This is a genomic window from Saccharopolyspora hirsuta, from assembly GCF_008630535.1.
GTDB lineage: Bacteria > Actinomycetota > Actinomycetes > Mycobacteriales > Pseudonocardiaceae > Saccharopolyspora > Saccharopolyspora hirsuta.
This window is the reverse complement of sequence record NZ_VWPH01000019.1, coordinates 55,894-142,304: the sequence shown is the minus strand read 5'-3', so window position 1 is coordinate 142,304 and position 86,411 is coordinate 55,894. Positions and strand designations below refer to the sequence as shown.

The following is an 86,411-nucleotide window of genomic DNA, read 5'->3' as shown; positions in this document are numbered from 1 at the left end:
ACCTCACGGTCACCATCGACTACAACGACCTCCAGCAGCAGGTTCAAGCCGCCCACACCACCGCCCCCGGTGGTGCGGGCATGCTGGACGGCACCGGCCAGTACCTCAGCCCGCAGACCATTCGCCGCATCGCCTGCGACTGCGACGTGCTCCCCATCGTGCTGGGCGGCGACAGCCTCCCCCTGGATGTGGGTGCCAGCCAGCGCACCGCCCCGGCCTACCTTCGGGCAGCACTGCTGGCCCGCGACGGAGCATGCGCGTTCCCCGGCTGCGACCACCCGCCGGGAACCCCGCAGGCACACCACATCCAGCACTGGATCGACGGCGGCCCCACCGCACTGCACAACATGGTCATGCTCTGCGCCCACCACCACCGCACCATCCACAACCAACACTGGCGGATCGCCTTGCACAGGGGAAGGCCACTATTCACCCCGCCCGAGCGGGTGGACCCGACACGCACACCCCGGCCCGGCGGAACAGCACAACCCGCCGCACACCAACACGCCCTCCACCGGCTCATCCCCACACCACGCCCACCGGAGGACACCCCATAACCCCACCCCACCCCGAGGTGGGGCACCCCACCCTGCCCACACGCCGCACGACATCAGACATCGCCCTACGTCACGTCACACAACGGATCACCACACACCACCGGCACACCAACGAGAAACCCACCACCGCCAGACACCATCACATACGAGCCACCCACTACCCCGCCTCACACGACCAAACGACAACGAATCCCGCGACCGCCAAACAACACACCCCCACACACAACCAACCAGCAACCCCCCACCAGACCCAGACAACAGAAATCAACCCCACGCCGCCAGGCGACCCCTATCCACCACCAACACCCCAGCAGCCCACCACCACACGACAGAAACCCCGCAACCCCACATCAACCCACAAAGGAACCCACCGATGACACCGAACACCGCACGACACAACCTCCGCACGGTCCCGGCCCCCCGCCAACCGCCACGCAGCCTCACCACACCGGGGTCCGTCCCACACCGGGTCATCCCCGTGACATCAAGCCAAAACCGGGGCTGTGGGCTGGATGTCAAGCCTGAAACCCCGCAGGGGCGGCCGCCAGGCCGGGCTTGACATCCGGACCACAGCCCCCACAATCCCATCAAACACGGGGATGACCCCACCCAACGACACAACCGACACCAGCGTCAAGCACCTTGAAAACCCAACAGCGGAAACAAAAACCGACCACCGACGGACGGCCGAGCAAGGGCTCCAAACTGGACAGATGCATGAGCCGCCAACAGTCCGAAATACCGGCAAACCAGCCTCAGACGACGACAACATCAACACCAGAAAGAGCACGAAACGGAGCAAGTGCCTCCTCCGTAGCGCCGAGGTCAGTCACGAGGGTCCAGTGAGGCGGCAAGGGTGCCCAAGCGTTGAACGGCGCAACGCCGAGCTTGCTGCTGTCGGCCAGCACGAACAGTTCCCGCGACTGAACCATCATCTGCTCCTTCAGCCGGGTCTGACACAGGCTGGCCTCGCAGATGCCGAGACGAGGATCCAACCCGTCAGCACCGAGGAACGCCTTGTCCGCAGTGAGCCGGGAGAGGGTGAGTTCGGCCAACGGCCCCACGAAACCCTGGCTGATGTGGCGAACTTCGCCCGCCAAGGCAATCAGCCGCACGGCGTCGGCATCGGCGAGCTCGGTCAGCGTGGTGATGCCGTTGGTGATCACCGTCAGGCCCGCGCGGTCCCGGAGGTGGTGGGCGAGGCGCCCGGTGGTCGTTCCGGCATCCAGGATCACCGTCTCAGCCGCACCGACCTGCTCCGCCGCCCACCTCGCTATTCGATCCTTCTCCGCTGTTGCGAGCGTGGTGCGCTGGCCGAGGGACTGCTCGGGCGTGGTGGCGGGCATCGCACCTCCGTAGGTGCGGGCCAGCTTGCCCTGCTCCGTCAGCAGCGAGAGGTCTCGACGAATCGTCGACTGGGTGACCGCCAAGGAGTCCGCAAGCTCCTCCACCTGCACCGCGCCGCGTTCGGCGACCAGCCGCTCTATCAGGGCACGACGCTGTCCGGCGGTCATCCGCTGCCCGGTATCCGTGCTCACCTCGGCACCTCCCGCCTCAGGAATGGCGTGCGGTGGGGACCCGTCGGCCGCATCGGTCACCGCTTCTTCCGCGGACACCCCGGCTCACCAGGCATCCCTCCTGGAACGGGCCGCGGTGACCGCCCGGTGCAACGTCTCCGGCGTGCCGAAGCCACCGGCCTTGGTGATCACGTATCCCGGCTGCGGTTCGGTGCGCGCCAGCACCACACCTGGTTCGAGTTCGTTCAGCAACCGCAGTCCGGTGACTCCGCGTCGGCTCAGCACCGCTCTGGCGGTTTCGCCGCCGGTGAGCACCAGCAGTGCCGCACCGCTGGTGGCGGGGGCGCACACCTCGGCGAGCGCGGTGTTCAGTCGGCGGGCGACGCTGACGTCCACCGGGCCGTCCAGGGTGACCACGACGTCGCCCGTCTCCAGGGCGTCGCGGACCTGTTCGGACATTCGCGCTAGCGCCGCGGCGTTGGCATCGAGCAGGTTCCGCACCGATAACCGACGGGTGTGCGGGAAGTGCTCGGCCAGGAACTCCGCCTGCTCGCGGGAGACCCCGTTGGCGCTGCCGACCACGGCGAGCGCGTGGCCGTTGACCGGTGGCGGCGGTTCCACCTCCCGCCCCGGTCGCAGCTGCTCGGCCAGTGCGTCGGCCAGGCCCGCCGAACCCACCCAGCAGGGCTGGTTCGGGGCTACCATGCCGGCGGCCGCGACCGCCCGCAGGTCGCTTTCCGCCACCGCGTCGCAGACCACGACGTCGACTTCGGCGAGCAGCTCGGCCAGGCGGGCTCGCAACGCCGCGGCGTCGCCTCGAACCGAGGCGAGTGCCACGTGCTTCACCGAAAGCGGCTTGAGCGCTGAGGCGATGTCCACCGGGGGCTCGGCCGGTTCCGCCGCCCATGCCTCGGTGTGGTGCAGCGGGATTCCGTCGATGTGGACGACACCGCCGAGAACGGTTCGCCCCGTCGCCGGGGACGCCGGGCACACCAGCACTCCCGCACCATCGGCGTGCGCCACGATCGCGCCGATCTCGGCCGCCAGGTTGCCGCGCAGCGTCGAGTCGATCTTCTTGAACACCACCCGCCCGTCGGCGTGGCCGCGCAAGGCCGCAGCCACCCGCTCCGCCGCCTGTTCGGGAGCCACGTGCCTGCTGTCCGTGTCGGCAACGAAGACCTCGGCGTCCCCGGCATCGTCCAGCGCCAGCAGCGTGCGCATTTCGCGCAACGCGAAGGGAACACCGGAGTCACCGGCACCACTGAGGTCGTCCGCCACAACCAGCACTCGCGATCCCATGGTCACCTGCTTTTCTGTTCGCCACAGCCCAATTCGGCCACCCGCCACTCCCCCACCGCGGCAACGGGATCACCATAGACACGCTTGCGCGATTCGCGCAATACTGCGCATTCCAGCGTTCGGAACACGCAACGGAATCGGGGCTGGCCAGGACCTCCGAACGGTTGCGGTAGGCTGTCGCACTCGGCGGTGGGCCTTTCCAGCGCGGCACCTGCCCACCCGCCCAGTTCGAGGTTCCGCCGAACCTCCGGCCGCGATAGCCGACAGGAAGAGCTTCCACCAGTCCCCAACTGCGCCCGCCGTGGACGTGCACCACGCCTCCCGGTCCCGCGGCGCACCGCCCTGTCCTTCCTGTTCGGACGCCGCGCGCCGACTGCGCGCGCCCGGAGCAGGGAGCCCAGCTTCCACTGGAGTTCCATTCATGGCGCAAGCCAACTCACCATCGTCCCCGCCCGACCGGCTGGGCTCGGTCTTCTACACGTCGGTGGCGCTGTGCGCGCTGTTCGTGCTGTGGGCCACCCTGTTCACCGACAGCCTCGACACCGTCACCAAAGCAGCGCTGAACTGGATCACCGGCTCCTTCGGCTGGGTGTACCTGGGGGCGAGCCTGGCCATGCTCGGCTTCCTGGCGCTGCTGGCGTTCAGCCGCTTCGGGCGCATCCGGCTGGGCGCGGACGACGACCGCCCGGAGTTCAGCACGATCAGCTGGCTGGCGATGATCCTGGCCGCCGTGATGGGCATCGGCCTGGTCTCCTACGGCGTGTCCGAACCCATCGCGCACTTCGCCGACCCGCCGCACGACCTGGCCCCGCCGGGCACCAAGCACGCCGCCGTGGTGGCGATGCAGTACTCCTTCTTCGACTGGGGCCTGCACGCCTGGGCGATCTTCGCGGTGTTCGGCATCGCGCTCGGCTACTCGACCCACCGCAAGGGGCGCAAGGGCCTGATCAGCCCGATGCTGCGGCCGCTGCTGGGCGACCGCGTCGAGGGCCCGCTCGGCAAGGCCATCGACGTGCTGGCGATCTTCGCGACGCTGTTCGGCACGACCACGTCGCTCGGCCTGGGCGCGCTGCAGATCAACGGCGGCCTGGCCCGGGTGTTCGGCGCGTCCGGCGGCACCGGCACCCAGGTCGTGATCATCGCGGTGGTCACGCTGCTGTTCACGATCTCCGCGATCACCGGCCTGCACAAGGGCATCCGCTTCCTCAGCGAGACGAGCATGGGCCTGACCGTGGTGCTGTTCGGCTTCGTGCTGGTGCTCGGGCCGACCGGGTTCGTGTTCAACCTCCTGGCGGAGTCGCTGGGCCAGTACTTCGGCGACTTCATCCCGATGAGCCTGCGCACCGGGACCTTCGGCGAGCTGGGCTGGATGCAGAGCTGGACCTACTTCATGCTCGCCTGGTGGATCTCGTGGGGCGCCTTCGTCGGGGTGTTCCTGGCCCGCATCTCCAAGGGGCGCACCATCCGGGAGTTCGTGCTGGCGGTGCTCGGGGTGCCCAGCGCGGTGTTCTTCCTCTGGTTCACCGCCTTCGGCGGGTCGGCGATCTTCCACGACGCGTTTCGCGGCGGGCACATCGCGCAGGCCGCGGCGGAGGACTCCAACAACGCGATCTTCGCCATGCTGGAGACGCTGCCGTGGCCGACGGTGACGTCGGTGATCGCGATGGCGCTGGTGCTGCTGTTCTTCGTCTCCGGCGCCGACGCCAACACCTTCGTGCTGAGCATGCTGTCCTCCGACGGCGCGGCCCGGCCCCGGACGTCGGTGCTGACCTTGTGGGGCGCGCTCACCGGGGTGACCGCGATCGTCCTGCTGATCGCAGGCGGGTTGGACGCCCTGCAGAACACGGTGATCGTCACGGCGGCACCGTTCGTGCTGGTGATGATCGCGCTGGCGGTGTCGTTGTGGCGGGAGTTGCAGCAGGATCCGCTGTTCTCCCCGGAGGTCGAGCCGGAGCTGGCCGCAACAGGGTCGAAGGACCCGAAAATGTGATTTCCGCCGACTTCTGCGGGCCGGGTGGGGTGCGCAACCGCCCCACCCGGCGCAGTGGTTCACGGCAGCCCCGCCCGTGCTCGACGGTGCAGCGCCACCCCCTTCCACCTGCGGTTATCGTGTTCGGATACAGCCTGCGAGCAATCGACGTTGGGAGCCGCCATGGCTGAGCCGCACGGCATCGACCACTTCGACGCGACCTTCGCGCGCGACCTCGCGTGGGCGCAGCGGTTCCGCGAGCAGCTCGCGGAGCTGCCCACCGCCCCCTGCGAGGAGCCCGAGCAGGTCGACTGAGCGCCCCTCACCCGGGCTCGGGCGGCTCCTCGTCGGCGACGCGACTGGCAGGCAGGTGCTCGGAGAGCAGCTCCAGCAGCTTGTTCACGTCGACGGGCTTGGTCATGCACTCGGTGGCACCGGCCGCGATGCTCTGCTCCCGGTCGCCCTTCATCGCCTTCGCGGTGACCGCGATGATCGCCAGGTCCCGGTAGCGCGGCATCTCCCGGATGATCCGGATCGTGGCGTTGCCGTCCATCTCGGGCATCATCACGTCCATCAGCACGATCGCGACGTCCCCGTGCTGCTGCAGCGCGCTGAGCCCGGCCACCGCGTTGTCGGCGTGCACCACCTGCAGGCCGTGCTGCTCCAGGAGCGTCTTGATCGCCTGCACGCTGCGGAAGTCGTCGTCGACCACCAGCACCTTCTCACCGTTGAACCGCAGTGACGTGTGCTCCTCGGGCTCGTCGGCGGCCCGCAGGTGCTGGTGGCCCTCCTGCCGGATCAGCTCGGTGGGGCGCATCGGCGGATCGATCCCCTCCGCGGACACGTCCAGGCTGCTCTCCGCCTCGCTCGGCGGGTGGGTGCGGGCGACCCCGCGCTCCGGCTCCACAGCCACCGCGGACTTGGTCTCCACCGGCAGGTAGAGCGTGAAGGTGCTGCCCTGGCCGGGTTCGCTGCGCACCTGCAGCTCCCCGCCGAGCAGCGCGGTCAGCTCGCGGCTGATCGACAGGCCCAGTCCGGTGCCGCCGTATTTGCGGACCGTGGTGCCGTCCACCTGCTGGAACGCCTCGAAGATCAGGCTCAGCTTGTCGGCCGGGATGCCGATGCCGGTGTCGCGGACCGAGAACGCCAGCCGCTGGTCGGCGCGCCGCAGGCCCTGCGTGGTGACCTCGGTGGGCTGGGCCGGGCGGACCTGCAGCTCGACCCGGCCCTTGTCGGTGAACTTGACGGCGTTGGACAGCAGGTTGCGGACGATCTGCTCGAGCCGGTTGCGGTCGGTGCGCACGGTCGGCGGCACCGAGGGGGCCACGACGACGTCGAAGTCCAGCCCCTTGTCCGCCGCCAGCGGCCGGTACAGCGACTCGACGTGCGCGGCCAGGTCGGCCAGCTCCACGTCCTCCAGCAGCAGGTGCATCTGCCCGGCTTCCACTTTGGACAGGTCGAGCACGTCGTTGATCAGCTGCAGCAGGTCGGTGCCGGCCTGGTGCACGGTCTTGGCCAGGTCGATCTGCTGCGGGGTCAGGTTCCCCTCCATGTTGTCGGCCAGCAGCTTGGCCAGGATCAGCACGCTGTTGAGCGGGGTCCGCAGCTCGTGGGACATGTTGGCCAGGAACTCCGACTTGTAGGCCGAGGCCTGGGAGAGCTGCCGGGCCCGCTCCTCGAGTTCCTGCCGGGCCTGCTCGATCTCGATGTTCTTGAGCTCGATGTCGCGGTTGCGGCTGGCCAGCAGCGCGGCCTTCTCCTCCAGTTCGGTGTTGGAGCGCTGGAGCTCGGTCTGCTGCTGCTGCAGCTGCTCGGAGCGGGCCTGCAGTTCCTTGGCGAGGTGCTGGGACTCGTCCAGCAGCGACTCGGTGCGCGAGTTGACCACGATGGTGTTGACGTCGACGCCGATGGTCTCCTTCAACTGCTCCAGCAGGTCCAGGTGGGCCGGGGTGAACTCGGTGACCGAGGCGAGTTCGATGACCGCGAGGACCTCGCCTTCGAACAGCACCGGCACGACCGCCACGTTCGTCGGGGTCATCTCGCCGAGCCCGGTGCCGATCCGGATGTGGCCGGGCGGTGCGTTGTTCACCACGATCGACTTGCGGTCGACCGCCACCTGCCCGACGAGCGATTCGCCCAGTTCGAAGCGCAGCGCCCGGCCGTTGCCGGGTGGGCGGCCGTAGCAGGCGGTGCGCTCCAGAACGGCGCGCCCGTCCTCCCCGGCCCGGCGCAGGAAGAACGCGCCGTACTGCGCCGAGACCAGCGGTGCCAGCTCGCTCATGATCAGCTGCGCGAGCGCGTCCAGGTCGTGCTGGCCCTGCATCAGCGCCGACATCCGGGCCAGGTTGGTCTTGAGCCAGTCCTGCTCCTGGTTGGCCCGGGTGGTCTCCTTCAGGTTGTTGATCATGGCGTTGATGTTGTCCTTGAGCTCGGCGACCTCGCCGGAGGCGTCCACGGTGATCTGCCTGGTCAGATCGCCTTCGGTGACCGCGGTGGCCACCTGCGCGATGGCGCGGACCTGGGTGGTGAGGTTGCCGGCGAGCCGGTTGACGCTCTCGGTGAGCCGCCGCCAGGTGCCGGAGACGTCGGCGACCTCGGCCTGGCCGCCGAGCTTGCCCTCGGTGCCGACCTCGCGGGCCACCCGGGTGACTTCGGAGGCGAAGGCGGACAGCTGGTCGACCATCGTGTTGATGGTGGTCTTGAGCTCGAGGATCTCGCCGCGGGCGTCGACGTCGATCTTCTTCGACAGGTCGCCGCGCGCGACCGCGGTGGTCACCTGGGCGATGTTGCGCACCTGGTTGGTCAGGTTGCGAGCCATGATGTTGACGTTGTCGGTCAGGTCCTTCCAGGTACCGGCGACGTTGGGCACCCTGGCCTGGCCGCCGAGGCTGCCCTCGGTGCCGACCTCGCGGGCCACGAGGGTGACCTGCTCGGCGAACGCGCGCAGCGTCTCGACCATCCCGTTGATGGTCTCGGCCAGCGCGGCGACCTCGCCCTTTGCCTCCACGGTGATCTTCTTCGACAGGTCTCCCCCGGCGACCGCGGTGGCCACCTGGGCGATGCTGCGCACCTGGCTGGTCAGGTTGTCGGCCATGATGTTGACGTTGTCGGTCAGGTCCTTCCAGGTACCGGCCACCCCGTGCACCCGGGCCTGCCCGCCGAGCTTGCCCTCGGTGCCCACCTCGCGGGCCACCCGGGTGACCTCGTCGGCGAAGGCGGACAACTGGTCGACCATCGTGTTGATCGTGTTCTTCAGCTCCAGGATCTCGCCGCGCGCGTCGACGTCGATCTTCTTCGACAGGTCGCCGCGCGCCACCGCGGTGGCCACCTGGGCGATGCTGCGCACCTGGTTGGTCAGGTTGCGGGCCATGAAGTTGACCGAGTCGGTCAGGCCGCGCCAGGTCCCGGCCGCTCCGGGCACCTCCGCCTGGCCGCCCAGCCGCCCCTCGTTGGCCACTTCGCGGGCCAGCCGGGTGACCTCGTCGGCGAAGGCGGACAGCTGGTCGACCATCGAGTTGATGGTCTCCTTCAGCTCCCGCGTCTCGCCGGAGACCTCGACGGTGATCTTGCGGCTGAGGTCACCGGCCGCGACGGCCTTGGCGACGTGGGAGATGTCGCGCAGCTGCCCGGTGAGGTCGGCGGCCATGCCGTTGACCGCGTCGGCCAGGTCCCGCCAGGTGCCCATCAGCCCGGGCACCTCGGCCTGGCCGCCGAGCTTGCCCTCGGTGCCGATCTCCCGCGCCACGCGGGTGATCTCCTGGGCGAACAGCGAGAGCTGGTCGAGCATCTGGTTGACCGCGGTGCTCAGCCCGGCCATCTCGCCGGGCAGCTGCCCGTCGGACTCGCGGCGCGGCATCCGCTGGGTGAGGTCGCCGCGGGTGAGCGCGTCCAGCACGCGGTTGAGCTCGGCCACCGGTGCCAGCAGGCTGCGCAGCATGCCGTTGACCGCGTTCCCCGCAGCCGCCCAACCGCCCTGCCCGGCGCCGTCGAAGTCGACGAGTTCGATGGGCCAATCGCCGCGTTCGGCGGCGGCGCTGACCCGCTGCAGTTCGCCGACCAGCAGCTGGTTCCGCTCGGCCAGTTCGTTGAACACGGTGGCGATCTCGGAGACCAGGCCGCCGCCGGAGGGCACCAGGCGGCGCCGGAAGTTGCCGTCCCGCAGTTCCCTCAGGGCCATCGCGAGCCTGGTCAGCATCGCGTCTTCGCTCACCCGCGGCGCAGCCACCAGTTCCGCGGCCGCGACGTCCGGCGGTCGTGACGACATGACGGCCTCCCCGCCGCACCCTGCTCAGCGCTTGTTGCGCGAGTCCCGGTCGAGTCGCAGTTCGGTGGCCAGCACGGCCGCTTCGCTGCGGTGCCGCATGGCCAGCTTGGCCAGCATCTGGGACACGTAGTTCTTGATGGTCTTCTCGGCGAGGAACATGCGCTTGGCGATCTCGCGGTTGGTGAGCCCTTCACCGATCAGCTCCAGCACCTGCCGTTCGCGCGCGGTCAGCACCCGCAGCGGATCGGCCTCCTCCTGCTCCCTGCGCAGCCAGGTCAGCATCGCCTCGGTCTTCTGCTGGCTCAGCAGCGACCGCCCGGCCCCGGCGGTGCGGATGGCGCTGATGAGCTCCTGGCTGACCACGCCCTTGAGCACGAAACCGGCCGCACCGGCCATGATCGCGTCCATCAGCGCGTCGTGGTCGTCGAAGGACGTCAGCATCAGGCAGCGCAGCCCGGGCAGCTGCGACTGAAGTTCCCGGCACAGCTCCACGCCGTTGCCGTCGGGGAGCCGCACGTCCAGCACCGCGACGTGCGGGTCGGCTTTGGGCACCCAGGCCAGTGCTTCGGCGACGCCGGCGGCCTCGCCGACCAGTTCCAGGTCCTCCTCGGCACCGATCAGCGCAGCGATCCCGCGGCGGATCACGTCGTGGTCGTCGACCACGAACACCCGTGTCGTCATCCGCTCCGCCCCCTTCGCCCCTGGCTCCTCAGGGAGGGCACTGACCAGCATAGATAGCGCGCCGGGCGGCCGCTTCCCGGAGCGCAGCGCTCAGCACCCGGCGGCGGGAGCCGGGTGCCGGCGGGAGCGCTCATCTGGCCGCGTAGACGCTTTCCACGAAGTGCGCCAGCTGCTCGTCGGTGAGGTGGCGGGCCAGGTCGGCTTCGCTGATCATGCCGACCAGCTGGTGCTCGGCGATCACCGGCACCCGGCGGATCTGGTGCTGCTCCATCATGGACAGCACCTTGCTCACGTCGGATCCGGCGTCGACCCAGTACGGCTTTCCCTGGGCGAGCTCACCGGCCTTCACCTCGGCCGGGTCACGGCCTTCGGCGCAGCAGCGCAGCACGATGTCGCGGTCGGTGATGATGCCGTGCAGCCGGTTGTCCCGCCCGCAGATCGGCAGCGAACCGACCTCGAGGTCGCGCATCATCTGCGCGGCCGTGTACAAGCTGTCGTCCTCGTTGATGCACTTGGCCCCTGCATGCATGATGTCGCGCGCCGTGGTCATGGCTGGTCCTTTCGACAGCGGTGCTGGTTGTCCTCGCAATACCCCGCACCGCCGGGGGCCGAAACGAGGTGGTCAGAACCGGTCCGGCGACATGAACTCCCAGCGCGGGTCGGCGGTTCCGGACAGCACGTCCGCCACTGCGGCGGCGACGCCGGGGGCGTACTTGAAGCCGCGCCCGGAGTGCCCGGTGGTGACCGCGATGCGGTTTCCGACGCGCCCGACGAGCGGGCGCTCGTCGGCGGTGTAGAGGTCGGTGAAGGCGTCGGTGCGGATCGGCTCCGGGTGCAGGCCGGGCAGGAATTTCCCCACCGCGTCGGAGATCTGGCGAATTTCGGCCGCGCTGTGCCGCCGTTCGACGGCTTCCGGCGCGGGCACGGGGTGCGCGGTGACCGCACCGGCGACCTTGACCATCACGTCGTCCACCGTGGGCGTGCCGTAGACGTGCTGGCCGTCGCGGTGGTGGATGAAGATCGGGAACCGGTCGGAACGGTAGGAGTCGATGTCGTCGGTGCCGAACCAGGTGAGCAGCACCCGGCGCGACTCGACCGCGCTGGCCAGTTGCGGCGGCAGGAAGCGGGCGGCCCACGAACCGGCGGCCACCACCACCTGCGCGACCCGATATGACGATCCGTCGGCGGTGCGCACCAGAACGCTGTCGTCGCCCTCGACGAGTTCGGTGACCTCGGTGTGGCGCAGCACCTCGGCCCCGGCGCGTTCGGCGACGCGCGCGGCGCTGAGCACCGCCTGCTCGCAGCGAAGGTAACCGGCCTGCTCGTCGAGCACCGCGACCTCACCGTCGTGGAGTCCGTGCTGCGGGTAGCGCTCGGCGACTTCAGCGGTGGACAGGACTTCGACCGGAACCGCGGTGTCCCGCGCGCTGGCGAGCAGCCCGGCGATGTAGTCGCCATCGGGGTCGCCGATCGACAGTCCCCCGCACTGCGTCAGGATGTTGGTGCTGGCCTCGTCCTCCAGTTCCCGCCACAGCCGCAGGGAGTCCCGCAGCAGCGGAACGTACTGCTGCCCTTCGGCGTAGGCCAGCCGGAACAGCCGGGTTTCGCCGCCGACGGCTCCTCGGTCGTGCCCCGGTGAGAACTGCTCGAACGCCAGCACCTGCACGCCGCGTCGCGCGAGCTGCCAGGCGAGCATGCTGCCCATGGTGCCGGTGCCGACGATGCCGACTCGGGCGTCCAGTTCCGCTGCTGTCATGTCCCGCGCCCCAATCCCGATCACAGCTGGCGCACCACTGTTACCCGAGGGGCGGGAGGGAGGCAAGGAGCCGATCGAATCCTTTGTGGACAGAACAGTCAGAACTCGCGCATGAACCGGTCGAAGGCGGCGTTGGCCGCCGCCCACTCCTGGGTCAGCAGTTCGGTCGGCACGTCCGCGCTCGCCTCGGCGTCGACGGTGACCACGAACCCCGGTTCGGAGATCCGGCGGCGCAGCTGCACCAGGCGCCCACCGGCGGAGCGGCCCAGCCGCTCGCCGTTGTCCTTGGACTCGATCTGGCCCGGCTCCAGGTCGGACGCGTTGAACTCCGCCATGCCCCTGTTGTAACCCAATCGGCCCGCCGGGGCACCTGCCGCTACTTCAGCGGCGCGCTGGCGACCGCGCTGCGGAAGGTCCGCAGCCGGAGGCTGTTGGTGACGACGAAGACGGAGCTGAAGGCCATCGCCGCCCCGGCGATCATGGGGTTGAGCAGCCCGGCGGCGGCCAGCGGGAGCGCGGCGACGTTGTAGGCGAAGGCCCAGAACAGGTTGCCCTTGATGGTGCGCAGGGTGCGGCGGGAGAGCCGGATGGCGTCGGCCGCGGCGCGCAGGTCGCCGCGGACCAGGGTCAGGTCGCTGGCCTCGATGGCGACGTCGGTGCCGGTGCCCATCGCCAGCCCGAGGTCGGCCTGGGCGAGCGCGGCGGCGTCGTTCACGCCGTCGCCGACCATGGCCACCACCTTGCCCTCGGCCTGCAGCCGCTTGACGACGTCGACCTTGTCCTGCGGCAGGACCTCGGCGATGACCTCGTCGATGCCGACCTCGGCGGCCACCGACCGGGCCACGGACTGGTTGTCGCCGGTGAGCAGGACCGGCGTGAGCCCCAGCTCGCGCAGCTGGGCGACGGCTTCGGCCGAAGTGGGTTTGATGGTGTCGGCCACCACCAGGACCCCGCGGACCTGCCCGTCCCAGGCGACGACGACCGCGGTCTTGCCGCCCTCCTCGGCCGACGCCTTGGCCTCGGCCAGTTCTCCGGGCAGGTGCAGCTCGTCCAGCAACGCCGAGCGCCCGACGAGCACCGCACGTCCGTCGACGGTGCCCCGCACGCCGAGCCCCTCCACGTTGGTGAAGCCCTCGACGGCTGGCAGCTCGCCGACCTGCTCCTGCGCGCCGCGGGCGATGGCCCGGGCGATCGGGTGCTCGGAGGCGTGCTCCAGCGCACCGGCCACCCGCAGCACTTCCGCGTCGTCGGCGCCGTCGGCCGCGCGCACCCCGACCAGGGCCATCTGCCCGGTCGTGACGGTGCCGGTCTTGTCCAGCACGACGGTGTCGATGCGGCGGGTGGATTCCAGCACTTCGGGGCCCTTGATCAGGATGCCCAGCTGGGCGCCGCGCCCGGTGCCCACCAGCAGCGCGGTCGGCGTGGCCAGTCCCAGCGCGCACGGGCAGGCGATGATCAGCACCGCCACCGCCGCGGTGAACGCCGCCGCTGCACCGCCGCCCGAGACCAGCCAGAAGCCGAGGGTCGCGACCGCGAGTGCGATCACGACGGGCACGAAGACCGCGGAAACGCGGTCGGCCAGCCGCTGGATCTCGGCCTTGCCGGTCTGGGCGTCCTCGACCAGCTTGGCCATCTGCGCCAGCTGGGTGTCCGACCCGACCCGCGTGGCCCGCACTACCAGGCGGCCACCGGCGTTGACCGTCGCCCCGACGACGCTGTCGCCGGGTCCGACCTCCACCGGCACCGACTCGCCGGTCAGCATGCTCGCGTCGACCGCCGAGCTGCCCTCGTCGACCACGCCGTCGGTGGCGATCTTCTCGCCGGGGCGGGCCACGAACAGGTCCCCGACCGCCAGCTGGCCGACCGGGATCCGCACTTCACGACCGTCCCGGAGCACCGCGACGTCCTTGGCGCCCAGTTCCAGCAGCGCCCGCAGCGCCGCTCCGGCGCGGCGCTTGGACCGCGCCTCGAAGTAGCGCCCGGCCAGGATGAACGTCGTCACGCCCGCCGCGACCTCGAGGTAGATCGATCCGTCGCCGCTCATCGGCTGGATCGTCAGCTCGAAGGGGTGCGTCATGCCCGGCACCCCGGCGGTGCCGAACAGCAGCGCGTACAGCGACCACAGGAACGCCGCCAGGGTTCCCATCGACACCAGCGTGTCCATGGTGGCCGCGCCGTGCCGCAGGTTCGCCCAGGCAGCCCGGTGGAACGGCAGCGCACCCCACAGCACCACCGGGGACGCCAGGACCAGCGAGAGCCACTGCCAGTAGGCGAACTGCAGCGCCGGGACCATCGCCATCGCGATCACCGGCACTGACAGCACCGCCGACACCACCAGCCGCCGCCCCAGCGAACGCGCCGAGTCCTCGGGCTCCTCGACCGCTTCCGGCTCGGGCAGGCTGGCGCCGTACCCGGCGGCTTCGACGGTGTCCACCAGCCGCTGCGGGTCGAGCCCGTCCGGGCAGGTGACCTTCGCCCGCTCCGTCGCGTAGTTCACGGTGGCCGCGACGCCGTCGAGCTTGTTCAGCTTCCGCTCGATGCGCGCCGCGCAGGAAGCGCAGGTCATCCCGCTGATCGCCAGTTCGACCTGCGCCCCGGCGAGCGGGGCCGGGTCGTGCACGTCGGTCATCTCCGCCAGTCACTTCCTCCCGAGCAGCGGCCGCGGGTCACGAGGCCAGCTGGTACCCGGCCTCTTCCACCGCGGCGCGCACCTGGTCGACGCCGATCTCCTGGTCGCTGGTGACGGTGACCGCCCCGGTCGGCAGGTCGACCCGGACACCGGTCACGCCGTCGATCTCGCCGACCTCCTCGGTCACCGACCGCACGCAGTGCTCGCAGGTCATGCCGGTCACGGTGTAGGTCGCCTCGCTCATCTGCGTCCACCTCTCCACGCTGCCGCGCCCCAGGGGCATTTCGACACCCTTTATACCCTTAGGGGGTATGGGGGTCAACACGCGGGGTGTGACACGGGTCTCGACCGGAGCGTCCGGCGAGCGCGGACCGCCGTCGGCATGCTGAGCTCGATCTGCGATCGCCGACCGGCGACGCACCACCGGTCCACGGAGGACGACATTGAGCACCGAATCCGAGCGCTCGACGACCGGCGACGCCGAGTCGGGCAAGCACCGCCACGCCGCGCCGGAAGGCGCCGCCGTGCACCCGCTGATCGACCTGTCCCGCGACCCGCACCCGGGGGTGCCGGACCACGCCAAGCCGGACGAGGACTGAGCAGCCTCGGCACCCGCGCCGACCGGCAGGCCCGGTGCGCGGGTGCCGGCTAGGCCTCCACCCAGCCGTGCCGGACGGCCACCTGGGTGAGCTTCTGGCGCACCTGCAGGATCTGCTCGGCGGTCATCGTCGGCGACGCGCTCAGCAGCGACTCGGTGATCAGCTCGTGGAACTCCTTCGCCGAGAGCACGTCGAAGAGCTCCTCCTCGGGCAGCTGAGCGGCGGTCTCCCCGGCCTGCGCCGAGGCCTGCCGCACGATCCGCACGTTGGACGCCTTCGGACCGCGGTCGCTCTCCTCCAGGTCGAACTCCACCACCACGCCCGGAGCGACCAGCCGCTTGTCGAAGGTCAGGTCGTTGACGTGGATGAACACGTCCTCGCCGCCCACCTCGGGGGCCACGAAACCGTAACCGCGGATCTCGTCGAACCGAACGACCTTGCCCGTAACCATCAACCAGTTCCCACTTTCACCACGAACCCCGCACCCCATTCGCGGGGACCGGCATTGTACCGCCCGCCACCGCGCCGGCGCCAATCAGTCCACAGAGGACCAGATACCGCTCGATCGGCGGATCCGGACACCGGTGACGGGCGAACAGAATGCGCTACCGACCCATCCCGGAGTGCGGGGAGCTGCGCATGGACTCCTTCGACGTCGTCGTCATCGGTGCCGGGTTCGCCGGGCTCGTCGCGGCCCGCGAGCTGGCCCTGCGCGGGCACGCGGTGGTGGTGCTCGAAGCCCGCGACCGCATCGGCGGGCGGACCTGGACCGACGAGCGCCTGGGCCGCCGGCTGGAGATGGGCGGCACCTGGGTGCACTGGTTGCAGCCGCACGTCTGGAGCGAGATCACCCGCTACGGCCAGCGCATCGAGCCGAGCCCGAGTTCGCAGGCGGTCCACTGGATTTCCGGCGGCAGCGCGCACCGCGGCAGCCCGGAGGAGTTCGACGCCCTGATCTCACGCGGCATGGACCAGCTGGCGCGGGACAGCCGCACCTGGTTCCCGCTCCCCTACGAGCCGCTGCACCGGACCGACCTCGACCAGGTCGACCACCTCTCGGTCGCCGACTACTTCGCCGGGCTCGACCTGGAACCCGCCGAGCGCGAGGTGACCGAGGGCGTGTGGGCCGAGCACTTCAACGGCCCGGCCGCGGTCTCCGGGTACACCCAGGCCATGCGCTGGTGCGCCGCGGCCTCCGGCGACTGGCAGCTGCTGCACCAGGCCACCTCGGGTTACCGGCTCACCGACGGCACCGCCGCGCTGGCCGGGGCGATCGCCGCCGACGGAGGCGCTGAGCTCCGCCTCGGCTCGGTGGTCGCGAGCGTCTCGCAGGACACCGGCGGCGCGACCGTCACCACCGCCGACGGCACCGGAGTCCGGGCCCGGCAGGTGATCTGCACGCTCCCGCTCAACGTGCTGGGCACGATCGACTTCCAGCCCGCGCTCCCGGCAGCCAAGCTGGCCGCCAGCGCCGAGCGCACCGCCTCGCAGGGGCTGAAGACCTGGATCCGGGTGCGCGGCGAAGTTCCGCCGTTCACCGCCTACGCGCCCGACACCCACGACCTGACCTTCGTGCGGCCCGAGTACACAGTGGAGGGCGACACGCTGCTGGTCGCCTTCGGCACCCGCGCCGCCGATCTCGCCCCCGACGACGTCGGCGGGGTCGCCCGGGCGCTGCGGGCGTGGCGCGACGACCTGGAGGTGCTCGACGTCAGCGGCCACGACTGGATGACCGACGACTTCTCCCGCGAGACCTGGCCCATGCAGCGGCCGAAGCAGCTGACCCGGTACCTGGCCGCGCTGCAGGAGCCGCACGGGGCTGTGCGCTTCGCCGGGTCGGACATCGCCACCGGCTGGGCGGGCTTCATCGACGGCGCGATCGAGAGCGGCCTGCGCGCCTCCAGGGCCGTGCAGGACGCCCTGCGCGGCCCCCGAGGCTGACCGGCTCACACGCGCGGGAGCGGGATGTTGGGGCGTTCCGAACGCGTGGGCCCGTGCTCGACGTAGTCGGCGGCGAACCGCATGCCCGCCTGGTACGCCTCGACCCGCGCCCGGCCGATCTCGGCTTCGATGTCCTCGGGGTTGAGTTCCTCGGCCAACGAACGCACCTCCGTCAGGCGACGGTTGGTCACCTCATCCATGTCCGCTCCTGTCCTTCCGCATCGGCTCACCCCTGATCCTCGCCACTCTGCGCCAGGTTTGCACGATCGGGTGGCTGAAAAGCCCCGGACCAGCCCCGATGTCACACCGAGCGCAACAACTCGACTGCGTTCCGTCACCACTGGGCGGTAGCCCGCTCGCGTCGCCGACCGGCGTTGGCTGGAGCACATCGCCTCGTTCCCGGGCGGGGTGCTCGGCCAGGATGAGATCGGATCGGACCGGGCGGCACCGCGCGTGCCCAGGGAGCAACGGAGCGACTAGTCGATGAGCAGCGCCAAGGGCAGGCTGGACCTGGACGTCGTCGGGCACACCGCGTGGATCACCATCGACCACCCGGACCGGCGCAACGCGATGACCGCGAGCATGTGGCGGCAGGTCCCCGAGCTGCTTGGCGCGGTCGCCGAGGACCCCGCGGCGCGCGTCGTCGTGCTGACCGGCGCCGGTGGCACGTTCTGCGCCGGAGCGGACATCTCGGAGCTGCACGCGATCGAGGGCGCCGAGGAGAACCCGACCGTGGCCGCCGAGCGCGCCCTGGTCGACTTCCCGCTGCCCACGATCGCGCTGATCAACGGGCTGTGCATCGGCGGCGGCTGCCAGCTGGCCGCGGCCTGCGACATCCGGGTGTCGGCGGCTTCGGCGACGTTCGGCATCACCCCGGCCAAGCTCGGCATCGTCTACCCGCCGTCCAGCGTCGCCCGCCTCACCGAGCTGGTCGGGCCCTCGGCGGCGAAGCTGCTGCTGTTCTCGGCGGACTTCTTCGACGCCGCGCACGCGCTGCGGATGCGCCTGGTGGACGAGGTGGTCGACGACCCGCGGGCGCGCGTGAGCGAGCTGGCGGCGACCATCGCCTCGCGCTCCCAGCTCACGGTTCGCGCTTCCAAGGAGCTCGTCGACCTCGCGCACCGCGGGCTGCCCCTGGGCGAGCGGGCCGAGCAGTGGCAGCGGACGTCGGCCGAGACCGGCGAGAGCGCCGAGGGCGTCGCTGCCTTCTTGGAGCGCCGCTCGCCGGAGTTCCCCTACGGAAACCGCTGAAGTCCACATCGGACCGGTCCGCCCGGAGGTACATTGACCGCGGACCGGCGGCTACGTCGAGGGGAGTAGGCGGATGTCCGCTTCCGAGCCGACTCCCTCCGGGACCGGGTCGGCGAGAATCCACCGCATGTCGACGTTGCGATCGTGGAGCTCGGACGCGGCCCTCGCCGTCGCGATCACCCTCGTCGGGCTGGTCGGCACCACCATCGCGAACCGGTGGTCGGAGACCGCGCTCCGGCCGTTGGACGCACTCGGGCTCGCCCTGGTGGCCGCCGCGGGCTTGAGCCTGGTGCTGCGGCGCTGGCAGCCCGAGATCACCGCCGGGGCGGTCGCGCTGCTGACCTCCGCCTACCTGGTGCTGGGCTACACATACGGCCCGATCCTGCTGTCGCTGCTCGTCGCGGTCTACTCGCTGGCCCGGCACCGGCCGCTGGCCACCTCGGTGCCGGTCGCGCTGGGCGTGCTCGCGGTGCTGCTGGTGCACGTGTTCACCACCAGCTCCGGGCTGCCGGGGCTGCTCGGGGTGATCCCCGGTTCGGCGTGGGTCGCGGTGCCGTTCGCCGTGGGCAGCGTCGTGCGGGTGCAGCGCGAGGCGGTGGCGCGGGACCGGGCCGAGCAGCTGCGGCAGCGCCTGGACGACGAGCGGCTGCGCATCGCGCAGGAGGTGCACGACGTCGTCGGGCACGGGCTGGCGGCGATCAAGATGCAGGCCGACGTCGCGCTGCACGTGCTGGCGAAGAAGCCCGAGCAGGCGGAGGTGGCTCTGGAGGCGATCAGCCGGACCAGCAGCGATGCGCTCGACGAGCTGCGCGCGACGCTGGCGGTGGTGCGCCGGTCCAGCGCGCAGGCACCGGGCCTGGCCCGGCTCGACGACCTGCTGCAGCGGATGCGCGAGGCCGGTGTGTCGGTGGAGCTGAGCACCGTCGGCGAGGCGCGGCAGCTGCCGCCGGTGGTCGACCTGACCAGCTACCGGATCCTGCAGGAGTCGCTGACCAACGTGCTGCGCCACAGCGGCGACAAGCGCGCCGAGGTGACCGTCGAGTACGCCGCGGACGCCGTGGTGCTCACCGTGGCCAACCCGCTGTCCGGCTCGACCGGCGGCGGTGGCGGGCTCGGCCTGCCCGGCATGCGGCAGCGGGTCGCGTCGCTGGGCGGCGAGTTCGAGGCCGGGCCCACCGCCGACCGCAGGTTCACCGTCCACGCCCGCCTGCCCACCGGAGGAACCCCGTGATCTCCGTGCTGATCGTCGACGACCAGGACCTGGTGCGCATCGGACTGCGCACCCTCATCGACAGCGAGGACGACCTGACCTGCGCCGGGGAGGCCGCCGACGGGCTGGCCGCGGTGGCCGCGGCGCGCGAGCACCGGCCGGACGTGGTGCTGATGGACGTGCGGATGGCCGGGGTCGACGGGCTGGAGGCCACCCGGCGCATCTCCGCCGATCCCGACCTGGCCGCGACCCGGGTGATCGTGCTGACCACCTTCGAGATCGACGAGTACGTCTTCAGCGCGCTGCGCGCCGGGGCCAGCGGCTTCCTGCTCAAGGACACCAAACCGGTCGACCTGCTGCGCGCGATCCGCCTGGTCGCCGGTGGCGATGCGCTGCTCGCCCCGTCGGCCACGCGCCAGCTGGTCCGCGAGTTCGTCTCGATGCAGCCGCGGGCGCGCCGCCCGCACCCGCAGCTGCACACGCTGACCGAGCGCGAGCGGGAGGTGCTGGGCCTGGTCGCCGAAGGGCTCAACAACGAGGAGATCGCCGAGCGGCTGGTGGTCAGCCCGGCCACCGCCCGCACCCACGTGAGCCGGGCGATGGTCAAGCTGGGCGCGCGCGACCGGGCCCAGCTGGTCGTGTTCGCCTACCAGTCCGGGCTGGCCGACTGAGCCGGACCGTCCTCCCCGGCCCTCGACAATCCACTGTGGACATCGAAGGGGGGCGGGCGGGGATTGGTTCCGTCGGAAAACGGCTGCGGCGCGGCGGTCTCGAATGCCAGAATCCCGATGTGTTCGTCACCGTCACCACCACGCACCGACCGGCGACCGACCTGGGCTTCCTGCTGCACAAGCATCCGGACAAGGCGCAGGCGTTCCCGGTGGCGGGCGGCACCGCGCACGTCTTCTACCCGACCGCCGGGCCGGACGAGTGCACCGCCGCGCTGCTGCTGGACGTCGACCCGGTCGGTCTGGTGCGCGGCAAGCACAACGACTCCTTCGCGCTCGGCCAGTACGTCAACGACCGGCCCTACGCAGCCGGGTCGCTGCTCGCGGTGGCGTTGGGGTCGGTGTTCCGGACGGCGCTGAACGGGCGCTGCGACGCCCGGCCGGAGCTGGCCGCGACCCCGATCCCGCTGCGGATCAGGATTCCCGCGCTGCCCTGCCGCGGCGGGACCGATCTGGCGGCGCGGCTGTTCGAGCCGCTGGGCTGGCAGGTCGAGGCGGTGCCGGTCCCGCTGGATCCGCAGCTGCCGGGCGCGGGCGACTCGCGGTACGTGGACCTGCGGCTGTCCGGGAACCTCCGGGTGTCCGACGCGCTCAAGCACCTGTACGTGCTGATCCCGGTGCTGGACAACGCGAAGCACTACTGGGTCAGCGGTGACGAGGTGGACAAGCTGCTGCGCGCCGGGGACGGCTGGTTGGCCGAGCACCCGGAGCGGGAGCTGATCAGCAACCGCTACCTCGCGCACCGCAAGTCCTACGTCCGCTCCGCGCTGGCGCAGCTGGCCGAGTCCGGCGATCCCGAGACCGAACTGGACAACGCGCTGGCCGAACCGGTGGTCGCGGAAGCTCCCGAAGCCGACGTGCCGCTGGCGGTGCAGCGGCGCGGGAGCGTGCTCGCGGTGCTCAAGGCCAGCGGTGCGCGCCGCGTGCTGGACCTGGGCTGCGGTGGCGGGGCGCTGCTGGCGGATCTGGTGAAGGAGCCCTCGTTCACCGAGATCGTCGGTGTGGACGTTTCGACGCGGGCCCTGGAGCTGGCCGAGCGCCGTTTCCAGCGGTTGCCGGAGCGCCAGCGCGACCGGCTCGTGCTGCGCCAGTCCGCGCTGACCTACGTCGACGCCGAGCTCGCCGGTTACGACGCCGCGGTGCTGATGGAAGTCGTCGAACACGTCGACCCGACCCGGCTGCCCGCGCTGGAGCACGCGGTGTTCGCCGCCGCCCGGCCGGGAACCGTCGTGGTGACCACCCCGAACGTGGAGTACAACGTGCGATTCGAAGGCCTGCCCGCCGGGCGGTTCCGGCACCCCGACCACCGGTTCGAGTGGACCCGGGCGCAGTTCCGGGAGTGGACCGGCGGCGTCGCCGAGCGGCACGGCTACGCCGTCGAGCACCTGCCCGTCGGCCCGGTGGACCCGCAGGTCGGCCCGCCGACCCAGCTGGCCGTGCTCACCAGGGCGGAGGTGTCCTGATGCGACTGTCCATCCCGGACATGTCCCTGGTGGTGCTGATCGGTGCCTCCGGTTCGGGCAAGTCGACGTTCGCCCGCACCCACTTCGCGCCGACCCAGGTGCTCTCCAGCGACTTCTTCCGCGGTCTGGTCGCCGACGACGAGAACGACCAGTCGGCCAGCGCGGCCGCCTTCGACGCGCTGCACCACATCGCGGGCAAGCGGCTGGCCGCCGGTCGGATGACCGTGATCGACGCGACGAACGTGCAGCGCAGCGCGCGGTCCACGTTGGTCGAGCTGGCCAGGAAGCACCACGTGCTGCCGGTGGCGATCGTGCTCGACCTGCCCGAGTCGGTGTGCCGGGCGCGCAACGCCGAACGTCCGGACCGGAACTTCGGGCCGGGCGTCGTGCGCAAGCACCGGGCCGAGCTGCGAAGTTCGCTGAAGTCCTTGCAGCGCGAGGGATTCCGGCGGGTGCACGTGCTGCGCAGCGTCGAGGACGTCGAGGCGGCCAGCATCGAGGTGGAGCCGCTGCTCAACGACAAGCGCGCCGAGACCGGGCCGTTCGACGTGATCGGCGACGTGCACGGCTGCCGGGCCGAGCTGGAGGACCTGCTTGGCGAGCTGGGCTACGACATCGAGCGCGACGCCGAGCGGCGGGCGATCGGCGCGCACCACCCGGCGGGTCGGCGCGCGGTGTTCGTCGGCGACCTGGTGGACCGCGGGCCGGACACCCCCGGCGTGCTGCGGCTGGTCATGGGCATGGTCGCCGCCGGTGACGCCTTGGTGGTGTGCGGCAACCACGACGACAAGCTGGCCCGCGCGCTGCGCGGGCGCAAGGTCACGATCGCGCACGGCCTCGCCGAGTCCCTGGCGCAGCTGTCGGCCGAGCCGGAGGACTTCCGCAAGCAGGTCGAGGAGTTCTGCGGCGGGCTGGTCGCGCACTACGTGCTCGACGGCGGCAAGCTCGTGGTCGCCCACGCCGGGCTGCCCGAGCGCTACCACCGCCGGGCGTCGGGCACCGTGCGCAGCTTCGCGCTGTACGGCGAGACCACCGGTGAGACCGACGAGTTCGGCCTGCCGGTGCGCTACCCGTGGGCCGAGGACTACCGGGGCTCGGCGATGGTGCTCTACGGCCACACGCCGACCCCCGAGGTCGAGTGGATCAACCGCACGATGTGCCTGGACACCGGCTGCGTGTTCGGCGGCAAGCTGACCGCGCTGCGCTACCCGGAGCGCGAGGTGGTGTCGGTGCCCGCGCAGCGCGTCTGGTACGAGCCGTCGCGGCCGTTCCTGCCGCCCGGCGAGCTCCCGGAGCCCGCCGCCCGCCGCGAGCCGGACGTGCTCAACCTCGACGACGTCGCCGGGCGGCGGAGCGTGGAGACCCGGCACCACGGGCGGATCGCGGTCCAGCCCGAGCGCGCGGCCGCGGCGCTGGAGGTGATGAGCCGGTTCGCGATCGACCCGAGGTGGCTGGTCTACCTGCCGCCGACGATGGCCCCGGTCGCCACCTCGAAGCGGCCCGACGTGCTGGAGCACCCGGAGGAGGCGTTCTCCGGCTACCGCGCGGCCGGGGTGCAGGACGTGCTGTGCGAGGAGAAGCACATGGGTTCCCGCGCGGTCGTCCTCGTCCGCCGCGAGGACTCGGCGGGCCGGTTCGGCATCGAGGGCCCCGGGGCGGTGCACACCCGGACCGGGCGGCCGTTCTTCGCGCCCGAGCAGGAGGCGGAACTGCTCGCCGGGGTCCGCGCGGCGGCGACGTCGGCCGGGTTGTGGGACGAGCTGGACAGCGACTGGCTGCTGCTGGACGCCGAGCTGATGCCGTGGAGCGCGAAGGCGGGGGCGCTGATCACCGAGCAGTACGCCTCGGTCGGAGCGGCTGCGGAAGCGGTGCTCCCACCAGCGCTGGAGGCGTTGACCGCGGCGGCCGAACGCGGCGTCGACGTGTCCGAGGTGCTGGCGAGGACCAGCGCACGAGCGGGCAACGCCGGTGCCTACCGGGACGCCTACCGCCGGTACTGCTGGCCCACCGAGGGCTTGCGCGGTGTCCGGCTGGCGCCGTTCCAGCTGCTGGCGACCGAGGGCCGGACCTACCACGACCGCGCGCACGAGTGGCACCTCGCGCTCGCGGACCGGCTCGTGCGGGCCGACCCGGAGCTGTTCGCCACCACCCGCCGGTTCGCGGTGGACACCACCGACCCGGCCTCCACCGCCGCTGGCGTCGCCTGGTGGGAGGAGCTGACCGGGGGCGGCGGCGAAGGCATGGTCGTCAAGCCCGCCGCCAACCTCACCAGGGGTCAGCGCGGTCTCGTGCAGCCGGGCGTGAAGGTGCGCGGACGCGAGTACCTGCGGATCATCTACGGCCCCGACTACACCGAGCCGGACAACCTCGACCGGCTGCGCCAGCGGGGCCTGGGTCGCAAGCGCGGCTTGGCGAACCGCGAGTACGCCCTCGGCCTGGAAGCGCTGGACCGGCTGGCCCGCGGTGAGCCGCTCTGGCGGGTGCACGAGTGCGTCTTCGCCGTGCTGGCCCTGGAATCCGAGCCGGTGGACCCGCGGCTGTAAAAATCTGCTTCCGGGCTCATCTTGCGTAGGTGGTGCTTAGCGGAACCTCAGCGCCCGCCTGGCTGTGGGTGCCCAGCCTGATGTATGTCCACGAAGACCGGATCTGTAGCTGCTCACCGCAGGTCGCGCAGCAGGCGCTTGAGGATCTTCCCGGACGGGTTGCGCGGCAGATCGGTGCGGAACTCGACCTGCCGGGGCCGCTTGTAGTTCGCCAAGCGGTCCCGGCAGTGCGCCAGGACGTCCTCGGCGGACAGCTCCGAGCTGCCGACCACGAACGCCTTGCCGACCTCGCCGAGGCGTTCGTCGGGCACGCCCACCACGGCCACCTCCACGACACCGTCCAACCGGGCCAGCACCTGCTCGACCTCGGCCGGGTAGACGTTGAAACCGCCGCAGATGTACATGTCCTTGAGCCGGTCGGTGATGGTCAGGTAACCGCGCTCGTCGAGGGTTCCGACGTCGCCGGTGCGCAACCAGCCGTCGGGGCCGATGGCCTGCTCGGTCGCGGCCTCGTCGTCGAGGTAGCCCAGCATGACGTTGGGTCCGCGCACCTGGACCTCCCCCGCCTCCCCCGCGGGTTTCGGGGTGCCGTCCGGACCGGCGATCCGGACCTCGAACCCGGCCGCGGCGCGCCCGCAGGTGCGGGCCACCGTTTCGTCGTCGTCCTCCGGCAGGCACATCGTCGCCACCACCGCCTCGGTGAGCCCGTAGGCGGTGAGCACGGTGTCGAAGCTCAGCTCCCGCTGCATCCGCTCGACCAGGACCACCGGGACGGTGGCCGCGCCGGTGACCGCCAGCCGCAGGCCGGACAGGTCGCGGTGCGCGCGGTCGGGGTGGTCGAGCATCGACTGGTAGATGGTGGGCGGACCGGGCAGCACCGTGACCCGGTCTTCCTCGACGCGCCGGAGCACTTCGGCGACGTCGAAGGTCGGTTGCGGCAGCACGGCGGCGCCGCGCAGCAGGCAGGCCAGGATCCCGGCCTTGTAGCCGAAGCTGTGGAAGAACGGGTTGATCACCAGGTAGCGGTCGGCGGTGGTCAGCTCGCCGTGCTCGGCCCAGGCCCGGGCGACCCCGAGCGCTTGGCGGTGCGCGCTCATCGCGCCCTTGCTGCGCCCGGTCGTGCCGGAGGTGAACAGGATGTCGCTGACGTCGTCGGGCGCCACCGCGGCCGCCACCGCGTCGGCCTGCGACTCGGGGACCGCGGCCGCCAGGTCGTCCAGGTCGCTCCAGCGGCGGGTGCCCGCCACCGGTTCCAGCTCGCCTTCGACCGGGATGCGGATGGTGGTGCGCAGCTGGTCGAGCGGCCCGCCGTTGGCGGCGTTCAGCTGAGCGAGCCGGTCGACACCCAGGAACTCCCCGGCGATGACCAGCGCCCGGGCCCGCGACCGCCGGATCACGTCGAGGTTCTCCGCCCCGGTGAACCTCGTGTTGACCGGCACCAGGGTCGCGCCCGCGTAGAGCGCGCCGAGCGCGGCCAGCACCCAGTGGTGGGTGTTCGGCGAGCACAGCGCGACCCGGTCGCCGGGCCGGATGCCTTCGGCGATGAGGGCGCGCGCCACGGTCCGCACCCGCTCCAGCAGCTGGGCGAAGCTGATCCGCACCGGCCCGTCCAGCAGCGCGTCGGAGTCCGGGAAGCGTTGCGCGGCAACGCCGACCGCGGCGGGGATGGTGAGCGGCTCGCTCCCTGACACGCGACCACCTCCAAGCGAGTGCTTGGTAAGCTAACCTCCCGAGCGCTTGCTTGGCCAGCCGCGGCAGACGATTACCCGGAACGGCCTACTGGCCGATCGGCACGAAGTCGGACCAGGGCGTCTCGCTGATCTTGACCCCGGCGTCCCAGAGCTCGACCTTGAAGTGCACCCGGCCCTTCTCCCGCAGGTCGAAGTTGCAGTCCACCGGGTCGCCCTTGGAGTTGAGGTCCTTGCACTCGACCACCCGGCCGTAGTCGGTCTCGGCGACCGCCTTGATCCACATGCCGTCCTTGTCGGTGTCGTGCGCGAACAGGTGGTCGCCGATCGCCTCGAAGCACCCGGTGCCGCGCTCCCGCCCCTGGTAGCTGAGCTCCTGGCACCACTTGGTCTGCACCGGTTGGGCCGGTGCCGTCTCCGGGTCCCCGCCCGGCTCGACCTCCTCGGACACCGGCTGCTCCGACGAGGCCGGCTCGGACGCCGGGTCGGCCGGCTCGTTCAGCGAGGTCGGCGGGTCGATCGGGATGGCCTGCCCCGGCTCGGTGCGCATGGTGGTCGCGAAGGCCACCACCCCCGCGACCACGGCGAGCACTCCCGCGCCCGCGGCCGCGTACGGCCAGCGGGCCCGCCGCGACGGCGCGGCGGTCACCGGCGCGAACGCGCCCGGGACGGCGGTCACGCTGGTCAGCGCCTGGCGGGCGGCCCGCGCCAGCTCACCGGCGCTGGCGTAGCGGTCGGCCGGGTTCTTCGCCATGCCGCGGGCGATGATGTGGTCGAACTCCCGCGGGATGTCACCGCGGGTGGCCGTGGGCAGCGGCGGCGGGTGGTTGAGGTGGGCGTTGATCAGCGAGGCGGCCGTCTCGCCGACGAAGGGCTTCGCACCGGTCAGGCACTGGTAGAGCACGCAGGCCAGCGAGTACACGTCCACCCGGTGGTCCACCGGGCCGTCCTCGAAGCGCTCCGGGGCCATGTAGGCGAGGGTGCCCACGGCGTAGCCGGTGGAGGTCAGGTTCCCCGAGGCCCGCAGCGAAGCGGCGATGCCGAAGTCGACCAGGTAGGCGAAGCCGTTGTCGCCGACCAGGATGTTGGACGGCTTGACGTCGCGGTGCACCAGGCCTTCCGCGTGCGCGGCGTCCAGCGCCTGCGCGATCTGCTCCAGGACGACCACCGCGTCGGCCGGGCGCATCGGGCCGTTCGCCGCCAGCAGCGAACCGACGTCGCTGCCCTCGACCAGCCGCATGTCCAGGTAGAGCCGACCGTCGATCTCGCCGTAGGCGTGGATCGGGATGACGTGCGGCTCCCGCAGCCGACCGGCCGCGTGCGCCTCCCGCTTGAAGCGGTCGCGGAACTCCTCGTCGGCGGCGAGGTTCGCGGCGAGGAGCTTCAGCGCGACGACCCGGTCGTGGCGGGTGTCGTAGGCGCGCAGGATCTCACCCATGCCGCCGCGCGCGATCAAACCCTCCACGCGGTAGGGGCCGAACTGCCACTTCACGGTGCGCAACTCCTCAAACCGACGTTCGGGTCATCCTATTGGGTGACGCACGGCACGCGGCACGCCCCGATCGCCACCGCGCACCGACACCGCCGGTGAACATTCCACTACGAAACCCCCGCACCCGGTTCACCCGCCGCGCCCGGCCTGCTAGAAGAAGTGGATCATGCTTTGGCGTCCGGATGCGGAAAGGACCGGTCCCCCGATGTCGACCGACGCACGCAAGATCGATCGCGGTGAGGAGCTGGGCGGGTGCCCGGTCAGCCGGGGCGCCGACGGGGTCTGGCTGGTCCGGGGCCACGCCGCCGCGCGCGCCGCGCTGCGCAGCACCGACACCGTCCAGGCCGGGCTCGGGGTGGAGACCGTGGAGAAGATGCCGGGCAAGATCCGGCGCCCGGTCCTCTACCGGGACGGCCCCGAGCACCGCGAGCACCGGCGGCAGACCGCCAAGTACTTCACGCCGCGCCGGGTGGACGAGGCCTACCGGGGCATCATGGAGCGGGTCTCCGACGAGCAGCTGGCCAAGCTGCGCCACACCGGTCACGCGCAGCTGTCGGAGCTGAGCTTCAACCTCTCCATCGACGTGGCGTGCGCGGTGATCGGGCTGACCGAGAGCCGCCCCGGTCTGGCGCAGCGGCTGGAGCGGTTCTTCCCGGAGGAGTTCGGCGAACCGGGCTTCACCAGCATCAACGGGCTGTACTGGGTGTGGCGGCAGGCCCGGAACTGGTCGAGCATCTTCTTCAACGACGTGCGCCCGGCCGTGCGCGCGCGGCGCGCGCAGCGCCGCGACGACCTGATCTCGCACCTGCTCGACGAGGGCTGCACGTCGGCCGAGATCCTCGGCGAGTGCATCACCTTCGCCGCCGCGGGCATGATCACCACGCGGGAGTTCATCAACCTGTCGGCTTGGCACCTGTTCACCGACGACGCGCTGCGCGAGCGCTACCGCGCCGCAGAGGAGACCGAGCGGATCGCGATCCTGCACGAGCTGCTGCGGCTGGAGCCCGTGGTCGGGCACCTCAAGCGGCGGGCCACCGCGCCGGTCGAGCTGCCCGGCGAGGACGGCGAGACCGTCACCGTCCCGGCCGGTGAGGTGATCGACGTCCAGGTCAGCGCGACCAACACCGACCGGCGCGCGGTCGGCGAGGACCCGCTGGCGGTGTGCCCGGCCCGCCCGCTCACCGACGCCACCGCGCCGGGGATGTCCTTCGGCGACGGAGCGCACAAGTGCCCGGGCGCCCACGTCGCGATCCTGGAGACCGACGTCTTCCTCTCCAAGCTGTTCGCCCTGCCCGGGGTCGCGATGCGAACGCCGCCGCGGGTCTCGATGAACGAGGCGATCGGCGGCTACGAGCTCCGCGGCATGGTCGTCGAGCTCCAGTAGGCGGCGCGCCTCAGGGCGCGGGGAGGATCCGGCCGGTCACCTCGCCGAAGCCGATGCGGCTGCCGTCGGCGCCGGGTGCGGTGGCGGTGATGGTGACCTCGTCGCCGTCTTCGAGGAACGTGCGCTCCTGGTCGCCGAGGCGCACGGGTTCCCTGCCGCCCCAGGTGAGTTCGATGAACGCGCCGCGCTGGTGCTTGTCCGGACCGGAGATGGTGCCCGAGGCGTAGAGGTCGCCGGTGCGCGTGGTGGCGCCGTTGACCGTCATGTGCGCGAGCATCTGCGCCGGGGACCAGTACATCTCGCGGTACGGCGGGCGGGAGACCTCGTGGCCGTTCCAGGACACCGAGAGGTCGATGTCCAGTCCCCACGGCTGTGGTTCCTTCAGGTACGGCAGCGGTTCGGGGACCTGCGCCGGGGTTGCCACGCGCGCCTGCTCCAGAGCGAGCAGCGGGACCACCCACGGCGAGATCGAGGTGGCGAAGCTCTTGCCGAGGAACGGGCCCAGCGGCACGTACTCCCAGGCCTGGATGTCGCGGGCCGACCAGTCGTTGACCAGCACCGCGCCGAACACCCGGGTGGCGAACTCCCCCGTCGGCACCGCGGTGCCCAGCTCGGAGCCGGTGCCGACGACGAACCCGAGCTCGGCCTCGATGTCCAGGCGGCGGCACGGGCCGAACGTCGGGGCGTCCTCGCCCGGCGCCTTGCGCTGCCCGCGGGGGCGGACGATGTCCGTCCCCGACACCACAACCGTTCCACCACGCCCGTGGTAGCCGACCGGGAGGTGCTTCCAGTTCGGCATCAGCGGTTCGGAGTCCGGGCGGAACAGCCGACCGAGGTTGGTCGCGTGGTGCTCGGAGGCGTAGAAGTCGACGTAGTCGGCGACCTCGATCGGCAGGTGCGTGCGCACCTCGGCCACCGGGTGCACCGCGCCGTCCGGCACCTCGCCCGCGACCAGCTCGGTGATCTGCTGCCGCACCTGCACCCAGCGGTCGTGCCCCTGGGCCATGAAGGCGTTCAGCGTCGGCTGCGCGAACACCTCGTCGCCCAGCGCCGCTGCCAGGTCCACGACGGAATCGCCCACCCGGACGCCGACGCGCGGCCCGGCCCCGGGGGTGGAGAAGACGCCGTAGGGCAGGTTGGCGAGACCGAACAGCGAGCCGTCCGGGATGTCGATCACTCGGGTCCTCCTCCGCTGAGCACCTCGGCCGGGACCAGGCCGAGGTCGACCAGTTCGGTCAGGGGTTCGGCGATGCTGCAGGTGCCGAAGGACAGGAAGCGGTCGCGCGCCGCCGCGACCCGCACCCGGTCCAGGTTCGCGACCCGCTCGGCGACCTCGCGCGCGTCCCGCTCGGCCAGCACCGCGGCGATCTCCCGCTCGTCGGCGAAGTCCACCGCGGCGTCGGTGGCCAGCAGCAGGTTCAGGTAGCCGTGCTGCTCGAAACCCGTTGCGGGATCGGTGTTGCGGACCGCGTGGTGCAGGCCCGCGGTGGCTTTGAACGGGACCCCGGCATCGACCACCGCGCGGATCGCGGCGGCCAGCTCCGCGTCGTCGGGGTACAGCTCGGCCTTCACGCCGCCGGTGCGGAACTTCGCCCGGTGGCGGGTAGCAGCACAGGTGCCGATGATCTCCGGGCGGCGCTCGTCGCGGGGCACTTCCACGAACACCGCCACGTCCTCGTCCACGTCCACCGCGTCGAGCGCGTCGAAGAACTCCGCGGGTGTTTGCCAGTCGGGGACCGCGACTTCCAGCGCGCGCAGCCGGACCGGCAGGGACTTCACCGCGTTGAGCGCGGCCGGGAGCTGTGCCGGGCCTTTCGGGGCGGCGATGGCGAGGTCGAGCTGATTCCCGGGCTCGACCAGCCCGGGCAGCTCCGTCAGCGCTGGTGCGGCGAGCACCAGCGGTCCGACCAGCTCGGCGTACGGAGATGCGGTGTGCCGCAGGTGCGCGGCCACGGCGTCGGGCAGCGGGGAGAGGCCGGGCGGGAAGACCGCCGCGTCGTCGCACAGGCCCTTGGCGAAGTTCGGGATGCTCACCCCCGCGGCCCCCGCCCCGCCCAGGTCCAGGCGTAGCCCGGGTCCTCGGCGGCCCGGCCGCCCTCGCCCAGCTCCAGCGGGCGGAAGGTGTCGACCATGACCGCGAGCTCGTCGAAGAACTCCACGCCGATGCTGCGCTCGTAGGCGCCGGGCTGCGGGCCGTGCGAGTGCCCGCCGGGGTGCAGCGAGATCGAGCCCTGGCCGATGCCGGAGCCCTTGCGCGCCTCGTAGTCCCCGCCGCAGTAGAACATCACCTCGTCGGAGTCCACGTTGGAGTGGTAGTAGGGCACCGGGATGGACAGCGGGTGGTAGTCCACCTTGCGCGGCACGAAGTTGCACACCACGAAGTTCTGGCCCTCGAAGACCTGGTGCACCGGCGGCGGCTGGTGCACCCGGCCGGTGATCGGTTCGAAGTCGGCGACGTTGAAGGTGTGCGGGTACAGGCAGCCGTCCCAGCCGACCACGTCGAACGGGTGCTCCGGGTAGACGAACCGGGTGCCCACGATGCCGCGGCTGCCCCGGTGCTTGACCAGCACCTCCACGTCGGTGCCCTCGGCCAGCAGCGGTTCGGCGGGACCGTGCAGGTCGCGCTCGCAGTAGGGCGAGTGCTCCAGCAGCTGGCCGAACTTCGACAGGTAGCGACGCGGTGGGGTGATGTGCGAGTTGGCCTCGATGCAGTACGCGCGCACCGGATCCGCGCCCCGCGGCACCCAGCGGTGCGTGGTCGAGCGCGGCAGGAGCACGTAATCGCCCTGCCGGAACGGCAGCGCCCCGAACACGGTCTCGACCACGCCCTCGCCGGATTCGACGTAGACGCACTCGTCGCCGATCGCGTTGCGGTACAGCGGGGAGGTCTCGCCCGCGACGACGTAGGAGATCCGCACGTCGGCGTTGCCCAGGACCAGCCTGCGACCGGTGACCACGTCGTGGCGCTTCCACTCCTGCCCGCCGAACAGGTCGTGCAGCTTCAGGTGCCGCGGGCGCAGCGGGTGGTTGGGCTCGGTCTCCAGGTCCGGCAGTTCCCAGACGGTGGAGTCGACCAGCGCCGAGGGGAGGTTGCGGTGGTAGAGCAGCGAGGAGTCGCTGGAGAAGCCCTCCTCCCCCATCAGCTCCTCGTAGTACAGACCTCCGTCGGGCCTGCGGTGCTGGGTGTGCCGTTTCGGCGGAACCTCGCCGACCTGCCGGTAGTACGCCATCGACCTCGCCTCCTCGCAGCGGCCTGGGGCTTCGGCTCCCCGGCGCGACTGGTCAATGTATTAACCACATCCACGCACCGCAACAGCCTCGGCACCGTCAGTTGCGACCGCGGATGTCGAACTGGTCGCGGTTGGTGATCAGCTTGTTCAGCAGCATGACCAGGATGCGCTGCTCGGCCTCGGTGAGCACGCTGGTCCACTCGTGCTCGCGCTCGTTCTGCGCCCGGAACACCTCGACCATCTCCCGCTGCCCGCGCTCGGTCAGCGACAGCAGGACCGAGCGGCCGTCGTGCTCGCCCGGCGCGCGGTCCAGCAGCCCGTCGGCCACCAGGGTCTTGGTCAGGTTCGAGACCGCGGCTCGGCTCATCCCGGTCAGCTCGGCGGCCTTCTTCGCCTCCAGCGGCCCGGCCAGCCAGGTGACGAACAGCAGCCGGAAGCCCGACCAGGAGCGGCCGCGCGGGCGGTGCACCGCCGCCTCCAGGTCGTAGGTCACGATGTTGGACGCCCGGTTGAGGGCCAGCAGCACCTCGGTGGCCAGCTGGTGCCGGAACCCGTGCTCCGCGGCCAACCGGTCGTTGGCCAGCTCCACGAAGGACCAGAAGTCCAGCTCGTCCGCCGCCATCGCACCTCCCGAGAAAGTAAATGCTTTGACTATCTCAGGCGGTGTTCCGGGGTACCAGCTGAGGCCGCTCTCAGCGTCTCAGCGTTATCTCAGCGCACATCGGTCACGCTGGGCGCAGGACTCGACAGGAGGACTCGATGAAGCGCAGAAATGTGGTGCTCGCCGCGACCGCCGGAACCGCGGCCGGGGTGCTGGGCCTGACCGCGCTGGCGCTGCCCGCCGGCGCCGGCGCGGCCCCGGCGCTGCCGCCGGTGGCACCGGAACAGCTCGTGGAGTCGGTGATGCGCGCCGAGCCACCGGCGCTCACCGGCACGGTGTCGGTGGACAACGCCCTCGGCCTGCCCGCCCTGCCCGGCGGCGAGGCCACGCAGCTGCTCGCCGACGGGACCAGCCGGTTCCAGGTGTGGGCCGACGGCCAGGGCCGCCACCGCGTGTCGGTGCCCTCGCACAGCGGCGAGCTGACCGTGGTCGACGACGGCCGGACCGCCTGGAAGTGGGACTCCGGCGAGCAGACCGCGACCCGCACCGAACACCCGGAGCGCGCCGGGCACGACGCTCCCGCCGACCCGGCCGCCGCCGCGCGCGGCATCATCGGCGAGCTCCGCAAGACCAGCGAGGTCTCGGTGGACGGCACGGCCAGCGTCGCGGGCCGCGACGCCTACGAACTCGTCCTGACCCCGAAGCCGACCGAGCGCACGCTGCTGCGCCAGGTGCGGGTCGCGGTCGACGCCGAGAAGCGCGTTCCGCTGGAGCTCTCGGTGCTCACCAACGGCTCCGCCGACCCGGCGCTGAAGATCGGCTTCACCAGCGTGGACATGACGGCGCCGGACCCCGGCCTGTTCCAGTTCTCTCCCCCTGCGGGCGCGAAGGTCGAGGACGGCGAGCAGCGCGCACCGCGGCCCGACCAGCACGCGCCGCAGCCCGGCGAGCACGCGGTTCCCGAGCACCAGGTCGTCGGCGACGGCTGGGACTCGGTGCTGGTCGCCGAGTTCCCGGCGAACCCCGAGCTGCGCCAGGTCGCGGAGCGGACCGGCAAGCCGATCAGCGGCCCGTGGGGCAGCGGCTGGGTCCTCGGCACCGCGGCGGGCAACGCCCTGCTGACCGAGGACGGCCGGGTCGCGGTCGGCGCCGTGCCCGAGCAGGTGCTCACCGCTGCGCTCGGCGAGGTGCGATGACCAGCGCGGTTGGCACGGCGAGGTCGTCGTCCGCGATCGCGGGCGGCGACCTCGCCGCCCGCACCACCGGGCTCCGCAAGACCTACGGGCGGACCGTCGCGGTGGCCGGGGTCGACCTCGCCGTGCCGCGGGGCGGCGTGGTCGGCGTGCTCGGCCCCAACGGGTCGGGCAAGACCACCACGATCCGGATGCTGCTCGGGCTCACCGCGCCGAGCTCGGGGACCGTGGAGCTGCTCGGCCACCAGCTGCCCGAGCACGCGGGCCGCGTGCTGCCCCGGGTCGGCGCGCTGGTCGAGGGACCGGGGTTCCACCCGTTCCTGTCCGGCCGGGAGAACCTGCTGCGCTGCGCGGCGATGGAACCGGCCCTGCGCGGTCCGGAGATCCGCGAGGTCGTCGAGCAGGCGTTGGAGCGGGTCGGGTTGAGCGCCGCAGCGGGCCGCCGGTACCGGGGGTACTCGCTGGGCATGAAGCAGCGGCTCGGGCTGGCGGCGGCGCTGCTGGTGCCGCGCGACCTGGTGGTGCTCGACGAGCCGACCAACGGGCTGGACCCGGCGGGCACCCGGGAGATCCGCCGGATCATCGCCGAGCTGCACGCCTCGGGCACCACGGTGCTGGTCTCCTCCCACCTGCTGTCCGAGATCGAGGCGACCTGCACCCACGTCGCGGTCCTGCACCGCGGTTCGCTGGTGGCGCAGGGCGAGCTGGCGGGCATGCTGGAAGCCGGTGCGCCGCACCTGCTGGTGTCCACTTCGGACACCGAAGGCGCGGTGCGCGCGCTGCGCGACAAGGGGCTGCAGGCCCGCGAGGAGAGCGGCTTGATCCGGGTGGAGCTGTCCGGAGCGGAATCCGACGAGGTGATCGCGCTGCTCGTGCACGCCGGGGTGCCGGTGCGCGAGGCGCGCCGGTCCCGGACCGGGCTGGAGGACCTCTTCGCGCGACTGACGGAGGAAGACCTGTGACCGCGATCGACCTGCCGGTGCGGACGTCTGCTCCCCTGGTCCGGCAGCTGCTGGCCGAGGTGCGGTGGGTGCTGCGCCGCCCGCGCAACCTGCTCGCCCTGCTGATGCTGGCCGCGCTGCCGGTGCTGCTGGGCACCGCGATCGCGCTCACCAGCGGCCCCGGTGGTGGCCGGGGCGGGCCGTCGGTCCTGGCGGCGGTGGCGGGCAACGGGCTGGTGCTGCCGGTGGCGGCCCTGGTGCTCGCCCAGTCGCTGCTGCTGCCGCTGGTCGTGGCGATGGTCGCCGCCGATGCCCTGGCGGGCGAATCGGCGCACGGCACGCTGCGCGGCCTGCTGCTGGCCCCGGTCGGCCGGGTGCGCCTGGTCGGCGTCAAGGCGTTCGGCGTGCTGGTGATGGCCGTGCTCGCCGTGTCCGTCGTGGCGCTCAGCGGGGTGCTCACCGGGCTGGTCGTCGTCGGCGGTGGTGATCTGGTGACCTTGTCGGGCTCGACGGTGCCGTTCGGTTCCGCGCTGGGCCGGGTGGCGCTGGCGGTCGCCTGGTCGGCGGTGCAGATGGCCGCCGTCGGTGCGATCGCGCTGGCGCTCTCCGCGCTGACCGAGCACCCGCTGGTGGTCGTGGTCGCCACGATGGGCGCGCTGATCACCTTCGGCGTGCTGGGCACCATCCAGGCGCTGGACTGGTTGCAGCCGGTCCTGATCACCACCGACTGGTCGGCGGTGCTGGGCGTGCTGCGCGATCCGATCGGCTGGGACGAGATGACGACCGGCTTGCTGCGCGCGGGCTGCTACCTGGTCATCGGGGTGTCCGCGACCGTGGTCCGCATGGTCACCAAGGACGCCTGAAGTTCAGCGCAGCACTGCGCAGAGCTCCATCCATGCTGCTCTCAGCAGGAGACGGGTCGTGCTCGGTTGCTGCCACGATGTCCTCGTCGAGCGCAGCCGGTGTAGGCGCACGTGAAACCTTCCGCTCGCTGGGTCGGGCGCTGCGGCGCTCGACCCGTTCCCCGACGCCTGGCAAGACCCCGTTGTCCCGCCAGGCCGCACCCGGCCGGGATCGCGTCCCGCCCGTTCCGTGCGACCGATACCTTGCCCGGTTCCGCCCGACCGGGCAAGGGAGTTCTTCGGGGCACCGCCGGTCGGGGGCTTGAGAATGCCTCGCCACGCCGTGCATGCTCGGCTGAGCGTTCGACCGCCTCACCCGGGCCGAGCACGGCGAGAGCACCGCCGAGGCAGAGGAGTGCGACCGGATGGACGAGGACCGCCCGCAGTACGACGCCGTGGTCATCGGCGCCGGGTTCGCCGGGATGTACATGCTCAAGACGTTGCGCGACGCGGGATTCCGGGTGCGCGCGTTCGAGCGGGGCGGGGACGTCGGCGGCACCTGGTACTGGAACCGGTATCCCGGCGCGCGCTGCGACATCGAAAGCCTCTACTACTGCTACTCGTTCTCCGAGGAGCTGCAGCAGGAGTGGCGGTGGACCGAGCGCTACCCGTCGCAACCGGAGCTGCTGCGCTACGCCCGCCACGTCGCCGAGCGCTTCGACCTGCGCCGCGACATCTCCTTCCGGACGGAGGTGCGCGCGGCGAGCTACGACGAGGCGCACGACCGCTGGGCGGTGCGCACCGACGACGCCGAGCTGACCGCACGGTTCCTGATCACCGCCGTCGGCTGCCTGTCGGCCACCAGCACCCCCGACTTCCCGGGCATCGACACCTTCCGGGGCGAGGCCTTCCACACCGGCCGCTGGCCGCACGAGGAGGTCGACTTCACCGGCAAGCGGGTCGGCGTCATCGGCACCGGGTCCTCCGGGATCCAGGCCATCCCGGTCATCGCCGAGCAGGCCGACCACCTCACCGTCTTCCAGCGCGCCGCCCAGTTCAGCGTCCCCGCGCACAACCACCCGCTCAGCGACCAGGAGCAGCGCCGGGTCAAGGCCGACTACGCGAGGCTGCGCGCCGAGGCGCGGATGTCGCCGAGCGGGATTCTCTGCGAACGGCTCGAGGTGAACGCCGTGGACGTGCCCCGCGAGGAGCTGCGGGCCGAGCTGGAGCGGCGGTGGCGCATCGGCGGGACGACGTTCTGCGCGGCCTACCCGGACACGCTGCGCGACCTGGCCGCCAACGAGCTGTCCGCGGAGTTCGTGCGCGAGAAGATCCGTGCCACCGTGCGGGATCCGGAGACCGCCGAGCTGCTGTGCCCCCGAGATCACCCGATCGGCACCAAGCGGATCTGCGTGGACACCGACTACTACGCCACCTACAACCGGCCGAACGTGTCGCTGGTCGACCTCCGCAAGCACCCCATCGCGGCGATCACCCCGGCCGGGTTGCGCGCCGGCGACCGGGAGTTCGAGCTCGACGCCATCGTGTTCGCCACCGGCTACGACGCGATGACCGGGCCGCTGAACCGCATCGACATCCGCGGCACCGGCGGGCGGCGGCTCGCCGACGAGTGGGCCGCCGGGCCCCGGACCTACCTCGGCCTGGCCTGCGTGGGTTTCCCGAACCTGTTCACCATCACCGGACCGGGCAGCCCCTCGGTGCTCAGCAACATGATCGTGTCCATCGAGCAGCACGTGGAGTGGATCGGCGCGCACCTGGTGCACCTGCGCGAGCACGGCGTCCGGCGCAGCGAAGCCGACGCGGAGGCCCAGCGCGAGTGGGGTGAGCACGTCGACGAGGTGGCCGCCGCGACGCTCTACCCGCGCGCCGCGTCGTGGTACACGGGTGCCAACGTGCCGGGCAAGCCCCGGGTCTTCATGCCCTACATCGGCGGGGTGGGCACCTACCGGGAGATCTGCGACGGCGTGGCCGCCGACGGCTACCGCGGATTCCGCCTGACCACCGGCTGATCCGGTTGCCCGGCCCCGCCCCCGGTGTTGCACTCGCCACCGAGGGGGGCGATGACTTTGACCGAACCGGTGTTCGACAACCTGCGCGCGCTGTTCATCAACTGCACGCTCAAGCGGTCACCCGAGCGCAGCAACACCGAGGGGCTCGTCGAGCTCAGCGCCGGGATCATGCGGCGCAGCGGTGTCGAGGTGGACCACATCCGGGCGATCGACCACGACATCGCCACCGGGGTGTGGCCGGACATGACCGAGCACGGGTGGGCGACCGACGAGTGGCCGCAGCTCTACGAGCGCGTGCTGGCGGCCAACATCCTGGTGCTGGCCGGGCCGATCTGGCTGGGCGACAACAGCTCGGTGACCAAGCGCGTGGTGGAACGGCTCTACGGCTGCTCGTCGCTGCTCAACTCCTCCGGCCAGTACGCCTACTACGGCCGGGTCGGCGGCTGCCTGATCACCGGCAACGAGGACGGCGTCAAGCACTGCGCGATGAACCTGCTCTACAGCCTGCAGCACCTGGGCTTCACCATCCCGCCGCAGGCCGACGCGGGCTGGATCGGCTCGATCGGCCCGGGACCGTCCTACTTGGACCCCGGATCGGGCGGGCCGGACAACGACTTCACCAACCGCAACACCACGTTCATGACCTACAACCTGATGCACCTCGCCGCGATGCTCGACCGGGCCGGTGGCGTGCCCGCGCACGGCAACCAGCGCACCGAGTGGGACGCGGGCTGCCGCCCGCACTTCGACAACCCGGAGCACCGCTGACCCTGGCACCCGGGTCGGCGGCTGCCTAGGGTTGGCCGGGAGGAGGTGCGCATGACCGAGCGACCGACGCCCCCGGTGTTCACCCGGGTGCTGCCGCTGCTGACGGCCGCGCCGGAACACCCGGACCTCGAGCGCGGCTACCTGGACCTGCTCGGCGGTCGGCCTGAGGCGCCGTCCGGGCCGATCCAGTCGTTCTGGGAGACCGGGTTCGGCTCGACCCTCTACGACCACGCGCAGTCGATCGCCCGCCGGGTGGCCCCGGGCTGGTACCGGCTGCCCCCGCGGGCCCGCCCGCCGGTCGGCGGCCGGGTGCTCGACATCGGCTGCGGTCCGGGCAACTTCACCGCGGTGCTGGGCCGCCAGGTCGGCCCGGCCGGGCTCGCCGTCGGCCTGGACGTCTCCGGCCCCATGCTGGCCCGCGCGGCGCGCACCCAGACCTCCGACAACGTCGGCTTCATCCGCGCCGACGCGCGCGAGCTGCCGTTCCCGGACGGCACCTTCGACCTGGTCACCAGCCTCGCCGCGCTGCAGCTGATCCCGGCGCCGGAGGACGTGCTGGCCGCGGCGTGCCGCGCGCTGGTCCCCAGTGGCTGGCTGGCCGTGATGGTCCCGACGCCGCACGACGGGCTGCTGCACGTGGTCTCGCGGCTCTCCGGCGACCGCACCGGGCTGGCCTTCTTCGACGCCGACGACCTCGCCGAGCAGCTGGACGCCGCCGGGATGCGGACGGTGCACACCCGCCGGACCGGTCCGGTGCTCTGGATCAGCGCCCAGCGCCCGGCCTGACCGTCACGACCGGCGGAGGTTGGGCCGGGCCTTGGTCAGGTAGTCGTCGATGGCCGAGAGGTGGGCGGTCAGCGACTCGATCCGCTGCTGGATCTTCGCCCGCTCCCGCTCCAGGTTGGCCAGCATCTCCGGGGCCACCACGCGCATGTGGATGGCGCCGGGCTGGTCCAGGCAGGGCAGGATGTCGCGGATGATCCGGGTGGGGATCCCGGAGTCCAGCAGGCCGCGGATCTTGTGCACCCGGTCCACCGACCCGTCCCCGTAGCTGCGGTGCCCGAGCTCGTCCCGCGCCGGCCGGATCAGGTCCTGCTCCTCGTAGTAGCGCAGCAGCCGGACGGACACCCCGGTCCGCTCGGCGAGTTCACCGATCCGCATGCCGCCATTATCCCGACCGGTCCGCGTGCGCCAGATCACGCGGCCCGCGCTTGCCCTCACACCGGTGTGAGGTCCGCAGGGTTGGGCGCATGACAACGGATCTCGGATCGCAGCGCACCGCGCGGCTGCCGCTAGGTGCGCTGCTGGCCTTCGCCACGGTGGTGCTGCTCGGCTGCCTCACCGAAACCCTGCCCGCCGGGGTGCTGCTGCCGATGAGCACCGACCTGCGGGTGTCGGAGTCGCAGGCCGGTCAGCTGGTCGCGGTCTACGCGATCAGCACCGCCGCGACCTCGGTCCCGCTGACCGCGCTGACCCGGCGGCTGCCGCGCCGCGCCCTGCTGCTCGGGCTGATCGCCGGGTTCGCGGTGGTCAACGCCGTCACCGCGGTCTCGCCGTGGTACCCGCTGACGCTGCTGGCCCGCGTGCTGGCCGGGGCGGTGTCCGGCGTGATGTGGGCGATGATCGCCGGGTACGCCATGCGGATCGTGCCCGCCGAGCGGGCCGGGCGGGCGCTGGCGATCGCGATGGCGGGCACCCCGATCGGCTTCGCCGTCGGAGTTCCGGCCGGGACGCTGCTGGGCGAGCTGCTCGGCTGGCGCTACGCCTTCGGCGCGATGGCGCTGATCGCCGTCGCCCTGGTCGGCTGGGTGCTCTGGCAGGTCCCGCCGCTGCGCGGCCAGTCGGCGCAACAGCGCACCGGCGCCGGGGAAGTCCTGGCCACACCGGGGTTCCGCATCGTGCTGATCACCACGTTCGCGCTGGCTCTGGGGCACAACGTGCTCTACACCTACATCGGTCCGGTGCTCGCCGCCGCCGGGCGGGTCGAGCTGCTCAGCACCGCGCTGCTGGTCTTCGGGATCGCCTCCGTGCTGGGGCTGTGGATCGTCGGCTCGTTCGTCGACCGCCGGTTGCGGCTGCTGGTCCGCTGCTCGACGTCGCTGGTCGCCGTCGCGGCCGCGGTGATCGGCGGTGCCGCGGCGTGGCCGGTGGCGCTGCTGCTCGCGGTGGCCGTGTGGGGCGTGGCTTTCGGCGGTGCCCCAACGATGTTCCCCGCCGCAGCGGCGCGGGTCGCGGGGCGCGATGCCGACCTGGCGCAGTCGCTGACGATCACCGTCTGGAACGTGGCCATCGCGGCGGGCGCGTACCTCGGCGGCGCGGCCCTCGACCTCGCCGGGGACGCGGCACCGCTCCCCTGGCTCGCAGCGGCCCTCGCCGCCGCGGCGTTCGGGATGACCGCTCGGCGGAGCGCGTTCTGATGCCTTCAGTCCTCGAGCGCGCTGTACCGCTCGATCAGCCGTTGCAGCACTGCGCGGGCGTCGGGACCTTCGAGCGAGGCCTCCAGCAGCACGTCGAAGAGCCGGTGGAAGCGGTCCAGGTCGTCGGCGTCGGTGACGGTCATCTCCGTGTTGACCGTTTCCACCAGGGCCATGTCGTCGATGATGACGAAACCGTGCTGCGGCACCGCGCTCAGCCGCACGTCCATCGGCAGCACCGCCAGGCGCAGCGTCGACATTCCCGCCAGCGCCAGCAGCCGGTCGAGCTGCCCCACCATGACCTGCGGAGGGGCGATCGGGTGCCGCAAACCAGCTTCCGAGCACACGATCTGCACCTCGGTGCGCGGCCGGTAGAGGACCTCCTGCCGGGCCATCCGCCGCTCGACCGACTCTGCGACGTCCAGCCGGTTCTGGTGCAGCACCGCGACGGCTTCGAACATGTGCCGGGCGTACTCGGCGGTCTGCACCAGGCCGGGCACCATCGCGATCTCGAACAGCCGGATCCGCTCCGCGTCCTGCTCGAGCTGCTTGCCGTACTCCTGCCGGGCGCTGTTGCCGGTGCGCAGCTGGCGCTTCCAGCTCGCCGCCTCCAGCCGGATCTCGCGCAGCTCCTGCCGCAGCTCGGCCTCGACCTCGTCGCCGGCCCCGGTCAACCGGCAGTAGACCACCACGTCGGAATCGGCGACCGACTGGTTCGCGGTCTCCATCCGCGAGACCTTCGACGGGGTCCACCCGGCCCGCTGCGCGAACTGCTTGCCGGACAACCCCGCTTCCACGCGCAACCGCCGCAGCGCGTCGCCGAACGCCAGGCGGCGGGTGTCGAAGTCACTCACCGGCGCCTCCCGATCAGATCGTGCCGGTAGGCGAGCAACGGCACCGCGTGCTCGCACGCGGTGCCCCACCAGTTCCGGTACCTGGTCACCTCCCCCGGGCTGGCGATGATCTCGGTGCCAGCGAACTGCTGGTCCTCGAAGTGCATCAGCGCCACCCGCGCCTCGTCGAAGAGCCAGAAGTCGTGCGCGGGCAGGCCCAGCGCCCGCGCCCGCGACTCGGTGAGCACCCGCACGTCCTCGCCCGCCGCGACGTTGGCCCGGCCGACGTCGAGCTGCCACAGCTGGTACTCGGTCGGCGGCTCCTGGAAGACGCGGACCCGGGCGACCAACCGCCCCGCCCGGGTCGCCGCGGCCACCTGGTCCAGCCAGGGCCGCAGCCAGGTCAGGTCGTCCGGTTCACCGGCCCGCCAGCGCCGCCAGGGTTCGGCCTCGGCCGGTTGGCGGTAGGTGCCCTGGCACTCCCACCGCCACGCCCGGTGCCGGAACGAGCGCAGGAGCTCCTCGAACTCCGCGCCCGGTAACACCCAGGAACTCACGGTGCCGCCTTCGGCACGAAGACGTCGAGCAAGGCGGCCGGTACCTCCACCGCCGTCTCGTGGTCGGGCAGGCCCCGCTCTCGCAACGCGGCCAGCGCCTCCGGATCGGTGACCTTGTAGCCCTGAACGACGTAAGTGCCCTGGTCGGTGCTGTAGAGCGTGGGGCAGGTACCGGCGTGGGACGTCGTTCCCCGGAAGGTCAACTTCACCTGGTCCTCCTCTTTCGGAAGATTCCTGCATCGTCCGTGCAATACGTGCATTCGGTCAAGGGTCGGAGCGCACCGCAACTCGGACAGCCGATCCGGGTGACGCGCGTTCGCCGTGATCCACTCGGCCGTTCGGTGGGAATTCCGGAATGATTGCGCGAATTGCTTGAAATGCGCCCGCGCAGCTTCCCATACTCGATGGCAACCGGGGGCGACAGGAGACCGAGAGGCGGGCGAGCACGTGAACATCAGCCGGTTCCCGATGGGCACGATCCCCCTCCCGCCCGCCTCTCGCCCGGCCCCGGCTTCCCGAGGAGCGGCGGCGTGATCGGGCTGCAGCAGACCGAGCGGCACTACTGGTTGCCCGCCCCGCACCCGGAAACGGGCGTCTTCGAGCGGCACGCCTTCCACGGCCGCCGCTGGGAGGGCCAGCCGTCCGACGTCGCCGCGTGCGGCACCGAGGTGGCGATGGCCGTGCCCAGCGAGATGGACTGGCGCACCGCGCCGACCTGCATGCGGTGCAACGAGTTCCTGAAGAACCGGCGGACCGCGCCCTGACGCGGACCACGAACCTCCGGCCCGGTGCTGAACCCCGACTCGCACCGGGCCGGACCCATTTCCCTCCACAGTGGACAGCAGCGGGGGCGTGGCGCTTCCGGGCGAGTGACAAACCCGCGCGAGAACCGGAAACTGGCTGGAGCTGGCGCGTTTCGGCCAGCCCCGCCAGAGGGAGGTCCGATGCGCCGCGGTCGACCGCCGACGTTCGGCGTCGAGGAGGAGTTCCTGCTGCTGCACCCGGGGACGGGCCGTCCGGTGCCGCGCGCCCCGGAAGTCCTGGGCGAGGTCGCCGCGAACGGCCGCCGCTTCACCGCCGAGCTGACCGCGTTCCAGCTGGAGTCCAACACGCCGGTCTGCCGGACCGCCGACGAGGCGCAGCGCGCGCTGGTCGCGGCGCGGCACGAGCTCGCCGCTGCCGCGGACCGGCACGACTCGCTGCTGGTGGCCACCGGGTTCTCCCCGCTGGCGCTGCCCGATTCGCTGCCGCTGACCGACAAACCGCGGTACCACCGCATCCGGGACCGGTTCGGCCAGCTGCTCGACTCGCACACCGCCGCCGGGTGCCACGTGCACGTCGGGATGCCCGACCTGGCCACCGGCCTGGCGGTGTCCGACCACCTGCGCCCGCACCTGCCCGCGCTGCTGGCGCTGACCGCGAACTCGCCGTTCTGCGGCGGTCGCGACACCGGTCACGCGAGCTGGCGGAGCGTGGTGTGGTCGCGGCTGCCGTCGGCCGGACCGCCGCCGCTGCACCGCAACCCCGATTCCTACCAGCGATCCGTGCAACTGCTGCTGAACAGCGGAGCGGCGCTGGACCGCGCGATGGTCTACTGGCTGGTCCGACCGGCGGTACATCTGTCCACACTGGAGTTCCGGATCTCCGACGCGGCGGGCACCGCCGAGGAGTCCTTGCTGCTGGCACTGCTGATCCGCGCGCTGGCGTCGACCGCGCTGCAGGACGTCGCCGACGGCCGCCCGGCGCCCGAGCTCCCCGACCAGCGGCTGCGGCTCGCGCTCTGGCGAGCGGCGCACGACGGCCTGGAGGGCAGCGGACTGGACGCCGACGGGGATCTGGTCCCGGCCCGGACGTTGCTGGAGAAGCTGCTGGCTGCGGCCCGACCGGCGCTGGAGGCCAGCGGCGACGCCGAGCTCGTCGACGACATCCTCGGCCGCGTGCTCCGGCACGGCAGCGGCGCGCACCGCCAACGACGGGCGCACGACCGCCGCCACGACATGGCCGAAGTCCTCGCCCTGCTCGCCGAGCAGACCCGGACCGCGCTGCCGGACTAGGTTCCACCGTTCGACGCGCACAGGTCCCAGCGCCGGACCGGATCGAGTTCCCCACGCCGATGAGCTCAGGGGGAATCCGCGAGCCGCACCGGGTTTTCAGCATCCCAGGACACGGGAGGACCGCGATCGCCAGCTGCGACCGCGGCCCGATCCCCCCTTGTCCCCCAGGGGCACTTCTAATGCGTAGAACGCCCGATATGGATTAGACCAGCTGCCTTCGCCCAGGTCAAGGACTCCACTACCATCGGCAGCATGAAACCGCGCCTGCCGCTGATCGGTGAGCCGCTGGCCGTCGACCTGGTCAACACCAGGGCGGTCGTCCCGAGCGGTCCGGTCGACATGATGGCCACCCCCGCGGAGCTGTGGGAGTGGCTGACGCGCCAGGCCGACCGGATGACGATGCCCACCCGCGCGGAGCGGACCTCGCTCGACGAGGCCGACCTGGCGGCCGTGCACGAGGTCCGCGAGCACACCGCGCGAACGCTGTCCGCCATCCGGCGCGGGAAGCGCCCACCGGCCGACGCGCTGCGCGGCCTCAACGAGGCGCAGCGCGCCGCTCCGGGCATCCGCAAGCTCAGCTGGCGCGGCGGCGCGCTGGTCGGCACCGTCGACCGGCCCGGGAAGCTGGGCCTGCGGGTGGCCGCCAGCCTGGCCGAGGCCGCCGCCGACCTGCTCACCGACCCGCTCGTCGAGGCGCTGCGCGAGTGCGAGGAGCAGAACTGCGTGATGCTCTTCGTCGCGACGAACCCGCGGCGGCGCTGGTGCTCAGCGGCGATCTGCGGCAACCGGGTGCGCGTCGCCCGCTACTACAAGCGCCACAAGGCCACCGCCTGACCCGATCCGTCCACTGTGGCCTGACGGCGGCTCACGGCGCGAACGCGCGCAGGAATGTGTCGACGGCCGACGCGGCGACCTCGCGCAGCTCGGCGTCCGGGACCTCCCGCGTGCCGAAGCGAGCCCGCGCCTCCATCGGGCCGGTGAGCAGCGCGGTGAACTGCTCGGCGGCCTCCCCCGGATCGCAGCTGCGCAGGCGACCGGCCAGCACGAGCCGCGCCAGCCGATCGGCGAGCGCTTCGGTGACGCGGTCGGCGGCCCGGCCCCGGACGATGTCGATCAGGTCCGGAAACCGGCCGAGCTCGGCGTGGAGCAGTCGGCGCAGCACCCAAGAGCGTTCGTCGCAGTAGCACTCCAGCAGCCGGAAACCGACCTCCTCCAGCACCGGGCGCAGGTCCCCGTCGGCGCGCAGCTGCTCGACGACGGCCAGGTTGCGCTCGAGCGCCCGGTCCGCGTCGGCCGCGACGGCCTCCCGGAAGAGGGTCTGCTTGTCACCGAAGTGGTTGTACACGGTGGGTTTGGCCACGCCCGCCTCGGCGGCGATCACCTCCACCCCGGCCTGGGCGTAGCCCTCGCGGGCGAACACCTGCATCGCCGCGCCCAGGATCGCCTGCCGCTTGTCGATCCGGCCGCGCGCGGTGCTCCTGCTCGATGTGTCCACGACGCGCATCCTACCCGCACTTGAACCAGCCGGTTCATTTCCCTGAACCTTGCGCCGCTACCCGATCGGCATCTAATTTGAACTCACTAGTTCAATCTTTGATCCACGGGAGTTGCATTGCGGACGTTCGCCATCACCGGCGGCACCGACGGCATGGGCAGAGCGCTCGCGCTCGCCCTCCTCGAACGGGGCCACCACGTCGCGGTCCTCGGGCGCAGCCCGGCGAAGGGCGCGGAGCTGCTCGACGCGGCAGCGCAGCTGGGCGCCGGGAACCGCGCCCGGTTCATCCCCGCCGACCTGAGCCTCATCAGCGGAAACCGCGCGGCGATCGCCGCGATCCGCGACGAGTTCAGCGAGCTCGACGGGCTGGTGCTCGCCGCCCGGTACTACCGGTCCGACCGGGTGGTCACCGCGGAGGGCTTCGAGAGCACCTTCGCGCTGTCCTACTTGAGCCGGTTCGTGCTGAGCTACGAGCTCTCCGACCTCCTCGACACCGCCACCGCCCCGGTGATCCTCAACATCTGCGGGCCCGGCTCCGGCAGCGAGATCCACTGGGACGACCTGGGGTTGGCCGCCAACTACCACGGCCAGACCGCGCTCTCGCAGAGCGGGCCGCTCAACGACCTGCTCGGCGTCGGCTACGCCGAATCGTCCCGCCGGACGCGCTACGTCCTGTTCGGCCCCGGGCTGGTCAACACCGCGTTCGCCGGGCAGTACGACGCGGCGACCGCCGCGCAGATCGAGGCCATGCGCGCCCGAGCCACACCGGTCGCCGAAGCCATCGCCCCGATGCTCGCGATCCTGGACAACCCACCGGCAGCACCGCTGAGCGCGTACTCGCTCGGACGACCGCTGAGCCTGGACGGACCGAGCTTCGACCCCGATGCGGCACAGCGCCTGCACCGCACGACGCAGGCGCTGCTGGCCGACCTCACCACGCACGAGCAGGAGCGGACGGCATGACATCAGGGGTTTCCCCGGCGAGGCTGGCGGAACTGCTGGACTCCCGGGTCTTCGGGATCGTCGCGACGGTCCAACCGGACGGCAGCCCGCAGCAGACCGTGGTCTGGGTGGCGCGCGAGGGCGAGGACGTCCTGTTCATGTGCGCGATCGGCAGCCGCAAGGAGCGCAACCTGCGCCGCGACCCCCGGGTCACCGTGCTGGTCACCCCGGCCGAGGCACCGCACACCTACGCGGCCGTCCACGGCACCGCGACCTTCGAACCGGAGCGCGCCGAGCAGCTGCGCGAACAGCTGGTGCGCAAGTACATCGGCAAGAGCTGGGCCCAGCACATCGCCGACACCCCGGAGGCCGGGGCCGACCGCCGACCGATCACCGCGGTCCGGATCTCACCGCGAAAGGTCGTCGGACGCCTGTGAAGCGGCCGAGCGGGAAGTAGGCTGCGCCGAACGGGACGGATCAGGGGGAGCTGATGTCCACGAGCGCCACCACCGGGTTCGACGGTGCCACCACCGATCGGCTCCCCCGCCCGGCGCCGCCCTTCGCCCGGGTTCCGGTGCTGGTGCTCGCCGGGCTGGTCCTCGCGCTGCTGGTGGCGCTGGCCCCGCGCTACGACCTGGTCACCGACGAGCTCTACTTCCTGGCCGCCGGGAAGTTCCACCCCGCCTGGGGCTACATGGACCAGCAGCCGCTGGTGCCGCTGCTGGCCGCCTTCCTGGACACCGCGTTCCCGGGGTCGCTGGTGGCGTTCCGGCTGCCCGCGGCGCTGGCCACCGCGCTGGGGGTGGTGCTCACCGCCCTGATCGCCCGCGAGTTCGGCGGACACCGCAAAGCCCAGGTGCTGGCCGCGGCGGCGTACCCGCTCTCGCCGTGGTTGCTGGTCAACGGCCACTGGCTCACCGCGTCCACGATGGAACCGCTGCAGTGGACGGCGATGCTCTGGCTGCTGGTGCGGTGGGTCCGGCTGCACGGCCACGGCGTGCACCGGGATCGCCTGCTCATCGGCATCGGGGTGGTCGCCGCCCTCGCCGTGCAGACCAAGTTCCAGGTGGTGGTGCTGTGCGCGGTGCTGCTGGTGAGCATCGCCGTCACCGGACCGCGAGCGGTGCTCGCCCGCCCTGCGCTGTGGGCGGCGGTGGCGATCCCCCTGGTGACGGCCGTTCCCACGCTGTGGTGGCAGGCCGCCAACGGCTGGCCCGCGCTGGAGATGGGCATCGCGGTCGACGGCGAGAACGACCGCCTCCTGCTCGTTCCCACCGCGCTGTTCTACGCAGGTGTCGTGGTCGGTGCGGTGTTCTGCTGCTACGGCCTGGTGGTGCTCCTGCGGTCACCGCTGCTGCGGCCGTACCGGTTCCTGGGCTGGACGGTCCTGGGCGTGCTGGCGTTCTTCATCGCCGCGGGCGGACGCCCGAACTACGTGGCCGGGCTGTTCGGCGTCCTGTTCGCCGCGGCCGCGGTCGGGTTCCAGCACCGCAGCGGCAAGCTGTTGTGGCCGGTGTGCGCGATCTCCGCGGTGCTCCCGCTGGCGATGCTGCCGGTCTTCCCGCTGGAGCTGCTGGCCCGCCACCCCGAGATCCCCAACTACCCGCGGCTCTACGAGACCGGCTGGCCGGAGCTGACCGACGCGGTCGCCCGCGCCTACCGCGCGCTACCGCCCGAGCAGCAGCGCCGGGCGGTGATCGTCGCCGAGAACTACTACCTGGCGGGTGCGCTCGAGGTGCGAGGTCGGGCGGCGGGCCTGCCCGGGGTGCACAGCCCGCACCGGGGTTACTGGTTCTTCGGCGCGCCGCCCGAGAACGCCGACGTCGTGCTCTACGTCGGCAAGCGGTCGCTGGCCGACCACTTCGGACGGTCGCAGCGGCTCGGGGAGGTGGAGTCGGACCTGGTGAACATGGTCCGCGGCAACGAGATCACGCTCTACCAGGATCCGCTCCAGCCGTGGTCCGAGCTCTGGCCCCGGCTGCGCACCACCTGACCGCTCAGCGCGGCGGCCAAGGACCGCCGGGCCGCGGACCGCCCGGTCCCGGCGGCTGCGGCGGACGCCCCGGCGGGCGGTGCGCGGCGGGCGGCTGCGGCGGCTGCTGCCCGGGCGGGGCCTGCGGCGGGCGCTGTCCCGGCTGCGGCGGGCGCTGCCCGGCCGGTGGCGTCGGCGGGCGCTGCTGGTAGGTCGGCAGCTGCGCCAGCTCCGCGGGCAGCTTGAAGAAACCGGACTGCTCCTGGCGCGGCGCCCACGGCGGCGGCGGGGCCTGCGGCATCCGCCGGAAGAAGGCGTCGCGGGCCATCCGCATCAACGACAGGATCGCCTCCCGCCGCGCGAAGAACTTGTCCGGCGGGATGGTCGCCTTCTCGGCGTGCGCGTGCAGGAGCGCGAGCTCGGTCGCGGCCAGCTGGTAGTCGCCCATCGCGCGCGCTCCGATCGTGCCCGCCTGCGTCCGCGCCCAGTGCCGCGCCTGGCGGCGCCCGGACATGCTGCCCAGCATCTGCACGTCGTTGGGCTGCACCAGCCCGCTCGGGATGTAGGCGGGCAGGTACCTGCCGATCAGGTGCACCAGCCGCTTGCGGTCCTTGACCAGCACGACCACCAGGACGATCAGCACCGCCAGCTCGATCAGGTAGGCGAGCACCATGCCGGGGAAGCCGAGCAGCGTCAGGCTGCCGTTCCACGTCGCGTGCAGCAGGACGCCGCCGATCCAGCCGCCGATCACGGCGAACACCCGCCCGGAGCCGCTGTGGGTGGCGGCGTAGGCGACGCCGAGCCCGATGATCGAGGTGTAGAGCGGGTGGCCCAGCGGCGAGACCACGCCGCGCAGCACCACCATGAACGCCAGCGAGCCGTCGTCGATGCCGCGCATGTAGTAGAGGACGTTCTCCACCATCGCGAAGCCCAGCCCGCACATGCTGGCGTAGACGATGCCGTCGGTCGGTCCGTCGATCTCGTGCCGCCGCACCAGCAGCAGGTACAGCAGCAGAGCGCCCTTGAAGCTCTCCTCGACCACCGGCGCCACCACCGAGGCGGTGACCCCGTCGGCGGCCTCCGGCCCCAGCGACGGGACCAGCAGCGCGCCGGTCACCGAGTTCACGATCAGCGCGCCGATGATGGCCACGCCCGCGCCCCAGCCGAAGGCCAGCACCAGGTTGATCCGCGGCTCCGGTTCCAACCGGTCGACGAGCAGGATCAGCGCGACCAGCACGATCGCCGTGGGCAGCGCCAGCATCGTGCCGACGACGACGTTCACCGGCCCGCCGGTCAGCAGGTAGAAGGCCACCGCCAGCAGCAGGCAGACGCCGGAGATCACCAAACCGACGATCAGCGGCACCGGGGTCCGGTTCGAGCTGTGGCCGTCCAGGACCGATTGGGGTTTGAGCACGGACATGCGGGTGAGCGTAGGAGATCACCGGCTGCCGCATCCGCGGTTCGGCCCATTCGTCGGCTGGATCACCCACGAGTGCCTGATTCGCGCGGAATCCGCTCAGACAGGAGGTCGCGTGCCCGCCAGGATCCCGTCTCCGCCGCACTGGGGGCAGCCTCGCCACTCGGCCAGCGTCATGCCGGTCATCAGCTCCTCGGTCGCCTGGATCATGTACAGGCGCGGGTCGCTGATCTTCTTGAACCCCCCGCAGGTGAAGCAGATCGCGTTCGGGCCGGCGTCGAACACCGGCGGCTGGCCCTGCTCGGTCATGCCTCGATCCTCACCTCGGCGGTGGCCAGGGGTGGCGCTGGCGGCCCGGCGTCGCCCGGCAGTGCCGACAACGCGTCCAGCCCACGGCGGTGCAGCTCTCGCCGGTGTCCACCGAGAAGAACCCGCGCGGCACCCGAACCTGGCCCCGGCCCTTGCAACCCCGGCAGATGCCACCCGGCTCGGACTCAGCGGTCACGTCCGCCTCCCGAACTCGCGAACCGGGCATGTCCCCACCATCGTATCGGCCGAGCGCCCACCCCGGTCGGCCGGGTTTTCAACCGCGATCACCGCTCGTCGAGGTCCACTTCGCCGCGGAGGATGCTGTAGAGGGCGCAGTCGCGCCAGCGGCCGTTGCGGAAGGTGTAGCCGCGCAGCACGCCTTCCCTGGTGAAACCGGCCTTCTCCAGGGACCGCTGCTCGGCGGCGTTGTCCAGCTCGGTACCGGCTTCGAGGCGGTTGACCTGCGTGTGCGCGAACAGGTAGCGGACCAGCTGGCGCTGCGCTTCGGTGCCGTAGCCGTGACCGCGCGCGTCGGGTCGCAGGTTGATGCCGATCTCGAAGCAGTGCGAGGCGGGGCCGGTCTCGACGCGGTGCCAGGACACGAACCCGACCAGCTCGTGCTCGGCGTCCACCAGCAGCACGCCGTGCTCGTCGCCGAGCAGCCCGGACTCCTCCCAGCGCCGGGTCATCCGGTCCGGTTTGCGCCACCCCCACCAGTTGTGCGGGGCGGTGGTCTCCGGTTCGTTGATCAGCTGCTCCAGGGCTGGCAGGTCGTCCTCGCGGACCGGTCTCAGCGCCACGTCTCCCATACCGGCGAGCCTAATCGGCGGTGTCGGGGAGCCCTCCGCGGCGAACTCCCCGACATCGCCGAACGTCAGCTGCTCTGCGGGAACCCGAGGTCGACGCCGCCGTGGGAGGGGTCCGGCCAGCGCGTGGTGACCACCTTGGTGCGGGTGTAGAACTGGATTCCGTCCGGGCCGTAGGCGTGCGCGTCGCCGAACAGCGAGTCCTTCCAGCCGCCGAAGGAGTAGTACGAGACCGGCACCGGGATCGGGACGTTCACCCCGACCATGCCGACCTCCACCTCCTCGCAGTACTGGCGCGCCGCGCCACCGCTCTCGGTGAAGATCGCGGTGCCGTTGCCGTACGGGTTGGCGTTGAGCACCTCGATCGCCGCGTCGTAGCTGGGCACCCGCAGCACGGAGAGCACCGGACCGAAGATCTCGTCGGTGTAGATGGACATGTCGGTGCCGACGTGGTCGAACAGGGTCGGGCCGAGCCAGAAGCCGTCGGCGCCGCCGTCGACCCGCACCCCGCGGCCGTCCACCACCAGCTCCGCCCCGGCGGCGACCCCGGCGTCCACGTAGGACGTCACGCGGTCCCGGTGGGCGGCGGTGACCAGCGGCCCCATGTCGCAGCCGCGACGCCCGTCGCCGACGTTGAGCTTGCCCATCCGCTCGGCGATCTTGGCCACCAGCTCGTCGCCGACCGGGTCGACCGCGACGACCGCGGAGATCGCCATGCACCGCTCCCCCGCCGAGCCGAACCCGGCCGAGACCGCGGCGTCGGCGGCCAGGTCCAGGTCCGCGTCGGGCAGCACCACCATGTGGTTCTTGGCGCCGCCGAGGGCCTGCACCCGCTTGCCGTGGCTGGTGCCGGTCTCGTAGACGTAGCGCGCCACGGGCGTGGAGCCGACGAACGACACCGCCTTGACCGCCGGGTGCGCCAGCAGCGCGTCGACGGCGACCTTGTCCCCGTGGACCACGTTGAGCACGCCGTCGGGCAGCCCCGCCTCCTGCCAGAGCCGGGCGATGAAGTTGGCCGCCGACGGGTCCTTCTCGCTGGGCTTGAGCACCACGGTGTTGCCGCAGGCGATCGCGTTGGGCACGAACCACAGCGGGACCATGGCCGGGAAGTTGAACGGCGAGATCACCCCGACGACCCCGACCGGCTGGCGCACCGAGTGCACGTCGACGCTGGTCGAGGCGTTCTCCGAGAACCCGCCGCGCAGCAGGTTCGGGATGCCGCAGGCGTACTCGACGTTCTCCAGGCCGCGCTGGACCTCGCCCGCGGCGTCGGAGAGCACCTTGCCGTGCTCGGCGGTGATGATCTCGGCCAGCTCGGACTTGTGCTGGTTGAGCAGCTCGCGGAAGGCGAACAGCACGTTCGTCCGCTTCGCCAGCGAGGTGCGCCGCCAGGTCTTCAGCGCCTCGGCGGCCTCCGCCACCGCGGCGTCCACATCGGACTCGGTCGCGAACGCGACGTGCTTGGCCACCGCACCGGTGGCGGGGTCGAAGACCTCGCCGGTGCGCTGCGGGACCGCGTCGTCGAACTCGCCCGCGATCCAGTGCCTGATCAGTTCTGTCATCGGTGGAGCTCCTGCTCGGCCAGCGAGGTGGTTTCGGTGATGATCTGCAGCGCCTGCCCCGCCTCGTCCTCGGTCAGGGTCATCGGCGGCGCCAGGCGCAGGACGTTGCCGTACAGCCCGCCCTTGCCCAGCAGCAGGCCGCGCTCCTTGGCCAGTTCCATCACCCGGCCAGCAGCCGCGGCGGAAGGCGTGCGGGTGCCCGGTTCGACCAGCTCGACGCCGATCATCAGGCCCTTGCCCCGCACGTCGCCGATCAGGCCGCAGCGCTCGGCGTGCGCGCGCAGCCCGTCCAGCAACCGGCCGCCGAGCTTGGCGGCGTTGCCCTGGAGGTCGTTGTCCAGCAGGTACTCCAGCGCCGCCGCGGCGCCGCCGGTGGAGATCGGGTTGCCGCCGAAGGTGGAGATGGAGTTGGCGGTCAGGCAGTCCATCAGCTCGGCCTCGGCGACCACGCCGCCGATGGCCAGCCCGTTGCCCAGCCCCTTGGCGAAGGTCATCGCCGCCGGGGTGACGCCGTGCGCCTGGATGCCCCAGAAGTGCTCGCCGGTGCGGCCCCAGCCGGTCTGCACCTCGTCGGAGATCAGCAGGATGCCGTACTCCTCGAGCACCTCGGCGAACGCGCCGAACAGCCCGTCGGGCGGGGTGGCGAAACCGCCGACGCCCTGGATCGGCTCGGCGATCATGCAGGCCACGTCGCCGGAGGTGGTGGTCTCGATCACCTCGCGCAGGTCCTCGACGCAGGCGGCGATGTAGTCGGCGTCGGAGAGGTTCCGGAACGGGCTGCGGTAGCGGTAGCCGCCCTGCACGTAGCTGACCTCGAACGGCGACAGCGCGCTGGCCGACCAACCGCGGTTGCCGGTGACGCCGAGGGCCCCGAAACCCCGGCCGTGGTAGGAGTTGCGCAGCGCGAGCACCTGGTGGCTGCGCCGGTACTGGGTGGCCAGCATCAGCGCGGTCTCGTTGGCCTCGGTGCCGGAGTTGGTGAAGAACACCTTCGGGTTGGCCATCCCGGACAGCTCGCCGATCCGCTCGGCCAGCTCCACCTGCTTGCGGATCAGGTACAGCGTGGAGGTGTGCAGGACGCCGCTGTCGACCTGGCGGCGGATCGCGTCGCTGATCTCGGCGATGTCGTAGCCGATCGCGTTGGTCAGGACCCCGGCGAAGAAGTCCAGGTAGGTGTTGCCCGCCGAGTCGGTGACGTGCCGCCCCCGGCCGCTGACGATCTCGATGGGTTCGTCGTAGTAGAGCGCCAGCCAGCTGGGCATGGCCGCGCGGTGGCGGGCCAACAACGATTCCGACATAGCTCCCCGTTCCGTCGTGGGCGATGCGGCCAGTCTCGCCCGCCGGGCGCACCGCCACCTACGGGCAACCTGTACAGACCTGCCCCGGTTGGCCGTACGGTGTGTGCACCGAGGAGGTGCGATGGAGCTGATGTCGCCGGACGTGCTGGCGCTGCCGACCGTGTCCGAGGTGCTCGACCTGCCGGTGCTGCGGCGCGGCAAGCCCCGGGTGATCGCCGGGGCGTCGGGGCTGGACGGCCGGGTGCGGTGGGTGCACGTCGCCGAGATCGCCGACATCGCGGCGCTGCTCAGCGGTGGGGAGCTGGTGCTGACCACCGGCATCGCGCTGCCCGAGGAGCCCGGCGAGCTGGCCCGCTACGTCGACGGGCTCGCCGCGGCCGGGGCGTGCGGGCTGGTCGTGGAGCTGGTGCGCCGCTGGCGCGACCGGGTGCCGGGCGCGCTCGTGGACGCGGCGCACCGGCACGACCTGCCGCTGGTGACGCTGTCGGAGGAGACCAAGTTCGTCAGCGTCACCGAGGCCGTGGTGGCTCGAATCCGCGACGCGCAGCTGGCCGAGCTGCGCGCCACGCACGCGATCCACGAGACCTTCACCGCGCTGACCACCTCGGGCGCCGAACCGGCGTCCGTGCTGCGCGAGGCGGCACGCATCCTCGAACGGCCGGTGGTGCTGGAGACGATGGCGCACCAGGTGCTGGCCTACGACGCCGCCGGGCAGGACCCTGTCGCGCTGCTGTCGGAGTGGTCGGAGCGCTCCCGCGCGGTGGTGCAGTCCGGCCGGACCTCCTACGACCCGGACCACCGGTGGCTGACCACCGTGGTCGGGGCCCGCGGCGACGACTGGGGGCGGCTGGTGGTGCTCGGGCCCGAACCCGCGCACCGGCACGTGGTGGTCGCCGAGCGGGCCGCCTCGGCGCTGGCGGTGAACCGGCTGGTCACGCGGGACCGGGAGAGCCTGGAGCGCCAGACCCACCGCACGCTCATCACCGAACTCCTCGCGGGCAGCACCGCAACCGCGGACCTGGCCGCCCGTGCCGCCGGGCTCGGTGTGCCGCTGGACGGCCCGCTGGTGGGCATCGCGGTGCGGCCGCACACCACCACTACCCCGGCTCCAGCGCTGGAGACCCAGCAGGCGCTGCGCGATCTGGCCGAGGCGACCGCGCTGGCCGCGCGCAAGGCGAAGCTGCCGGTGCTGGTCGGGGTGGTCGACGACCTCACCGTGCACGCCGTGGTGGCGCTGTCCGGGGTCGACCTGGACACCGCGCTGCACCGCCTCGCCGCGGACATCCGCCGCTCCGCCGCGCTGCCCCTGGTGGTGGCCGTCGGCACCGCCGTGGGGTCGATCTCCGGGGCGCGCCGGACGCTCACCGAGGCCGCGCAGGTCGCGGAGGCGGCGCTGCACGTCGACGACGGCACGCGCGACTTCCACCGGCTCGACGACGTGCGCCTGCGCGGGCTGCTGCACCTGCTGCGCGGCGACGAGCGGCTGACCGCGTTCGCCGAGCGGGAGCTGGGCCCGATCCGGGACAACGAGCGGCTGCTCGACGCGTTGCGCTCGTTGTGCCGCCACGGCGGCAACAAGTCCGCTGCCGCGGCCGCGGCGCACCTGTCGCGCACGGCGTACTACGGCCAGCTGGCGCGCGTCGAGCAGCTGCTCGGCGTCTCCCTCGACAGCCCGGAGTCCTTGGTGTCCCTGCACGTCGCACTGCTCGCCTGGGACATGCACCGGGATTGAGGGCGGGTTACTGCGCCTGCTTCGCGAGCGCCTCGCCGATGATGCGCGCACCGTCGGGGAACGCACCGGGGTTCGGGCCCGCGTAGTTGATCCGCAGGTGGGGGCCGGTGGGCTCGGCGGGGAACCACTCGTCGCCCGGGGCGATGATGACCCCGGCGGCCTCGCAGTCCCGGACCAGCCGGGGCAGGTCCGTCGCGTCCGGCAGCCGGACCCAGAGGTTCAGCCCGCCCTGCGGCACCGCTTCCAGGTGCGCATCGGGGACGTGTTCCCGCAGCGCGGCGACGAGGAGGTCGCGGCGGGCGGCCAGCTGGTGGTGCAGGTTGCGCAGGTGCGTGCGCCAGGCCGGTTGGGTGACCACGTCGAGCGCGACGGCCTGCAGCACCCCGCTGATGTACATGGATTCGGCGTGGGCGTCGACGAGGATGCGCTCGCGGGCCGGGCCGCGGGCGATGATCCCGGCGATGCGCACGGCCGGGGACACGCTCTTGGTCAGCGAGCGCAGGTAGACGACGTGCCCGCTGCCGTCGCGGGTGGCCAGGGGCGCCGGGTCGGTGTCGATGCCGAAGTCGTGCGCCGAGTCGTCCTCGATCAGGAACGCCCCGTGGCGGCGCACCACCTCCAGCACCTCCTCGCCCAGGGCGGGCGACCACTGCGCGCCGGTCGGGTTGGCGAAGTTCGGCTGCGCGTAGAAGGCCCGCGCCCCGGTCCGCTGGAACGCGCGGGCCAGCTCGTCCGGGTCCGGGCCGCGGATGCCGCTGGGCACCGGGACCAGCTGGACGCCCGTCTGCGCGGCGGCGAGGATCGCGCCCCAGTAGGTCGGCGATTCCACCAGGAGCGGCCGCCCGGCGCCGACCAGCGCGCGGAAGGCGGTGCTGAGCCCGCTCTGGATCCCCGGCACGATCACCGCGTCGCTCGGCGCCGGTGGCGCGACGTCGACCGGCGTGGCCGTGCCGAGCTCGGTCACGAACCAGGCCTGCAGCTCCGGCAGCCCCGCAGCCGGGGGTCTGCTGACCGCCGCCTCGCTGCGCGCGGCTCGGGCGAACGCGGCCCGCACCAGGCGCTCCGGTAGCAGTTCGCGATCGGGGTAGCCCGCGTGCAGCGCCATCGCGTCGTTCGGCGCGGTGCGCAGCGCGGTGGACAGCTGCCGGATGCGGTGCTGCGGCGCGCCGAGGGCCGCGGTCTGCCACCCGTAGTCGTTCGGGCGGGCGACGCGGACCGCCCGGACGAAAGTACCGACACCGGGCCGACTCTCGACCACTCCTTGCGAGGTCAAGGTCCGCAGCGCCTTCTGCACCGTCACCGGACTCGCCCCGTGCTGCGCGACCAGCGCACGCGTCGACGGCAGCTTCGCCCCCGGCGGGGCCGTCGCGATCCACTCGCGGAGTTCGGCGACGATGCGCGAACTGCTATCGTTCGACATGAGACTACAGAGTAGCGCTACTCTTCCCGACGCACCAGCGCTATCCACGTCCCGGGCCGGTCTCGGCTGGGGCCTGCTCGGCGTGGGCGCCTTCTCCTTCACCGTCCCGTTCACCCGCGTCGCCGTCGCGGGCGGCGGGATGTCCCCGCTTTTCACCGGCTCCGCCCGCGCCGTCATCGCCGCCCTGCTCGCAGCCGCCGCGCTGGCGATCACCAGGCAGCGGCTGCCGCGCGGCGTCCAGTGGGTGCGGGTCGCGGTCGTCGCCGGTGGCGTGGTCGTGGGCTTCCCCGTGCTGACCTCCTTCGCGCTCACCACCGCCCCGGCCAGCCACGGCGCCGTGGTGATCGCGGTGCTGCCCGCCGCGACCGCGGTGGTGGCCGTGCTCCGCGGGCACGAGCGTCCCCCGAAGTCGTTCTGGATCATGGCGGCCGTCGGTGCTGCCGCGGCCGTGGTGTTCGCCGCGCTGCAGGGCGGCGGCCTCAGCGGGTTGCACTGGTCCGATCTGCTGCTGTTCGGCTCGGTGCTGGCCGCCGCGGTCGGCTACGCGGAGGGCGGGCTGCTCGCCCGCGAGCTCGGCGCCTGGCAGACCGTGTCCTGGGCGCTCGTGCTCGCCGCGCCGCTGATGATCGCGCTCACCGGCGTCTCGATGGCCCAGCAGCCCCCGAGCGGGACGGCGGTGGAGTGGGCCGCGTTCGCCTACCTGGCCGTGGTGAGCATGTACCTCGGTTTCTTCGCCTGGTACCGGGGCCTGGCGATCGGCCCGATGGCGCAGGTCAGCCAGGTCCAGCTCACCCAGCCGGTGATGAGCATCTGCTGGGCCGCGCTGCTGCTGGGCGAAGACCTCACCTGGCCCACCGTGCTGGGCGGCCTGGCCGTCATCGGCTGCGCCGCCACCGCCGTCCGCACCCGGCTCGGCCGCCCGGCCCGCTAGCCGCGCGAGGAGGCGGTTCCGCGGTTGACGTTCACCCGGGTGCCGGTCGATCTCTCGCGAGATCGCGCCCAACCCGGGTGAACGACCCGGCGGTGGTCGGCTGATCGGGTTGTTCGGCGGGAATCGTGGTGGCGCTCATAGCGGCGGGCCGGGTCGGTCGGAATGCTGAGCGGCCATGTCCAGCCCCGACCTTCCCGCAGCCCCCGTCCGCTCGCCGTTCCCGGACTCCGACTACCCCGCGGCTCCCTATCCCGGTGCGCGGCCCGGCTTCTCGTTCGTCCACCTCGACGGCGTCGGCCGGGCGCTGACGCCGGACTCCTCCGTCCCCTCCGGTTGGCGCGTCAGCGGCGACGGTCCCGACGGGGGTTGCCTGGACGACTGGCTCGCCGAGCGCGGTGCCGCGCCGATGCGAGGTCGGCAGCTCGTGCTGGCCTACGGGTCGAACGCCTGCCCGTCCAAGATCACCTGGCTGCGCACCGAGCTGGGGCTGTCCGGGCCGGTGGTGGTGCTCACTGCCCGCTGCACCGGCCTGTCCGCGGTGTGGGCCGCGGGCCTGCGCGTCCACGACGGCCAGCGACCGGCCGTGCTGGTGGCCGCGCCCGGCGTGGTGGAGGAGCACGCGCTCTGGTTCGCCACCCCGGAGCAGCGCCGGGTGCTCGACCGGTGCGAGGGCCGCGGCGTCCGGTACCGGCTGGTCCACCTGCACGGGGACGAGCGGGTCCGGCTGGCCGACGGCAGCGAACCGCGGCGCGTGCTGGCCTACGCCGCCGCTGGCCCGCAGCGCGCCCCGCTGCTGGTCGACGGCCGCCCGGTCCGCTGCCTGGACGTCGACCAGCTCGCCGCCCGGGCGCTGCTCGGCACGCCCTCCGACGGCGACGGGCTGGTCTGCACCGAGATCACCGGCGAGCCCGACTGGTGATCACCGGCGCTGCTGGCGGAGCACGAAGCGCTGGATCTTGCCGCTCGGCGTCTTGGGCAGCTGCTCGACGAAGTGCACCGACCGCGGGTAGGCGTGCGCGGCGAACTTGCGCTTGACCAGCTGCTGCAGCTCGGTCACCAGCTCGTCGCCGCCGCTGGCCCCCGGGCGCAGCACCACGAACGCCTCCAGGACCTCGCCGCGCAGCTCGTCGGGGACGCCGATCACCGCCGCTTCGGCGACCGACTCGTGCTGGACCAGCACGCTCTCCACGTCGAACGGCCCGATCCGGTACCCGGCCATGATGATCACGTCGTCGTCCCGGGAGGAGAAGAAGAACGCACCGTCGGCGTCGCGGGACCCGGCATCGCCGGTCACGTACCAGCGGCCGTCGGCGGTGAACCGCTCCGCGGTCTTCTCCGGCGCGCCGGTGTAGCCGGTGAACCACATCAGCGGGCTGGTGGCGACCTCGATCGCGATCCGCCCGGCGGTGCCTGCGGGCGCCGGGTCGTCGCGGTCGTCGTAGAGCACCTCGGCCGACCAGCCGGGCAGCGCCGCGCCCATCGACCCCGGCTTGATCTCGTCGCGGACCCCGTCGGCCCAGGCGTTGACGATCATCATGCCGTGCTCGGTCTGCCCGTAGTGGTCGCGCACGGTCACGCCCAGCTCGCGCTCGGACCAGGACACCACCTCCGGGGTCAGCGGCTCGCCCGCCGAGGAGGCGCGGCGGAGCCGGATCCCGGCGGGGTCGGCCGAGGTGTCGGTGCGCAGGCTGCGGTAGACGGTCGGCGCAGCGGCGAAGTTGGTGACCCCGAACTCGCGCATCACCTGCCAGGTCCGCGCCGGGGAGAAGCCCGCGTGCAGCAGGATGCTGCGCCGACCGGCGGCCAGCGGACCGAGGATCGCGTAGTACAGGCCGTAGGCCCAGCCCGGGTCCGCGGCGTTCCAGAACACGTCGTCGGCCCGGACGTCCAGCCCGAACTCCAGGTACGCCTGGAAGGAGGCCAGCGCGCGGATCGGCACCGGAACACCCTTCGGGGTGCCGGTGGTGCCCGAGGTGAACAGCTGCACCAGCAGCCCGTCCCCGCCCAGCGGCACGGCCTGCCCGCCCGGCTCGTCGCCGGTGTAGCGGTCCAGCAGCGCGGTGAGCGACTGCTCGTCCGCGGAGTCACCGGCCACAATGGTCCGCCACGGCGCGTCGGCCGGGATGTCCTCGCTCGGCGCGAGTTTCGCGCGCTGGTCGGCGTCGACCACCACGACCTTCGCGCCGCTGGCCTGCAGCCGCAGTGCGATGGCCGGTGGCGCGAACGCGGTGAACAGCGGCACGTGGACCGCGCCGCGGCGCCAGATCCCCAGCAGCGCCACCACGAGGTCGGCGGACTTGCCCATCAGCACCGCGACCGCGTCGCCGGGGGCCACGCCCAGGTCGGCCAGCGCGGCGGCGAACTTCGCCGAGTCGCGCCGCAACCGGCCGTAGGTGATGTCCTGACTGGACAGATCCGGTTCGACGACGGTGAAGGCGACCGCGTCGGCGGGGTGGCCGTCGCAGAGCAGGTCGGCCGCGCAGGCGTCCGGGGTGTCGAACCGGGCGAGCAGTTCGGCCACGCGGGCCTCTGGCGCGGTGTTCGGCGTGGTGCTCAGCTCAGTGCTCACGGTCGGCCCCTTTCCCGGCTTCTTTGCCCCGGCGCTGCCGGGCGTTATGCTCCGCGCCACACAGCAGTCCCGGCTACCCCCGGAAAGGGGTGGATGTGCGAACCGGCGGTGACGCGCTCTTGCGCCCGGACGACGGCGACGCCTTCCGCCAGGCCGTCCGCGCGGTGCGGCAGCGGGCGGACATGCCCGTGTCCTTCGGCGGGCAGGCCGCCGAGGGCGCGCTGCACCTGTCGGAGCTCGCCGGGGTGCGCACCAACATGCTGAAAGGACTCCAGGTCCGGGCGGCGGCCGGGCTCGGCGGCCGGGTGCTGGCGCGGGGCAGGCCGGACGCGGTCAGCGACTACGCCACCGCGCTGACGATCAGCCACGACTACGACGCGCCGGTGCTCGCCGAAGGGATCAGCTCCGTGGTGGCCGCACCGGTACTGGTCGGCGGCGCGGTGCGCGGGGTGCTCTACGGCGCGGCGCGCGGTGCGGCCCGGTTGGGCGACCGGGCGATCGACGTCGTGGTGGGCGTGACCCGTCGGCTGGCCGACGAGCTCGCCGTGCGCGACGAGGTCGACCGCCGCCTGCGGCTGCTGCGCGCGGCGGAGACCACCGCGCCCCGGGAGCAGGTGGCGCTGGAGGAGGTGCGGGAGCTGCACGCGGAGTTCCGCGCCATCGCCCAGGGTCTCGACGACTCCGCCCTCCGCGACCGCCTGCACCAGGCCTGCGACCGGCTGGCGGGCCTGGCCTCGCCGTCCGGGGAAGCCCGGACGGCGAACCTGACGCCGCGCGAGCTCGACGTCCTCTCCCAGGTCGCCCTGGGCTGCACCAACGCCGAAACCGGCAACCGCCTCTCCCTGCGGCCGGAGACGGTCAAGGCCTACCTGCGCAGCGCCATGCACAAGCTGGACGTCCACAACCGGCACGAAGCGGTGGTGGCCGCCCGCCGCCAAGGCCTGCTCCCCTGACCTGCCGCGCCACCGGTCGAGGACACCTCGTGTCCGCCACCGCTCCGCGACTGCCGAACGTAATTGCGAAGAAACACTCCGCTACCGAAAATGTGGCGCTCGATACGCCCGAAATCGCCGGGTGCCCCCTTGCACAACGGCCGAACAACCCGCAGGCTTTTAACGGCACGCCCGCTGACCTGCGAGAACGGCAGGCGTGCTCGCCGGGTGGAGCGTCGGGGGTTTCACCCGGCATTCGGGGAACGGGTGGGCGGCGGTCGGGGCCGCCCACCCACCGGAAAACGAATACCCGCGACTCAGGGCTTGGCCGAATCGGTGCCGGGGTGCGGGGTGCGCCAGCGGCCCCGGGTGAAGTCCGGGAAGTCGACCGGGGCGCTGTTCTGCTCGATGGACCGCGCGCTGAGGGCGAACGGGGCGCTCCAGGTGGCCGAGTCGTAGACGTCGATGTCCGGCGGCAGGCCCAGGTGCATGGTCTGCGCGAGGCGGTAGAGCATCAGGTAGTCCATGCCGCCGTGGCCGCCCGGGCCGGGACCGACCTCCTTCCACAGCCAGTGGTCGTGCTCGGCGTAGTCGTCCCAGTTGCCCCACTCGTGCGGGGTCCCGGTGGGCTCCAGGTAGATCCGCGGCGGGTAGTCCTCGAACACGCCTTTGGTGCCCTGCAGCTGGTTCAACCGGCTGTAGGGGCGACCGTTGGAGACGTCGTGCACGAGGTGGATGACGCGGCCCTGCTCGGTCTGGATCAGGCTCATCGTCGCGTCGCCCTTGGCGTAGCGCTCCTGCCAGGCCGGGTCGTCCGGCGGCAGGTGCTCCTGCCGGTAGGCCGCCAGCCCCAGCGCCGGGGTGCTCATGGAGGTGATCCGCACCAGCCGGTCCCCGCGGTTGACGTCCAGGTAGGCCGCGACCGGGCCGAGCCCGTGCGTCGGGTAGAGGTCGGCGTTGAGCTTGGTGTGCCAGGCCCGCCGCCACTGCCCCGCGTAGTAGGTCTTGGAGAACAGCAGTTCCCGGAGGTCGTGCAGGTAGGCCCCCGCGCCGTGGAGCAGGTCGCCGAACATGCCGTCGTGGGCCATGCGCAGCACCCGCAGCTCGTTCTGCCCGTAGCAGCAGTTCTCCAGCTGGATGCAGTGCCGCCGGGTCTGCTCGGAGACGTCGACCAGCTCCCACAGCTCGTCGACGGTGACGCCGAGCGGGCACTCGACGCCGACGTGCTTGCCGTTGCGCATCGCGACGACGGCCATCGGCGTGTGCCACTCCCACGGCGTGGCGATGTAGGCGAAGTCCACGTCGTCCCGGGCGAGCAGGTTCTCGAAGTCGTGCTCGCCCGCGCTGTACTTGGCCGGTTCCGGCCTGCCCTGCTCGACCACCGCGCGCGCCGCGCGCTCCACCGCCTCGGCGCTGGTGTCGCACACCGCGGTGATCGCGACACCGTCCAGCTCCAGGAACAGCGGCAGCATGCTCGAACCCCGGTTGCCGACACCGATGATCCCGACGCGCACCACCTCGTGCGCCTCGAACGGCACGCCCATCATGGTTTCGCCCTTGGCCGCGGGCCACGCGTCCTGCGCGGCGGCCGCCCCGGGGGCCAGCCCGGCGAGTCCGAGACCTGCCCCCGCCGCCGCGCCGGAGCGCAGCAGGGTCCGCCGGGACAGGGCACTGCGCGGAAGCTCGACCATCATTCCTCCTGCGTGAAACTGCGTGTATTCACGTGAGTTCACGCACAATCGCACACCAGAGGTCGGGCCAGTACCGACGCGCGGCGGCTTCCCAGCTGATCCGTTCGGCGGCACGCCGGGCGGACCGGCGCGGGCGCTCGTAGTAGGTTGCCTGCGAACTGCGCGGAGGGGACTGCAATGAACCGGCACGAACGGCTGAGCAAACTGCTGGACATCGTCGGCCAGCGCGAACGCGCCGACGTCGAGGAGCTGGCCGCCGAGCTCGACGTCTCCGCCGCCACCATCCGGCGCGACCTCGACCACCTCGCCGAGCAGCAGCTGCTGGCCCGCACCCGCGGTGGCGCGGTGGCCACCAGCATCGCCTACGACCTGCCGCTGCGGCACAAAGCGGCCCGGCACGCGCCGGAGAAGCAGCGGATCAGCGCCGCGGCCGCGCGGCTGGTGCAGCCGGGCATGGTGATCGGGCTCAACGGCGGCACCACGACCACCGAGGTCGCGCGCAGCCTGGCCACCCGGCCCGACCTCGGCGAGCACGGCGACCCGGGGATCACCGTGGTCACCAACGCGCTCAACATCGCCAACGAGCTCGTGGTGCGCCCGCACGTCAAGATCGTGGTCACCGGCGGCGTGGCGCGCCAGCAGTCCTTCGAGCTCACCGGCCCGCTGGCCACCCACATCCTGCAGGAGATCACCCTGGACCTGCTGTTCCTCGGGGTCGACGCGATCGATCCGGAGCACGGCGCCTACGCCCACCACGAGGGCGAGGCCAGCATCAACCGGCTGATGGCCTCGCGCGCGGCGCGGGTGGTCGTGGTCGCCGACAGCTCCAAGCTGAACCGGCGCGCCTTCGCCCAGATCTGCGCCACCGACACCATCGACACGCTGATCACCAACACCGGGGTCGACGCCGAGGTGGTGCAGGCCTTCGAGGCGGCGGGGACCACCGTGCTGACCGCCTGAGGTGTTCAATTTTGATCGAATGGAGCATTGCTCCATCATTTTCGATCACCCTAAGCTCGCGCTGTTTCATCCGCCGACGGTCCGGAGGAACGCGCGATGGCGCAGTCGTCCACCCTGTCCGAGATCACCAGCCAGCCCGGGTGCTGGCGGCGCGCCGCCGAGCTCGCCGAGACGGTCCGCGACGTGCTGCCGCGACCGGGCGAGCGCGTCGCCGCGATCGGCTGCGGGACGTCCTGGTTCATGGCGCAGTCCTACGCCGCGCTGCGGGAGCAGGCGGGCCTGGGCATCACCGACGCCTTCGCCGCTTCGGAGATGCCGAGGTCTCGGCGCTACGACCGGATCGTGGCCCTCACGCGCTCCGGCACCACCACCGAGGTCCACCAGCTCCTGGCCGCGGTGCGCGGCACATCGCCGACCGTCGTGCTGACCGCAACCCCGGCCGAAGTGCGCGGTGCCGCCGACGAAGTGGTCGACCTGTCGTTCTGCGACGAGCGGTCGGTCGTGCAAACCCGTTTCGCCACAAGCACTCTCGCACTGCTGCGCACGCACCTGGGTCACCGCATCACCGAAGCCGCTGACCAGGCGGAAGCCGTCCTCAGTGCGCAGCTGCCCGCAGAACTGCTGGAAGCTCAGCAGTTCACCTTCCTGGGCACCGGGTGGTCAGCGGGCATCGCGCACGAGGCGGCGCTCAAGCTCCGCGAGGCGGCCGGGGTGTGGACCGAGTCCTACCCGGCGCTGGAGTACCGGCACGGGCCGGTGAGCATCGCCGAACCCGGGCGCGCGACGTGGCTGTTCGGCGGCGAACCACCCGGGCTCGCCGAGGAGATCCGCCGCACCGGCGCCGCGTTCGTGCACCACGCCGCCGATCCGATGGCCGAGCTGGTCCGCGCCCAGCTGCTCGCGGTCGGGCTGGCGGAGCGGCGCGGCATCGACCCCGACCGCCCGCGCAACCTCAGCCGATCCGTCGTGCTGCCCTGAAACCCGTTCTGGCGCAGCGCCTCTCGGAAACGTTCCCCCAGAAGCAGACCGCACAAGGAGGGTGTCATGTCCGGAGCCTCCCCCGCGCTGGGCGTCACCTCGCCGCTGGCGCTGCGGATCGTCGTGGCCGCGGCGACGATCGGCGTCATCTACGGCTACGACATCGGCAACATCTCCGGTGCCCTGCTGTTCATCACCGAGGAGATGGACCTCTCCCCGGCGCTGCAGGGCAGCGTGACCACCGTGCTGGTGGCGGGCAACATCGTCGGCGCGCTGCTGGCCGGGAAGCTGGCGACCGCGATCGGGCGCAAGGCGACCATGCTGGTCGTGGTGGCCGGGTACGCGGTGTTCGCCGTCTGGTCCGGGCTGGTCTCCGACATCCTGTGGCTGGACGTCTCGCGCTTCTTCCTCGGCATCAGCATCGGGTTGTCGCTGGTGGTGACGCCGATCTTCCTGGCCGAGTCGGCACCGGCGGCGATCCGCGGCGCACTGGTCGTCGGCTACCAGGTCGCCACCGTGACCGGCGTGCTCCTGGCCTACCTGGTGGACTGGAGCCTGGCCGAGTCCGGGAACTGGCGGCTGATGCTCGCGCTGTCCGCGGTGCCGTCGGTGCTGGTGATGTTCCTGCTGGTGAAGCTGCCCGACACAGCGCGCTGGTACGTCCTCAAAGGACGCCACGAGGAGGCGCGGCGCACCCTGCGGCTGGTCGATCCCGGCGCAGACGTCGACCGCGAGCTGGCCGAGATCCGCGCGGACATCGAGACCACGAGCAGCGGGCGGCTGGCCGAGATGTTCCGCAAGCCGTACGCGACGGCCACCCTGTTCGTGCTCGGCCTCGGGTTCCTGGTCCAGATCACCGGGATCAACGCGATCACCTACTACAGCCCGATCATCTTCGAGGAGATGGGTTTCCAGGGCAACGCCACGGTGATCGGGCTGCCCGCGATCGTGCAGGGCGCGGCGCTGCTGGCCACCATCGGTTCGCTGTTCGTGGTGGACCGGGTGGGGCGGCGGCCGATCCTGCTGGGCGGGATCAGCGCGATGATCGCCTCCAGCCTGGCCATGATCCTGGTGTTCGCCACCGGTTCGCTGGACTCCGGCGGCTCCTGGTGGGGCTTCGCGGCGATCCTGGTGTTCACCGCCGGGTTCAACTTCGGCTTCGGCTCGCTGGTGTGGGTGTTCGCCTCGGAGAGCTTCCCGGCGCGCCTGCGCGCTCTCGGCGCGTCGCTGATGCTGACCGCCGATCTGGTGGCGAACCTGATCGTGGCGCAGTTCTTCCTGCCGCTCATGGACGGGCTGGGCGGGGCCGCCACGTTCGGCATCTTCCTGGCGCTGTCGGCGATCTCCTGGGTCTTCGTGCACCGCTTCGCCCCGGAGACCAAGGGCCGTTCGCTGGAGAGCATCGGCACCTACTGGGAGAACGGCGCCCGCTGGCCCACCGCCGCGCGGGACTGACGGCCGCCCCGGCGCGGGACGGCCGCCGCGGGCCTCTCAGGCGGTGGCCCCGCCGTCGATCACCAGCTCGTGCCCGATCACGTGCGCCGCGTCGTCGGAAGCCAGCCACAGCACGGCCGAAGCGACCTCCGCCGGGGTGCTGACGCGCCCGGACGGCACCGCCGCCGCGAACCGCGCATCGCGCGCCGCGCGGTCCTCCCCCGGCAGGAAGGACATCGAGGTGTCGGTGCCGCCGGGGCTGACGACGTTGATGCGCACTCCGTCGGCGATGTGCTCGCGCGCCGCGGTGCGGGTCAGCGCCGTGACGCCCGCCTTGCTCGCGGCGTAGGCACCGACCCCCGGGCGGCGCTGCTGCGTCCCGATGTTGGATCCGATGTTGACCACGGCACCGCCGCCGTGCGCGCGCATGTGCGCGATCTCGTGCTTCATCGACAGGAACACCCCGGTGAGGTTCACCGCCAGCACCTGCGACCAGGTCTCGTCCGGCAGGTCGGCCACCGGGGCGGCGTCGCCGAGGATCCCGGCGGCGTTGCAGGCCACGTGCAGCCCACCGTGCCGCTCGACCACCGTGCTGACCATCCGCGCGGCCGATTCCGGATCGGAGACGTCGGCGACGACGTGGTCGGCGCGACCTCCGGCGCCGGTGATCTCCCGCACCACCTCGGCGAGCGGGTCGGCGCTGCGCCCGCTGACCACCACTGTCGCCCCTTCGCGGGCGAACGCGGCTGCGGTGACGCGGGCGATGCCGCCCGCACCTCCGGTGACCAACACGACCTTGCCGTCGAACCGGGCGACCATGGGAGCTCCTGTATATGGACTGATCGATCTCGTATTGCGGCGAACTTCGCCTCACGTCGAGCAGGAACGTTAGACCATTCGAGATCGATCAGTCAACAATGGTCCGCTCACCCCAGCAGGGCACGCATCTGGGCGGCCGCATCGCGGATCCGGTCGGCGTCGGCGGGCGCGCGGCCCATCACCTGAATCCCCTGGAAGAACACCAGAAGCATCCGGGCGAGCGCCCGCGGGTCCCGGTCCGCCGGGAGATCGCCCTCGGCGCGGGCGCGGGCCAGCACCGAGGTCAGCGACGCCTCCAGGAACGACCAGCTCGCCTCCACCAGGCGCTGCACGTCGGCGTCCCGCGCAGCCGACTCCACGGCCGCGTTGACGACCATGCAGCCGACCCGGTCGACGTCCCCGGCCGCCTTCGCCGCGTACCGGTCGATGAGCCGGTGCACGCCGTCCAGCGCGGACCCCGCGGACAGCGCTTCGACGACCGACTCGTCGGTGATCCGCAGGTAGCGCTCCAGCGCCTTGAGGTAGAGCTGCCGCTTGTCGCCGAAGGTGGCGTAGATGCTGGCCCGCGCCACGCCCAGGTGGGCCACCAGCTCCGCGGTCGAGGTGGCTTCGTAGCCGCGTTCCCAGAACAGCTCCAAGGCGCGCTGCAGCGCCACGTCCGGGTCGAACTCCTTGGTCCTGGCCATCCCCGGACGGTACCTCTTTCCAGACCGACCGATCAAATACAACCGGGTCGTCGACTTGCACAGCGCACCGCGGAGCGGACGCTGGGCCCCGGGAGCCGCACCGGCTCCCGGACACCAGCGGAAGAGGGGTGAGCACGATGACCGAGGAGCTGCGCGGGCGCCGGGTGGCCATCCTCGCCGCCGACGGGGTCGAGCAGGTCGAGCTGGACCAGCCGCGCGCGGCGCTGGAGGACGCCGGGGCGCGGGTGGAGCTGCTCTCGACGCACCGCGGCGAGATCCAGGCCATGAACCACGACATCGACAAGGGCGACCGGTACCCCGTCGAGCGCGAGGTCGCCGACGCCGCGGTGGACGACTACGACGCGCTGGTGCTGCCGGGCGGCACGATCAACCCGGACAACCTGCGCCGCGACGCCGCAGCGGTCGGCTTCGTCCGGGACTTCGTCGGCTCCGGCAGGCCGGTCGGCGCGATCTGCCACGGCCCGTGGACCCTGGTGGAGGCCGACGTGGTGCGCGGCCGGCGGCTGACCTCGTTCTTCAGCATCCGCACGGACCTCCGCAACGCCGGTGGCGAGGTGCTCGACGAGGAGGTGGTCGTCGACGGCAACCTGGTGACCAGCCGCCAGCCGGGGGACCTGCCCGCGTTCACCGGGAAGCTGGTCGAGCTGATCGCGGCGGCCGAACCGGCTGCGCGCACCTGATCCCCCAGCGCCCGTCCCGGCCCCGGCGACGGCCAGAATGGGGCGGGTCGGGAGGAGCGCACGTGCATCAGGAGCGGGGCGTGGTGGCCGCGCTGGAACGCCACCAGGTCGGGATCTACCTCGCCGCGATGGTGCTCGGTGCGCTGCTGGGCCGGGCGGCGCCCGCGGTGGGCAGCGGTCTCGAACCGCTGATCAACCCGGTGCTGGGCGCCCTGCTTTACGTGACGTTCCTGCAGGTTCCGGCGGCGGAGCTGGCGCGTTCGCTGCGCGCCGGGCGGTTCCTCGCCGCCGTGCTGGTGGTGAACTTCGTCGTGGTGCCGCTGGTCGTGGCGGTGCTGTTCGCGTTCCTGCCCGCCGATCTGGCCGTGCGGCTGGGCGTGCTGCTGGTCCTGCTCACGCCGTGCGTGGACTACGTGATCGTCTTCTCCGGGCTGGCGGGCGGCAGCAGTCGGCGGCTGCTGGCGGCCACTCCCCTGCTGCTGCTCGCCCAGATGCTCCTGCTCCCGGTGTTCCTGCTGGTGTTCCTGGGGCGTGAGCTCTCGGACGTGGTGGCGGTCGGACCGTTCCTCGAAGCTTTCCTGGTGCTCATCGTCATCCCGCTCGCACTGGCCTGGGCCACGCAGGCCTGGGCGGCGCGGCGGCCCGCCGGGCGGAAGGTCGCCGAGGCCGCAAGCACCGCGATGGTCCCGCTGATGGCGATGACGTTGCTGACCGTGGTCGCCTCGCAGGTCCCGGCGCTCGACGGCCGGGTCGCGGACGTGGCGCTGGTGGTGCCGCACTACGTGGTGTTCCTGGTGGTGATGCCGTTCGCCGGGATGGCCGTAGCCCGTCTGCTCCGACTGGACACCTCGGACGGACGGGCGGTGGTGTTCACCGGGGCGACGCGCAATTCGCTGGTGGTCCTGCCGCTGGCCCTCGCCCTGCCGGACCACCTGGCCGTCGCCGCGGTCGTCGTGGTCGCCCAGACCCTGGTCGAGGTCGTCGGCATGGTGATCTACGTGCGCGCCGTCCCGCGCCTGCTGCCGACGCGCTGACCGCTGCGCGCGGCGCGCGGCGCGCACCGGACGCACCCTGGTGGTACCCACACTCCGACGGGGCCGCCCATGTCGTACCGAACCTGTTCACGGCGGGAGTTCCTGGCCGCGGCCGCGGCGCTGTCGCTGCTCACCGCGTGCGAGCGGCCACCGCCGAATCCCCCGCTGCCCGACTGGATGCTCACCCCTGACGCGGCGGATCCCGAGCTGTGGCGCGACGCGCTGGTCGTCCAGGACCTCCTGGTGCGCCACCGGGAGATCCGGCGCGAGGTGGAGCACTACTCGTACGGCATCCGCGCGACCACCACGAGCCCGGCGGCCGACCTGGCCGAGCAGATCCGCGTGCACGTCGCGCAGATGCAGTCGCGGCTGCAGCGCGGCGCGGCGATCCGGCAGGACGATCCGCTGTTCGCCGCCATCTTCGCGCACCACCGGCAGGTGGACCTGCGGGTGGAACGGCTTCCGGACGGCGTGCGGGTGACCAGCACGTCCGCGGACCCGGTGGTGGTGATGCTGCTGCGGCAGCACGCGGTGCACGCCGTGTCGGAGTTCGTCGCCGACGGGGTGGAGCGCGCGCGGCGACCGACCCCGCTCCCGCCTGGCTACCCTGGCTGAGACGGCCCCGGCGGATTCGACTGAGCGCACCCCCGCGGAAGGTGCACCGACGTGCCCCCGCCACCGCCGGTGCGGCGTCGTCATCGCCCCTCCACGAGGGGTTCGGCATCGAAATGGGATGGCAGGTCAACACGTGTTCGAACACCGATCGGCAGCAATGGTGCACGCCGGGCGGACAATGGCAGGAGCGAGCAATCCGGACTCGGCCGGAGGCGTGCCCGACATCAGCGCGGAGTGGTACCGCGACGTGGTGGGTTTCGCCGCCGACGCTCCGGGCTGGTTGCAGGGCTTCGCCGCTTTCTTCACCGAGGCAGCGCTGGTGCTGCTCTTCGGCTTCTTGCTGCTCGCCTGCTGGCGAGCACGGCGGATGCCCGCGCGAGCGCTGGGGATCGCGCTGCTCGGCGTGGTGGGCGTGGGGGTCGCCTACTCGCTGAGCGAGCTGTTCAAGGTGCTGGTCGCGGAGGAGCGGCCGTGCCGCGCGATGCAGGTGAGCACCATCGTCGCGTGCCCGCCACCGGGCGACTGGTCCTTCCCCAGCAACCACTCGGTCATCGCCGGTGCGGCCGCTCTCGGCGTTTTCGCGGCCTGGCGGGCGCTGGGAATCCCGGCGCTGCTCCTCGGGATGGGCACGGCGTTCTCCCGGGTCTTCGTCGGCGCCCACTACCCGCACGACGTGCTGGTCGGATTCCTGTTCGGCGCGCTCGTCTCGACGGTGCTGGTGCTGCTGCTGTCCCGGACGGCGACGCAGCTGGTCGAGAAACTGCCGATGTACCGGGCGAAACCCGCCGCGGTCAGCGCGGCCGAGCAGCCGACGGTGCGGATTCCGCGCCTCTGACACCGATTGCGCCGCGGGGCGGGCCGGTTTCCGGTCCGCCCCGCTTCTGCACCGGTTCGCCGGACGCGGCCGGTGACCGGCGCCGCTAAGATCCGGCGACAACGCCGGACCTGGAGGGGGTGAGCATGCTCGGCACCCACTTCTCCCGGTACTGGTTGTCGGCGTTCCTCAGCGATTTCGGCGACGGGGTCCGCCTGGCCGCGTTCCCGCTGCTGGCGTTGCAGGTCACCGATGCACCGGCCGCGGTGGTCGCCGTGACGGCCGTGCAGCAGGTCCCGTGGCTGCTGGCCGGGCCGGGGGTCGGCGCCGTCGTCGACCGCTACGACCTGCGGCGGATCATGGTCGCGGTCGACGTGGTCCGCGCGCTGGCGATCGCCGTGCTGTCGGTGTCGGTGGTGGCGGGCGCGGTGAACCTGCCGCTGATCTACCTGACCGCGTTCATCACCGGCTCGGGCGAGCTGGTGCGCGACACCGCAGCGGCGACGGCCGCGCCGCGGCTGGTCGACCCGAACGGCCTGGAACGCGCCAACGGACGGCTGATGGCCGGTCGGCTGGTCGGCAACGAACTGGCCGGACCGGCGGTCGGGGGCTGGGCCTTCGGCGTCGCGGCCGCGCTGCCGTTCGGGCTCAACGCGGGCGGGCTCGGCCTGTCCGCCCTGCTCCTGCTGACCCTGCCGTCGGTGTTCGCCGCCCGGCCGCGCCAGCCCGGTGCGGTCGGCGTGGTTCGGGATCTGCGCGAAGGTTTCCGCTGGCTGCGCGGCGACCGCCCGGTCCGGAACATGGTCCTGGCCGTCGGCCTGGTCGCCGTCGCCGACGGCGCGCTCCTGGCGCTGCTGGTGCTGTACGTGACGCGGGTGCTCGGACTCGGCGCCGAGGTCTACGGCCTGCTGCTGGCCTTCGGCGCGCTGGGCGGGGTCGTGGCCGGTGCGTTCTGCGCGCGGGTGTCGGCCAGGCTCGGGCCGCTGCGCGTGCTGAGCGCGACCGTGCTCATCATGACCTCCGCGCACCTCGTGCTCGGGCTGACCAGCAACGTGTACTGGACCGCTGCGGCGCTGGTGCTCAGCAGCGGCGCCTTCGCCATGTTCAACGTGACCTCGTTGACCCTCCGTCAACGCCGCTCCCCCGCGGAGATGCTCGGCCGCGTGAACAGCACCTACCTCACGGTCGGGCGCGCGGCCGAAGCGCTGGGCGCGCTCGCCGGTGGAGCGCTGGCGACCGTCGCGGGCATCCAGGTCCCGATCCTCGCCGGGGTGCTGCCGCTGGTGGTCGCGGCGGTGCTCATCGCCCGCGCCCACCCGTTCCGGCAACCGGCCTGATCGCGCCGAAAACCAGTTGCCCTCCGCTGCCGACTCCTGCTGCACTGTCCGGGCCCGATTCGACGAGGGAGGAGCACAGCATGCGCACAGCCACGTCCTGCCCGCAGGTCATCACCACCTACGCAGAGGACGTGGAACTTCGTGCGCACGTTGAACTTGGGGATCCTGGCCCACGTCGACGCCGGTAAGACGAGCCTCACCGAGCGGCTGCTGCACGCGGCCGGGGTCACCGACCGGCTCGGCAGCGTCGACCGCGGCGACACCCGGACCGATTCCCTCGCCCTGGAACGGCAGCGGGGCATCACCATCAAGTCGGCGGTGGTCTCCTTCGTCGTCGCCGACGTCGCGGTCAACCTGATCGACACCCCCGGTCACCCGGACTTCATCGCCGAGGTGGAGCGGGTGCTCGGCGTCCTCGACGGTGCGGTGCTGGTGATCTCCGCCGTCGAAGGCGTCCAGGCGCAGACCCGGGTGCTGATGCGGACCCTCCAGCGCCTGCAAATCCCGACGCTGGTCTTCGTCAACAAGATCGACCGGAGCGGGGCCCGGGTCGACCAGGTGCTGCGCGACGTCGCGGCGAAGCTGACACCGGCGATCGTCCCGATGACCAGCGCTGTCGATGCCGGAACCCGCGATGCGGCGGTCTCCTCGGACGTCGCGGTCGCGGTGGACGTGCTCGCAGAGCACGACGAGGCGTTGCTGGCCGCCTACGTCGGCGACGAACCGATACCGCCCTCGCAACTCCGAAATGCGTTGGTGCAGCAGGCCAAGCGGGCGCTGGTGCACCCGGTTTACTGCGGCTCGGCGACCACGGGTGCCGGTGTCGCGGAGTTGATCGCGGGCATCGCGGAACTGCTCCCGGCCGCTGAAGGCGATGCGGACGGTCCTGCCTCCGGGACCGTGTTCAAGGTCGAGCGCGGTCCCGCCGGGGAGAAGATCGCCTACGCCCGCATGTTCTCCGGCACCCTGCGCACCCGCGATCGGCTGCCCGGCCGCAGCGGTGCGGAGCAGAAGGTCACCGCGATCAGCGTCTTCGACCGCGGCGGGACGACGCACTGCGACTCGGTGAGCGCAGGGCGGATCGGCAAGCTGTGGGGGCTCGGCGAGGTCCGCATCGGTGATGCGATCGGCACGCCGCGCCGCGGCCCCGACCAGCACTTCGCGCCGCCGACGCTGGAGGCCGTGGTCGTCCCCCGCCGCCGCGCGGACCGGGGCGCGCTGCACGTCGCGCTCACCCAGCTCGCCGAGCAGGACCCGCTGATCGACCTGCGGCAGGACGACGTCCGGCAGGAGATCTCCGTCTCGCTGTACGGCGAGGTGCAGAAGGAGGTCGTCCAGGCGACGCTGGCCGCGGAGTACGGCATCGACGTCGACTTCCGGGACACGGTCACCATCTGCGTGGAACGCCCCCTCGGCGCTGGAACCGCGGTGGAGGTGATCGGCGAGCCGCACAACCCGTTCCTGGCCACCGTGGGGCTGCGCGTCGAGCCCGCGACCAGCGGCGCCGGGGTGGACTTCCGGTTGGGCGTGGAGCTCGGTTCGATGCCGCCCGCCTTCTTCAAGGCGGTCGAGGAGGCGGTGCTGAGCACGCTGCGCCAGGGGCTGCGCGGGTGGCAGGTCGGCGACTGCGTGGTGACCATGACGCACTCCGGCTACTGGGCGCGGCAGAGCCGGGCGCACGGCACGTTCGACAAGAGCATGTCGAGCACGGCGGGCGACTTCCGGAACCTCACCCCGCTGGTGCTGATGACGGCGCTGCGCCGGGCCGGAACGGCGGTGCACGAACCCGTGCACCACTTCCGCCTCGACATCCCCGCGGATGCGCTCAGCGCGGTGGCCCCCGCGGTGGCCCGGTCGCAGGGGGTGCCGCAGGCGACCACCACGCGCGGTGCGTCGACCGTGGTGGAGGGCGAACTGCCCGCTGCCCGCGTGCACGAGCTGCAGCAGAGGCTGCCCGGCCTCACCCGCGGCGAAGGCGTGCTGGAGACCTGGTTCGCCCGCTACGCGCCGGTGCGCGGGGAGCCACCGGTCCGGCCGCGCGCCGACCACAACCCGCTCGACCGGGAGGAGTACCTGCTGCGGGTGGCCCGGCGCACCGGCTGACCGCCCGGCGGGCGGCCCCGGCCGGACCTACACTCCGTGGAGCGATGGGGGTTCGGCTCGGCTCCGCAGGCGATTACCTACTCGTTTCCTGGAGCGACCGATGGCTGAGCAAGGGCAACGCCGTCACGGCTACCGAGAAGGGCTCGGGGGCGAACTGCTCGCCGAGTTCCTGGGCACGTTCGTCCTGATCCTGCTGGGCTGCGCCTCGGTGGCGGTCGCGGTCGCCGGGCTGCCCGGGTCCGGCCGCCAGTCCGACGCGTTCGGGCCCGCGAACTGGCTGATCATCGCCTTCGGCTGGGGCTTCGCGGTGGTGTTCGGCGTCTACGTGGCGGGCGGGGTGAGCGGCGCGCACATCAACCCCGCCGTGACGCTGGCCTTCGCGGTGCGGCGGGCCTTCCCGTGGCGGAAGGTCGTGCCGTACGTGTTCGCCCAGCTGGTCGGCGCGTTCGTCGCCGCGGCCCTGGTGTTCGCCACCTACAGCTGGGCGATCGACGCGTTCAACGCCAAGGCCGGGCTGTCCCGGAACCAGTCGCTGGACACCTTCGCCATCTTCGCCACCTTCCCGGCCAAGTACTTCGCCGGGTCGTGGTGGGGACCGCTGCTGGACCAGGTCGTGGGCACCGCGGTGCTGGTGCTGCTGATCTTCGCGCTCATCGACGCGCGCAACACGGCACCGGCGGCCAACCTGGGCCCGTTCCTGATCGGCATGGCGGTCACCGCCATCGGCCTGACCTTCGGCCCCAACGCCGGTTACGCGATCAACCCGGCGCGCGACCTGGGACCGCGGCTGTGGACGTTCCTGACCGGCTGGGGTGATATCGCGCTGCCCGGCAGCTACCAGTGGTTCAGCTGGTACTTCTGGATCCCCATCGTCGGCCCGCTGGTCGGCGCGGTGATCGGCGCGGTGGTCTACGACCTGTTCATCGGCCACGTGGTCGCCGCCCGCACCGCACCGGAACCCGGCCGCACGAGCGACCAGCCGCCGCCCGCGGAGTGATCGGCACCGGTTAGCCGCAGCCGGGCGCGGGTACTCGCGCGGTGTGCTTCCGAGTCTCTTCGCCAAGGAGGGCACCATGACCAGCTTGTTGCCGCGGCCGAGCATGGGGTTGGCGGACATCTTCCAGATGTTCGAGAGCGAATGGCCCTTCGGCGAGCGCCACGCGATGCGCGTGGAGACCTTCACCGAGGGCGACGAGTTCGTGATCCGCTGCGAACTGCCGGGCGTGAACCCGGACGAGGACATCCACATCAACGTCGAGGGCAACCAGCTCAAGATCAACGCCGAGCGCAAGCACGAGGAGCGCACCGAACGGCACAGCGAGTTCTACTACGGCACCTACAGCCGCAGCATGCTGCTGCCGATGAGCTGCAACACCGACGAGATCAAGGCCGAGTACGAAGCGGGCATCCTCACCATCCGCATGCCCCGGAGGGAAACCGAGGTCAGCAAGGAGATCCCGGTATCCCGCAAGGGCAAGTAACCACCCACCACCCGGGGCGGCGCAACTCCCGCGCCACCCCGGATGACCCGATTCCCCCTGCGCCACAAGCCATCTGAACCGCCGCAACGCCCGAGCGAGCTCCGGCGGCCATCGCAAAGTGTCCGATGTGGACTTCCGTAGACCTCGCTCGGGTCATGAGTGCGTAACGGTGTTCGAACGCTGTTACGCACTCACGACCAGTTAGCCGAGCAGGGACTCTCGCTGGGCCGAGAAGAAGCCGGTCGTCAGCATACGGGCGTCCCGCGATGCGCTGGACTGCACGCGTGGAGAAGTCCAGCCAGCCTTCTGCCGCGCAGCGCCAGAACTGCGCTGGAGCGGGACGCTCGCGGCGCGGACGGTGCACCCACGGTGTCGCCGAGCGCGGAGTACTCGCTCTCCGAGCTCGGGCGGGGGTTGCTCGTGCCGCTGTCCGCGGTGGCCGACTGGGCTGACCAGCACGGCTCCGAGATCGACGCCCGCGCGGGGTCGGCGGGGTTGATCAGCCAAACCGATTAGGTGCGGGTCACGGGCTCGTCAATGTGACGAATTGAGGCTGTCCATTCCGGGCTCGGGGCCTTACTCTGTGGACGTCTCGAACGCTCCGAGCGCGGCGCACCCGGCACGCCTGCGCGGCAGCGTGCGAACGTCGATCAGGACAGGAGTTGCAAGTTGAGCGAGCCGACGTACTACGCCCCCGAGGGTGGCCTGCCGTCGCAGACGACGCTGCTGACCGACCGCGCCATCGTGAAGGAGGCGTACACCGTCATCCCTCGCGGTGTCCTCCGCGACATCGTCACCAGCAACCTGCCGGGGTGGGACAACACCCGCTCGTGGATCCTCGCCCGCCCCATCGCCGGGTTCGCCACCACGTTCGCGCAGTACATCGTCGAGGTCGGACCGGGCGGCGGGAGCGCGCAGCCGGAGCCGGAGAGCGGCGTGGAGTCGGTGCTGTTCCTGCTCACCGGCAACCTCGACGTGGTCATCGAGGGCGAGAAGCACCAGCTGACCCCGGGCGGGTACGCCTTCCTGCCGCCGGGCGCGAACTGGTCGGTGGCCAACACCTCCGACGCGGTGGCGACCTTCCAGTGGGTGCGCAAGGCCTACGAGTTCGTCGAGGGCATCCCGACGCCGAAGGCCTTCGCGGTGCAGGAGCAGGACATCGAGCCGACTCCGATGCCCGACACCGACGGCCGGTGGGCGACCACGCGGTTCGTCGACCCGAACGACCTCTCGCACGACATGCACGTCAACATCGTGACGTTCGAGCCGGGTGCGGCGATCCCGTTCGCCGAGACGCACGTGATGGAGCACGGGCTCTACGTGCTCGAGGGCAAGGCCGTCTACCGGCTCAACGACGACTGGGTGGAGGTCGAGGCCGGTGACTTCATGTGGCTGCGCGCCTTCTGCCCGCAGGCCTGCTACGCCGGTGGCCCCGGCAAGTTCCGCTACCTGCTGTACAAGGACGTCAACCGCCAGATCAAGCTGACCTGATCGAAGTGGTGGCCCGGCGGCGCGATCCGCCGGGCCGGTCCAAGAGCTCGGCCAGCGCACTGCGCGCACGAGCCGCGTACCTGTCCGGGTGCAGGTGCGCCATGCCCAGCAACCACACCACGGCTTCCAGCTCACGCGCCCGGCGAAACGGGGCGAGATCCGTTGTCCGGCAAGGACTTTCTCCGATCACCTCGGCGTATGCGCGGAGTGCGGCGGGAGCGTCGGAGGTGAAGTTCCCGGCCAGCACGGCGAGATCCCACTCCCGGGGACCGCGGCAGGACTCCTCGAAGTCCGCCCACCGCCACCGCCCGTCCGCCAGCAGCAGGTTCCCCGGATGGGCATCGCCGTGCAGGACCGCAGCCGGACCGCCGATGCCGTCCACCTCGGCGAGCACCGCCTCGTGCCGCACCCGCAGGGCTTTCAGCTCGGCTGAAGACAGCACGTGCTCGCGCTCCAGCGCCGCGAGACCGTCCTGGATCTGGTCCCGGACCGGGGTCAACCACGGCAGCTCGTCCGGGTAATCGGCCAGCGCGAGGTGCAACCGGGCCAGGGACTCGCCGCAGGACTCGGCATCCGCCCGCTGCGGCGAGCACGGCAGGTAGGTCCAGAAGCTCACCCAGAACCCGTCGCGCTGGTGCGGCCCCGGATCCACGCCCGGCGCGGGCGGGATGACCGCTGCTCCTCGCCGGGCCGCGTGCGCGGCGACGGAGACCTCCCGCGCCAACCAGGCCGACGGGTCGCTGCGGGTCCACGCGGTCGAGGTGGCGACCCGGGCGACGACGGGCTCCGGTGCCAGGTGCACGACCAGGTTGCCCCGCTCGGAGACGACCTGCGGGTCCGCGGTCGGCAGACCCGCGCCGCGCGCGGCGGCCACCGCCGCGGCCAGCCCCCTCCTGGTGCGGGTTCGGTGGTCGTCCGGGGTCACCGCTCCAGTATCCGGTGGCCCGCAACCGGATTTCGGCGCGACTTCGGGAACTGGGCTGCACGTCATCCCGCCTTCTCCTAGAGCGCGCCTTGACCGTGACCATGCGCCCGATCACCGGGCGCGACGAGCTCGAACTGTTCTCCCGGCTGCCCTGCACGCTCAACGAGGAGCTGGCCGACGACCGGAGTCGATGTGGGTCGCGCTGCGCGGCGACCGGATGCTGGCCCGCGTGGCCTGGTGGAGCCGACCGGGCGACGCCACACCGAGGATCCTCGACGTGGTCGACCTCGACAACGCGCCTCCCGCCGCGCCGGGTACGTCGAGTTCCAGCGCGAGATCAAGATGACCTGGCGCTGACCTCCCGGACCCCGGCGAACAGGTCGTGCTCGGGGACCTCGGTGGGCACCGACGACCTGGCGAGGTGGTAGTCCTCGGTGGGCCAGATCTCCCGCTCGATCTCCCTGGGGTGGGCGAAGAACGGGCTGTCCGGGCCCATCTGGGTGGCGTGCGCGAGCGCGGCGCGGTCCCTGGTCTCGAAGTGCTCGGGGCAGTGCACGCGGGTGGTGACCTCCAGTTCCGGGGCGTCGTCGGGCCATTCGTCGAGCACCGGCCCCATCAGCGAGTCGACGCCCCGGTGCAGCATCGCCTCGTGCAGGGCCTGGAACCACTTCCGGGACAGCGCGACCTGGTAGTAGAGCTTGAGCGGCTGCCACGCCGTTCCGGCGTCCGGGCAGCGCTTCGGGTCCCCTGCCGCGTCGAAGGCCGCGACCGCGACCTCGTGGGTCTTGATGTGGTCCGGGTGCGGGTAGCCGCCGGACTCGTCGTAGGTGATGACCACGTGCGGTCGGAACTCCCGGATGACCGCCACCAGCGCGGCGGCCGCGACCTCGGTGGGCTCCAGCGCGAAGCACCCGGCGGGCAGCTGCTCGCCCGCCGCGGGCAGCCCGGAGTCGGTGAACCCGAGGAACTGCTGCCGCACGCCGAGGATCTCGGCCGCCGCCGCCATCTCCTGCCGGCGGATCTCGGCGATGTTCTCCCGGATCTCCGGACGGTCCAGAGCTCCGTTGAGCACATCACCGCGCTCACCGCCGGTGCAGGTGACGACGAGGACCTCCACCCCCTCGGCGGCGTAGCGGGCCAGGGTCGCGGCGCCCTTGCTGGACTCGTCGTCGGGGTGGGCGTGCACGCTCATCAGGCGCAAGGTCATGTCGATTCCCCTTCTCGGGACGGGAACAGGAAGGCGGGGACGAGGCTCAGCGCGGTGAGGCCGAAGGCCCACCAGAACGTGTCGCCGAACGCCGCCGCCGGATTCGGGTCGCCGTTCTGCAGCACGACGACCAGCAGCGCTGTGCCGAGCGAACCGCCGACCCGGTTGAGCACGTTCAGCGCGCTCGCCGCTCGCGGCGCCTCGTGGCGGGCCACGCTGCGGTAGACCGCGGTCATGCCGGGCGCCATGGTCAGGCCCATCCCGATGCCGCGGAGCACCAGGGACGCGGTCAGCAGCCAGCCCGGTGGTCCGGCCGCGAGCTGGGTGAAGGCCAGCGTCCCCGCCAGGGCTGCGCCGATGCCGGTGAGCAGCAGCGGGCGCGGTCCGAGCCGGTCGGTCAGCCGCCCGGCCAGGTAGGTGGTGATCGCCGTGCCGAACGCCTGCGGGGCCAGCAGCAGTCCGGCCGCCAGCGCGCTGACCTGCTGGACCTGCTGGTAGTACAGCGGGATCAGCAGCATCGAGCTGTACAGCGAAGCCCCGAGCAGGAACGAGTTGCCGGTGGCGGCGGCGAATCCCCGCCTGGCGAAGAACCGCAGGTCGATCAGCGGCACCTCAGCACCGCGCAGTGCGTGCACCGCGTAGGCGACCAGCAGCGCCGCCCCGAGCAGCAGCGGCGCGAGCGTTCCGGGCGCGGTGAAGCCGCCCGCCTCCCCCGCCGCGGTGAACCCGTAGACCAGCGCCGCCAGGCCCGGCGAGATCAGCACGAGCCCGCGCAGGTCCAGCCGGTTCTGCGGGGTCCGGGCGCCGATCGACGGCAGCCAGCGCACCGCGACCAGCAGCACGGCCGCGCCGATCGGCAGGTTGACCAGGAACATCCACCGCCAGTCCAGGCCCTGCACGATCAGCCCGCCGAGCACCGGGCCGAGCACCGGCGCGAACATCACCGGCACCGAGGTCACGGCCATGACCCGCCCCATCCGGGAAGGTCCGGCGGCTTGGGCCACCATCGCCTGGCCGACCGGCTGCATCATCCCGCCGCCGATGCCCTGCACCACGCGGAACGCGATCAGCGCCGGGGCCGACCAGGCGAGCCCGCACAGCGCCGACCCGCCGACGAACACCGCCACCGAGAACAGCCACGTCCGCTTGGCGCCGAACCGCTCCGAGACCCAGCCGGAGATCGGCATCACCACCGACACCGCGAGCAGGTATCCGGTCATCACCCACTGCACGGTGCTCAGCGGCGCACCGAGGTCCCGCGCGACCGCGTCGATGCCGACGTTGACGATCGTCGCGTCCAGCCCGGCCAGGACGGCGGCGCAGAGCAAGATCCCCGCGGCGCGCCACATCTCGGCGTCCGCCCGTTCGGTCGAACGCGCCGCGCGGGCGCTCACCGGAGCCGTCATGGTCACCTCCTCCCGTTCGAAAGACCGAACGAAACTTATGTCGAACCCACTAATTAGGTCAAGCCTAATTTCTGGGTCTGGTCTAAACTGGGTGTCATGAGCACGACGGGGTTGCGGGACCGGCGCAAGCGGCAGACGCGGCAGGAGATCTCCGACATCGCCACCCGGCTGTTCACCGAGCGCGGGTTCGAGGACGTGACGATCGCGCAGGTGGCCGCGGCCGCCGGGGTGGCGAAGATGACCGTCACCAACCACTTCCCGCGCAAGGAGGACCTGGTCCTCGACATCCACGAGGAGTTCGTCGCGCGCCTCGGCGAGGTCGTCGCCGGTCGCCGCGACGGCGAATCACCGCTGGCCGCGCTGCGCCGCGCCTACTTCGCGGACCTGGCCCGCCGCGATGCGATGCTCGGGTTCGCCGGTCCGGACTTCGTCCGCCTGATCACCGGGAGCCCCACCCTGCTGGCCAGGCTCCGGGAGATCCACGAGGAGCGGGAAGCCCCGCTGGCGGCCGCGCTGACCGACGAGTTCGACGAGTTCACCGCCGAACTGGTCGCCGCGCACGTCGTCGCCGTGCACCGGACGTTGTTCCGCGAGGTGCAGCGGCGCACGCTCGCCGAGCAGGACCACGACGAGATCGCCGCCGCGGTCGAACCCCTGGCGGCGCGAGCCTTCGACGCGCTGCAGCGACTGCTCGACGCCGACTAGGCGCGGTCCGGCGCCGGTGCGGCGTCCAGGTGCTCGGCGACCAGGTCGAGCAGGGCGTCGACCTCGTCGGGGTCGTACCCGCCCGCCTCGGCCTCGCGGAACTCCGCGGAGCGCACCTCGTCGGCGGTCAGCGCGTCGACCCCGCGCAGGGTCGCCGCCACGCGGTCGAGCAGGGCGTCGACCTCGTCCACGTCGTAGCCGCGCTCCCCCGCCGTCGCCTCGCTGAACACCACGCTGCCGATCGCTTCCGCGGTCAGCTTCGGGGTGCTGGGCATCCGGCGGAAGGCCTGGGCGATCGGCATCCGCTGCGCCGGGATGGCCCGTTCGCGCGGCGCCAGGTGCTTGAGGCTGGCCGACACCATCACCAGGAACGCCACCACACCCGCCTCCTGGTAGCCGGGGTGGCCGGGCTTCGGCGGGTTGAACCGGGCGGTCAGCAGGTCCTGCGCGGTCAGGGTGTCGGCTCCGCGCAGCGTCGCCGCGACGCGGTCCACGAACGCGTCCACCTCGGCCTTGTCCACCGCGGGCTGCTGCGGTCCGGCCTGGTCGAAGCCGGGGTGGGCCACCAGCTCGGCCTGCTTCGGCTCCTCGCTGCGCCGCACGATCTCGGTCTTCGGCTGGGGGCGGGGCTTCGGCTCGGCGCGCCGCGTCACCGGTCGTTTCCGGTCCTCGCGGACCTCGCGCTTCATCAAGGTGAGCGCGATCTGGTCCAGGAAGGCGTCGACCTGCGTCTTCTTGTAAGCCCTCGAACCGCGCTTGCGCGGGCTGAACCGGACCGTCAGCACGTCGCGCGCGGTCACCACCGGCTTGCCGCGCAAGGTCGCCACGACGCGTTCGAGGAACGCGTCCACCTCGGCCTCGTCGTAGCCGCGTTCGCGGCGCCAGGCCCTGGCGAAGACCACGTTGCGCACGTCGTCGGGGGTGAGCATCGGCGTGCCTCCAGGCGAGCGGGTTCCACCGGACGCATCCCCGGCCACCGCGCCGGGCCCCGACTCGCCCGTTCTGCGCCGCACAGCTTGCCCAAGCCGACCCGCGAGATCAAGCCCCTGCGCCACCGGACCCGGTCCAGCTGCGCCGAACGGCGCAGCGTCAGGCGGCGTGGTGGCTGACCGGGCGGAGGTGCCTGCGCTCGGTCTCGCCGTCCTGGTCCGGCGGTTCGGCGGCCCGCTCGGTGCTCGCCCGGTGCCCGGGCGGTTCGGCAGCACCGGGCTTCGGGGCGTTGCGGTGGTCGCGGCGCACCACGATCAGCAGGACCAGGCCCGCGACGAGGAACCCGTGCGAGAGCAGCCGCGCGGCGGGGACCGCGTCGTTGAGCAGGTCGACCACGCTGAACCCGGTCAGCACCACCAGGAAGGCCGAAAGCACCGGCAGCAGGCCGGAGGCCGTCCGCGGCCGCAGCGCGCTCAGCAGCAGTCCCACGCCCAGCGCCAGGTTCCAGGCCGTGCTCTCGTTGAACAGGTGCTCGCTCAGGTGACCGCCGTGGCCGAGGTCGACCAGGCCGGTCGCCTGCACCAGCCCGACCAGCAGCTGGCACAGCGCCACGCAGGCGAGCAGCAGCCGCGGCCAGCGCCGCCGGTGGGGCCGCGCCGCCAGCACGCCGCCGACCAGGTCCGGCGCCGGTTCGGCCGGGCGGACGCGCAGCCGCCGGGTCAGCTCGACCGCGCCGCGCTGCCACTCCCGGCAGTCCGCGCAGCCCGCCAGGTGCTCGTCGAGCTCCGCCGCGGGCATCGGCGGGTCCTCGCCGTCCAGCCGCGCTGAGATCCCCTCGCGAAAGTGCGCACAGTCCACGTCCATCCAGTCGTCGCCCGCATTCCCGTAGTTCCCGGTCTCACCCGATTTCCTCGGATCGGCGCCGACGGTCCCCCAGCAGGTCCTCCCGCGCTCGCGCGACCCTGGAGCGCACGGTACCGACCGGGCAGCCGCACACCTCGGCGGTCTCCTGGTAGGACAACCCCAGGACCTGGGTGAGCAGCAGCGCCTCGCGCCGCTCCGGGTCCAGGTCGTCGAGCATGACGGTGAGCTCCACGAGCTCCTCGAACCCGCGCCGCGGACTGTCCACTGTGGCCGCATCGACCGGGGACACCGGTCGCGCGCGCTCGTAGCGCACCTGGTCGACCGCCACCCGGCGGGCGATCGAGAGCAGCCAGGTCCGCGCCGAGGAGCGCCCTTCGAAGCGGGGCAGGCTGCGCAGCGCCCGCAGGTAGGTCTCCTGGGCCAGGTCGTCGGCGCTGCGGGCGTCGGCGAGGTGGGCCAGGAAGCGCCACACGTCGCGTTGCGTGGCGCGGACGAACGCCTCCAGTGCGGCCCGGTCGCCGCGCCCCGCGGCGAACGCGAGGTCGGTCAGCCGGGTGTCGTCGACCGCGGAGCTGCTCATGATCACGCAGGCTACCGCCGGACCGCGCCGACGAGAACGCTTGTCCACGAGGCGTTCTCACTCCCTGGACGGGAATCCGCGAAAACCCCGGGGAACCGGAGCGGCCTCCGGCACGACTGCTACTGCGACGACGCCGAACGGGGCAAGGAGCAGCATGTCAGTCGAGGAGTCCACCGCCCGGGAACCGGCGGCGCCACCGCAGCGGTCCGACGAGCCGTGGTGGCCCGCGCTGCGACCGCTGGTGCGGCGCCTGCACTTCTACGCCGGGGTCTTCGTCGGCCCGTTCCTGGTCGTGACCGCGCTCACCGGGCTGCTCTACATCTTCTCCCCGCAGCTGGAGCAGGTCGTCTACGACCACGAGCTGCACGTGCCGCCGGGGCCGACCACGCAGTCGCTGGCGACCCAGATCGACGTCGCCCGCGATGCGCTGCCCGGCGCGGAGCTGACCGCGGTGCGCCCGGCACCGACTCCCACCGACACCACGCGGGTCATCTTCGACAACCCCGACGTGGACGGCAGCTACTACCGCACGGTGTTCGTCGACCCGCACACCGCCGAGGTCCGCGGGGTGCTGGAGACCTACGGCAGCAGCCAGTCGCTGCCGGTGCGCACCTGGCTCGCCCAGCTGCACCGCAACCTGCACCTCGGCGAGGCAGGCCGGATCTACAGCGAGCTGGCCGCCAGCTGGCTGTGGGTGGTGGCGCTCGGCGGGCTGCTGATGTGGGTGCGCCGCAAGCGCAGCAGCGCCCGGTCGCTGGTGGCGCCCCAGTTGCGCGCCAAGGGCCGCCGACGGGTGCTGTCCTGGCACGGTTCAGTGGGCCTGTGGGCGTGCGCGGGTCTGCTGTTCCTGTCCGCGACCGGTCTGACCTGGTCGCTGTTCGCGGGCGAGAACGTCACGCAGCTGCGCTCCGCGCTGTCGTGGGAAACGCCGACGGTGTCCACCGACCTGCCGCGGCCGCCCAGCGGCGACGTCGGCTTCGACCAGGTCCACGCCGCCGCGATCGCGCACGGGGTGACCGGGCCGGTGGAGATCAGCGCGCCCGGCGACGGCGCCTACAAGGTCGAGCAGACCGAGCGGCACTGGCCCACCCAGCTGGACGCCGTCGCGGTGGACCCGGGCAGCGGGCAGGTCGTCTCGGAGCTGCGCTTCGCCGACCACTCGCTGATGGCCAAGCTCGCCCGGTGGGGCGTCGACGCGCACATGGGGCTGCTGTTCGGCCTGCCGAACCAGCTGGTGCTCGCCGCGCTGACCATCGGGCTGACCAGCATGGTCTTCATGGCTTACCGGATGTGGTGGCTGCGCAGACCGACGCGCGGCTTCGGCGCACCGCCGGAGCGCGGCGCCTGGCGGCGGGTCCCCGGGCGGGTGCTGGCGCCGATCATCCTGGCCGCCGCGTTCATCGGGTACGCGCTGCCGATGCTCGGCGCTTCCCTGCTGCTGTTCCTGGCCATCGACGTCGCACTGGGCGCGCGCCGCACGACGGGAGTCTGACCGTGGTGGAATCACTGCTGCTCCGCTGGATCCTGACCGCGCTGTTCACCGCTTCCGCGCTCTGGGGCCTGCACCGGCTGGTCCGGGCGGAGCCGATCTCGCCGGTCTGGCCCCGGGGCGTCGAGGACCAGGACGTCCCGGGAACCCCGGCGGTGCGGATCAGCGCCGCCGGGCACGTCGTCATGAGCGCGGCGATGATCGCGATGTGCTGGCCGTGGGGCATGGCGATCCCCGTCGCCCCGCAGCTGGTGGTGTTCGGGACCATGGTCGTCTGGTTCCTGGCGCTGACCGCCAACGTCCGCTGGTGCACCGGGCACCGCCGGTGGCAGCAGGCGCACC

82 protein-coding genes (1 of these 82 running past the window's edge) are annotated in these 86,411 nt (G+C 72.0%); 44 read left to right on the top strand and 38 right to left on the bottom strand.

What is annotated here, in order from left to right; all coding sequences use genetic code 11:
* Positions 1-557 (top strand): HNH endonuclease signature motif containing protein (locus F1721_RS32140; protein ID WP_150070597.1); only part of this gene is annotated, 557 nt, incomplete at its 5' end.
* A 755-nt stretch (positions 558-1,312) separates the two neighbouring features.
* Here F1721_RS32140 and F1721_RS32135 read toward each other — a convergent pair.
* On the bottom strand, positions 1,313-2,095 hold the full coding sequence (locus F1721_RS32135) for a DeoR/GlpR family DNA-binding transcription regulator (protein WP_246155435.1): 783 nt from the start codon (positions 2,093-2,095) through the stop codon (positions 1,313-1,315).
* 84 nt (positions 2,096-2,179) lie between these two features.
* Complete coding sequence (locus F1721_RS32130; RefSeq protein WP_170301674.1) at positions 2,180-3,361, bottom strand: four-carbon acid sugar kinase family protein; 1,182 nt, start codon at positions 3,359-3,361, stop codon at positions 2,180-2,182.
* A gap of 433 nt (positions 3,362-3,794) precedes the next feature.
* Here F1721_RS32130 and F1721_RS32125 point away from each other — a divergent pair, with 433 nt between their 5' ends.
* Both F1721_RS32125 and F1721_RS35465 read left to right on the top strand, forming a co-directional pair.
* Complete coding sequence (locus tag F1721_RS32125) at positions 3,795-5,363, top strand: BCCT family transporter (protein WP_150070595.1); 1,569 nt, start codon at positions 3,795-3,797, stop codon at positions 5,361-5,363.
* A 162-nt stretch (positions 5,364-5,525) separates the two neighbouring features.
* Positions 5,526-5,657, top strand: a complete 132-nt coding sequence (locus tag F1721_RS35465; protein WP_281288836.1) for a hypothetical protein — start codon at positions 5,526-5,528, stop codon at positions 5,655-5,657.
* Positions 5,658-5,664: 7 nt separating this feature from the next.
* Here F1721_RS35465 and F1721_RS32120 read toward each other — a convergent pair whose 3' ends face one another.
* The 7 genes from F1721_RS32120 to F1721_RS32090 all read right to left on the bottom strand — a co-directional run bounded on the left by F1721_RS32120 (position 5,665) and on the right by F1721_RS32090 (position 14,916).
* The gene (locus F1721_RS32120) at positions 5,665-9,606 is read right to left on the bottom strand and encodes a HAMP domain-containing protein (protein WP_150070594.1); all 3,942 of its coding nucleotides are present in this window, start codon (positions 9,604-9,606) and stop codon (positions 5,665-5,667) included.
* A gap of 24 nt (positions 9,607-9,630) precedes the next feature.
* Positions 9,631-10,287, bottom strand: a complete 657-nt coding sequence (locus F1721_RS32115) for a response regulator (RefSeq protein WP_150070593.1) — start codon at positions 10,285-10,287, stop codon at positions 9,631-9,633.
* Positions 10,288-10,417: 130 nt separating this feature from the next.
* Entirely contained in the window at positions 10,418-10,837 is a 420-nt protein-coding gene (locus tag F1721_RS32110) for a CBS domain-containing protein (RefSeq protein ID WP_150070592.1), read from the bottom strand.
* A gap of 72 nt (positions 10,838-10,909) precedes the next feature.
* Positions 10,910-12,043 carry an N-methyl-L-tryptophan oxidase gene (gene solA, locus F1721_RS32105; protein WP_150070591.1) on the bottom strand — a complete coding sequence of 378 codons (1,134 nt, stop codon included), beginning with the start codon at positions 12,041-12,043 and terminating at the stop codon, positions 10,910-10,912.
* A 98-nt stretch (positions 12,044-12,141) separates the two neighbouring features.
* Positions 12,142-12,378 (bottom strand): hypothetical protein, encoded by a 237-nt coding sequence (locus F1721_RS32100; RefSeq protein WP_246155434.1) that lies wholly within the window; start codon positions 12,376-12,378, stop codon positions 12,142-12,144.
* 41 nt (positions 12,379-12,419) lie between these two features.
* The gene (locus F1721_RS32095; protein ID WP_150070589.1) at positions 12,420-14,672 is read right to left on the bottom strand and encodes a heavy metal translocating P-type ATPase; all 2,253 of its coding nucleotides are present in this window, start codon (positions 14,670-14,672) and stop codon (positions 12,420-12,422) included.
* A gap of 37 nt (positions 14,673-14,709) precedes the next feature.
* On the bottom strand, positions 14,710-14,916 hold the full coding sequence (locus F1721_RS32090) for a heavy-metal-associated domain-containing protein (protein ID WP_150070588.1): 207 nt from the start codon (positions 14,914-14,916) through the stop codon (positions 14,710-14,712).
* Between the two features lie 199 nt (positions 14,917-15,115).
* Here F1721_RS32090 and F1721_RS34655 point away from each other — a divergent pair, with 199 nt between their 5' ends.
* Complete coding sequence (locus F1721_RS34655; protein ID WP_170301673.1) at positions 15,116-15,271, top strand: hypothetical protein; 156 nt, start codon at positions 15,116-15,118, stop codon at positions 15,269-15,271.
* 49 nt (positions 15,272-15,320) lie between these two features.
* Here F1721_RS34655 and F1721_RS32085 read toward each other — a convergent pair whose 3' ends face one another.
* Entirely contained in the window at positions 15,321-15,722 is a 402-nt protein-coding gene (locus F1721_RS32085; RefSeq protein ID WP_150070587.1) for a cold-shock protein, read from the bottom strand.
* Between the two features lie 149 nt (positions 15,723-15,871).
* Between F1721_RS32085 and F1721_RS32080 the strand changes: the two genes are divergently transcribed.
* Positions 15,872-17,212, top strand: coding sequence for a flavin monoamine oxidase family protein (locus tag F1721_RS32080; protein WP_150070586.1), 1,341 nt, complete (start codon positions 15,872-15,874; stop codon positions 17,210-17,212).
* A gap of 5 nt (positions 17,213-17,217) precedes the next feature.
* Here the strand turns inward: F1721_RS32080 and F1721_RS34650 are convergent, their stop codons facing one another.
* Positions 17,218-17,370 (bottom strand): hypothetical protein, encoded by a 153-nt coding sequence (locus F1721_RS34650; protein ID WP_170301672.1) that lies wholly within the window; start codon positions 17,368-17,370, stop codon positions 17,218-17,220.
* A 325-nt stretch (positions 17,371-17,695) separates the two neighbouring features.
* On the opposite strand from F1721_RS34650, the gene F1721_RS32075 reads away from it, so the two are divergent.
* From F1721_RS32075 to F1721_RS32055, 5 genes are all read left to right on the top strand, one after another.
* Positions 17,696-18,463, top strand: coding sequence for an enoyl-CoA hydratase/isomerase family protein (locus F1721_RS32075; RefSeq protein ID WP_150070585.1), 768 nt, complete (start codon positions 17,696-17,698; stop codon positions 18,461-18,463).
* Positions 18,464-18,590: 127 nt separating this feature from the next.
* A complete protein-coding gene (locus F1721_RS32070) occupies positions 18,591-19,694 on the top strand; it encodes a sensor histidine kinase (RefSeq protein ID WP_150070584.1) in 1,104 nt (367 codons plus the stop codon).
* Positions 19,691-20,344 (top strand): response regulator, encoded by a 654-nt coding sequence (locus F1721_RS32065; protein ID WP_150070583.1) that lies wholly within the window; start codon positions 19,691-19,693, stop codon positions 20,342-20,344. The genes F1721_RS32070 and F1721_RS32065 overlap by 4 nt, the downstream gene beginning before the upstream one ends.
* A gap of 119 nt (positions 20,345-20,463) precedes the next feature.
* Positions 20,464-21,864 carry a 3' terminal RNA ribose 2'-O-methyltransferase Hen1 gene (locus tag F1721_RS32060; protein ID WP_150070582.1) on the top strand — a complete coding sequence of 467 codons (1,401 nt, stop codon included), beginning with the start codon at positions 20,464-20,466 and terminating at the stop codon, positions 21,862-21,864.
* Positions 21,864-24,407 (top strand): polynucleotide kinase-phosphatase, encoded by a 2,544-nt coding sequence (locus F1721_RS32055; RefSeq protein WP_150070581.1) that lies wholly within the window; start codon positions 21,864-21,866, stop codon positions 24,405-24,407. The genes F1721_RS32060 and F1721_RS32055 overlap by 1 nt, the downstream gene beginning before the upstream one ends.
* A 113-nt stretch (positions 24,408-24,520) precedes the next feature.
* Here F1721_RS32055 and F1721_RS32050 read toward each other — a convergent pair whose 3' ends face one another.
* Positions 24,521-26,098, bottom strand: a complete 1,578-nt coding sequence (locus tag F1721_RS32050; protein WP_150070580.1) for a FadD3 family acyl-CoA ligase — start codon at positions 26,096-26,098, stop codon at positions 24,521-24,523.
* An 85-nt stretch (positions 26,099-26,183) separates the two neighbouring features.
* The gene (locus tag F1721_RS32045; RefSeq protein WP_150070579.1) at positions 26,184-27,587 is read right to left on the bottom strand and encodes a serine/threonine-protein kinase; all 1,404 of its coding nucleotides are present in this window, start codon (positions 27,585-27,587) and stop codon (positions 26,184-26,186) included.
* Between the two features lie 205 nt (positions 27,588-27,792).
* On the opposite strand from F1721_RS32045, the gene F1721_RS32040 reads away from it, so the two are divergent.
* Complete coding sequence (locus tag F1721_RS32040; RefSeq protein ID WP_150070578.1) at positions 27,793-28,971, top strand: cytochrome P450; 1,179 nt, start codon at positions 27,793-27,795, stop codon at positions 28,969-28,971.
* 10 nt (positions 28,972-28,981) lie between these two features.
* On the opposite strand, the gene fahA is transcribed toward F1721_RS32040, so the two are convergent.
* The 4 genes from fahA to F1721_RS32020 all read right to left on the bottom strand — a co-directional run bounded on the left by fahA (position 28,982) and on the right by F1721_RS32020 (position 32,823).
* Positions 28,982-30,148 (bottom strand): fumarylacetoacetase, encoded by a 1,167-nt coding sequence (fahA, locus tag F1721_RS32035; protein WP_150070577.1) that lies wholly within the window; start codon positions 30,146-30,148, stop codon positions 28,982-28,984.
* Positions 30,145-31,005, bottom strand: coding sequence for a hypothetical protein (locus tag F1721_RS32030; protein WP_246155433.1), 861 nt, complete (start codon positions 31,003-31,005; stop codon positions 30,145-30,147). The genes fahA and F1721_RS32030 overlap by 4 nt, the downstream gene beginning before the upstream one ends.
* Complete coding sequence (locus F1721_RS32025) at positions 31,002-32,201, bottom strand: homogentisate 1,2-dioxygenase (protein WP_150070576.1); 1,200 nt, start codon at positions 32,199-32,201, stop codon at positions 31,002-31,004. The genes F1721_RS32030 and F1721_RS32025 overlap by 4 nt, the downstream gene beginning before the upstream one ends.
* 97 nt (positions 32,202-32,298) lie before the next feature.
* Positions 32,299-32,823, bottom strand: coding sequence for a MarR family winged helix-turn-helix transcriptional regulator (locus F1721_RS32020; protein WP_150070575.1), 525 nt, complete (start codon positions 32,821-32,823; stop codon positions 32,299-32,301).
* A 137-nt stretch (positions 32,824-32,960) separates the two neighbouring features.
* Between F1721_RS32020 and F1721_RS32015 the strand changes: the two genes are divergently transcribed.
* The 6 genes from F1721_RS32015 (at position 32,961) to F1721_RS31990 (ending at position 39,362) form a co-directional block, all read left to right on the top strand.
* Positions 32,961-33,998, top strand: coding sequence for a LolA family protein (locus F1721_RS32015; RefSeq protein WP_150070574.1), 1,038 nt, complete (start codon positions 32,961-32,963; stop codon positions 33,996-33,998).
* Entirely contained in the window at positions 33,995-34,957 is a 963-nt protein-coding gene (locus tag F1721_RS32010; protein WP_150070573.1) for an ABC transporter ATP-binding protein, read from the top strand. Before F1721_RS32015 ends, F1721_RS32010 begins: the two co-directional genes overlap by 4 nt.
* On the top strand, positions 34,954-35,799 hold the full coding sequence (locus F1721_RS32005) for an ABC transporter permease (RefSeq protein ID WP_150070572.1): 846 nt from the start codon (positions 34,954-34,956) through the stop codon (positions 35,797-35,799). Before F1721_RS32010 ends, F1721_RS32005 begins: the two co-directional genes overlap by 4 nt.
* A 404-nt stretch (positions 35,800-36,203) precedes the next feature.
* Positions 36,204-37,808: a flavin-containing monooxygenase gene (locus F1721_RS32000; RefSeq protein WP_150070571.1), complete on the top strand. Its 1,605-nt coding sequence runs from the start codon at positions 36,204-36,206 to the stop codon at positions 37,806-37,808.
* A gap of 51 nt (positions 37,809-37,859) precedes the next feature.
* Entirely contained in the window at positions 37,860-38,576 is a 717-nt protein-coding gene (locus F1721_RS31995) for a flavodoxin family protein (protein ID WP_150070570.1), read from the top strand.
* A gap of 51 nt (positions 38,577-38,627) precedes the next feature.
* Complete coding sequence (locus F1721_RS31990) at positions 38,628-39,362, top strand: class I SAM-dependent methyltransferase (protein WP_150070569.1); 735 nt, start codon at positions 38,628-38,630, stop codon at positions 39,360-39,362.
* 3 nt (positions 39,363-39,365) lie between these two features.
* On the opposite strand, the gene F1721_RS31985 is transcribed toward F1721_RS31990, so the two are convergent.
* Complete coding sequence (locus tag F1721_RS31985) at positions 39,366-39,737, bottom strand: MerR family transcriptional regulator (RefSeq protein WP_150070568.1); 372 nt, start codon at positions 39,735-39,737, stop codon at positions 39,366-39,368.
* A gap of 89 nt (positions 39,738-39,826) precedes the next feature.
* On the opposite strand from F1721_RS31985, the gene F1721_RS31980 reads away from it, so the two are divergent.
* Positions 39,827-40,993: an MFS transporter gene (locus tag F1721_RS31980; RefSeq protein ID WP_150070567.1), complete on the top strand. Its 1,167-nt coding sequence runs from the start codon at positions 39,827-39,829 to the stop codon at positions 40,991-40,993.
* A gap of 5 nt (positions 40,994-40,998) precedes the next feature.
* Here the strand turns inward: F1721_RS31980 and F1721_RS31975 are convergent, their stop codons facing one another.
* From F1721_RS31975 to F1721_RS31965, 3 genes are read right to left on the bottom strand one after another with little or no spacing between them, the layout of a single operon-like run.
* Complete coding sequence (locus F1721_RS31975) at positions 40,999-41,844, bottom strand: helix-turn-helix domain-containing protein (RefSeq protein WP_150070566.1); 846 nt, start codon at positions 41,842-41,844, stop codon at positions 40,999-41,001.
* Entirely contained in the window at positions 41,841-42,380 is a 540-nt protein-coding gene (locus tag F1721_RS31970; protein ID WP_150070565.1) for a DUF6879 family protein, read from the bottom strand. Before F1721_RS31970 ends, F1721_RS31975 begins: the two co-directional genes overlap by 4 nt.
* Positions 42,377-42,589 carry a hypothetical protein gene (locus tag F1721_RS31965; RefSeq protein WP_170301671.1) on the bottom strand — a complete coding sequence of 71 codons (213 nt, stop codon included), beginning with the start codon at positions 42,587-42,589 and terminating at the stop codon, positions 42,377-42,379. Before F1721_RS31965 ends, F1721_RS31970 begins: the two co-directional genes overlap by 4 nt.
* Positions 42,590-42,910: 321 nt before the next feature.
* On the opposite strand from F1721_RS31965, the gene F1721_RS31960 reads away from it, so the two are divergent.
* The 3 genes from F1721_RS31960 (at position 42,911) to F1721_RS31950 (ending at position 45,268) form a co-directional block, all read left to right on the top strand.
* Positions 42,911-43,144, top strand: a complete 234-nt coding sequence (locus F1721_RS31960) for a hypothetical protein (protein WP_246155432.1) — start codon at positions 42,911-42,913, stop codon at positions 43,142-43,144.
* 180 nt (positions 43,145-43,324) lie between these two features.
* Positions 43,325-44,434, top strand: coding sequence for a carboxylate-amine ligase (locus F1721_RS31955; protein ID WP_150070563.1), 1,110 nt, complete (start codon positions 43,325-43,327; stop codon positions 44,432-44,434).
* Positions 44,435-44,686: 252 nt separating this feature from the next.
* Positions 44,687-45,268, top strand: coding sequence for a CGNR zinc finger domain-containing protein (locus F1721_RS31950; protein WP_150070562.1), 582 nt, complete (start codon positions 44,687-44,689; stop codon positions 45,266-45,268).
* A gap of 31 nt (positions 45,269-45,299) precedes the next feature.
* On the opposite strand, the gene F1721_RS31945 is transcribed toward F1721_RS31950, so the two are convergent.
* Positions 45,300-45,929, bottom strand: coding sequence for a TetR/AcrR family transcriptional regulator (locus tag F1721_RS31945; protein ID WP_246155431.1), 630 nt, complete (start codon positions 45,927-45,929; stop codon positions 45,300-45,302).
* A 117-nt stretch (positions 45,930-46,046) separates the two neighbouring features.
* On the opposite strand from F1721_RS31945, the gene F1721_RS31940 reads away from it, so the two are divergent.
* From F1721_RS31940 to F1721_RS31930, 3 genes are read left to right on the top strand one after another with little or no spacing between them, the layout of a single operon-like run.
* Complete coding sequence (locus F1721_RS31940; RefSeq protein WP_150070560.1) at positions 46,047-46,892, top strand: SDR family NAD(P)-dependent oxidoreductase; 846 nt, start codon at positions 46,047-46,049, stop codon at positions 46,890-46,892.
* Entirely contained in the window at positions 46,889-47,308 is a 420-nt protein-coding gene (locus tag F1721_RS31935) for a PPOX class F420-dependent oxidoreductase (RefSeq protein WP_150070559.1), read from the top strand. The genes F1721_RS31940 and F1721_RS31935 overlap by 4 nt, the downstream gene beginning before the upstream one ends.
* A gap of 53 nt (positions 47,309-47,361) precedes the next feature.
* Positions 47,362-48,864, top strand: a complete 1,503-nt coding sequence (locus F1721_RS31930; RefSeq protein WP_150070558.1) for an ArnT family glycosyltransferase — start codon at positions 47,362-47,364, stop codon at positions 48,862-48,864.
* Between the two features lie 4 nt (positions 48,865-48,868).
* Here the strand turns inward: F1721_RS31930 and F1721_RS31925 are convergent, their stop codons facing one another.
* From F1721_RS31925 to F1721_RS31905, 5 genes are all read right to left on the bottom strand, one after another.
* Positions 48,869-50,263 (bottom strand): PrsW family intramembrane metalloprotease, encoded by a 1,395-nt coding sequence (locus F1721_RS31925; protein ID WP_150070557.1) that lies wholly within the window; start codon positions 50,261-50,263, stop codon positions 48,869-48,871.
* Positions 50,264-50,359: 96 nt separating this feature from the next.
* Positions 50,360-50,569 (bottom strand): hypothetical protein, encoded by a 210-nt coding sequence (locus F1721_RS31920; RefSeq protein WP_150070556.1) that lies wholly within the window; start codon positions 50,567-50,569, stop codon positions 50,360-50,362.
* 284 nt (positions 50,570-50,853) lie between these two features.
* Positions 50,854-51,378: a GNAT family N-acetyltransferase gene (locus tag F1721_RS31915; RefSeq protein ID WP_150070555.1), complete on the bottom strand. Its 525-nt coding sequence runs from the start codon at positions 51,376-51,378 to the stop codon at positions 50,854-50,856.
* A 65-nt stretch (positions 51,379-51,443) separates the two neighbouring features.
* A complete protein-coding gene (locus tag F1721_RS31910; RefSeq protein ID WP_150070554.1) occupies positions 51,444-52,937 on the bottom strand; it encodes a CoA-acylating methylmalonate-semialdehyde dehydrogenase in 1,494 nt (497 codons plus the stop codon).
* A complete protein-coding gene (locus tag F1721_RS31905; protein ID WP_150070553.1) occupies positions 52,934-54,235 on the bottom strand; it encodes an aspartate aminotransferase family protein in 1,302 nt (433 codons plus the stop codon). Before F1721_RS31905 ends, F1721_RS31910 begins: the two co-directional genes overlap by 4 nt.
* A 121-nt stretch (positions 54,236-54,356) precedes the next feature.
* On the opposite strand from F1721_RS31905, the gene F1721_RS31900 reads away from it, so the two are divergent.
* Entirely contained in the window at positions 54,357-55,967 is a 1,611-nt protein-coding gene (locus F1721_RS31900; protein WP_150070552.1) for a PucR family transcriptional regulator, read from the top strand.
* 7 nt (positions 55,968-55,974) lie between these two features.
* Here the strand turns inward: F1721_RS31900 and F1721_RS31895 are convergent, their stop codons facing one another.
* On the bottom strand, positions 55,975-57,387 hold the full coding sequence (locus F1721_RS31895) for an aminotransferase-like domain-containing protein (RefSeq protein ID WP_150070551.1): 1,413 nt from the start codon (positions 57,385-57,387) through the stop codon (positions 55,975-55,977).
* On the opposite strand from F1721_RS31895, the gene F1721_RS31890 reads away from it, so the two are divergent.
* Positions 57,386-58,318 carry a DMT family transporter gene (locus F1721_RS31890; RefSeq protein WP_150070550.1) on the top strand — a complete coding sequence of 311 codons (933 nt, stop codon included), beginning with the start codon at positions 57,386-57,388 and terminating at the stop codon, positions 58,316-58,318. The genes F1721_RS31895 and F1721_RS31890 overlap by 2 nt on opposite strands.
* Before the next feature lie 175 nt (positions 58,319-58,493).
* Positions 58,494-59,237, top strand: coding sequence for a hypothetical protein (locus F1721_RS31885; RefSeq protein WP_150070549.1), 744 nt, complete (start codon positions 58,494-58,496; stop codon positions 59,235-59,237).
* On the opposite strand, the gene F1721_RS31880 is transcribed toward F1721_RS31885, so the two are convergent.
* Positions 59,238-60,887 carry an AMP-binding protein gene (locus tag F1721_RS31880; protein WP_150070548.1) on the bottom strand — a complete coding sequence of 550 codons (1,650 nt, stop codon included), beginning with the start codon at positions 60,885-60,887 and terminating at the stop codon, positions 59,238-59,240.
* A 95-nt stretch (positions 60,888-60,982) separates the two neighbouring features.
* On the opposite strand from F1721_RS31880, the gene F1721_RS31875 reads away from it, so the two are divergent.
* A complete protein-coding gene (locus F1721_RS31875; RefSeq protein WP_246155430.1) occupies positions 60,983-61,840 on the top strand; it encodes a helix-turn-helix transcriptional regulator in 858 nt (285 codons plus the stop codon).
* A gap of 296 nt (positions 61,841-62,136) precedes the next feature.
* On the opposite strand, the gene F1721_RS31870 is transcribed toward F1721_RS31875, so the two are convergent.
* The gene (locus F1721_RS31870) at positions 62,137-63,510 is read right to left on the bottom strand and encodes a Gfo/Idh/MocA family protein (protein ID WP_211840714.1); all 1,374 of its coding nucleotides are present in this window, start codon (positions 63,508-63,510) and stop codon (positions 62,137-62,139) included.
* Positions 63,511-63,687: 177 nt separating this feature from the next.
* Between F1721_RS31870 and F1721_RS31865 the strand changes: the two genes are divergently transcribed.
* From F1721_RS31865 to F1721_RS31855, 3 genes are all read left to right on the top strand, one after another.
* The gene (locus F1721_RS31865) at positions 63,688-64,470 is read left to right on the top strand and encodes a DeoR/GlpR family DNA-binding transcription regulator (RefSeq protein ID WP_150070546.1); all 783 of its coding nucleotides are present in this window, start codon (positions 63,688-63,690) and stop codon (positions 64,468-64,470) included.
* A 96-nt stretch (positions 64,471-64,566) separates the two neighbouring features.
* Entirely contained in the window at positions 64,567-65,448 is an 882-nt protein-coding gene (locus tag F1721_RS31860; protein WP_150070545.1) for an SIS domain-containing protein, read from the top strand.
* A gap of 66 nt (positions 65,449-65,514) precedes the next feature.
* Positions 65,515-66,903, top strand: coding sequence for a sugar porter family MFS transporter (locus tag F1721_RS31855; RefSeq protein ID WP_150070544.1), 1,389 nt, complete (start codon positions 65,515-65,517; stop codon positions 66,901-66,903).
* 36 nt (positions 66,904-66,939) lie between these two features.
* On the opposite strand, the gene F1721_RS31850 is transcribed toward F1721_RS31855, so the two are convergent.
* Together F1721_RS31850 and F1721_RS31845 are read right to left on the bottom strand one after the other, a co-directional pair.
* Positions 66,940-67,701 carry an SDR family NAD(P)-dependent oxidoreductase gene (locus F1721_RS31850; protein WP_150070543.1) on the bottom strand — a complete coding sequence of 254 codons (762 nt, stop codon included), beginning with the start codon at positions 67,699-67,701 and terminating at the stop codon, positions 66,940-66,942.
* 107 nt (positions 67,702-67,808) lie between these two features.
* Positions 67,809-68,387: a TetR/AcrR family transcriptional regulator gene (locus F1721_RS31845; protein WP_150070542.1), complete on the bottom strand. Its 579-nt coding sequence runs from the start codon at positions 68,385-68,387 to the stop codon at positions 67,809-67,811.
* Between the two features lie 137 nt (positions 68,388-68,524).
* Here F1721_RS31845 and F1721_RS31840 point away from each other — a divergent pair, with 137 nt between their 5' ends.
* The 10 genes from F1721_RS31840 to F1721_RS31795 all read left to right on the top strand — a co-directional run bounded on the left by F1721_RS31840 (position 68,525) and on the right by F1721_RS31795 (position 77,963).
* Positions 68,525-69,088 carry a type 1 glutamine amidotransferase domain-containing protein gene (locus tag F1721_RS31840; protein ID WP_150070541.1) on the top strand — a complete coding sequence of 188 codons (564 nt, stop codon included), beginning with the start codon at positions 68,525-68,527 and terminating at the stop codon, positions 69,086-69,088.
* Positions 69,089-69,216: 128 nt separating this feature from the next.
* Positions 69,217-70,122, top strand: a complete 906-nt coding sequence (locus F1721_RS31835; RefSeq protein WP_211840716.1) for a bile acid:sodium symporter — start codon at positions 69,217-69,219, stop codon at positions 70,120-70,122.
* Between the two features lie 69 nt (positions 70,123-70,191).
* Positions 70,192-70,737 (top strand): hypothetical protein, encoded by a 546-nt coding sequence (locus F1721_RS31830; RefSeq protein ID WP_150070539.1) that lies wholly within the window; start codon positions 70,192-70,194, stop codon positions 70,735-70,737.
* Between the two features lie 214 nt (positions 70,738-70,951).
* Complete coding sequence (locus F1721_RS31825; RefSeq protein ID WP_170301670.1) at positions 70,952-71,572, top strand: phosphatase PAP2 family protein; 621 nt, start codon at positions 70,952-70,954, stop codon at positions 71,570-71,572.
* A 125-nt stretch (positions 71,573-71,697) separates the two neighbouring features.
* Positions 71,698-72,888 (top strand): MFS transporter, encoded by a 1,191-nt coding sequence (locus F1721_RS31820; RefSeq protein ID WP_150070537.1) that lies wholly within the window; start codon positions 71,698-71,700, stop codon positions 72,886-72,888.
* A gap of 141 nt (positions 72,889-73,029) precedes the next feature.
* A complete protein-coding gene (locus F1721_RS31815; RefSeq protein ID WP_150070536.1) occupies positions 73,030-74,991 on the top strand; it encodes an elongation factor G in 1,962 nt (653 codons plus the stop codon).
* Between the two features lie 100 nt (positions 74,992-75,091).
* Entirely contained in the window at positions 75,092-75,988 is an 897-nt protein-coding gene (locus F1721_RS31810) for an MIP/aquaporin family protein (RefSeq protein WP_150070535.1), read from the top strand.
* A gap of 76 nt (positions 75,989-76,064) precedes the next feature.
* Positions 76,065-76,472 carry an Hsp20/alpha crystallin family protein gene (locus F1721_RS31805; RefSeq protein ID WP_150070534.1) on the top strand — a complete coding sequence of 136 codons (408 nt, stop codon included), beginning with the start codon at positions 76,065-76,067 and terminating at the stop codon, positions 76,470-76,472.
* Between the two features lie 369 nt (positions 76,473-76,841).
* Positions 76,842-76,988: a hypothetical protein gene (locus F1721_RS34645; RefSeq protein WP_170301667.1), complete on the top strand. Its 147-nt coding sequence runs from the start codon at positions 76,842-76,844 to the stop codon at positions 76,986-76,988.
* 153 nt (positions 76,989-77,141) lie between these two features.
* On the top strand, positions 77,142-77,963 hold the full coding sequence (locus tag F1721_RS31795; protein ID WP_150070532.1) for a bifunctional allantoicase/(S)-ureidoglycine aminohydrolase: 822 nt from the start codon (positions 77,142-77,144) through the stop codon (positions 77,961-77,963).
* On the opposite strand, the gene F1721_RS31790 is transcribed toward F1721_RS31795, so the two are convergent.
* From F1721_RS31790 to F1721_RS31780, 3 genes are all read right to left on the bottom strand, one after another.
* Complete coding sequence (locus F1721_RS31790; protein WP_150070531.1) at positions 77,950-78,888, bottom strand: phosphotransferase enzyme family protein; 939 nt, start codon at positions 78,886-78,888, stop codon at positions 77,950-77,952. The genes F1721_RS31795 and F1721_RS31790 overlap by 14 nt on opposite strands.
* Positions 78,889-79,225: 337 nt before the next feature.
* A complete protein-coding gene (gene mca, locus F1721_RS31785; RefSeq protein WP_150070530.1) occupies positions 79,226-80,095 on the bottom strand; it encodes a mycothiol conjugate amidase Mca in 870 nt (289 codons plus the stop codon).
* Entirely contained in the window at positions 80,092-81,501 is a 1,410-nt protein-coding gene (locus F1721_RS31780) for a DHA2 family efflux MFS transporter permease subunit (protein WP_211840713.1), read from the bottom strand. The genes mca and F1721_RS31780 overlap by 4 nt, the downstream gene beginning before the upstream one ends.
* Positions 81,502-81,597: 96 nt before the next feature.
* Here F1721_RS31780 and F1721_RS31775 point away from each other — a divergent pair, with 96 nt between their 5' ends.
* Positions 81,598-82,206: a TetR/AcrR family transcriptional regulator gene (locus tag F1721_RS31775; protein ID WP_150070529.1), complete on the top strand. Its 609-nt coding sequence runs from the start codon at positions 81,598-81,600 to the stop codon at positions 82,204-82,206.
* Here F1721_RS31775 and F1721_RS31770 read toward each other — a convergent pair.
* The 3 genes from F1721_RS31770 to sigC all read right to left on the bottom strand — a co-directional run bounded on the left by F1721_RS31770 (position 82,203) and on the right by sigC (position 84,580).
* Positions 82,203-83,135, bottom strand: coding sequence for a DivIVA domain-containing protein (locus tag F1721_RS31770; RefSeq protein WP_150070528.1), 933 nt, complete (start codon positions 83,133-83,135; stop codon positions 82,203-82,205). The two genes, F1721_RS31775 and F1721_RS31770, sit on opposite strands and share 4 nt — an antisense overlap.
* Positions 83,136-83,295: 160 nt before the next feature.
* On the bottom strand, positions 83,296-84,000 hold the full coding sequence (locus F1721_RS31765; protein WP_246155429.1) for a zf-HC2 domain-containing protein: 705 nt from the start codon (positions 83,998-84,000) through the stop codon (positions 83,296-83,298).
* A 34-nt stretch (positions 84,001-84,034) separates the two neighbouring features.
* A complete protein-coding gene (gene sigC / locus F1721_RS31760) occupies positions 84,035-84,580 on the bottom strand; it encodes an RNA polymerase sigma factor SigC (protein WP_150070527.1) in 546 nt (181 codons plus the stop codon).
* A gap of 154 nt (positions 84,581-84,734) precedes the next feature.
* Here sigC and F1721_RS31755 point away from each other — a divergent pair, with 154 nt between their 5' ends.
* Both F1721_RS31755 and F1721_RS31750 read left to right on the top strand, forming a co-directional pair.
* A complete protein-coding gene (locus F1721_RS31755; RefSeq protein WP_150070526.1) occupies positions 84,735-86,072 on the top strand; it encodes a PepSY-associated TM helix domain-containing protein in 1,338 nt (445 codons plus the stop codon).
* Positions 86,073-86,074: 2 nt separating this feature from the next.
* Positions 86,075-86,411 carry the 5' portion of a DUF5134 domain-containing protein gene (locus F1721_RS31750; RefSeq protein WP_150070525.1) on the top strand. Its footprint extends 332 nt past the window's final position, so the window shows 337 of its 669 coding nt (coding positions 1-337); the start codon lies at positions 86,075-86,077; its stop codon lies off the right edge, out of view.

Bases quoted from the DNA above. Each gene is read 5' to 3' on its own strand.
- F1721_RS31755 (WP_150070526.1), top strand. From the start codon at position 84,735: ATGTCAGTCGAGGAGTCCACCGCCCGGGAACCGGCGGCGCCACCGCAG.
- F1721_RS31890 (WP_150070550.1), top strand. From the start codon at position 57,386: ATGAGACTACAGAGTAGCGCTACTCTTCCCGACGCACCAGCGCTATCC.
- F1721_RS31955 (WP_150070563.1), top strand. From the start codon at position 43,325: ATGCGCCGCGGTCGACCGCCGACGTTCGGCGTCGAGGAGGAGTTCCTG.
- F1721_RS31840 (WP_150070541.1), top strand. From the start codon at position 68,525: ATGACCGAGGAGCTGCGCGGGCGCCGGGTGGCCATCCTCGCCGCCGAC.
- F1721_RS35465 (WP_281288836.1), top strand. From the start codon at position 5,526: ATGGCTGAGCCGCACGGCATCGACCACTTCGACGCGACCTTCGCGCGC.
- F1721_RS31885 (WP_150070549.1), top strand. From the start codon at position 58,494: ATGTCCAGCCCCGACCTTCCCGCAGCCCCCGTCCGCTCGCCGTTCCCG.
- F1721_RS32070 (WP_150070584.1), top strand. From the start codon at position 18,591: ATGTCGACGTTGCGATCGTGGAGCTCGGACGCGGCCCTCGCCGTCGCG.
- F1721_RS31950 (WP_150070562.1), top strand. From the start codon at position 44,687: ATGAAACCGCGCCTGCCGCTGATCGGTGAGCCGCTGGCCGTCGACCTG.
- F1721_RS31910 (WP_150070554.1), bottom strand. From the start codon at position 52,937: ATGACAGAACTGATCAGGCACTGGATCGCGGGCGAGTTCGACGACGCG.
- F1721_RS31920 (WP_150070556.1), bottom strand. From the start codon at position 50,569: ATGACCGAGCAGGGCCAGCCGCCGGTGTTCGACGCCGGCCCGAACGCG.
- F1721_RS31835 (WP_211840716.1), top strand. From the start codon at position 69,217: ATGGTGCTCGGTGCGCTGCTGGGCCGGGCGGCGCCCGCGGTGGGCAGC.
- F1721_RS32080 (WP_150070586.1), top strand. From the start codon at position 15,872: ATGCGCTACCGACCCATCCCGGAGTGCGGGGAGCTGCGCATGGACTCC.
- F1721_RS31990 (WP_150070569.1), top strand. From the start codon at position 38,628: ATGACCGAGCGACCGACGCCCCCGGTGTTCACCCGGGTGCTGCCGCTG.
- F1721_RS32095 (WP_150070589.1), bottom strand. From the start codon at position 14,672: ATGACCGACGTGCACGACCCGGCCCCGCTCGCCGGGGCGCAGGTCGAA.
- mca (WP_150070530.1), bottom strand. From the start codon at position 80,095: ATGACCTTGCGCCTGATGAGCGTGCACGCCCACCCCGACGACGAGTCC.
- F1721_RS31930 (WP_150070558.1), top strand. From the start codon at position 47,362: ATGTCCACGAGCGCCACCACCGGGTTCGACGGTGCCACCACCGATCGG.
- F1721_RS32085 (WP_150070587.1), bottom strand. From the start codon at position 15,722: ATGGTTACGGGCAAGGTCGTTCGGTTCGACGAGATCCGCGGTTACGGT.
- F1721_RS31870 (WP_211840714.1), bottom strand. From the start codon at position 63,510: ATGGTCGAGCTTCCGCGCAGTGCCCTGTCCCGGCGGACCCTGCTGCGC.
- F1721_RS31780 (WP_211840713.1), bottom strand. From the start codon at position 81,501: ATGACGGCTCCGGTGAGCGCCCGCGCGGCGCGTTCGACCGAACGGGCG.
- F1721_RS32110 (WP_150070592.1), bottom strand. From the start codon at position 10,837: ATGACCACGGCGCGCGACATCATGCATGCAGGGGCCAAGTGCATCAAC.
- F1721_RS31830 (WP_150070539.1), top strand. From the start codon at position 70,192: ATGTCGTACCGAACCTGTTCACGGCGGGAGTTCCTGGCCGCGGCCGCG.
- F1721_RS31900 (WP_150070552.1), top strand. From the start codon at position 54,357: ATGGAGCTGATGTCGCCGGACGTGCTGGCGCTGCCGACCGTGTCCGAG.
- F1721_RS32100 (WP_246155434.1), bottom strand. From the start codon at position 12,378: ATGGCGGAGTTCAACGCGTCCGACCTGGAGCCGGGCCAGATCGAGTCC.
- F1721_RS31820 (WP_150070537.1), top strand. From the start codon at position 71,698: ATGCTCGGCACCCACTTCTCCCGGTACTGGTTGTCGGCGTTCCTCAGC.
- F1721_RS31810 (WP_150070535.1), top strand. From the start codon at position 75,092: ATGGCTGAGCAAGGGCAACGCCGTCACGGCTACCGAGAAGGGCTCGGG.
- F1721_RS32075 (WP_150070585.1), top strand. From the start codon at position 17,696: ATGAGCAGCGCCAAGGGCAGGCTGGACCTGGACGTCGTCGGGCACACC.
- solA (WP_150070591.1), bottom strand. From the start codon at position 12,043: ATGACAGCAGCGGAACTGGACGCCCGAGTCGGCATCGTCGGCACCGGC.
- F1721_RS31905 (WP_150070553.1), bottom strand. From the start codon at position 54,235: ATGTCGGAATCGTTGTTGGCCCGCCACCGCGCGGCCATGCCCAGCTGG.
- F1721_RS31895 (WP_150070551.1), bottom strand. From the start codon at position 57,387: ATGTCGAACGATAGCAGTTCGCGCATCGTCGCCGAACTCCGCGAGTGG.
- F1721_RS31845 (WP_150070542.1), bottom strand. From the start codon at position 68,387: ATGGCCAGGACCAAGGAGTTCGACCCGGACGTGGCGCTGCAGCGCGCC.
- F1721_RS32115 (WP_150070593.1), bottom strand. From the start codon at position 10,287: ATGACGACACGGGTGTTCGTGGTCGACGACCACGACGTGATCCGCCGC.
- F1721_RS32000 (WP_150070571.1), top strand. From the start codon at position 36,204: ATGGACGAGGACCGCCCGCAGTACGACGCCGTGGTCATCGGCGCCGGG.
- F1721_RS31765 (WP_246155429.1), bottom strand. From the start codon at position 84,000: ATGGACGTGGACTGTGCGCACTTTCGCGAGGGGATCTCAGCGCGGCTG.
- F1721_RS31805 (WP_150070534.1), top strand. From the start codon at position 76,065: ATGACCAGCTTGTTGCCGCGGCCGAGCATGGGGTTGGCGGACATCTTC.
- F1721_RS32055 (WP_150070581.1), top strand. From the start codon at position 21,864: ATGCGACTGTCCATCCCGGACATGTCCCTGGTGGTGCTGATCGGTGCC.
- F1721_RS31860 (WP_150070545.1), top strand. From the start codon at position 64,567: ATGGCGCAGTCGTCCACCCTGTCCGAGATCACCAGCCAGCCCGGGTGC.
- F1721_RS31855 (WP_150070544.1), top strand. From the start codon at position 65,515: ATGTCCGGAGCCTCCCCCGCGCTGGGCGTCACCTCGCCGCTGGCGCTG.
- F1721_RS31995 (WP_150070570.1), top strand. From the start codon at position 37,860: ATGACTTTGACCGAACCGGTGTTCGACAACCTGCGCGCGCTGTTCATC.
- F1721_RS31925 (WP_150070557.1), bottom strand. From the start codon at position 50,263: ATGTCCGTGCTCAAACCCCAATCGGTCCTGGACGGCCACAGCTCGAAC.
- F1721_RS31980 (WP_150070567.1), top strand. From the start codon at position 39,827: ATGACAACGGATCTCGGATCGCAGCGCACCGCGCGGCTGCCGCTAGGT.
- F1721_RS31935 (WP_150070559.1), top strand. From the start codon at position 46,889: ATGACATCAGGGGTTTCCCCGGCGAGGCTGGCGGAACTGCTGGACTCC.
- sigC (WP_150070527.1), bottom strand. From the start codon at position 84,580: ATGAGCAGCTCCGCGGTCGACGACACCCGGCTGACCGACCTCGCGTTC.
- F1721_RS32015 (WP_150070574.1), top strand. From the start codon at position 32,961: ATGAAGCGCAGAAATGTGGTGCTCGCCGCGACCGCCGGAACCGCGGCC.
- F1721_RS32120 (WP_150070594.1), bottom strand. From the start codon at position 9,606: ATGTCGTCACGACCGCCGGACGTCGCGGCCGCGGAACTGGTGGCTGCG.
- F1721_RS32020 (WP_150070575.1), bottom strand. From the start codon at position 32,823: ATGGCGGCGGACGAGCTGGACTTCTGGTCCTTCGTGGAGCTGGCCAAC.
- F1721_RS31775 (WP_150070529.1), top strand. From the start codon at position 81,598: ATGAGCACGACGGGGTTGCGGGACCGGCGCAAGCGGCAGACGCGGCAG.
- F1721_RS31985 (WP_150070568.1), bottom strand. From the start codon at position 39,737: ATGCGGATCGGTGAACTCGCCGAGCGGACCGGGGTGTCCGTCCGGCTG.
- F1721_RS31915 (WP_150070555.1), bottom strand. From the start codon at position 51,378: ATGGGAGACGTGGCGCTGAGACCGGTCCGCGAGGACGACCTGCCAGCC.
- F1721_RS32025 (WP_150070576.1), bottom strand. From the start codon at position 32,201: ATGGCGTACTACCGGCAGGTCGGCGAGGTTCCGCCGAAACGGCACACC.
- F1721_RS31865 (WP_150070546.1), top strand. From the start codon at position 63,688: ATGAACCGGCACGAACGGCTGAGCAAACTGCTGGACATCGTCGGCCAG.
- F1721_RS32125 (WP_150070595.1), top strand. From the start codon at position 3,795: ATGGCGCAAGCCAACTCACCATCGTCCCCGCCCGACCGGCTGGGCTCG.
- F1721_RS31770 (WP_150070528.1), bottom strand. From the start codon at position 83,135: ATGCTCACCCCCGACGACGTGCGCAACGTGGTCTTCGCCAGGGCCTGG.
- F1721_RS32090 (WP_150070588.1), bottom strand. From the start codon at position 14,916: ATGAGCGAGGCGACCTACACCGTGACCGGCATGACCTGCGAGCACTGC.
- F1721_RS32010 (WP_150070573.1), top strand. From the start codon at position 33,995: ATGACCAGCGCGGTTGGCACGGCGAGGTCGTCGTCCGCGATCGCGGGC.
- F1721_RS32040 (WP_150070578.1), top strand. From the start codon at position 27,793: ATGTCGACCGACGCACGCAAGATCGATCGCGGTGAGGAGCTGGGCGGG.
- F1721_RS31850 (WP_150070543.1), bottom strand. From the start codon at position 67,701: ATGGTCGCCCGGTTCGACGGCAAGGTCGTGTTGGTCACCGGAGGTGCG.